Source organism: Guptibacillus hwajinpoensis (genome assembly GCF_020524165.1).
Lineage (GTDB): Bacteria > Bacillota > Bacilli > Bacillales > Guptibacillaceae > Guptibacillus > Guptibacillus hwajinpoensis_D.
The window spans coordinates 56,842-170,095 of the sequence record NZ_JAIVKU010000006.1 but is presented as its reverse complement, the minus strand read 5'-3'; the positions used below and the strand labels follow the sequence as shown (position 1 = coordinate 170,095).

General features: G+C 39.8%; 127 protein-coding genes and 1 other annotated feature (2 of these 128 running past the window's edge). Of the genes, 44 read left to right on the top strand and 83 right to left on the bottom strand.

From position 1 onward, the window contains the following. Both LC090_RS22040 and LC090_RS18900 read right to left on the bottom strand, forming a co-directional pair. Positions 1-26: the beginning of a hypothetical protein gene (locus LC090_RS22040; protein WP_255648201.1), read on the bottom strand. Its footprint begins 97 nt before the window's first position; the window shows 26 of its 123 coding nt (coding positions 1-26); it begins with the start codon at positions 24-26; its stop codon lies off the left edge, out of view. 105 nt (positions 27-131) lie between these two features. Further along, entirely contained in the window at positions 132-437 is a 306-nt protein-coding gene (locus LC090_RS18900; protein WP_226659684.1) for an ArsR/SmtB family transcription factor, read from the bottom strand. A gap of 301 nt (positions 438-738) precedes the next feature. Here LC090_RS18900 and ctaG point away from each other — a divergent pair, with 301 nt between their 5' ends. Beyond that, entirely contained in the window at positions 739-1,644 is a 906-nt protein-coding gene (gene ctaG, locus LC090_RS18895) for a cytochrome c oxidase assembly factor CtaG (protein WP_226659568.1), read from the top strand. A gap of 637 nt (positions 1,645-2,281) precedes the next feature. Here the strand turns inward: ctaG and LC090_RS18890 are convergent. After that, positions 2,282-2,770: a hypothetical protein gene (locus LC090_RS18890; protein WP_226659567.1), complete on the bottom strand. Its 489-nt coding sequence runs from the start codon at positions 2,768-2,770 to the stop codon at positions 2,282-2,284. A 144-nt stretch (positions 2,771-2,914) separates the two neighbouring features. Here LC090_RS18890 and LC090_RS18885 point away from each other — a divergent pair, with 144 nt between their 5' ends. After that, a complete protein-coding gene (locus tag LC090_RS18885; RefSeq protein ID WP_226659566.1) occupies positions 2,915-3,646 on the top strand; it encodes a TraR/DksA C4-type zinc finger protein in 732 nt (243 codons plus the stop codon). Positions 3,647-3,675: 29 nt separating this feature from the next. Here LC090_RS18885 and argS read toward each other — a convergent pair whose 3' ends face one another. Both argS and LC090_RS18875 read right to left on the bottom strand, forming a co-directional pair. After that, the gene (argS, locus tag LC090_RS18880) at positions 3,676-5,358 is read right to left on the bottom strand and encodes an arginine--tRNA ligase (RefSeq protein WP_226659565.1); all 1,683 of its coding nucleotides are present in this window, start codon (positions 5,356-5,358) and stop codon (positions 3,676-3,678) included. A gap of 58 nt (positions 5,359-5,416) precedes the next feature. After that, positions 5,417-5,632, bottom strand: a binding site (T-box leader). Between the two features lie 44 nt (positions 5,633-5,676). Beyond that, on the bottom strand, positions 5,677-5,880 hold the full coding sequence (locus LC090_RS18875) for a hypothetical protein (RefSeq protein ID WP_226659564.1): 204 nt from the start codon (positions 5,878-5,880) through the stop codon (positions 5,677-5,679). Positions 5,881-6,113: 233 nt separating this feature from the next. Here LC090_RS18875 and LC090_RS18870 point away from each other — a divergent pair, with 233 nt between their 5' ends. From LC090_RS18870 to LC090_RS18860, 3 genes are read left to right on the top strand one after another with little or no spacing between them, the layout of a single operon-like run. Continuing rightward, the gene (locus LC090_RS18870) at positions 6,114-7,637 is read left to right on the top strand and encodes a spore germination protein (RefSeq protein WP_226659563.1); all 1,524 of its coding nucleotides are present in this window, start codon (positions 6,114-6,116) and stop codon (positions 7,635-7,637) included. Then, positions 7,624-8,712, top strand: coding sequence for a GerAB/ArcD/ProY family transporter (locus LC090_RS18865; RefSeq protein ID WP_226659562.1), 1,089 nt, complete (start codon positions 7,624-7,626; stop codon positions 8,710-8,712). The genes LC090_RS18870 and LC090_RS18865 overlap by 14 nt, the downstream gene beginning before the upstream one ends. Beyond that, positions 8,709-9,842 (top strand): Ger(x)C family spore germination protein, encoded by a 1,134-nt coding sequence (locus LC090_RS18860; protein ID WP_226659561.1) that lies wholly within the window; start codon positions 8,709-8,711, stop codon positions 9,840-9,842. The genes LC090_RS18865 and LC090_RS18860 overlap by 4 nt, the downstream gene beginning before the upstream one ends. A 21-nt stretch (positions 9,843-9,863) precedes the next feature. On the opposite strand, the gene LC090_RS18855 is transcribed toward LC090_RS18860, so the two are convergent. Then, entirely contained in the window at positions 9,864-10,178 is a 315-nt protein-coding gene (locus LC090_RS18855) for a hypothetical protein (protein ID WP_226659560.1), read from the bottom strand. 136 nt (positions 10,179-10,314) lie between these two features. Between LC090_RS18855 and LC090_RS18850 the strand changes: the two genes are divergently transcribed. Beyond that, complete coding sequence (locus LC090_RS18850; RefSeq protein ID WP_226659559.1) at positions 10,315-10,482, top strand: YfhE family protein; 168 nt, start codon at positions 10,315-10,317, stop codon at positions 10,480-10,482. A 124-nt stretch (positions 10,483-10,606) separates the two neighbouring features. Here the strand turns inward: LC090_RS18850 and LC090_RS18845 are convergent, their stop codons facing one another. Next, a complete protein-coding gene (locus LC090_RS18845) occupies positions 10,607-11,269 on the bottom strand; it encodes an N-acetylmuramoyl-L-alanine amidase (RefSeq protein WP_226659558.1) in 663 nt (220 codons plus the stop codon). A gap of 163 nt (positions 11,270-11,432) precedes the next feature. Here LC090_RS18845 and LC090_RS18840 point away from each other — a divergent pair, with 163 nt between their 5' ends. Beyond that, the gene (locus LC090_RS18840) at positions 11,433-11,996 is read left to right on the top strand and encodes a sigma-70 family RNA polymerase sigma factor (protein ID WP_226659557.1); all 564 of its coding nucleotides are present in this window, start codon (positions 11,433-11,435) and stop codon (positions 11,994-11,996) included. 8 nt (positions 11,997-12,004) lie between these two features. Then, on the top strand, positions 12,005-12,631 hold the full coding sequence (locus LC090_RS18835) for a hypothetical protein (RefSeq protein ID WP_226659556.1): 627 nt from the start codon (positions 12,005-12,007) through the stop codon (positions 12,629-12,631). A 94-nt stretch (positions 12,632-12,725) separates the two neighbouring features. Here the strand turns inward: LC090_RS18835 and LC090_RS18830 are convergent, their stop codons facing one another. Both LC090_RS18830 and LC090_RS18825 read right to left on the bottom strand, forming a co-directional pair. After that, positions 12,726-13,769 carry an ABC transporter permease gene (locus LC090_RS18830; RefSeq protein WP_226659555.1) on the bottom strand — a complete coding sequence of 348 codons (1,044 nt, stop codon included), beginning with the start codon at positions 13,767-13,769 and terminating at the stop codon, positions 12,726-12,728. Positions 13,770-13,789: 20 nt separating this feature from the next. Further along, positions 13,790-14,647 carry an ABC transporter permease subunit gene (locus LC090_RS18825; protein WP_226659554.1) on the bottom strand — a complete coding sequence of 286 codons (858 nt, stop codon included), beginning with the start codon at positions 14,645-14,647 and terminating at the stop codon, positions 13,790-13,792. A gap of 149 nt (positions 14,648-14,796) precedes the next feature. Here LC090_RS18825 and LC090_RS18820 point away from each other — a divergent pair, with 149 nt between their 5' ends. The 3 genes from LC090_RS18820 (at position 14,797) to LC090_RS18810 (ending at position 17,231) form a co-directional block, all read left to right on the top strand. Then, on the top strand, positions 14,797-15,744 hold the full coding sequence (locus tag LC090_RS18820; RefSeq protein ID WP_226659553.1) for a hypothetical protein: 948 nt from the start codon (positions 14,797-14,799) through the stop codon (positions 15,742-15,744). Further along, positions 15,725-16,606 carry a protein-glutamine gamma-glutamyltransferase gene (locus LC090_RS18815; RefSeq protein ID WP_226659552.1) on the top strand — a complete coding sequence of 294 codons (882 nt, stop codon included), beginning with the start codon at positions 15,725-15,727 and terminating at the stop codon, positions 16,604-16,606. The genes LC090_RS18820 and LC090_RS18815 overlap by 20 nt, the downstream gene beginning before the upstream one ends. An 85-nt stretch (positions 16,607-16,691) precedes the next feature. After that, a complete protein-coding gene (locus LC090_RS18810; protein WP_226659551.1) occupies positions 16,692-17,231 on the top strand; it encodes a GNAT family N-acetyltransferase in 540 nt (179 codons plus the stop codon). 33 nt (positions 17,232-17,264) lie between these two features. On the opposite strand, the gene LC090_RS18805 is transcribed toward LC090_RS18810, so the two are convergent. Further along, positions 17,265-18,545 (bottom strand): MFS transporter, encoded by a 1,281-nt coding sequence (locus LC090_RS18805; protein WP_226659550.1) that lies wholly within the window; start codon positions 18,543-18,545, stop codon positions 17,265-17,267. Between the two features lie 174 nt (positions 18,546-18,719). Between LC090_RS18805 and LC090_RS18800 the strand changes: the two genes are divergently transcribed. Together LC090_RS18800 and LC090_RS18795 are read left to right on the top strand one after the other, a co-directional pair. Then, entirely contained in the window at positions 18,720-19,253 is a 534-nt protein-coding gene (locus tag LC090_RS18800) for an RNA polymerase sigma factor SigX (RefSeq protein WP_226659549.1), read from the top strand. Further along, positions 19,253-20,413 (top strand): hypothetical protein, encoded by a 1,161-nt coding sequence (locus LC090_RS18795; protein WP_226659548.1) that lies wholly within the window; start codon positions 19,253-19,255, stop codon positions 20,411-20,413. Before LC090_RS18800 ends, LC090_RS18795 begins: the two co-directional genes overlap by 1 nt. Positions 20,414-20,484: 71 nt before the next feature. Here the strand turns inward: LC090_RS18795 and LC090_RS18790 are convergent, their stop codons facing one another. From LC090_RS18790 to LC090_RS18780, 3 genes are all read right to left on the bottom strand, one after another. Beyond that, positions 20,485-20,952 carry an endolytic transglycosylase MltG gene (locus LC090_RS18790; RefSeq protein WP_226659547.1) on the bottom strand — a complete coding sequence of 156 codons (468 nt, stop codon included), beginning with the start codon at positions 20,950-20,952 and terminating at the stop codon, positions 20,485-20,487. After that, positions 20,945-21,148 carry a hypothetical protein gene (locus LC090_RS18785; protein ID WP_226659546.1) on the bottom strand — a complete coding sequence of 68 codons (204 nt, stop codon included), beginning with the start codon at positions 21,146-21,148 and terminating at the stop codon, positions 20,945-20,947. Before LC090_RS18785 ends, LC090_RS18790 begins: the two co-directional genes overlap by 8 nt. A gap of 296 nt (positions 21,149-21,444) precedes the next feature. Further along, positions 21,445-22,071 carry an NUDIX hydrolase gene (locus tag LC090_RS18780; RefSeq protein ID WP_226659545.1) on the bottom strand — a complete coding sequence of 209 codons (627 nt, stop codon included), beginning with the start codon at positions 22,069-22,071 and terminating at the stop codon, positions 21,445-21,447. A 138-nt stretch (positions 22,072-22,209) separates the two neighbouring features. Here LC090_RS18780 and LC090_RS18775 point away from each other — a divergent pair, with 138 nt between their 5' ends. Further along, positions 22,210-22,680 carry a BsuPI-related putative proteinase inhibitor gene (locus tag LC090_RS18775; RefSeq protein ID WP_226659544.1) on the top strand — a complete coding sequence of 157 codons (471 nt, stop codon included), beginning with the start codon at positions 22,210-22,212 and terminating at the stop codon, positions 22,678-22,680. Between the two features lie 72 nt (positions 22,681-22,752). Here LC090_RS18775 and LC090_RS18770 read toward each other — a convergent pair whose 3' ends face one another. Then, on the bottom strand, positions 22,753-23,421 hold the full coding sequence (locus tag LC090_RS18770; protein ID WP_226659543.1) for a DUF1836 domain-containing protein: 669 nt from the start codon (positions 23,419-23,421) through the stop codon (positions 22,753-22,755). 163 nt (positions 23,422-23,584) lie between these two features. On the opposite strand from LC090_RS18770, the gene LC090_RS18765 reads away from it, so the two are divergent. Further along, the gene (locus tag LC090_RS18765; protein WP_226659542.1) at positions 23,585-24,109 is read left to right on the top strand and encodes a hypothetical protein; all 525 of its coding nucleotides are present in this window, start codon (positions 23,585-23,587) and stop codon (positions 24,107-24,109) included. A 33-nt stretch (positions 24,110-24,142) separates the two neighbouring features. Here LC090_RS18765 and LC090_RS18760 read toward each other — a convergent pair whose 3' ends face one another. From LC090_RS18760 to LC090_RS18740, 5 genes are all read right to left on the bottom strand, one after another. Continuing rightward, on the bottom strand, positions 24,143-25,144 hold the full coding sequence (locus tag LC090_RS18760) for a zinc-binding dehydrogenase (protein ID WP_226659541.1): 1,002 nt from the start codon (positions 25,142-25,144) through the stop codon (positions 24,143-24,145). A 22-nt stretch (positions 25,145-25,166) separates the two neighbouring features. Beyond that, positions 25,167-25,463: a Dabb family protein gene (locus LC090_RS18755; protein ID WP_226659540.1), complete on the bottom strand. Its 297-nt coding sequence runs from the start codon at positions 25,461-25,463 to the stop codon at positions 25,167-25,169. Between the two features lie 100 nt (positions 25,464-25,563). After that, the gene (locus LC090_RS18750; protein WP_226659539.1) at positions 25,564-27,534 is read right to left on the bottom strand and encodes a hypothetical protein; all 1,971 of its coding nucleotides are present in this window, start codon (positions 27,532-27,534) and stop codon (positions 25,564-25,566) included. Between the two features lie 32 nt (positions 27,535-27,566). After that, complete coding sequence (locus tag LC090_RS18745) at positions 27,567-28,835, bottom strand: ATP-grasp domain-containing protein (protein ID WP_226659538.1); 1,269 nt, start codon at positions 28,833-28,835, stop codon at positions 27,567-27,569. A 260-nt stretch (positions 28,836-29,095) separates the two neighbouring features. Further along, positions 29,096-31,225, bottom strand: coding sequence for an ATP-dependent Clp protease ATP-binding subunit (locus LC090_RS18740; RefSeq protein WP_226659537.1), 2,130 nt, complete (start codon positions 31,223-31,225; stop codon positions 29,096-29,098). Between the two features lie 355 nt (positions 31,226-31,580). On the opposite strand from LC090_RS18740, the gene LC090_RS18735 reads away from it, so the two are divergent. Then, the gene (locus LC090_RS18735; protein WP_226659536.1) at positions 31,581-32,045 is read left to right on the top strand and encodes a hypothetical protein; all 465 of its coding nucleotides are present in this window, start codon (positions 31,581-31,583) and stop codon (positions 32,043-32,045) included. On the opposite strand, the gene mnmH is transcribed toward LC090_RS18735, so the two are convergent. After that, positions 32,008-33,069 (bottom strand): tRNA 2-selenouridine(34) synthase MnmH, encoded by a 1,062-nt coding sequence (mnmH, locus tag LC090_RS18730; RefSeq protein WP_226659535.1) that lies wholly within the window; start codon positions 33,067-33,069, stop codon positions 32,008-32,010. The genes LC090_RS18735 and mnmH overlap by 38 nt on opposite strands. Before the next feature lie 116 nt (positions 33,070-33,185). On the opposite strand from mnmH, the gene LC090_RS18725 reads away from it, so the two are divergent. The 3 genes from LC090_RS18725 (at position 33,186) to LC090_RS18715 (ending at position 34,624) form a co-directional block, all read left to right on the top strand. Continuing rightward, positions 33,186-33,533 carry a hypothetical protein gene (locus LC090_RS18725; RefSeq protein ID WP_226659534.1) on the top strand — a complete coding sequence of 116 codons (348 nt, stop codon included), beginning with the start codon at positions 33,186-33,188 and terminating at the stop codon, positions 33,531-33,533. 105 nt (positions 33,534-33,638) lie between these two features. After that, positions 33,639-33,998 (top strand): DUF4870 domain-containing protein, encoded by a 360-nt coding sequence (locus LC090_RS18720; RefSeq protein WP_226659533.1) that lies wholly within the window; start codon positions 33,639-33,641, stop codon positions 33,996-33,998. Between the two features lie 428 nt (positions 33,999-34,426). Next, a complete protein-coding gene (locus tag LC090_RS18715) occupies positions 34,427-34,624 on the top strand; it encodes a DUF2188 domain-containing protein (protein ID WP_098446507.1) in 198 nt (65 codons plus the stop codon). Between the two features lie 135 nt (positions 34,625-34,759). On the opposite strand, the gene LC090_RS18710 is transcribed toward LC090_RS18715, so the two are convergent. From LC090_RS18710 to LC090_RS18695, 4 genes are all read right to left on the bottom strand, one after another. Next, positions 34,760-35,149 carry a KGG domain-containing protein gene (locus LC090_RS18710; RefSeq protein ID WP_226659532.1) on the bottom strand — a complete coding sequence of 130 codons (390 nt, stop codon included), beginning with the start codon at positions 35,147-35,149 and terminating at the stop codon, positions 34,760-34,762. Positions 35,150-35,319: 170 nt separating this feature from the next. After that, positions 35,320-35,760 (bottom strand): hypothetical protein, encoded by a 441-nt coding sequence (locus LC090_RS18705; protein ID WP_226659531.1) that lies wholly within the window; start codon positions 35,758-35,760, stop codon positions 35,320-35,322. Positions 35,761-35,872: 112 nt separating this feature from the next. Beyond that, a complete protein-coding gene (locus LC090_RS18700) occupies positions 35,873-36,622 on the bottom strand; it encodes a GNAT family N-acetyltransferase (protein ID WP_226659530.1) in 750 nt (249 codons plus the stop codon). Positions 36,623-36,624: 2 nt separating this feature from the next. Then, positions 36,625-37,323, bottom strand: coding sequence for an AIM24 family protein (locus LC090_RS18695; RefSeq protein ID WP_226659529.1), 699 nt, complete (start codon positions 37,321-37,323; stop codon positions 36,625-36,627). Between the two features lie 150 nt (positions 37,324-37,473). Between LC090_RS18695 and LC090_RS18690 the strand changes: the two genes are divergently transcribed. Together LC090_RS18690 and cls are read left to right on the top strand one after the other, a co-directional pair. Continuing rightward, the gene (locus LC090_RS18690; protein WP_226659528.1) at positions 37,474-37,881 is read left to right on the top strand and encodes a DUF948 domain-containing protein; all 408 of its coding nucleotides are present in this window, start codon (positions 37,474-37,476) and stop codon (positions 37,879-37,881) included. 51 nt (positions 37,882-37,932) lie between these two features. Then, a complete protein-coding gene (cls, locus tag LC090_RS18685; protein WP_226659527.1) occupies positions 37,933-39,432 on the top strand; it encodes a cardiolipin synthase in 1,500 nt (499 codons plus the stop codon). A 74-nt stretch (positions 39,433-39,506) separates the two neighbouring features. Here the strand turns inward: cls and LC090_RS18680 are convergent, their stop codons facing one another. After that, entirely contained in the window at positions 39,507-40,046 is a 540-nt protein-coding gene (locus tag LC090_RS18680; RefSeq protein WP_226659526.1) for a GNAT family N-acetyltransferase, read from the bottom strand. A 243-nt stretch (positions 40,047-40,289) separates the two neighbouring features. Between LC090_RS18680 and LC090_RS18675 the strand changes: the two genes are divergently transcribed. Both LC090_RS18675 and LC090_RS18670 read left to right on the top strand, forming a co-directional pair. Beyond that, on the top strand, positions 40,290-40,853 hold the full coding sequence (locus LC090_RS18675) for a histidine phosphatase family protein (RefSeq protein WP_226659525.1): 564 nt from the start codon (positions 40,290-40,292) through the stop codon (positions 40,851-40,853). Then, a complete protein-coding gene (locus LC090_RS18670; protein ID WP_226659524.1) occupies positions 40,850-41,068 on the top strand; it encodes a hypothetical protein in 219 nt (72 codons plus the stop codon). The genes LC090_RS18675 and LC090_RS18670 overlap by 4 nt, the downstream gene beginning before the upstream one ends. Positions 41,069-41,136: 68 nt before the next feature. On the opposite strand, the gene LC090_RS18665 is transcribed toward LC090_RS18670, so the two are convergent. After that, positions 41,137-41,310 (bottom strand): hypothetical protein, encoded by a 174-nt coding sequence (locus LC090_RS18665; protein ID WP_226659523.1) that lies wholly within the window; start codon positions 41,308-41,310, stop codon positions 41,137-41,139. A 157-nt stretch (positions 41,311-41,467) separates the two neighbouring features. On the opposite strand from LC090_RS18665, the gene LC090_RS18660 reads away from it, so the two are divergent. Continuing rightward, positions 41,468-42,805 (top strand): DUF2254 domain-containing protein, encoded by a 1,338-nt coding sequence (locus tag LC090_RS18660; protein ID WP_226659522.1) that lies wholly within the window; start codon positions 41,468-41,470, stop codon positions 42,803-42,805. A 54-nt stretch (positions 42,806-42,859) separates the two neighbouring features. Here the strand turns inward: LC090_RS18660 and LC090_RS18655 are convergent, their stop codons facing one another. From LC090_RS18655 to LC090_RS18625, 8 genes are all read right to left on the bottom strand, one after another. Further along, positions 42,860-43,396, bottom strand: coding sequence for a redoxin domain-containing protein (locus LC090_RS18655; protein WP_226659521.1), 537 nt, complete (start codon positions 43,394-43,396; stop codon positions 42,860-42,862). Positions 43,397-43,399: 3 nt separating this feature from the next. Beyond that, positions 43,400-43,786 carry a YueI family protein gene (locus tag LC090_RS18650; RefSeq protein ID WP_226659520.1) on the bottom strand — a complete coding sequence of 129 codons (387 nt, stop codon included), beginning with the start codon at positions 43,784-43,786 and terminating at the stop codon, positions 43,400-43,402. Positions 43,787-43,989: 203 nt separating this feature from the next. Then, positions 43,990-45,258 (bottom strand): M48 family metallopeptidase, encoded by a 1,269-nt coding sequence (locus tag LC090_RS18645; RefSeq protein ID WP_226659519.1) that lies wholly within the window; start codon positions 45,256-45,258, stop codon positions 43,990-43,992. A 193-nt stretch (positions 45,259-45,451) separates the two neighbouring features. Then, the gene (locus tag LC090_RS18640) at positions 45,452-45,703 is read right to left on the bottom strand and encodes a hypothetical protein (RefSeq protein ID WP_226659518.1); all 252 of its coding nucleotides are present in this window, start codon (positions 45,701-45,703) and stop codon (positions 45,452-45,454) included. Positions 45,704-45,843: 140 nt separating this feature from the next. Beyond that, the gene (locus tag LC090_RS18635; RefSeq protein ID WP_226659517.1) at positions 45,844-46,722 is read right to left on the bottom strand and encodes a Cof-type HAD-IIB family hydrolase; all 879 of its coding nucleotides are present in this window, start codon (positions 46,720-46,722) and stop codon (positions 45,844-45,846) included. 118 nt (positions 46,723-46,840) lie between these two features. Beyond that, the gene (locus LC090_RS22035) at positions 46,841-46,963 is read right to left on the bottom strand and encodes a hypothetical protein (RefSeq protein WP_255648197.1); all 123 of its coding nucleotides are present in this window, start codon (positions 46,961-46,963) and stop codon (positions 46,841-46,843) included. Positions 46,964-47,056: 93 nt separating this feature from the next. Continuing rightward, positions 47,057-47,362 (bottom strand): AzlD domain-containing protein, encoded by a 306-nt coding sequence (locus tag LC090_RS18630; protein WP_226659516.1) that lies wholly within the window; start codon positions 47,360-47,362, stop codon positions 47,057-47,059. Beyond that, on the bottom strand, positions 47,355-48,062 hold the full coding sequence (locus tag LC090_RS18625) for an AzlC family ABC transporter permease (RefSeq protein ID WP_425590674.1): 708 nt from the start codon (positions 48,060-48,062) through the stop codon (positions 47,355-47,357). Before LC090_RS18625 ends, LC090_RS18630 begins: the two co-directional genes overlap by 8 nt. 103 nt (positions 48,063-48,165) lie before the next feature. Between LC090_RS18625 and LC090_RS18620 the strand changes: the two genes are divergently transcribed. After that, positions 48,166-48,732, top strand: coding sequence for a helix-turn-helix domain-containing protein (locus tag LC090_RS18620; RefSeq protein ID WP_226659514.1), 567 nt, complete (start codon positions 48,166-48,168; stop codon positions 48,730-48,732). Positions 48,733-48,779: 47 nt separating this feature from the next. On the opposite strand, the gene LC090_RS18615 is transcribed toward LC090_RS18620, so the two are convergent. The 10 genes from LC090_RS18615 to LC090_RS18570 all read right to left on the bottom strand — a co-directional run bounded on the left by LC090_RS18615 (position 48,780) and on the right by LC090_RS18570 (position 59,162). Beyond that, positions 48,780-50,183: a dihydrolipoyl dehydrogenase family protein gene (locus tag LC090_RS18615; RefSeq protein WP_226659513.1), complete on the bottom strand. Its 1,404-nt coding sequence runs from the start codon at positions 50,181-50,183 to the stop codon at positions 48,780-48,782. After that, complete coding sequence (locus tag LC090_RS18610) at positions 50,183-51,310, bottom strand: dihydrolipoamide acetyltransferase family protein (RefSeq protein ID WP_369522772.1); 1,128 nt, start codon at positions 51,308-51,310, stop codon at positions 50,183-50,185. The genes LC090_RS18615 and LC090_RS18610 overlap by 1 nt, the downstream gene beginning before the upstream one ends. 20 nt (positions 51,311-51,330) lie before the next feature. Then, a complete protein-coding gene (locus LC090_RS18605; protein WP_226659511.1) occupies positions 51,331-52,326 on the bottom strand; it encodes an alpha-ketoacid dehydrogenase subunit beta in 996 nt (331 codons plus the stop codon). Beyond that, entirely contained in the window at positions 52,323-53,387 is a 1,065-nt protein-coding gene (pdhA, locus tag LC090_RS18600) for a pyruvate dehydrogenase (acetyl-transferring) E1 component subunit alpha (protein WP_425590673.1), read from the bottom strand. Before pdhA ends, LC090_RS18605 begins: the two co-directional genes overlap by 4 nt. 23 nt (positions 53,388-53,410) lie before the next feature. Then, the gene (locus tag LC090_RS18595; RefSeq protein WP_425590672.1) at positions 53,411-54,511 is read right to left on the bottom strand and encodes a Glu/Leu/Phe/Val dehydrogenase dimerization domain-containing protein; all 1,101 of its coding nucleotides are present in this window, start codon (positions 54,509-54,511) and stop codon (positions 53,411-53,413) included. A 25-nt stretch (positions 54,512-54,536) separates the two neighbouring features. Further along, positions 54,537-54,932, bottom strand: coding sequence for a thioesterase family protein (locus tag LC090_RS18590; RefSeq protein WP_226659509.1), 396 nt, complete (start codon positions 54,930-54,932; stop codon positions 54,537-54,539). A gap of 172 nt (positions 54,933-55,104) precedes the next feature. Beyond that, on the bottom strand, positions 55,105-55,899 hold the full coding sequence (locus LC090_RS18585) for an ABC transporter ATP-binding protein (protein ID WP_226659508.1): 795 nt from the start codon (positions 55,897-55,899) through the stop codon (positions 55,105-55,107). Next, positions 55,865-56,899, bottom strand: a complete 1,035-nt coding sequence (locus LC090_RS18580; RefSeq protein WP_226659507.1) for an ABC transporter permease — start codon at positions 56,897-56,899, stop codon at positions 55,865-55,867. Before LC090_RS18580 ends, LC090_RS18585 begins: the two co-directional genes overlap by 35 nt. Positions 56,900-57,012: 113 nt before the next feature. Further along, positions 57,013-58,023, bottom strand: coding sequence for an ABC transporter substrate-binding protein (locus tag LC090_RS18575; protein ID WP_425590671.1), 1,011 nt, complete (start codon positions 58,021-58,023; stop codon positions 57,013-57,015). A gap of 170 nt (positions 58,024-58,193) precedes the next feature. Beyond that, the gene (locus tag LC090_RS18570) at positions 58,194-59,162 is read right to left on the bottom strand and encodes an NAD(P)H-dependent flavin oxidoreductase (protein ID WP_226659506.1); all 969 of its coding nucleotides are present in this window, start codon (positions 59,160-59,162) and stop codon (positions 58,194-58,196) included. A gap of 167 nt (positions 59,163-59,329) precedes the next feature. On the opposite strand from LC090_RS18570, the gene LC090_RS18565 reads away from it, so the two are divergent. Then, positions 59,330-59,851 (top strand): gamma carbonic anhydrase family protein, encoded by a 522-nt coding sequence (locus LC090_RS18565; RefSeq protein WP_226659505.1) that lies wholly within the window; start codon positions 59,330-59,332, stop codon positions 59,849-59,851. Between the two features lie 38 nt (positions 59,852-59,889). Here LC090_RS18565 and paaX read toward each other — a convergent pair whose 3' ends face one another. The 10 genes from paaX to LC090_RS18515 form a co-directional block, all read right to left on the bottom strand. Continuing rightward, positions 59,890-60,789 (bottom strand): phenylacetic acid degradation operon negative regulatory protein PaaX, encoded by a 900-nt coding sequence (gene paaX, locus LC090_RS18560; RefSeq protein WP_226659504.1) that lies wholly within the window; start codon positions 60,787-60,789, stop codon positions 59,890-59,892. A gap of 94 nt (positions 60,790-60,883) precedes the next feature. Further along, positions 60,884-61,660 (bottom strand): enoyl-CoA hydratase-related protein, encoded by a 777-nt coding sequence (locus LC090_RS18555; protein ID WP_226659503.1) that lies wholly within the window; start codon positions 61,658-61,660, stop codon positions 60,884-60,886. 131 nt (positions 61,661-61,791) lie between these two features. Further along, positions 61,792-62,565: an enoyl-CoA hydratase-related protein gene (locus LC090_RS18550; protein ID WP_226659502.1), complete on the bottom strand. Its 774-nt coding sequence runs from the start codon at positions 62,563-62,565 to the stop codon at positions 61,792-61,794. Positions 62,566-62,583: 18 nt separating this feature from the next. Next, on the bottom strand, positions 62,584-62,904 hold the full coding sequence (locus LC090_RS18545) for an EthD family reductase (protein WP_226659501.1): 321 nt from the start codon (positions 62,902-62,904) through the stop codon (positions 62,584-62,586). A 25-nt stretch (positions 62,905-62,929) separates the two neighbouring features. Continuing rightward, positions 62,930-63,403: a 1,2-phenylacetyl-CoA epoxidase subunit PaaD gene (gene paaD / locus LC090_RS18540; protein ID WP_226659500.1), complete on the bottom strand. Its 474-nt coding sequence runs from the start codon at positions 63,401-63,403 to the stop codon at positions 62,930-62,932. A 12-nt stretch (positions 63,404-63,415) separates the two neighbouring features. Continuing rightward, positions 63,416-64,192, bottom strand: coding sequence for a 1,2-phenylacetyl-CoA epoxidase subunit PaaC (paaC, locus tag LC090_RS18535; RefSeq protein WP_226659499.1), 777 nt, complete (start codon positions 64,190-64,192; stop codon positions 63,416-63,418). Further along, positions 64,192-64,533 carry a 1,2-phenylacetyl-CoA epoxidase subunit PaaB gene (gene paaB, locus LC090_RS18530; RefSeq protein WP_226659498.1) on the bottom strand — a complete coding sequence of 114 codons (342 nt, stop codon included), beginning with the start codon at positions 64,531-64,533 and terminating at the stop codon, positions 64,192-64,194. Before paaB ends, paaC begins: the two co-directional genes overlap by 1 nt. Before the next feature lie 6 nt (positions 64,534-64,539). Then, positions 64,540-65,472: a 1,2-phenylacetyl-CoA epoxidase subunit PaaA gene (paaA, locus tag LC090_RS18525; protein WP_226659681.1), complete on the bottom strand. Its 933-nt coding sequence runs from the start codon at positions 65,470-65,472 to the stop codon at positions 64,540-64,542. Positions 65,473-65,614: 142 nt separating this feature from the next. Next, a complete protein-coding gene (locus LC090_RS18520; RefSeq protein WP_226659497.1) occupies positions 65,615-67,141 on the bottom strand; it encodes a fatty acid--CoA ligase family protein in 1,527 nt (508 codons plus the stop codon). Between the two features lie 223 nt (positions 67,142-67,364). Further along, entirely contained in the window at positions 67,365-68,354 is a 990-nt protein-coding gene (locus tag LC090_RS18515; RefSeq protein WP_226659496.1) for a lipoate--protein ligase, read from the bottom strand. A 171-nt stretch (positions 68,355-68,525) separates the two neighbouring features. Between LC090_RS18515 and LC090_RS18510 the strand changes: the two genes are divergently transcribed. Then, a complete protein-coding gene (locus LC090_RS18510) occupies positions 68,526-68,720 on the top strand; it encodes a hypothetical protein (protein ID WP_224598544.1) in 195 nt (64 codons plus the stop codon). A gap of 344 nt (positions 68,721-69,064) precedes the next feature. Here LC090_RS18510 and LC090_RS18505 read toward each other — a convergent pair whose 3' ends face one another. The 4 genes from LC090_RS18505 to LC090_RS18490 form a co-directional block, all read right to left on the bottom strand. Continuing rightward, entirely contained in the window at positions 69,065-69,811 is a 747-nt protein-coding gene (locus tag LC090_RS18505) for an MBL fold metallo-hydrolase (protein WP_226659495.1), read from the bottom strand. Next, positions 69,811-70,770 (bottom strand): sugar-binding transcriptional regulator, encoded by a 960-nt coding sequence (locus LC090_RS18500; RefSeq protein ID WP_226659494.1) that lies wholly within the window; start codon positions 70,768-70,770, stop codon positions 69,811-69,813. Before LC090_RS18500 ends, LC090_RS18505 begins: the two co-directional genes overlap by 1 nt. Before the next feature lie 99 nt (positions 70,771-70,869). Then, the gene (gene tkt, locus LC090_RS18495) at positions 70,870-72,870 is read right to left on the bottom strand and encodes a transketolase (protein ID WP_226659493.1); all 2,001 of its coding nucleotides are present in this window, start codon (positions 72,868-72,870) and stop codon (positions 70,870-70,872) included. A gap of 231 nt (positions 72,871-73,101) precedes the next feature. Then, a complete protein-coding gene (locus LC090_RS18490; protein ID WP_226659492.1) occupies positions 73,102-74,775 on the bottom strand; it encodes a glycoside hydrolase family 13 protein in 1,674 nt (557 codons plus the stop codon). A gap of 222 nt (positions 74,776-74,997) precedes the next feature. On the opposite strand from LC090_RS18490, the gene LC090_RS18485 reads away from it, so the two are divergent. Then, on the top strand, positions 74,998-75,726 hold the full coding sequence (locus LC090_RS18485) for an amino acid ABC transporter ATP-binding protein (RefSeq protein ID WP_255648196.1): 729 nt from the start codon (positions 74,998-75,000) through the stop codon (positions 75,724-75,726). A gap of 111 nt (positions 75,727-75,837) precedes the next feature. On the opposite strand, the gene LC090_RS18480 is transcribed toward LC090_RS18485, so the two are convergent. Continuing rightward, entirely contained in the window at positions 75,838-76,383 is a 546-nt protein-coding gene (locus LC090_RS18480) for a GbsR/MarR family transcriptional regulator (protein ID WP_369522770.1), read from the bottom strand. A gap of 325 nt (positions 76,384-76,708) precedes the next feature. On the opposite strand from LC090_RS18480, the gene LC090_RS18475 reads away from it, so the two are divergent. Genes LC090_RS18475 through LC090_RS18465 form a run of 3 tightly spaced genes read left to right on the top strand, consistent with a single transcriptional unit; the run spans position 76,709 to position 79,686 of the window. Further along, a complete protein-coding gene (locus LC090_RS18475; protein WP_226659490.1) occupies positions 76,709-77,917 on the top strand; it encodes a quaternary amine ABC transporter ATP-binding protein in 1,209 nt (402 codons plus the stop codon). Beyond that, entirely contained in the window at positions 77,918-78,751 is an 834-nt protein-coding gene (gene choW, locus LC090_RS18470) for a choline ABC transporter permease subunit (protein WP_226659489.1), read from the top strand. 11 nt (positions 78,752-78,762) lie between these two features. After that, on the top strand, positions 78,763-79,686 hold the full coding sequence (locus tag LC090_RS18465; RefSeq protein WP_226659488.1) for a glycine betaine ABC transporter substrate-binding protein: 924 nt from the start codon (positions 78,763-78,765) through the stop codon (positions 79,684-79,686). 45 nt (positions 79,687-79,731) lie between these two features. Here the strand turns inward: LC090_RS18465 and LC090_RS18460 are convergent, their stop codons facing one another. From LC090_RS18460 to LC090_RS18415, 10 genes are all read right to left on the bottom strand, one after another. Beyond that, the gene (locus LC090_RS18460) at positions 79,732-80,631 is read right to left on the bottom strand and encodes a glycine betaine ABC transporter substrate-binding protein (protein ID WP_226659487.1); all 900 of its coding nucleotides are present in this window, start codon (positions 80,629-80,631) and stop codon (positions 79,732-79,734) included. A 14-nt stretch (positions 80,632-80,645) separates the two neighbouring features. Continuing rightward, the gene (locus LC090_RS18455; RefSeq protein ID WP_226659486.1) at positions 80,646-81,308 is read right to left on the bottom strand and encodes an ABC transporter permease; all 663 of its coding nucleotides are present in this window, start codon (positions 81,306-81,308) and stop codon (positions 80,646-80,648) included. Further along, the gene (locus LC090_RS18450; RefSeq protein ID WP_226659485.1) at positions 81,301-82,440 is read right to left on the bottom strand and encodes an ABC transporter ATP-binding protein; all 1,140 of its coding nucleotides are present in this window, start codon (positions 82,438-82,440) and stop codon (positions 81,301-81,303) included. The genes LC090_RS18455 and LC090_RS18450 overlap by 8 nt, the downstream gene beginning before the upstream one ends. A gap of 187 nt (positions 82,441-82,627) precedes the next feature. Then, positions 82,628-84,955 (bottom strand): YhgE/Pip domain-containing protein, encoded by a 2,328-nt coding sequence (locus tag LC090_RS18445; protein WP_226659484.1) that lies wholly within the window; start codon positions 84,953-84,955, stop codon positions 82,628-82,630. Between the two features lie 200 nt (positions 84,956-85,155). Continuing rightward, a complete protein-coding gene (locus LC090_RS18440) occupies positions 85,156-85,737 on the bottom strand; it encodes a TetR/AcrR family transcriptional regulator (protein WP_226659483.1) in 582 nt (193 codons plus the stop codon). A 1-nt stretch (position 85,738) separates the two neighbouring features. Next, positions 85,739-87,031: an ATP-binding protein gene (locus LC090_RS18435; protein ID WP_226659482.1), complete on the bottom strand. Its 1,293-nt coding sequence runs from the start codon at positions 87,029-87,031 to the stop codon at positions 85,739-85,741. Between the two features lie 129 nt (positions 87,032-87,160). Continuing rightward, on the bottom strand, positions 87,161-88,567 hold the full coding sequence (hemY, locus tag LC090_RS18430) for a protoporphyrinogen oxidase (protein ID WP_226659481.1): 1,407 nt from the start codon (positions 88,565-88,567) through the stop codon (positions 87,161-87,163). After that, the gene (hemH, locus tag LC090_RS18425) at positions 88,560-89,513 is read right to left on the bottom strand and encodes a ferrochelatase (protein ID WP_226659480.1); all 954 of its coding nucleotides are present in this window, start codon (positions 89,511-89,513) and stop codon (positions 88,560-88,562) included. The genes hemY and hemH overlap by 8 nt, the downstream gene beginning before the upstream one ends. A 25-nt stretch (positions 89,514-89,538) precedes the next feature. Beyond that, the gene (hemE, locus tag LC090_RS18420) at positions 89,539-90,579 is read right to left on the bottom strand and encodes a uroporphyrinogen decarboxylase (RefSeq protein WP_226659479.1); all 1,041 of its coding nucleotides are present in this window, start codon (positions 90,577-90,579) and stop codon (positions 89,539-89,541) included. A 172-nt stretch (positions 90,580-90,751) separates the two neighbouring features. Beyond that, entirely contained in the window at positions 90,752-92,974 is a 2,223-nt protein-coding gene (locus LC090_RS18415; protein WP_226659478.1) for a transglycosylase domain-containing protein, read from the bottom strand. Positions 92,975-93,039: 65 nt separating this feature from the next. On the opposite strand from LC090_RS18415, the gene LC090_RS18410 reads away from it, so the two are divergent. From LC090_RS18410 to LC090_RS18400, 3 genes are all read left to right on the top strand, one after another. Continuing rightward, positions 93,040-93,642 carry an antibiotic biosynthesis monooxygenase family protein gene (locus tag LC090_RS18410; protein WP_226659477.1) on the top strand — a complete coding sequence of 201 codons (603 nt, stop codon included), beginning with the start codon at positions 93,040-93,042 and terminating at the stop codon, positions 93,640-93,642. A gap of 61 nt (positions 93,643-93,703) precedes the next feature. Next, on the top strand, positions 93,704-94,462 hold the full coding sequence (locus tag LC090_RS18405; protein ID WP_226659476.1) for a PRC-barrel domain-containing protein: 759 nt from the start codon (positions 93,704-93,706) through the stop codon (positions 94,460-94,462). A 184-nt stretch (positions 94,463-94,646) separates the two neighbouring features. Beyond that, entirely contained in the window at positions 94,647-95,510 is an 864-nt protein-coding gene (locus tag LC090_RS18400) for a formate/nitrite transporter family protein (protein ID WP_226659475.1), read from the top strand. A gap of 44 nt (positions 95,511-95,554) precedes the next feature. On the opposite strand, the gene LC090_RS18395 is transcribed toward LC090_RS18400, so the two are convergent. Further along, positions 95,555-97,765, bottom strand: a complete 2,211-nt coding sequence (locus LC090_RS18395) for a YhgE/Pip domain-containing protein (protein ID WP_226659474.1) — start codon at positions 97,763-97,765, stop codon at positions 95,555-95,557. A gap of 245 nt (positions 97,766-98,010) precedes the next feature. Here LC090_RS18395 and LC090_RS18390 point away from each other — a divergent pair, with 245 nt between their 5' ends. Next, positions 98,011-98,904 (top strand): diacylglycerol/lipid kinase family protein, encoded by an 894-nt coding sequence (locus LC090_RS18390; protein ID WP_226659473.1) that lies wholly within the window; start codon positions 98,011-98,013, stop codon positions 98,902-98,904. Here the strand turns inward: LC090_RS18390 and LC090_RS18385 are convergent. From LC090_RS18385 to LC090_RS18375, 3 genes are all read right to left on the bottom strand, one after another. After that, on the bottom strand, positions 98,869-99,615 hold the full coding sequence (locus tag LC090_RS18385) for a phosphatase PAP2 family protein (RefSeq protein WP_226659472.1): 747 nt from the start codon (positions 99,613-99,615) through the stop codon (positions 98,869-98,871). The genes LC090_RS18390 and LC090_RS18385 overlap by 36 nt on opposite strands. A 62-nt stretch (positions 99,616-99,677) precedes the next feature. Beyond that, positions 99,678-100,025 carry a DUF3243 domain-containing protein gene (locus LC090_RS18380; protein WP_226659471.1) on the bottom strand — a complete coding sequence of 116 codons (348 nt, stop codon included), beginning with the start codon at positions 100,023-100,025 and terminating at the stop codon, positions 99,678-99,680. Between the two features lie 17 nt (positions 100,026-100,042). After that, positions 100,043-100,558, bottom strand: a complete 516-nt coding sequence (locus LC090_RS18375) for a type 1 glutamine amidotransferase domain-containing protein (protein ID WP_255648195.1) — start codon at positions 100,556-100,558, stop codon at positions 100,043-100,045. A 182-nt stretch (positions 100,559-100,740) separates the two neighbouring features. On the opposite strand from LC090_RS18375, the gene LC090_RS18370 reads away from it, so the two are divergent. Then, positions 100,741-101,175, top strand: a complete 435-nt coding sequence (locus tag LC090_RS18370) for a ferritin-like domain-containing protein (RefSeq protein WP_226659470.1) — start codon at positions 100,741-100,743, stop codon at positions 101,173-101,175. 80 nt (positions 101,176-101,255) lie between these two features. On the opposite strand, the gene LC090_RS18365 is transcribed toward LC090_RS18370, so the two are convergent. The 3 genes from LC090_RS18365 to LC090_RS18355 are packed head-to-tail and all read right to left on the bottom strand — an operon-like array spanning position 101,256 to position 103,946. Further along, entirely contained in the window at positions 101,256-101,969 is a 714-nt protein-coding gene (locus LC090_RS18365; protein ID WP_226659469.1) for an EcsC family protein, read from the bottom strand. A 22-nt stretch (positions 101,970-101,991) separates the two neighbouring features. Beyond that, positions 101,992-103,209, bottom strand: a complete 1,218-nt coding sequence (locus tag LC090_RS18360; RefSeq protein WP_226659468.1) for an ABC transporter permease — start codon at positions 103,207-103,209, stop codon at positions 101,992-101,994. Then, on the bottom strand, positions 103,206-103,946 hold the full coding sequence (locus tag LC090_RS18355) for an ABC transporter ATP-binding protein (protein WP_226659467.1): 741 nt from the start codon (positions 103,944-103,946) through the stop codon (positions 103,206-103,208). Before LC090_RS18355 ends, LC090_RS18360 begins: the two co-directional genes overlap by 4 nt. 321 nt (positions 103,947-104,267) lie before the next feature. Between LC090_RS18355 and LC090_RS18350 the strand changes: the two genes are divergently transcribed. Next, positions 104,268-104,702: an HIT family protein gene (locus LC090_RS18350; RefSeq protein ID WP_226659466.1), complete on the top strand. Its 435-nt coding sequence runs from the start codon at positions 104,268-104,270 to the stop codon at positions 104,700-104,702. A 14-nt stretch (positions 104,703-104,716) separates the two neighbouring features. Here LC090_RS18350 and LC090_RS18345 read toward each other — a convergent pair whose 3' ends face one another. After that, positions 104,717-105,616 (bottom strand): hypothetical protein, encoded by a 900-nt coding sequence (locus LC090_RS18345; protein WP_226659465.1) that lies wholly within the window; start codon positions 105,614-105,616, stop codon positions 104,717-104,719. A gap of 197 nt (positions 105,617-105,813) precedes the next feature. Here LC090_RS18345 and serC point away from each other — a divergent pair, with 197 nt between their 5' ends. Together serC and LC090_RS18335 are read left to right on the top strand one after the other, a co-directional pair. Continuing rightward, the gene (serC, locus tag LC090_RS18340) at positions 105,814-106,902 is read left to right on the top strand and encodes a 3-phosphoserine/phosphohydroxythreonine transaminase (protein ID WP_226659464.1); all 1,089 of its coding nucleotides are present in this window, start codon (positions 105,814-105,816) and stop codon (positions 106,900-106,902) included. Positions 106,903-107,031: 129 nt separating this feature from the next. Next, complete coding sequence (locus LC090_RS18335) at positions 107,032-107,550, top strand: tryptophan transporter (protein WP_160921421.1); 519 nt, start codon at positions 107,032-107,034, stop codon at positions 107,548-107,550. Positions 107,551-107,586: 36 nt separating this feature from the next. Here the strand turns inward: LC090_RS18335 and LC090_RS18330 are convergent, their stop codons facing one another. Both LC090_RS18330 and LC090_RS18325 read right to left on the bottom strand, forming a co-directional pair. After that, positions 107,587-107,985, bottom strand: a complete 399-nt coding sequence (locus LC090_RS18330; protein ID WP_226659463.1) for a YkvA family protein — start codon at positions 107,983-107,985, stop codon at positions 107,587-107,589. A 123-nt stretch (positions 107,986-108,108) separates the two neighbouring features. Continuing rightward, entirely contained in the window at positions 108,109-108,306 is a 198-nt protein-coding gene (locus tag LC090_RS18325; RefSeq protein ID WP_160921423.1) for a hypothetical protein, read from the bottom strand. 167 nt (positions 108,307-108,473) lie between these two features. Here LC090_RS18325 and LC090_RS18320 point away from each other — a divergent pair, with 167 nt between their 5' ends. Both LC090_RS18320 and LC090_RS18315 read left to right on the top strand, forming a co-directional pair. Then, positions 108,474-108,842, top strand: a complete 369-nt coding sequence (locus tag LC090_RS18320; RefSeq protein WP_226659462.1) for a YtxH domain-containing protein — start codon at positions 108,474-108,476, stop codon at positions 108,840-108,842. A gap of 71 nt (positions 108,843-108,913) precedes the next feature. Continuing rightward, a complete protein-coding gene (locus tag LC090_RS18315; protein ID WP_226659461.1) occupies positions 108,914-109,486 on the top strand; it encodes an HTH-type transcriptional regulator Hpr in 573 nt (190 codons plus the stop codon). On the opposite strand, the gene LC090_RS18310 is transcribed toward LC090_RS18315, so the two are convergent. Continuing rightward, complete coding sequence (locus LC090_RS18310) at positions 109,483-109,824, bottom strand: DUF1878 family protein (RefSeq protein ID WP_226659460.1); 342 nt, start codon at positions 109,822-109,824, stop codon at positions 109,483-109,485. The two genes, LC090_RS18315 and LC090_RS18310, sit on opposite strands and share 4 nt — an antisense overlap. Positions 109,825-110,061: 237 nt before the next feature. Here LC090_RS18310 and LC090_RS18305 point away from each other — a divergent pair, with 237 nt between their 5' ends. Beyond that, positions 110,062-110,607: a DUF3267 domain-containing protein gene (locus LC090_RS18305; protein WP_226659459.1), complete on the top strand. Its 546-nt coding sequence runs from the start codon at positions 110,062-110,064 to the stop codon at positions 110,605-110,607. Between the two features lie 140 nt (positions 110,608-110,747). Here LC090_RS18305 and LC090_RS18300 read toward each other — a convergent pair whose 3' ends face one another. Further along, positions 110,748-111,344, bottom strand: a complete 597-nt coding sequence (locus tag LC090_RS18300) for a YpmS family protein (RefSeq protein ID WP_226659458.1) — start codon at positions 111,342-111,344, stop codon at positions 110,748-110,750. A gap of 117 nt (positions 111,345-111,461) precedes the next feature. Here LC090_RS18300 and LC090_RS18295 point away from each other — a divergent pair, with 117 nt between their 5' ends. Together LC090_RS18295 and LC090_RS18290 are read left to right on the top strand one after the other, a co-directional pair. Continuing rightward, positions 111,462-111,650 carry a hypothetical protein gene (locus LC090_RS18295; RefSeq protein WP_211201486.1) on the top strand — a complete coding sequence of 63 codons (189 nt, stop codon included), beginning with the start codon at positions 111,462-111,464 and terminating at the stop codon, positions 111,648-111,650. A 256-nt stretch (positions 111,651-111,906) separates the two neighbouring features. After that, positions 111,907-112,818 (top strand): peptidylprolyl isomerase, encoded by a 912-nt coding sequence (locus LC090_RS18290; protein ID WP_226659457.1) that lies wholly within the window; start codon positions 111,907-111,909, stop codon positions 112,816-112,818. A 46-nt stretch (positions 112,819-112,864) separates the two neighbouring features. On the opposite strand, the gene LC090_RS18285 is transcribed toward LC090_RS18290, so the two are convergent. Together LC090_RS18285 and LC090_RS18280 are read right to left on the bottom strand one after the other, a co-directional pair. Then, positions 112,865-113,140, bottom strand: a complete 276-nt coding sequence (locus LC090_RS18285; RefSeq protein WP_305077028.1) for a sporulation YhaL family protein — start codon at positions 113,138-113,140, stop codon at positions 112,865-112,867. Positions 113,141-113,219: 79 nt separating this feature from the next. Next, positions 113,220-113,254, bottom strand: partial view of an MDR family MFS transporter gene (locus tag LC090_RS18280; protein ID WP_226659456.1) — the 3' portion only. It continues 1,240 nt past the right edge of the window; 35 of the gene's 1,275 nt are visible here — the last part of the coding sequence; its start codon lies beyond the right edge, outside the window — the gene reads right to left on this strand; the stop codon is at positions 113,220-113,222.

Genomic DNA, 113,254 nt, shown 5'->3' with positions numbered 1-113,254 from the left:
TTATGCTGCTTTATTTTAGATAACAAGAAGCTATTCTCCTTTCACTTTATCATTCACGCCATTAGTATAACGGAGATTCACTTAATTTCACGTTACTTTAGTGAACGTTTCCGTACTATTCTAACATAAGTTTAATCGTGACAGGCATGGTGAATCGCTTGACGAAGCAACGCCATAACGTGTTGGTCATCAGGAGAATAAAAAATGCTCGTTCCTGCTCTTCTAAACTTAACTAAGCGCAAGTTTTTTAGAAAACGAAGCTGATGAGACACAGTTGACTGCGAAAGGTGGAGAGCATCCGCTATTTCACTAACAGAACATTCCCGATCAGCCAGTAAGTTCAAAATTCGAATTCTTGTAGGATCTCCAAGTGCTTTAAACGTTTGTGAAACGATAAAAAGCGTTTCTTCATCTAAGTCCAGCTTTTCATTTGTCATATCCTGACCTTGATTTTCCAAACTAATCTCCTCCGCTCACTATATGAACAAATATTCATATATCACTCTGCTGTCATTGTATGAAAGTCTTTAGCCTATTGTCAATACTCGCTTGTCACGATTCCTTCACAGAAACGCTAGAACCTCCCTTGAGTTCATATCCAATCCTTCTTACAATAGAAAGAGAAGAAAAAGTAAAGGCTTTCCTGTCAGAAGATAGGATGCATGTACATGATGTGGTATGATGAAAACGGTCAACATTTACTGAAAGGCATTATGATCATAGATGGAGGTGTTCCTAATGTGGGAACAATTATCGAGCACGTTTTCGTTTAGTGCTCTATGGAGCCCTGGAATTCTCGTAGCCGCAATTGTTATTGCTGGATTCTATTTACTTCTGACAGGGCCCTGGAAAGATAGCTTCAAGAATGCAACATCCGTCCCTCTTTATAAAAAGATCTTTTTCTTAATTGGGGTCGCCTTATTTTACATCGGTCTGGGTGGTCCATTATCACTCATGGGACATTTATTACTTAGTATTCACATGACAGAGATGGCTCTTGTTTATTTAGTTGCACCGCCACTCATTCTTGTAGGGACACCAGCATGGCTGCTTCGTCCATTACTAAATATCACCGTGATTCATAAAATCGTTAAGTTTTTGACTTTCCCAATTATTTCACTGCTTTTGTTTAATGGACTGTTTTCTTTTTATCATATTCCTGAAATATTCGACTACTTAATGGTTCACTATACTGCTCAGAACTTCTATAAAGCAGCGCTTATACTCACAGCTTTCGCAATGTGGTGGCCACTCGTTTGTCCAGTACCAGAATATGATACGTTATCAGGTGTTAAAAAGTTGGGCTACATCTTCGCTGACGGCGTCCTACTCACACCAGCCTGTGCGCTAATCATATTCGCATCTTCCCCTCTTTACGCAACCTATACCGATCCAACCGTATGGGCCAATGCTATGGGATACTGCGTACCAACTGGCACAACCGTTTCACCTGAATTATTTGACCAATTTAAACCGCTAGGCATTATGGAAGACCAACAGCTAGGCGGCATCATCATGAAAATCATCCAGGAACTATCATACGGCACTGCTCTCGGCTATATCTTCTTCCAATGGGCAAGAAAAGAACGCGAAAAAGATGCCGAAGAACTACAATCACCAGAATTCAGAATGAGTGAGGTTTAATATGAAAAGCGGAAGTGGGCGTTTAGGGTCGACAAGCGCTGGAGGCCTATCAAAAGAACACGCTCTTTGTGTTCATTTGATAGGGTGAAGCGATCGAGACCCTGCCCTCATCGAAAAGCGGAGACGAGCGTTTAGAAACGGAGATATTGGAGCTCTTGAACGAGAACACGTTCTTTGTGTTCTGGTGAAAGAGCGAAATATCGCAGTTTCTGCGAGTCGTAGCTAGACACGAAAAGCGGAAGCGCCCGTTTAGCCTCGACAAGCGCTGGAGGCCTATCAAAAGAACACGCTCTTTGTGTTCATTTGATAGGGTGAAGCGATCGAGACCCTGCCCACTGCAGCTGGATCTCAAGAAAAGCGAAGTGGGCCCGTTTAAATCCGCAGGATGTTGGAGCCCTTTCGAAGGAGACGCTTTTTGTCTCAATCGAAAGGGCGAAACAGCCGGAGGATTTGGCCCGCGCAGCCTAGACACGAAAAGCGGAGACGAGCGTTTAGAAACGGAGATATTGGAGCTCTTGAACGAGAACACGTTCTTTGTGTTCTGGTGAAAGAGCGAAATATCGCAGTTTCTGCGAGTCGTAGTTAGACACAAAAAGCGGAGCGGCCCGCTAAAAAAACAAAAGCCATGAAGCAAGCTTCATGGCTTTTTCTTTGTTTCCACATAGTTCTGTAACAAAACGCGAATCCAACTTCCAATCGCAACCCCAATGAATATACCGAAGATCGCAACAAAGGTTGGTGGAAGAAAAAAAGTTCCATCATCGATTTTCGAGAAAATGACACCCACTGTCGAGAAATATGCCCCCGCCACAAAAGGAAGGGCCAGAAATGCCCCTGCTTCCCGACCGGATTTTTCTTTCGCACACAAATAGCTTTCATAAATGGCAAACAAATAAACACATGGGTAAAACATCGCCCACTCGTAATTCGTCACAGCAATCGCTTGAGCTGATTTGCCTTGAAAACTATAGAGGATATTCATGTTTAAATTTGCATTCACATTAATGACAAATTCTAAAACAATAAAAAATGCCCCTCTTATGTACATTTTATTTAGGATCTGACCAAATCCTGGAAAGGCAATGCTCCATAGGAGCACTTCAAGAGGATACACATTTCTCTTCATTTTATCACCAGCTTCTCATCAACTACTCCTTTACTTTTTCCAAATTACTGGTATTTAATCCACCTTCATGGAATTATTTTCAGAAGTAACGTCTTCCCTTTTGGACCATACTACTGACATAAGTTAAGGAAAGGAGATTTTATAATGCTAACGACAGATCAACTCCGTTCATTTAAACAAATGATTCAGGAACGCATGGCAACACTTCGTGAGGAATTAGCGGATAATGATGAGTTTGGTCTTTCTCAATCGTTTACACAACATGCGACCGGGGAACTCTCAAATTATGATAATCATCCAGGCGATACAGCCACAGAACTTTATGAACGTGAAAAAGACCTTTCATTAAGTGAGCATGCGAAACAGGAACTAGCGGAACTTCATCAGGCTCTAGAACGTATTGGTAAAGGCAAATATGGTGTTTGCAACATTTGTGGGGAAAATATCCCGATCGAAAGACTTGTGACTCTTCCAACGGCAGCAACCTGCATCAAACACAGTCCCTCTCAGCAAACATCACAACATAGACCCGCCGAAGAAGAGGTACTTGGTCAATCATTCGGTGAGCATGTCAATGATAGCGACGCGAATTTTTTCGATGCCGAAGACTCCTGGCAACGAGCTGCAAGATATGGCACATCTGAAACGCCTTCTGATTTTATTGATCAACAGATGAACTATGATCGGATGTATATCGACTCGAATGAACTAAACGGATACGTTGAAGAAATCGAGACATTTTTATCAGCTGATATAGATGGCAAACCAACCGGCGTTATTCCAAACGAACGTCACGAACATTACGAAGATCAACTGGATGACTACGAAAGTCAAGCTTCTCAAGGAATGATTGAAGATACGGATTTGAACGGATGAAAAAAGCAGCCCGTATGTGGGCTGCTTACTTACATTTCTTTTGGTGCATGAAGACCCAGCAATCGTAAGCCTTCCTGTAAAACAATGGCTACAGCTGAAACAAGCTGAAGTCTCGCTTGTTTGGATGAATTCTCTTCTAACAACCGCACTTGTCCATAATACTTATTAAAAGCACGAGAAAGTTCCAATACGAATTTTGCGATTTGAGATGGATCGTATTCGGTAGCCGCTCGTTCAACTACATTTGGAAAATGACGAAGCTTGGTAACCACAGACCAGGCTTCTTCATCTAGCTCTTCGATGGTTTCGCCTTTCTGATAGTTCCCTTTGCGTAGAATGGAACACGCACGAGCATGTGTATATTGTACATAAGGGCCTGTTTCTCCTTCGACTCGAAGCATATCTTCAAGAGAAAAATCGATATCATTTCGACGATCATTTTTTAGATCATGAAACAAGACGGCTCCTACACCAATTTGTTGCGCAATGACACTTTTATTTTCTAAATTGGGATTTTTAGCTTCAATATTTTCTTTTGCTAGTTCAATCGCTTCACTTAGCACTTCTTCAAGCAAAACGACTTTCCCTTTTCTCGTCGACATCTTCTTTCCATCTTTTAGCATCATCCCAAAGTTAATATGATGCATATGGTCGGCCCAATCAAATCCTAATTTCTTTAAAACTTCAATTAACTGTTTGAAATGAAGACTCTGCTCATTTCCTACCACATAAAGCGACTGACTAAAGTCATACGTTTCATAACGATAGATCGCTGCAGCTAAATCTCGAGTAGCATAAAGGGAAGCGCCATCCTTCTTTTTAATTAAGCATGGAGGAGTGTCTTCGCCAAGGTCAACCACCATTGCGCCATTCGATTCTACTAAAAGATTCTTTTCTTCTAACATCTCAATGACTCGCTGCATTTTATCGTTATAAAAAGCTTCGCCGTTTGTGGAATCAAATGTGATGCCCATTAGGTCATAAATGCGATTAAATTCCTTAAGCGATTCTTCACGGAACCAATCCCACAAACGAACTGCTTCTGGATCACCTTGTTCTAATTCTTTAAAAGCCTTTCTCCCTTCATCCTCTAGGACAGGATCAAGTTCCGCTTTTTCGTGAAACAAAATATACAAGTTAAGGAGCTCCTTAATTGTCTGTTCACGAACTTTTTGCTCATTCCCCCACTTGCGATAGGCTGTTATTAATTTACCAAACTGCGTTCCCCAATCTCCAAGATGATTAATTCGGATGGGACAGTAACCCACTTTTTCAACTAGTAACGCCAGGGCATTTCCTATAACAGTTGAACGTAAATGCCCCATTGAAAAAGGCTTTGCGATATTTGGTGATGACAGATCGATTGTAACGGCTCCACCTTCCCCTATTTCTGAGCTCCCATACTTACCTTCCTGACTAAGTACTAGATGAATGACATCACTTGCAACCGTTGTCTTATTTAGAAACACATTAACATAAGGTCCAACCGCTTCAACTTTCTCAAAGCTAGGATCATTCATATCACTAGCAAGATTCTCCGCAATTTTATTCGGTGACATTTTTTCGAATTTTGCTAGTTGGAAACATGGAAAAGCGTAATCGCCAAGTGACTCATGTTTCGGGATTTCAATTCTTTGGATAAGGTCACCATACTCTACTACTCCATTACATGCTTGAACAAGTTTTTTTGCAAAAAGCTCTTTATACTTCATTCTCTTCCTCCTTATCTCATTAACCGTTTCTTTATAAACAAAAAATCTCCGTCTCTAAAATAGAGACGGAGATTTTTTCCGCGGTACCACTCTCATTGCTCAATACGGTAAATGAGCCAGCTTCTCTCGGGTAACGGTGAGTCCGACTGTTCCTACTGAAGTTCAAAACAGTGTCTTGAAAGTCCGGTTCATGTTAGGTTAGGTTCCGAGCTCTCACCACCCTCGAATCGCTTTATCCATTTCCAAACACTACTCTCTTTCGCTCTGACGATTAAATATGACTTTTATTATAGCTCATGTCACAATAATTTCAACTTGTTATTTGAAAACCATTGTTTCTTCTGACTGCATTTGAACGTTTTTTTCTCCATCCTGATAACCTTCCTCATAGGCTTCTCGATAAATTGACGTTAAATACATTGAAATTAGTTGTCTTACTTTGGGCTCTACGTTAACGACCTCTAGATGCTTCATACAACGATCAACCGCTAATTTTTCCTTTTGGACATTTTTACTCGTCAACGTAAGAACCACCTTCCTTACCTCTTTCTTTGATTATACATGAATTAAACAAGTTTTGTACATCCATTCGACAAAACTCGTTTTTATGTTTAATGAGGAGCTAAATCCAATCAAAATAAGACACCACCGCTTTTTTGACCCTTATTGGTACTATTCCTTTAAATCTTGATACATAACTTTACCAATTCATCGCAAGCTATAACCAACTATTCTTATTTGGAGGAGGATGCACCATGAGACGCGGCAAACGAAAATCAGTTCGAAATGAACCTTATCAAATTCCTACTGCTACTGAATCATGTGAGGCATTTTTTTCTCTTGAGCAAAACAAAGAATATATTATCTCGAAATTTCATCATACAGAGGATATTAAATTCAGAAGAATGACGATTCAAAATATTGCCTGCATCCTTGCCTACTTAGATCCACTAGTTGATGAAGATAAGCTTCAAAAAACAATTATGAAACCATTAATGGAAAAGAACAAATTAGACATAGAAGATACGGTAACATCTAAGGAATATCGACGTTCTAAGAACTTACAAGAAGCTGTCTCTGGATTAACTAAGGGCTTTGTGGTTCTCTTTATAGAAGGTTATCAACACTTTTATTTACTAGAGGCTTTTTCTGCAAATTCTAGGGCAGTGTCTGAACCAATAAATGAGCAGGTGGTTCGTGGTTCACACGAAGGATTTGTTGAAAATATTATGCAAAACCTTCAAATGCTTCGTCGGAGAATCGAGAACCCTAACCTTGTGATACGTTTCTTTCAAGTTGGAAAAACAACCGACACAAAATTAGCTATTATTTATCTGCAGCACCTTGTCAACCCAGACCTCATTCAAGAAGTTGAAAAAAGAATTACGTCAATCCAAACGGACTCGATTCAAACGCCTGGATATGTAGAAGAGTTTATCGAAGATTCGCCTTTTTCTCCTTTTCCACAAATGCTAAGTACAGAACGACCAGATCGGTTAACGGCTCATGTTATCGAAGGTCGAATCGGTTTACTGATGGAAGGGAGTCCTTCTACCTTAGTCATGCCCGTCACGTTCTTTGCCTTTTATCAATCACCAGAAGATTACAATAGTCGGTGGTACATCGGTTCCATTTTAAGGCTTATTCGAGTGGCGAGCTTTATCTTTGCTTTAGGGCTACCTTCCCTTTATATTGCCACGGTATCCTTTCACTCTGAGGTGCTACCTGCTGAATTGATATTAAATATTAAAAGTTCGCTCGAAAATGTGCCGTTTCCACCATTACTCGAAGCACTCATCATGCAAATTATCCTTGAATTGTTAAGAGAAGCTGCCATTCGCCTCCCTGGTCCCATTGCACAAACAATCGGTATTGTTGGAGGTTTAGTGATTGGAACAGCGATCGTTGAAGCGAATCTTGTCTCTAATATGATGATTATTGTAGTAGCACTAACGGCTATTTCTTCCTTTGCTGTTCCTTCCTATGAAATGAGTATGTCAATTCGGCTCCTTGGATTTCCACTTATGCTTCTCTCAGCCTCCTTTGGCTTCATAGGGCTTGTATTTGGACTATCCATTATCCTGATTCATTTATGTGGCTTAGAAACGTTCGGTACACCCTACTTTTCACCTCTTGCACCGTTTCGCTTTAATGAATTAAAAGATTCGATTATTCGTCTGCCAAGATGGTTGCTTGGAAATCGACCAACAGATGTCCATGCCCAGTATCGTAAGCAGGAATGGCGTTCAAGAGGATGGAAAAAGAATGAAAACGACTAGCACAATTAATAACGCACAGCTCTTTTTCATTATTTTTCAAACCCAAGTAGGAGTAGGAGTTCTTTCCCTTCCATCGTCCTTATATGCAGAAGCGGGAACTGATGGATGGATTACACTTATGATCACAGGTGGCGCCATTCAGCTCGTTGTTTTTATCCTATATTTTTTAAGCAAGCGATTCCCCTCTTTAACGTTATTTGAATATGCACCTAAAATTGTTGGTAAGTATGTAGCGTTCATCATTTCCTTTCTGTATGTTGCTTTCGCTATCGCAACTGCTGTTATTGTGTTGGAGCTATTTGAAACAACCATCAAAACCTGGATTTTGTTTCGCACTCCGATGCTCGTCATTTTGCTATTGTTAACGGTCAGCGGGACCTATCTTGCAGTTGGGAAAATCAAGGTGATGGGAAGGTTTTATCAATTTGTTTCGGTCCTCATTATTCCGCTTGTCTTGATGTCTGCTTATACGTTAAAGGATGCAGATATACGGTACATTCTTCCTCTTGGACAAAATGGTATGGGCACTATTTTTAAAGCGACGCAAAAAGGGATTGTCTCTATGCTCGGCTTTGAAATTGTATTATTTGTCTATCCATATGTGCAAAACAAGGGAAAAGCAGCACTTAAAAGTCTAACTTTGGCCAATATAGCTGTAACGAGTTTATATACCTTCTTGACATTTACAACGTATGTCTTTTTTAGTCCTGGTCAGCTTGAAATAATTCCAGAACCTCTCGTGTATATGTTAAAAGGTGTGTCTTTTATTATCGTGGACCGAGTTGATTTGCTTTTCCTTTCCATCTGGATCATTTCGGTTATGACTTCATACGTTTCTTACTTATACATTGCTGGTAGAGGCATTCAACACTTAACAAAGAGAAAAAAAACAACTGGTTCGATATTGGTAGCGGCTATCCTCGCTCTGATATTTTCAATGTTTTCTCATGATCGCTATACCGTTGAAATGCTTTCTAGTTACCATGCAAAGGCAAGCTATTTTTTTGCACTTGGCTTCCCCCTCGTTCTTTTGCTTGTTAGCCTTTTATTTAAGAAGAAAGAGGAATCACAATGACAAAAACACGATACCTTTCCATTATTTGTTCGATTAGTCTTCTATTCCTAACCTCTTGCTGGGATCAAGAACTTTTAAAAGAATCCAAACTTATTTATGGTGCAGGATTTGACTACGAAAATGAGAATGAAATTCGTACAACGTTTGTTGTTCGTAATCTTGGTGTTCCAGTTAGTCAAGGTGGCGTCTACTCTAATCGGGTTCTATCCGTTGCAGGTTCTTCTCCTAGAGACACACGTATAAAAATGGACCGCATCATTTCGAAGCAGGTAACCGCATCCAAAAACCAGCTCCTTCTTTTAGGTGATGAAGTCGCTAAGCATGACATTGATCATATGTTCGATATCTTATATAGGGATCCTAAGAGTCCTCTGGATGCTCGTATCGGCATTGTTGAAGGACGAGCAGAGGACATCTTCAATTTAGATCATATTGGCGATACGCTGATAACCGAATTTACAACGAATCTTATTAAAGGCGCTGAGAATAAAACAGAAGCTCCGCGTATGACAGTAGAAAAAGCGTTTCGCTATTCTCATGATATTGGACAGGACTATGCCTTTCCATACATTAGTTATAATGAAGAGGTCGGTGCACCTGAGATAAACGGAATTGCTCTATTTCATCAATCAAACTTTACCGGGGAAGTCCTCCCTCCTTTTGACGCTACACTTCTACTTCTTATGGCTGATGCCAAAAGGAAAAAAGCAAGTATAGTTGAAAATATTGGCGAGCAACACGACCAAGGATTCCTTACTCAAACCGTTACCATTAACATTCAAAATGCAAAATCAGATATTAAGTATTCCTTTCAGAATGGGAATGTAAGTAAAGCCGTTGTCCATCTTGAAGTGAGAGGGAATATCGAGGAATATCCTCAAGATCATCTCTTTAAAGAAAGTCAGGTAAAAGACATCGCGGATGAGTTATCGAAGAAATTAACGGAAAGAGGTAACAATTTACTGGCAAAGCTGCAAGAAGCGAACTGTGATTTTCTTGGAATAGGTCGGGATCTAAACGCTTATCATCATGAAGCATGGCACCCTAAACAGTGGGATAAAGAATACTCAAAACTAAATCTAGAAGCAAAGGTAAAAGTGAAGATCTCAGAAACAGGAATCATTAAATAGAAAGAGAATGAGTATTTTCACTCATTCTCTTTCTATTTGCTTCATCTCTTCAATTGTCGGTTCTTTTGAGCCATACCAGGAATAAGCCACTTCATATACGTCGCCTTCCTGCACAAGGTTCCAGGCCATTTCCTCCTCCATCAATAATTCAATGGCCTCACCTTCTCCTTCTGCCTGAACAAACACATAGAAATGATGATCCGTACTTTCTTTCTTAATGACTTCTCCTCTTTCAAGATGTTCTTCATGCACATATGTGTACCTTCCAATCACAAAAATGCTAACAAGCACCACGATACTAGCAATCGATAGATTTAATACTCTCTTTCTTCTCATAACGCCTCCAACAAGTAATGGTTTACTAATAAAGTACCACAAACATGATTTGTTTAACAAAGTTAGACATGAATGTTTAATGGAAATTCCACAAGGGTAACCCCAAAATAAGAGACATTACAAGGAGGAATTACAAATGGCTAAGAATTCTCAATATCAACCGATACATGAAAGTGGTTTTTCTCTAAGCGACGCTCAAGAGGTAAAATACGCGAAAGACTTTAAGAAAGCAGATATCGCAGGTGGCATTCGCAAACCCAAAGTGAAGCGAGCTAAGAGCGAAAATCCCGATTTGCTTAAGTAATGATTCGCTTACTAACATGAAGTAGCAACGAAACAGTGAATTTAAAGCTTTTATGAAATAGGTAGAAAAATCATGATAAATAAAGGGAGTGAGGCCAACAGCCTCACTCCCTTTATTTGTATCCTTACACACTTTTACCGTCTTGTTTCACAAAGGCTTCGTAGCCCTTTTTCTTCAATTCTTCACGTAATTCTTCAGCCCTCCTCTTCTCTTTATAAGCACCCACTTGAACCAAATACATCGGTCTCGTAAGATCGCCTTTTATATACCGCACAGCTGCAAGTGCTGCTTCTTCTGCTAACTGAAACCGAAAGGAGCGTACATTTAATTTCTTTCGATCGATAGCAGAGTCAAGAAAGCCATATTCAATAATGAGGGTTTCAACATTGCCAGTTAATCGGTGCATAAAATAATAATCTTTCCCGTTGGACCCCTCTTTTGAAAAAATCCGACGTATGGGCATACCAGTCTTCTTCAATGCATTAGCCACATTTTCAGCAAAACCGGAAGCTGTATATTTCGAATAAATCACCTCTGCTCCGCTTCCTCCGCCCGCATTAAAATGATTGCTTAAACAAACGGTTGCCCCAGATGATTTAACGAGCTCAGAACGCTTTTCAGGGGTCAAATCAACATCTGCGTTTCGCGTAACCTTACAAGGAATTCCAAGGTTTTTCAGAAACTCATATTGATGTAGCGATACCTCTAAATTCCAATCTTTTTCCTTTAATCCATTTGTCATTGCCCCCGGGTCTTTTCCACCGTGACCAGCATCAATGAGTATCATTCTCTACTTCCTCCTTGTCCTATAGTAAAAGTTAAACGCTCTCACCTTATATATCGTTTAAAAAGAGGAAAAAGGGGCATAGAGATCAAATTATTTAGTGGTAATTGCAACCTTTCATCTTCAGATTCGTCTCTATAGTAAACGCTTCTCAAAGGATGATTGTATGAACGAAAACTCCCAGGATGACTTTAGATTCGATTTTAGCAACTATACAACTGTTCAAAAAACGGAATTAATCGAAGAATTAATGGAAACATACGGTGAATCCTTAGTAAGGCTCGCTTATACATATGCGAAAGATTGGGGAAAAGCGGAGGACATTGTACAGGAAGTTTTTCTTGCTTGCTTTCTAAAGCTTCATACTTTTAGGGGAGAAGCTTCGTTAAAAAACTGGCTCTATCGCATCGCAATTAATCGATGTCATGATCATGTTCGAAGCTGGTCTTTTCGTAATATCATCCTGACGAATCGGATGATGCAATTTATCAAACATCACACCGCCTCTCCCGAACTTACAGTTGTAAAAAATGAAGAATCCATTAAGCTACGAACAGCCATTTTCCAACTTCCTTTAAAATACCGAGAAACCTTTATTCTGTACTACCATGAAGATTTATCGATAAGAGAGATTGGTTCACTCCTTGATACAAAAGAGGCAACGATCAAATCGAGACTACATCGTGCGCGTCGTCTTCTTGAATTAAGTCTGAACAAAGAAAGGGAGTGAATACAAAGATGGAGGACAACCATTTAAAAACAAGAGTAAAAGAAGCTTTATTTCATAAACAACACTTTACGAGTCGAAAAAAAGAACGAATGCTTGAGAACATCCTGCTTGCCCATTACAGTAAAAATAAGAAAAAGCGAAATTTAACGCTAGAGTGGATTGGTATAGTCGCCTGTATCGCTTTATTTATCATTACCACCTTGTCTGTTACCGGTGTTCCCTTGGACGCACCTAAAATACAAGAGGCTTCACTCCTTGAAAAGAATGCTCCCTATGTTAGTGCTGCGTATATGAAGCGCGCTTCTGAAATTGCTCACCGTGATTTGGAAATTATCGATGTTACTTATTTTTCAAAGGATTCCACTGTTTATCTCGATCTTATGGTTTCGGAGACACTATCCGAGCAGAAGATGAAGGAGGTGGCAACAGAATATTTAGCTGTACTCTCCCATCTGTATCAAACGGATAACAACAATACCAATGACCTTTGGAACTACTATAATGTAGAACTGACACTAAAAGGAGACAGCGATTATCCTACTATGGCTTATTTTGATGAAGTAGACGAATCCTTTTATCTAAAAGGCTCAAAAAGCAAGAAGGATAACAAGATTCAATGGTACTCGTCCTCCTAAGCAAATAAATCATCAAAAAAAGGAAAAGCGCATAGTATTGTGCTTTTCCTTTTTGAATATTAACTGTTTCCTCAGTATAGATAAGAAGCTAATACTACCTGCTGGCTGTTTTTCGTTCTTCTGCCTGTTCAGATCTTCCTAGGAAATAAAATGCGCTCGAATCGATTTCTCTTTTATTCTTTTCAGTTCGTTTATTAACTGTTGAACGTTTCATTGTCTGCTTTTCAGTTAATTGCTTAAATCCTTCTAGCATTAAGTTCACACTAAAAATAACAAGGACAAAAAACAATATAGGAACGAGAGGGATCCACGAATTGTATGGTAGAAACTGAAAGGTAGAGCCGATTAACCCTGACCATTCAGATGATACAGAACGGTATTCATCTCCTAAGATCGGATCTGGATTAAAGAAAGTTCCACCGAAAAACAATTTCAATAAGCCTAGATGCAGTAAGAGAATGAGCACATTAATTATTTGCTGTAGGAAAATGATCACCATCCGCGGTCCAAGATGAGGCAAGATGTGTTTAGTTAAAATATGCACTTTAGAGCCGCCTAACGTTTTGGCTCCCTCAATAAATCCTTTTCCCCAAATGGCATTTGTTTCATTCGATATTAACGTTGTTGTGGTCGGAATCGCAACCGCAGTTAAAATAACAATTTCAAAGACAATGCGTTCAAGGTATGAAAATTGGAAAGTCCCTTCCATACCGTTTTCCATTAAAACCCCGCTAAGAATAAAGTAACAAAGCAGGGAGATAGGTATGTACTGCATAGCATCTACGAATCCTGATGTGCTTCTTAACGTTCTCCGAAAATAAGTCCCACCGATAGCGCCTGCAACAAACGAGAGCGCCATTCTCATTGATGCTACTAGAAAAGCAATGCCGATTGTATACTTTGCCCCAATGATGATCTGATCTAGTAGATGATAACCATACTTATCTGTACCAAATGGAGGAACCTGCAATGGCGTAAATGGGGAACGGTCAACTAAGTTTCCGTCTTGATCATAAAGCATAGACGTTTGTGGCACAACATCTTGATAAACGAAGAAATAATACAAACTGCTCCCAAGTAGAAGAGCAATAATGGCTGTTCCTATCACAAGCATTGGATTTTTCAGCGCACTTTTCACGATTTTCTCCTCCTTTTCACCTATAGTAAGGCTTCTTCCTTAGCGGCCTGCTCCGCTACAAGCTGATAAATTGTTAAAAAAATAAATATTGGAATAAAAAGCAAGAGTGCGCTTACTGTAAAGATTTCCGGTGTAGGATGCTCATACATAAAACGGATCAATCCATTAAGGTTAAACACATATTCCATGATAAAAAGATTCGATAGTGCAAACCAAACAATTGATCGCGAATGGAAATAGATTGATAAAATTGTATTTCGAAAAACATGGACTAAAAATATTTTTGTTGAATCTACCCCTTTTGTTCTTGCAAGTTCAACATATGGTTTCTCCACTTCCTCCTCTAGAACATGTAGCATAATCCTATACAATAACAAGGCAGGTAAAATAGAGAGAATGAGAATCGGCATCGTATAAATGCGTTCAAATGCTGCAACATCCATCAATAGGAAATCTGTTTTTTTGTAAAACCAAATCACACCGATCTGAACAAGTGCGAGCACAAAGACATCTGGAAAGGATTCTGTCATAAAAGCGACTCTTTTGAACCATTTTTGAATGAACTTGGGAGAACGATAAGTGAGATATGTAAATAGAAATGCAACAAAAAAAGCAAGAAGTAAAGCGCTGAACAAAATCACAATAGAATAGGTAAGATAATCTAAAATACTAGGAAAAAGTTGATAACTCTCATTTCCTGAACGAAACGTTAACTGTTGAAAATGAATGATTTGTTCAATCGTACTTTGTAGTCTTTTCATGTAACCCCCAGGGTCCAACCTCATTCCAGTAAATAGTCCTGGTAAGGATCCAAGTAACAACACACCAAAGAACGCAGCGATAAATTGAAAGCCAATGCGCACAGCCTTATTCCTCATATATTTACTCCTTTCATGACGAGCATCTACCTTTAAGACGGGATGACTAGCCAAAGGTTTCATAAAAATCGGAAACTTGAATATATGTGATGAAGTGCCCTTCTTTCGAATAAGCTTGTAACAGTGCATTTTCGAAAGGAGGCAACACGTTGAAACGCTCTGTCTCACTTGAAATCATCCGTAAAACAGAAGGCATTAAACGTCTGGAGCAATATATGAGGGAGCTTATTGATCACGATAGAAAAGTAGCAACCTCTCTCTTAAATGAAGAAACGCTTACGTATCCGACCTTATATGTCCTCTCATCTTTCATAAGAGAGCATCACATGGCCAAACACTTATCAGATCGAAACAAAATTGCTTTATCAATTCAAAAGGATATTCTTGCAAAAGAGCGCGCACCAGCAGCTCCATTCCCATATTCCATCTGTGATCTTCCACAATACATCCATTCTGTCCTCAGATGGATGGTAGAAACAGGATCTGACGAGAAATTAAATACCCGTTTTCGCTTAGTGATTGATCGTGCCGCTGGGTTACTGACAACAATTTATCAACACCCCGATGATCTTTCCCTTGTTTCAAATTTACTTTTCAAGCGAAGACGTGCTGGCCACTCGACTCACTATGTTACTTGGGCTTATTTTTCCTCTCAAAACATTTCAAGTCTTCTTCCAATTGGTGAAAAACTATTATCGCCTCATGAAGAAGAAGTTGCATTTGCAAGGGAGCTTCTCCACTTTATTTCTGGTTTAGACCAAAGCGATGACCCCTACGTCTACTTTAGAAGTTGGTATGAAGAAAACCTTCCATATCTTCTTCATAATGAAAATAGCTATGAGTTAACTGCTGAGCTCACACCATACATTGTCGATCACGATACAAAGTATCGGGAAAGCTTCTCTTTTATAGAAAATGTTCCCTTAAGGGAACATGGATTTCAATCCCTATCTGAACATGAAAAAGAACAATTAGCTAATCTTTCGTACAGAATTCGAATGAGGTCACGTAGTGAATGGATCGAGTGGATGAATCGCCCCCTGAGTGCCCAGTTAATGTTCATGGAGGAGGTTCAGCATGATAACAATAGCAGGTAGCAGTGCGAGTAAAGAAATTATTGTTAATGCTGGAATACACAGCCCACTTGAATTAACCATTCTCGACGTCATGTTCATGAGTTCTTATACGTATGCCTTCAGGTCCATCGATGCTTTATTGTTTGAAATCCGATTTCGCGTATCCATAACGAGTAGTTCACGTGAGCTTTACTACAGCGGGGCTCAATTTGCTGATTTTTATCGTTCTCGGTGTAATCCAATGTTTTGGCATCTCTTACCAGACGGTGCGTTTCAACTTAAAAGCGGTGTACCTGCTTCAGAAGCGATTTTGGATATTTATCGGAACGGACCGATGTACGCCTTTGAGTGTGCTACGGCGATGATCATTATCCTCTATCATGCTGCTGTGAAAATGTTGCCAGCTCCCAAATTCAATCAATTATTTGCCAATATGCGTTTGTGGGGATGGAAATTCGATCAAGATTTACAAATTGTGCATAACATTCCACCTGACTATCTTCCTGGAGATATTCGTTATGTAAAGAATCCTGATGTAAATCCTCTTACACCTGAATGGCAGGGAGAAAACATCGTTGACTTGGGAGATGGTACTTTTTTCGGCCACGGCCTAGGTTTTCGAACAATTGAAGGAATGATAGAGGCGCTTGCCATGCGACGAAGACCAGGAGCAACGAGAATGCCATACTTAATGCTTCCAGCCACAAGACCCGGTTTTTCTTATTTATATCAGTACTCGTTTACTCGATCGATTTCAGAAAACTCAATTTTACTTTTTGACAATGGTCTAGAACGCTCAACACTCTCCCCTGAAGAATATGAGAAGAATCGTAATGAACTTCTCAAGAATTTCATTACGATTCGTGTCGGAAACACCTCCTAATTGAATTCGGGCTATTCTATGGGATATCCGCCCTCTACCCTTTCGATCTAGAACATATGGTAAGGGTAAAAGGATGGTGAAGTGATTGAAAGACTTTCCTACCATAGAAACAAAGCGGCTTATCCTTACTTCTCTAAAGGAAGAAGATCAAAACTCTCTTTTCTCAATTTTTTCGGATCCAAATGTTACGTATTATGATGGCGGGAAAGTAATGAAAACAAAAACCCAGGCGCTTCACTACATTCGAGCTTACAAAGACCCCTCCTCCATCTTATTGACACACACGATTCGATTTGGAATTCGCTTAAAGAGTTCAGGAGAATTAATCGGTACAGCAGGTTTTCAAAACTGGGATCGTACGTCTTCAAAAGCAGAGATTGGCGCTATCCTATCTAAAAATTACTGGAGCGGAGGATATGGGGTTGAAGCGGCAAAAGCCATTATTGATTATGGTTTTCAACAAATGAAACTTCATAAAATTTATGCCCAAACGATTGAAGATAACCGTTCAGCAGTAAAACGGCTTGAACAATTAGGTTTTCATAAAGAAGGGCATTTTCATGATCATATTTATATGCATAGGCATTATTATGATGTAGTGGTTTATTCGCTCCTAAACAAGTAAGCGCTCCTTCCGAACGACAGAAGAAGCGCTTTGTTAGGCTTGTTTTCGTGGAGGTGGTGACAGAAACGCAGCAACCGATCCTAGGACAGGAAAGATGAGAATAATCAATAGAATTTCTGTATAACCTCCAAAAAGATCAAATGCAATTCCGAACGGAAGCGGCCCAAAAGCTGAGCCAATAACCATTGTTGTCGTCGCAATTCCCTTTATACTCCCGAGATGTTCTCTTCCGAAATAGTTTGGCCAAATAATATTTAGGGTGATTCGCTCAATTCCACCGATGATTCCCCAAAGAACGGCAAATACAATCGCAAGCAAGTAGCTTTGAACTTGAGTTAAAAGAAGAAGAAACATGATTTGTCCGACAAAAGATAGTCCAAGTACAATATGTACGTGAACACGCTCAAGAATAAACCCGGATACCATTGTTACAGGAAAACCGACAATCGCCATAATACTTAGGATAATGGCAGCCGTACTGCCTGGCACTCCTTGCTCTCCTAGTATCGAAAATAAATGGAACGTTAAACCAGTATTCACTAGAGCTGGGATACTAACACAAAAAAGAATGAGCCAAAATGCCCTCGTTCTCATGGCTTCCTTCACAGTCCAATTTACCTCAAATTCCTCATCCTCTTCTTCTTCCTCTAGTTTCTCTTCACGGCGCTCTGCAAGCCTTTTTTTCGAAACGGCATGATCAGGAAGAAGGCCAATATCTTCAGGCTTATTCTTCACGATAAAATAAACCACAGGTAAAAAAACGACAATAAGAGCAATACCTAGAATTCTCCAAGCATTTTCCCAACCGAAAGAGGAAATTAACCAGGTGTTTAGCGGCGGGAAAGAAGCAGAACTAAGGAATCCACCAATCGCCATAAAACTTAGGGCCCTGCCGCGCTTTAATATAAACCATTGAGGGACTAGCGTGTTTGGTATAAGCGTCATCGAACCCTGCCCAAATAACCGAAGCATAAAGAAGCCAATGAATAGCATAACAGGTCCAACAACAAAGCTGTTCCAAAAGCAAGCAACTGCAAGGAACGCTCCTATCGTTAGCATCATCCTGCGCTGACCATATTTATCTACTAATCTTCCAACAATAAATAGTAAAAGCCCTGCTGCTAATGTCGCTGTGGAATAAATACCGGAAACAAGCGATCGACTCCATCCAAATTCTTGAATATAATAGTCTATGAAAACAGAAACGCCGTAAGTTTGTCCCGGTCCTGAAAAAAAGACCGCAATAGCTGCTACTATGACAATATACCATCCATAGAAAATGGACGAATCATGTGACTTTACCGATGACTGCATGACATTCTCCTTTCTAAAGCGGTAACTAAATCCCATTTTATCGAAGAAGAGAAAAATTCAAAAGTCATCCCACTTTTCTATCATTTGTGAACAAATGCCCCCTCGTTTTGTCATCTTCCTGTAACCTTTTCAATAGATAACTCGTTTTGTTTTATAGAAGAAGGAGGGGTGAGAATGGATAAGACATTTGAGCGCTTGTACGACCACTATCATACGAACTTATTTCAATTTTTATTCTATATGGTAAAAAACAGAGCCATTGCAGAAGAACTCGTTCAAGAAGTCTATATTAATGTGCTTCGTTCTTACAATAACTACGAGGAACGTAGCAATGAAAAGACGTGGCTCTTTGCCATTGCGAGAAATATCGCAATCGATTATTTACGAACGCACAACCGAAGAACATCGAGATGGCTTAGCAAGTTTGATTTTAACAAACAGCAGCCAAAAGATGATGCCCCTCTTCCTGAAGAAATTCTGCTTCAAAAGGAAGAAGTGCAGACCATTTATAAGTGTTTGAGAGAATGTACACTTGATCAGCAGCAGGTTCTTATTCTTCGCTATATTCAAGAACTCTCCATAAACGAAACCGCCGAAATTCTAAACTGGAGTGTTAGTAAAGTGAAAACAACTCAGCACAGGGCGATTAAAGCCCTAAGAGAACTTGTCGATGATCCATCCAATCATCAACTAAAGGGGGTCTTATGATGAACGATCGTACAAAATCCCTTCTTTCTAAGCTACCCGTTGTAAAAGATGAAAGAAGCAAAGAAACGATTTATGAAAATATCGAGAAAAAAAGGAATGAACAGATGTTGAAATCAACGAAAAAGAAAACGCCCTGGATCATCCCGGGGATCGCTGCTGTTATTGTTCTATTGCTAGCTGTTCTCATTACGCCTGGCCTCTTCAACCAAAATAACGAAGCTACGAATATAGCGATCACCCAATCTGATTCAGAAGAAACAAGTGCTACTCCTTCGATTAGTGGAAATGATTCAAAAGCAGAACATGCAACTTTAGCACCTGCTGAAGAGCCGACTGTGTTTCATAACTACATCCCAGCATTTCAACAATCTGAAGGAACAAGTGTAGTCATTTCGTACCCTGATCCAGAGAGCATGCTACTTGTACCGCTTTCCTTTTCATTAGATAAAAGCAAAAGTACACAAGAAAATATCGATTTCATCTTAACGAACTTTCCTGCTTCCGATTATGCACTTGAACACTCACCAATAAGCGAAGCTACATTTGATTTTATCACTACGAGTGAAAATCCAACGCTTGTCGTCAACTTTTCAGAACCTGGTGATGGGCTTTCATCTACAGAATCTATCATGATAAACGATAGCGTTCAGCAATTGGCAAAAAGCCTTGGGGCGGACCAAATTAGCTGGCAAACGAATGGAAAAGAAGGGTACACACTGGGGAATTTTGGTGAAGCTGATCCTTTAGTAAATAAGAAGCCGACCCCTTTTTATCTTTATGAGTCAAGTACTGGGACGCATTTTCTCGTAAATGGACCGGCCCTTCAAGGTGAAGAAGGGGCTGAGATGGATATGGCTCTCTCTCTTATGAAAAACGGTGATCCGAACACTCCTTCTCTCACCCCATCCATTCCAGCTACAGTTTCCATATACTCTTTCGATGGAAACGGATCAGAAGCAACCATTACCTTTACAGAAGAAAGCACTTTTGCATCGGAGGAAGAAGCCATGCAAACAATTGAAGCATTAATGCTTGTAGCTTCCCAATACAACTATGAAACCATTCGTTTTGAAAATACGGGTTTTGACAAAATTGGAAGGTATTCATTAGACAAGCCTCTAACAATTCCATCTTCTCCTAACGGTGTCGCGCTAAATTAAACCTTAAGCCAGATAACCTCATAAAATGAAACTAATGAAAACACCCGGCACAGGTTTGCCGGGTGTTTTCTCTATCTCGTAATTTCTTCTACTATATCAGCAGAAGACATATCTGTATTTAGGATGTAATCTCCTGGTTGTACAGCCATTTCTTTATCCATATCTCGGAGTGATTTAATAAAGTCATCCGATTTCTTGACTAATTTCTTATTCTGAAGACTTTGCGCCACTTCTTGGCTCGTCATGCCCTCTTTAATGGTGAAATTAATCTCTTCAGGCTGATCCTCTGAATCCTCTTTCTCAGCTTCCTGTGTTTCCTTCTCTTGTTCAACGACAGGCTTTTCTGCTTCTTTAAGAGATTCATATTCTTCCTTCGCAACCATCACCATGCCATTTTCCTCTAAATGCTGTTTGACCATTGCATCTGTCACTTCATTTTCTTCTGCTTTAGCTTGTGAAAACATAAAATAGTAAGCTGTTAAAAGAACCGCTGCAAACAGCAGACCGGCTGCAATTCCTTTTGCTTCTTGCTTACTCATTTGGACCACCACTCACTGACTTTGCTTTGCTTTCTAACATTTCGGTACGTTTTTTTACCGTCTTTAGTTCTTTCATTAAGTTAATATAAACATCATCAACTTGTCCTTTCACTTCTTTCGCATAGTCCTTTACGAAATATGAGTAAATAAAGAACCCAAGTGACGCGGCAAGTAAAACAAAAATAATGGTTAACATTGTTTTCCCCCTATGAAATGTTTGGCACACTCTCTCTATACTGCGCTTTTATCCAATTAATTCATTCGCATCTTGATGTTGATTTTTGTCGTTTACTTATTAATTTTGATCGAAAATTGCAACAAACCGTGCTAATACTAAATCACACCTTCCGAATGAATAACCTTATGAAAGATCATGATCGTTTTCGTTATCAATAAAAAAACTAGAAAAAACCGACATAAATCGACCTTTTCTAGTTTACCTATATTTCAATTAATTCACAATAGCTCTTAATTAAAAAATGAGTTCTATGGCTATTTCACATCCAATAATTGAATAAAATGAAACAAAATCCTTGCCGTCATCCCCCAAATCACGTAATCACGATAGTGATAAAAAAACTCAGGCATACTTGAGGAAGACCAGTTGTAATCTTCACCATTTGGAATAAGGTGAAAAGGAAAGCTGTCATCCGGCTGGACATGAACACGAATATCGTGTCGCTCTGGTGGATGGTTGATAAAATGAGAAAGAGGTACTGTAAAAACCTCCTCTACCTCATCTGGATTAGGAGATAGTTCAGAAGCGACGTTAATCACGCCTGCAAAAGGATAGACAATGGATTGAAAAGAGGTCACAAGGAAATCTAATTCTCCCATGACAGATACTTCTCTTTCTAGAATCCCAAGCTCCTCGCACGTTTCTCTAATCGCTGCATTTTTAGGACTTTGATCATGGCGGTCTACTTTTCCACCTGGGAAACAAACTTCTCCAGGCTGCCTTCTAAGCGTATGAGCTCTTACTTCAAATAAAACATGGAGTTCTCCCTGACGTTCAATTAAAGGTAGGAAAACAGCAAATTTATAGAACCGTTCATTTCCAAGAACATCTGCACTTCTATCATTTATCTTGGCATGTATATCTACTAATGACGGCTTCATTCTATCGATCTCCTTTCAATAAACCTGTCCCTCTATTATATGGGTTATCTAACTGTATATCCTGTTTTTTGCTGCTTGTTCAAAAGAATTGTAACTTTCGAGATCTCCATCTCGTCTAATCAAGAAAGGAGTGATGGAATGTTAAAATACGTGATGATTGGAACAATGGTCCTCCTTACTTTAGCTGGATGTGGAGAGGAGAACTCACTCATGACCACAAATAACAAAAGTAGTGAAGAGGTGTCGGGAGGGTCTTCCGGTATTGTGGCCGGCTCCCTTGAACCAACGCTTACGCTACAAGATATTCAACATGATACAGCCACCTTCTTATATCGTCTTCAAAATCAAACGGAGCAAGTTCAAACGATTCACTTTCCAAGTAGTCAAAAGTATGACTATGTCCTCTCTGATGATAAAGGGGAAGCCCTGAAAACCTATTCAGCTAATAAAAGCTTTGTAAAAGAAAAAGAGAATGTTGAACTAAAACAAGCTGAAGTACTTGAATATACGATTATGATTGAAGATCTTGCACCTGGAAACTATACACTAGAAATGTGGCTAGCTACTGATGAGCAATACAAACAAACGATCGAATTTTCAATTAAATAAACGAAACGAGCTGCGGCCTGATTGGAGGAAGCAGCTCGTTTTTTTTGTGTTCCCCTTTTTCCAAAACGCTTCTCACTTCCATACCTCTTCAAGATATTGTTTCGATAATGATTGATAATAAGAAGCTTGAACGGAAAGCGCGGCGGAGATAAGCAATTTTTCAATATCTTTTCTTTGCTTTTCAGTTAGGTCTGTAAAAATGGAGGATAACTCCATAGCCTTCTTTCTAAGATCTTCCTTAGAAGGTTTTACTTTCGTATGGATCGCTCCAAATAGTTGCGAATAAGCCGTGTAAAAAGAGAGGGGATCAATTAGGTCATCATTTCGATCAGCCGGGTTATTAAACGCAAACTTTAGAAGTAGACGAATACTTTCAAAATCATGTGTATTCTTCAAATCTTCTACAATAAATAAAATCGCCGCTTGCTCGATGGCGTATTTTTTCCCCAGTTGAGGGGCGCCTATCCAATCTTTGATGTCTCTTTTCACCCAATTTTGAACAGCAGTCGAACGAAAACTTGCGTACTCAAGCTGATTGCCAAGCGTCACTATTTCATTTATCGATAATCCAAAATTCCCTTCACTAGCTTTTGATAATTTACTAAAAATCGTTGGTAACTGTTCTTTTTTACATCCAGATCTTTTAACTGCCTTCATTAAGATCGGATCTGGCACTTCCTGCCTACGAATGGTTTGTAGAATCGTTCCCATTTCTGTTCTAGTTAAATAAAAGCCTTTCATCTTTCACCTCTGTATTTAAGGTCATTTGAACTTATCGTATAGTTTCTTTATGGAAATTTCAAGAAAGAACATATCTTTGCCTTCATTCCGCCCAATTATTAATGGTTAGTAACTGTTTTCAATATGGGTGAATATCCTGTGTTGTGTAAAGGAGGAACTGCTTATGAACATGTACGGTAATCAAATGAATTATGGCGTTCAAGGTGCGATGCAGGGGAATATACCTAATAATGCTGTTCAAGGTGCGATGCAAGGAAACATGCCTAATAATGCCGTTCAAGGCGCAATGCAAGGAAACATGCCTAATAATGCTGTTCAAGGTGCGATGCAAGGAAACATGCCTAATAATGCCGTTCAAGGCGCGATGATGCCCAGTGAAGAAAAACAGCTTCATGGAGATATGAAACAACTATGTCAACGTTATCATAGCTACCATGCTAAAGTAAGAATGCAAGATGGCGTAGAATATGAAGGGATTATTATGGGTTCAGATGATGAGCATATGTGCTTAATGATTCCACAGGAAGTTGAAGAAAGTGATGAACAGGAAATGCAAAGACAATTCGGCCGATATCGTAGATTCGGTAGTTTTTTCTTCCCGTTAGCTGGTATCGCCGCACTTAGTCTAATCCCTTTTTATCGACCATATCCTTACTATGGTTATGGTTATCCTCCGTATTACTATTAACATTGAAAAGGAAGCCGATTGGCTTCCTTTTTTTCATGAGCTAGAAATCTTTACTGCTATTTTTCCAAATTGATGACTCTCGTTCAAATGTTCAAATGCTTCTTGAATGTCTTGAAGGTCAAATACCCTATCCATAACAGGTTTTATAGAATTCTCCTGTACAAAGGCAACCATTTCATTAAATTCTTCAGCGCTTCCCATTGTGGAGCCAAGCAAGTTATATTGTCCGTAAAAGAATGTACGCAAATCAAATTCAATTTTATCTCCCGTTGAAGAACCAAAAATAACGAGCGCTCCACCTTTTTCTAACACGTCAAGAGAGCGATTAAATGTTGCAGCTCCAACACTTTCAATCACTAAGTCCACTTTTTCATTAGTGGTTTCTTCTCCCCAATCTGCATCATCAGCAAGTGCACGATCGGCACCAAGCGTCAGAGCCAATTGGCGTTTTTGCTCACTTCGTGAACTTACAATCACCCGCGCTCCTGCCGCCTTGGCAAATTTCAGCAAGAATGTCGCAACGCCTCCTCCGATTCCAGGAATAAAGACGGTTTGTCCACTTTGCAGTTGTCCTCTCGTAAACAAAGCGCGGTAGGCTGTCAATCCCGCTAAGCCTATGACAGCTGCTTCTTCAAATGTAAGGCTTTCTGGCTTTTTCACAGCATTTGAAGCTGGAATAACAATTGTTTCTGCAAAAGTACCATGCCCAGGAAAACCGACAATTTGAAATCCTGCTGGAGGGATGGCGGCATTTTTTTCCCAACCAAGACTAGGGTTGATGATCACCTCATCACCTTCCTGAATCTTTTTCACACCTTCGCCAACTGCGATGACGATTCCAGCCCCATCTGATCCCAGTACAACATCTGGTTCCTCTGGATGATGACGATCAGGGATAAATAAATCGCGATGATTCAAGCCAGCAGCTTTTAGTTTAATTTTCACTTCACCATGTTGAGGCTGTTCTTCAACAAGTTGCTCTTTCAGTGATAATCCTCTTTGACCTGCTTGTCCTCCGTGTACAAACCCCTTCATATGTAAAGCCTCCTTTCTTCTCTTACATGCATTCAAAGTCGAGTGCCAGTACATCACTCATCCCTATCTCTTTAAGATAGCCTACAACTTCCTGATGAGCTGGATGAGGACCATATGCCTCAAGAGCTTCTTTTGATTCGAAACGAACTGTTAGCCCACTTTCAAACCCCTGACTTCGATCAGAAAAGTTATTTCCCGCTTGAATATCAACAATTCCTGGAATTTTGTCTTTTACTTCAAGTAATCTTCTCATACCTTCTTCTTTCTGCTCTAGCGTTGTTTCATCACTAAACTTAAATAACACAACATGCTCGATCATGAGACCGCCTCCTTTTAATATAAATTAAGTAAATCAAAAAAAGCGTCAGGAAACAAATCATTTACCTGACGCTTAACTATATAGGTTTGTTTATTAGTATTTACTTACTAATCCAGGTGTAATCTTGTCCCCAGCTTTCCTTAGCGAGAGACTTTACGATAGAGATGTTCTCTGCTTCAACGGCATAAGCATCTCCTTGTTCATATGGGTTATAGTGGAAAGCATATAAACGTGAAGTGAACTCTTCAAAAGGAAGCGAGCTTTCACCTGAAAGTTCCCCTTTCCCCATAACCGTACATTCAATTCCTTGCCCCCAATTTTGAGAACCATCGTTATTCGGATTGTAAAAGTAGACGCGATATTCTCCATCTGGACTTTTAGCAATTCTTTGAATGGAAACCGCATGAAAACCAAGCATCTTTCCATGAACATTTGTAATAAAAATCCCCACCGGATTCGGGTAGATTAATTCGTAGTCATCGTTGTACTCCGGATGGTGTGTCGCATAAAATAACCTGACGAAACCTGGATAGTCCGTGACACTACCTGTAATCGGTTCAATGACCGTGCTAAACCCTTTCTGAACCCAATTGCCATAAAATGCGGGGTTTACCCAGCGATGGCCATCTTCTCCTCTTAGTGCCACTCTACTCATCATCTCACTATAAATGCGATCAAGATGAGGAACGAGAACAAGCGATACAGGATCAAGTTCTGGATGGAGATCGGGTGCGAGTCCACCTTGAAGGTCTTTCGAATGAATTTGAACACCTTCAAAGACCATATCGATATCCCCATCTCTTGCAGCTCTTGGAATGATCTCTAGCAAGTATCCAGGCGCATGTTGAGCCCAAAGGCTAATTCCTCTTGCGGCCTGACAAGTTGGGTTTAGACCTTGTCCAACACCAAGCGGCTGACCGAGAACACTAATCACACCCGCTAACAAGATGCTGTTAGCCGTTAAACCTTCTCCTTCACCAACCGTATTAAATAATGCACTTCGCACTTCTGGTCGAATATCCAGCTCAATCATCCGCCTCAACCCAGGAATCACCGGTGAAGCAGAAAGGACGCCTCTTTCTAACAATAGGGCTAGTCCATAAACTGATTGACAAGTCGATGGAAAGAGCGAAACTTTAATAAGCTGATGAACGAGCTCCGCATGCTCTTCAAGATTAGCTTTTCCCTTCCCAGTTAATTGAAGCAGTACGGAAAGGAGATGAGGCGATTTTCTGCTTAGGAAACGTGCAAGTACACTATGATGCGGTGAACAAAGTCCTGTTTTTCGCATGGAGAGACCAAGCTGCTCACTCTCTTTTCGGAGCTCTTCTGTTGATAGCGCCATCAGTTGTTTGCGGTACTCATTCGGTTGCTGATAGGAACGACTTAACTCGGACGGTCCTTCAATTGAAGAAACGTACGATTCTAGCATCCTGCGCTGATCGTCACTTGTTTCAGAGCGAAGCATTTCTTTTGCCATTTTAATCATCGATACTGTTCTTTTTACAGTGATCGGCCGTTGTGCGGTTAAGCGTTCAATTTCATAAATAAGCGTTTCCGATAAAGCACTTGAAGAAAGGTACTGTGAAATAAACTGAAATAATCGCTGTGTTTCTACCGTATTTTCTTTTTTTTCAATTCGGGAAGCTTCTGATGCATTCGGGAAAAGTAAATCAAGGTTTAGGGCCATGACTTCGTTTAAGAATTCCATGGCCATTTCTTGAGAAACCTTTGGATGATCTCCTTTTCCTTCTGCTATTGCGAGCATACGAAGATCGCTAAGCATCTCAATGACATAAGGAAGTCCTTTTGCCTGCAATGATCCAGCTACAAGCGGTGGCTGGAGCTTAGAAGGATCTTCCCAGGGCCCATCTTGGAAGACACCAGCCGCATCAAAGCGATGAGCATACTGGTATAAAAATTCAAGACCTTCATCGGTTTCCAAGAGGCGATTTGCCTCCTGAAAGACATCTGTCTGATAGCGCGATTTCGCGTAAGAAGGCGCTTCCTCTAAACGCGTCAGTGATCTGGAAAACCTTGCAATCTTTCCTTCTGTTACTTCAGATGGCATGCCAAATTCTCCTTTATTGTAAAGATATTATGCTACAAATAGAAATCATACTTTTCATAGTCTACAAGTAAACGAGTCATCTCTGCACTGTCATCTCCAAAAAAGAAAATGGTTCCATAATGATTTCCAAACCCAACACGTTCAGCCACTTTTCCTTGCGGAGGCGTAAACATATCATGCTTCTCAAAGAAGGAATGGTCTTCAAGCTCTTCAGGAATGGTTAACTTCTCAATGTAATTCACATGAGGATGAACCATCAGACAGCCAGCATATCCTAACGCCTCATCTTCAGCCGGGAAGAACTTTCTTAACTCTTCTTCCGTTGTATTTGGATCACTACAAAGAATTTGTGCTTCATAGGCGCTAAATCCGTAAGCGCGTTCAATCAGATCAAAAATGTGTCCACCGGGAACGCGAGCTGCTACTTCTCCAAAATGAAGCGTGCCATCTGGCATAATAAAATACTCTGGATGGATTACCCCATTTTCTATTTCAAAAGCTTCAATCAATTGTTCAATCGCTTTACGAATAATCGGTCGCTTCTCTTCAAGTGATGGGGAAGGCGGCACGAAATTGGAGTAACCGAGCTTCACGTACTCAGTAATATTAAGAAATTGTATTTTTCCATTGTTTACAAACACTTCACATGAAAATTCTTGACCATCAAGATGACTTTCCATGAGAAGTGGAAAATCACTATCTGTTAGTGCATCAATATCTGCTGGATCATCAATGGCTCGATGTCCAACTGATCCTGCCTTATCTAAGGGCTTACAATGAATGGGCTCATATTTATCTCCATCCACCTTTAGAAGAGCATCATTCACTCTTTTTAGAAAGCGTTTTACATCTTCTTTATCTCTTGCTTCTTCAAAGACGCCTACTTTAATTCCGGCCATCTGTGCTTTTCTTTTCATCATCCCTTTATCTCTTAGTAAAAGAGAACGGTTAAATAGCCTAGGTTCTTCTCTAAAGCGCGAATTAAGCGCTCCAGCCCATTCGACACACTCTTCATAAAGAGGCACTGCTACTTCTGCTCCGAGTGCTTTAAGCTGCTTGTAAAGTTTGTCTGACCCTTCATTCAATCTGTCAAACTCCCAACCTACAAAAGTAATGTCATGCTTTTCGGCATAATCCTTAAAATCAGGAGGACCCACCACTACAAAAGGCCGATTTAACTTGTCACAGGCCTCAATTGCGGGAAGACTCCATCCAATTAGTGCTGTTAAATATGGAATTGTCTTTCCTTCTGGCTGACTTTCTTGTAACGTCTGGTTCAACTCTAACTGATCCAGTTCCATTTTGTTCTCGCTCCTTTATAAAAATAGTAGAGAAGTCTTTCCTGACCTTCCTTATCTAACGTAGCAGATTTCACAACTTATTTTAACTAATATTCTGACTTTTCGACTTATAACTACAAAAGAAGTCAGAATAATTTAAAATTCGACAACGCCATAGATAGAAAGGAATCAGGATCCTTATTAATACGTTCCCTATTTTCGTTAAATCTAACGAAAAAAAGTCGCTCCTTTTTTCGGAGCGACTTTCTTGTCTTAAAAGTTTAGTTTTCTCGTGAGACAACAATTTCATCTTCTACAATTTCTACCGTTACCGATTGAATGCTTCCTTCATCAACAAGCAAATCAGCAATACCATCTTCAACATGTTCTTCAATGACTCTGCGAAGAGGGCGAGCACCAAATTGTGGATTATAGCCTAGTTCAGCCAACTTCTCTTTCGCTGCTTCACTAATCGTAAGGGAAATGTTCTGCTCTTCAAGACTTTCATCTAAATCATTAATCATTAAGTCTACAATGGTAACGAGACTAGACTGTTCGAGTGATTTAAACGGAATAATTCCATCAAAACGGTTGAGAAATTCAGGTCTGAAATAACCGCCTAAGCTTTCCATAACACCTGTATAGCTTTCTGCCGATTCAAAACCAACTGTAATTCTACGTTCAGATGTTCCAGCATTACTTGTCATAATAATGACCGTATCTTTAAAGCTAACCGTTCTACCCTGGCTATCTGTTAGACGGCCATCATCAAGAATTTGAAGAAACATATTTTGCACGTCCGGATGGGCTTTTTCCACCTCATCAATTAAGATGATGCTATATGGTTTGCGACGCACTCTTTCTGTTAATTGTCCGGCTTCTTCATGCCCAACATACCCTGGAGGGGAACCAATCAATTTTGAGACAGAGTGTTTCTCCATATATTCACTCATATCGAGTCTTATCATCGCTTCTCGATCACCAAACATTTCTTCAGCGAGCGAACGGGAAAGTTCCGTTTTTCCGACACCAGTTGGTCCTACAAATAGGAAGGAACCGATTGGTCGATTTTGACGCTTTAACCCTGCACGACTTCTGCGAATGGCTTTCGCTACTTTATTCACGGCATCTTCTTGCCCGATTACTTTGGCATTGAGTCGTTCTGCAAGGTTTTTCATTTTCGTTTGCTCATCTTCCCGAAGCTTACGAACAGGAATACCCGTTTTGCCCTCAACGATCTGCTGAATCTCTTCAAGATCGACTGAATGGTTCATATTTGAGTTACTTTTCAACGTTTCTTCAAGCTGTTTTTCAAGCTGTAATTCTTCTGTTCTTAATTTTGCAGCAAGCTCATAATCTTCCGCCTCTGCTGCCTTGTTTTTTTCGGTAGCAATTTGTTGAAGACGCTCTTGTATTTCATCGTGATTCGATACAGCAAATGTTAAATTCATCTTAGCACCTGCTTCATCCATCAAATCGATTGCTTTATCTGGTAAGAAACGATCTTGGATGAATCGGTTCGATAAAGAAACACAAGCTCGAATCGCTTCATCTGTATAGTTCACTTCATGATACTCTTCATATTTTGGCTGCAGACCTTTTAGAATTTCAATGGCTTCTTCTACTGTCGGTTCATTGACCATTACTGGTTGAAAGCGACGTTCTAATGCGGCATCTTTTTCAATTTGACGATACTCTTTAAGCGTTGTAGCGCCAATTAATTGAAGCTCACCTCGAGCAAGGGCTGGCTTTAGAATGTTTCCTGCATCCATAGATCCTTCAGCAGAACCAGCTCCTACAATTTGATGTAGCTCATCTACAAATAAAATCACATTTTTTCGACTTTGTAGTTCTGAAATTAATTGCTTCATTCTTTCTTCAAACTGACCGCGTATACCGGTATTTGAAACAAGAGAAGCAACATCTAATAGATAGATTTCTTTATTTTTTAATTTAGAAGGAACTTGACCTTCTGAAATTCTTAGCGCAAGACCTTCAGCAATGGCCGTTTTTCCGACCCCTGCCTCACCAATTAAAACAGGATTATTTTTATTACGACGGTTCAATGTTTCAATGACTCTGGCTACCTCATTTTCTCTACCGATGACCGGATCGATTAAACCAGCTTTTGCTGCGTCAGATAAATTTCGTCCGAGGTTATCAAGTAAGCCGCCTTTTCCATTTCCTGATTCAGTTTGGGGTCCCTCTTCCTGAGAAGTGAAACCATTTTGTCCTGAGGCCATAAAGGATTGAAAGAAATCATCCATTTGACCTTTTGGTGATGAAGCTGTTTGACCATTCATCACTTTTGCGTAACACGTGCTACAAAGGTTAACTCTTTTCTTATTCTGATTCACTTGGACATTCAATTGAATCGAAGCCTGGTTTTGTTGACAATGATCACAAAGCATATGATGGCCTCCTTAATTATTTATAATCAATTCATTATTTAAAGAAATTGTAAGGTGAAAGATGTCTGTTTTGACTTTGACTATCTTTGACCTTATAACCATATTATAATTTGACTATCTCTGACTTTCAAGTCTTTTGCTCAAACATTTTATATGAACGGATTTATAAAAAGGTTCAAATGAATTAAGAGAAGGTGGGATTTAAATAAGCTCCAAAAAATATTTGTAATATTTGAAATAGAGGAATTTTTTTGAGGGTTGGATAATAGATTGTAATAATTACTTTTCGACAAAAGGGTATACAAGTTTACTAGTACGGTAACAATGATGATAGATTACAAAGGGAGGATACGAAATGAATGATTCAGTCTATCAGTTGATTGTTGAAACCACCGTCAAACGAGTGCCTAGTTGCCACGAATCTCCTGAAGATTTCTTTATTGCCCTTGATGATCAGGAATATCCGTATTTAATCTTACCCACGCCGAAGGAAATGTTCGATAACGATGATGTTTTTACGATCCGTTTAATTCCAGATGCCCTTAACAAGTTTCGATTTGAATTGGACAACTCATTTACTAAATTATCCTTCAGACGATTTTCTACTTTTTTTGACGATAAGACTTACTACTTCGGGCCTGATGATAATATGCTTCTCCGCTTTCTTAAATCGCCAGTTTACCGGAGTTACGTCGCGTGGGTAAGTCATTTATATTTCAAACGTATTGATGACCTGATTGAACGATACAACAAGGAACAGCTTCCCGAAGAAAGAAAATCCATTAAAGCGAAACTTTCTCGCCTTCTAATCGAAGCTTAATTTCTAATCGATCAACTTCATTCTGGACAAGCTGAATACCTTCTTCAAGCGATTTGTAACTCAAATGAATGATGTTCCCTTCATTTTCATAAGCCTTGTGTTCATATCTTGGGTCGTAATAATAAAGTAGCAGTCGTTCAATAATACATTCATAGTTTTTTGCTTCAAGAGCCTGATTGATTACTTCTTTATCTTCATTAGAAAATCGTTTTTCAATTTTTGTAATCGCATCTGAAATTTCTTTGTGATGTTGTTCAGGGTGATACGTACTTAAGATCGTATGAATTCGATAAGAAAGCGGGGCGTGGACTTGTATACGCGTCCCTTTTTGTTTGCCCTCCAGAATAAAGTCAGGAATAATTATATTCCCAAGGCGCTTACTTTCAGATTCGATGATGTAATAGGGTGTCTCTCCAATCTCTATCAGTCGAAGATAGAGTTTCGCTTCAAATTCCTTTTGACTTCTTTCAGGTAAATCGACTCTCCCAAACACGGACCCTCTATGAGCAGCAAGTCCTTCGAGATCAATTACCGGATAACCTTTTTTTTCTAAAGCAGTTAGAATTTCTGTTTTCGATGTTCCAGTTAATCCTTCTAAAACAAGGTACGGCGTTGTTTGTATCGCAAAATCTTCAAGTCCAGCCGTTACTTTCTGGCGATATGCTCGAATCCCACCTTCTACTTGACGACTTGGTAAACCCATCATATCAAAAATCGTTACCAGGCTTTTACTTCGCATTCCACCTCTCCAGCAGTAAACGGCAAATTCCTGATGATTTGTTAACTCTTTGACTCTTTTATAAATAAACGGAATCTGAGGAGAAACGATTGAAATCCCCAATTCTTTCGCTGCTTCTGTCCCTTTTTGTTTATAAGTGGTCCCTACGACTTCCCGTTCCTCATTCGTAAAGATTGGTAAGTTAACTGCTCCAGGAATATGAAACTTCTCAAATTCAGCTGGTGTTCTTACATCAATTATGGGCATTTCTTTATTAAGCACATCATCAATTTTTATTGTTTTCACGACAATCATCCTTTGTCTCATTTCATAGTCCAAGTATATCATCATCACTCGCTCAAATTCAGTTATGCGGTTTACGATCCATTTAGTTGGGGAAAATTAATATCGAGGTGAGTCAAATGGATACGACGACAATGTTATCAGAAGTTCGCAGTACGCTAACTGATTGGGTTGGCGGTCATCTCATCATTGAGAAGAGAGAACAAGATGATCTTGATAAAACAATCATGAAACTTGAAGACTTTTCTTTTCAACATCGTGGTGAAACCGTTGACGACTACACTGCTTCAACCCTTCTTCAGCTTAAAGGAGAAGGAAAGGTCATTTCGGAAGAGTCTGCTTTACCGTTACCACACTCTATTTTCGAGATACCACTTGAAGAATTAAACGATGTAAAAAAGCAGTCGGCTGGATTAGTTGTTCGTACAGAACGAGCTTCCTACCACATTAGCTATAACGCCAATTAAGGAACCAAGACTGGTTCCTTTTTTTGTTACGAAAATACTTAAAGGCATATCCCAAACAGTGAACTAATATGCTAAAAATAGATAGAGGCTACGGGAGGGATTGTGATGGAAAAGAAAGAAACTGTACCTGATCAATTGACACGTCAGTGGGCTATGTATCTTCATCTCTCTGCATTGTCAGGCTATTTAGTCCCTTTTGGACATATCATCGCTCCCATCATCATCTGGTCAATTAAAAAGGAAGACAGTTCCTATATAGATAGGCAAGGGAAAGAGTCTCTAAACTTCCAAATTAGCATAACGTTGTATGCTGTTATCCTGGCTATTTTCAGCATTATAATCATCGGTTTAATACTGCTCCCCTTACTCTTTATCCTTCACCTTACCCTCATCGTCATCGCCTCTGTGAAGGCCAATCAAGGCGAAACTTATCGCTATCCTATAACCATTCGATTCGTATCTTGAATTTTCAACAATTTCAATCGTTCACACATAATTTAGCTATGTCCATGTTATAATGAAACTAAACTTATGATGTGGAGGGTCTGCTCTTGGCTACTAAAGAAAAAGAATGGAACCGTTTTACTGTGTGGGCGCTAGCCTTTATGGTTTGGATCGTGCCTATTGCATTTGTAATCGGTTTCTACATAATTTCACAACCACAATAAAGTGTCCCTTCTATTTAGAGGCGATTTTCCCTCTGAGGGAAGGGTCAACAAATCGGATCATTAAGGAAAGCTAAATCACTTTTAGGCCACTGAATGAAACTGCTTTCTTTTGGTGGGAAAATCAGCGTAAATGCGCTGGTTTTTTTTATTCTTATAGAAAGCAGGTTTTAGCCCCCTTTATCGTGGGAAGAGTCAATTATACACAGATTAAAGGAGGACATGATCATGAAGGAATATACAGTAGCACCAAATAAAGATGTTACAGGTTGGTACGTTAAAATCGAGGACGTTGCTCCAACAGATCTTTACGATATGCGTTCAACTGCCATTGAGAAAGCAGAAGAACTTGCAAAAGGTGATTCACCTAGTCGCCTATTAATTCTTAATGACCAGCATGAAGTTGAAGAAGAACGCACATTTTAATACATAAAACATCCCTTCGCTTAAGCGAAGGGATGTTTTATGTATGGTATAGTCATTTAACTTAAAGTTAGTCATCAACAAGTTAAGAAAAAGAACGAAGGGGTTCCCCCCTTCGTTCTTTTTCTTATTACCTCATTAATTGTTATTGTTGCTGTTATTACTGTTCTTGCCACCTTTTTTCCCTATTTCCTTATAAAATTCCTTATCTTGATTTTTCGAAGTTTGTTCTCCACCCTTTTCTCCTATTTCCTGATAAAACTCTTTATCATGTTCACGTGCTGTTTTCTTTCCGCCTTTTTCACCTATGTCTTCAAAAAACTCTTTGTTATGTTCGCGAGCCGTTTTCTTGCCGCCTTTTTCGCCTATTTCTTGATAGAATTCCTGATCATGTTCCTTAGCTGTCTTTTCTCCACCTTTTTGTCCAATATCTTGATAAAAATCTTTGTTATGTTCTCTTGCTGTTTTGTTTCCACCTTTACGACCGGCTTCTTCTCTACTCATTTTGTCATTACTATTGTTAGCCATTTTTGAAACCTCCTCTAGTAATTTTATATCCTGCGCTACATTTGTTGTATTCCACGCTAGTCAATTGCTAAACGACAAAATGGATGCTTTTAACAATTTTGATTCGTTCTTACTAAAAATAGGAATTCTTTTATACATCAAAAAACGCCCCCAAGACGGGGGCGTTTCCTTTAAGAATAGTAAACATGTATTGGTTTTTCATATTTCTTAGAAAGCTTCTCAAGTGATTTTTTTACGTTAATTAAATCATCTTTGTCAATTCCACATCCGATTTTAACTTTAAAACCCTTTTCTTCAAAAGGCTTCAATTCTTTGATCATATGCTCAAACGACTTTAGCCAGGCAGGATAATTCGTTTGTAGACCAGCTGGTTTGTACTGACCATAGAGATTGGCAATGATACGTTTATTATCTCGACTTAAAGCAAAGGAGCATTTTCCAAGTTTCTTTTTAGGAGAAAACGGAAAGTCCTCATCTGCTTTCACTGCTTCAGGATAAGTTTCTTTTACTGATTTTGCAATTCCAACGTCCATCGCATTAAAACAGTCACATTGATGTGCAATCACAGTACAGTCACTTTTAAGAAGGTTGCCTTTTTCTAAACGAATCATACACGCACTCTCCTTTGTTGAGTACCCTTTTGTATGATTATAATGAAAATTCTATTAATTTCAATAGGAATATTTTACTTCCTTCAGCATATTATGATAAGTTTCGCGTTTTTTACTTCTCTTTTATATAGGTGACTGCCTGGAAAAATGGTTTGCAATTATTATTGCGAAATATTTGCTGCATCGGTATATTCTCAACTCCGGTACTGCCGATATAATGTGTAGCCCCTTTCTCTTGTAATAGGGCTAAACCAAGCTGGTGTAACGGTGTTCCGAATCCTTTCCCACGCTGCTCTGGTAAAATCCCCATATAAAACAACCTTCCTTCTTCCTTCGTACCAGGTTCAATGATAGGAATCACGATCCCTAACTGCTTTCCTTCCCAATAAACGAGATAGCAGCTAGTCTTATACTGTTCCCCAATCTCCTTCTTCATCGCATCATACTGAACACCAATCGTATGTTTAGACGGAGAATTAAGCGAACCCCTCGAACATAACTCCCACATTGTAAGAAACGAATTGATTCTCGCTTCTTCGATCTGTTCATAAGTAATACTACAATTATGATTAGCACAGACTTTTTCCAATTGAAAATCCTTATAATATTCCAATGTTGTAGATCGCAAAAAATAAGAATTATTTTTTAACCTTTGAATTCCAGAGGTATGAAATCGATCCAGAGTAATGGAAACGTGATGAACTTCATTCGACGCTAGTGCTTGATCTAAACGATCTAACAACGAATCAACCCTATCAACCTCTTTCAATTTTTCAATACCCTCAAGTGAAAGATAGAATGGACGCCCATCAAGTAACTTCACACCTGCTTTAAGTTCACGATCTTCTAATGAAAACGACATTGTCATCCCTGATTGTTTTGCATGTACACTTCTTCAAATGGCTGTACGACTACAAACCCTTCTCCTTCAAATCTCATTTGCACAGACTCCCCGCTCCCTCTTCCAAAAAACGACTTTAATGAAACATCCGTTTGAAAATTCGGCTGCAGTTGACCAGACCATGCGACAGTTGCATTGGGATCGGTTATAACTGGCTTACCTGGTGAAACTCGAATCGTAAGAGGTTCATAGTGACTTGTGATTGCGACCATTCCTGGCCCCTGACAGCTAACATTAAATAACCCACCTGCCATCATTCCAGTAATACGTTTCATCATTTTAATATCCCAGTTGATCCCATCTTCAAATGCCAGAAGATCATTCCCATTGACACTAATTGATTCACCGCTTTGCAAATGAAGGATTGAAATCTTCTTTCCAGCATCTGCAAGATAAAGCTTACCGTTTCCCTCTGCTTTCATTAAAGAGGCTCCTTCACCTGTAAGAGCTTTTTTGAACATTTTCCCCAGGCCGTGTTCAAGAATCCCTTCTCTTTCAAATTTTATTTGCCCATTATAAGTAATCATTGCCCCAGCCTTTGCCCACACTCTTCCAGATAAATTCACTTCTAACATTCTTGGCGTTTCTAGTTCAAAAAAACCTTCTCCCTTATCCTTCTGTTCCGTTGATCTTACAAATTCTTCAATTGAATAACGATTCATGTTTCATCTCTCCTTCTCGTTATTGAATACGTTTCACACAATCCAAGCGTTTCAATTTTCTGCAAATTAATTTCGCAACAATTTGTTTGCGTATAGCCTGTTAAGGGTAAGAGAATATTAACTTATAGTCGTAAATAGGAGGGTTATCATATGGTTATCGTCTACATTAGCATTGCAATTGTTGTTCTTTCCATTATTTATTTAGGATACATAGCAGTAAAAAATATGAAAGAAACAAAAAAATCATTAACGGATTTATCAGAAACCGCAGCAAGGTTTCAAGAGAAAGTTGATCGAATTAATGACGAAACAAACAAACTTACAGCAACGACAGCATCTATTTCAGAAGGTATTCAAACGAAGAAAGAAACCGTACAAGGTGTTATTCAAACGGCAAAATCCTCACCAGAGCCTTTTAAAAGACTGGTGTCCTCCATTAAAAACACCCCTAATCCACAGCGTGAAACAAGAGATTCCCAACTAGTCGAAATCGGGGATCAGCTTATTGATTTATGGGGACGCTACCGCGTAAAGCGTAAATCTAAACATGCGGAGTAAGGGCGATGCCCTTACTTTTTTTGGCCAAATTCAAATGAGGTGGGCTACACTATGAAACAAGCAAGACAAATTCTTTTCTTCCTTCTAATGACAACATCTATTTCGATCATTCTGTTTACTTCGTTATCACCTATTTGGAAATGGGGAGCGGGAATTCTTTATGTCGCTATTTTACTTTCGATTTTATTCGTTCTTCTCCTTGAAGGAAGATCTCCCTACAAATCGCTATTATGGATTTATGTTTTAATTTTCTTTCCTATCGTCGGTTATGTTTTCTTTTTATTCTCTGGTCAACTAGAAGTAAAAGGGCATTTATTTAAAGAGAAGCGCACCAATGGACTTGAGTTTTTTCAGAAATATGTAAATTTCCCTGCTGCTGAAAAATGGCACGAATTAAGTGAGCGTAATCAAAATTTTTCAAATTTAATTGCTACAATGGTGGCAAGTCCTATTAGTCTAAGGTCGACAACAAAGCTTTTACTAAATGGTAGAGAAACATTTACGGCCATTAAAGACGAAATTGAAAAGGCCGAAACGTATATACACATGGAATACTACACCTTTCGATCAGATGAGCTAGGGCTTTCCATCATTGATTTACTCGTCAAAAAAGCGAAACAAGGTGTTGAAGTGCGTGTTCTTTATGATTCAATTGGAAGTCACAACCTTTCACGAGCTTCTAAGACTGCATTAAGAGAAGCCGGCGCACGTGTTCAGCAATTTTTGCCCATTAAATATGGTTTCGTGAATCAAACCATTAACTTCAGAAACCATCGTAAAATCATTGTTATTGATGGAAAAGTAGGATTTGTAGGTGGACTAAACATCGGTGATGAATACGCAGGAGATATGAACTCGATGCGTTTCTGGCGTGATACTCACCTTCTCGTTAAAGGAGAGGTTCTTTCTGCTCTTCACGGCGTTTTCCTAATGGACTGGTCCTATATGTGTGGAGAGGATTTGCTATCAGGCAAATATCTTGAAACTTATGACGTTGAAGGTGATGGAGGCGCACAGCTCGTTGCAAGTGGTCCTGATACGAAACGAGGAGCTATGTCGGATTTGTATTTCAGCTTGATTACTTCAGCAACCAAACGGGTCTGGATTGCCACCCCATACTTTGTACCTAATAAAGCGATTCGTACCGCATTGGCTATGGCTTCTATGAGAGGCATCGAAGTAAGGCTCATCGTTCCTGAAATAAGTGATGGTTTTCTTACGCAATATGGTACAAGATCTTACTTTTCAGAGCTTCTTGATTACGGAGTGGAAATATACATGTACCGAAAAGGATTCTTGCACCAAAAAATAATGATTGTTGATGATGATCTGGCAACAATCGGCACTGCGAATATGGATATGCGCTCACTTAATTTAAACTTTGAAGTGAATATGTTCTTATTTCAATCAAGTACAGTTCACGACCTGGTAGAAGCCTACCAAAATGACCTTAATGATTCCATCAAGGTAACAAAAGATTCCTATCAAAAACGCGGGCTCAAACATCGTATCAAAGAATCTTTCGCAAGACTTTTCTCACCAGTATTGTAATTTGAACCTAAGGAGGAGAATACGTTTTGCTCCTCCTTAGATAAATGAGTTAGATCTTTAAAGATGTTACGGCACTACCATTCGTTTTCGAGCAAAGAGTGCATGATTAAGTCCATATACTCTCCCCCAGCATACACATAGTCGCGCAGGATCCCCTCTTCACGGAATCCTAGCTTCTTTACTAGTTTTCTAGAAGAAGCATTATTCGGGTGGATCAATGCGCCAATTCGGTGAACTTCCAATTCTTGAAAGGCGAAGGGGATGATGGCTGATAGTGCTTCAGACATGTAACCATTGCCTTCTTTTTGTTGTTCAAGTTCATACCCCATCTCAATGCGATTCACTCGCTTTGCCCAGTTATGAAAACCACAAGTCCCGATTAGTTCCCCACTCTTCTTCAATTCGATTCCAAAACGAAAAACCTGCTTTTGTTCAAAACCTTTCTTAAAACTCATTAACATTCCTTCGACTTCTTCCATTCCCGTCATTCTTTCACTGCCATAGTACTTCATTGTATGGGGATTCGAAAAAATGGACAGGAGGATAGAAGCATCTGCTTCTCTTAATTGTCTTAGCCTTAATCGCTTCGTTACTAGCTCTGGAAAGCTTTCCATTTAACTCACTCCAATTTAACACTTTCCTTAAGATGCACACGCATTCATGAAAAAAAATGCTTAAAGAATAGCTAGCCATTCTTTAAGCAAACAGGGAGTAAAACATCTTTTAAAAAAGGGGTCTCTCTTATAACGACTAAGCTAACAAAAAAGTTTCAATATTCTCCAAATGATTTCCAACACATTCGTTTGAATGTTAAAATCGATCATAGCGTTATTTACCATGATGGGAGAGTGACAACGATGAAGAAAAATATATATCTCGTAAGACATTGCCAGGCAACTGGACAGGAACCTACTGCTTCATTAACAAGAGAAGGTCGTAATCAATCCATACAGCTAGCCCAAACCCTTGAATCTATTCCATTCGATCGGTTGTATAGTTCTCCTTATAGACGTGCTGTCCAATCTATTGAGCCGCTTGCACTTCAACTGGACAAATCGATTACATTGGATGAGCGTTTAGAAGAAAGAAGGTTATCTGGTGAACCAATCAAAAACTGGCTAGAAGAATTAGAGAAAACGTTCAACGATCATTCCTATACCATGCCTGGTGGCGAATCGAGTCAAGAAGCTGCTTCTCGAGGGATTGCGTCGATAAGCGATGCGCTTCGCGATACAAAAGAATATGGTCTTTTAATGACTCACGGAAATCTATTAACCTTAATGTTGCATCATTTCGATCCTACTTTTGACTTTAACACATGGAAAGCTCTTAGAAACCCTGAAATTTACTGCCTTACTTTTCAAAGGGATGAGATCGAATCCCTTGAAAATGTGACACTAAAAAAGGATTCCCTACAATGAATGGTCGCTATTCTCGTTTTCACTGTTGTGCTACTTGTAGACATTTTGAAGTTGTAAAAAAAGCTGGAACGACTTATCGCTGTGTGAGACTGGGATTTGAAACGAAGCCTACCTACCAGTTTAACTGTTGGGAACCAAAAGAGATTGTTAAAAGGAAAATGGAAAAAGAAAATATTTCACTAAGAAATGATTCTTCACCTCATGATGAGCTGTAACCTTTCCATATTTATTAAACCAGTATTCCTACCAATCCACTCTTAAATCGCTTGTGCCCAGAAGAGATTCAAGAAGAGGAGCCTGACATCTCTATTTCTTCCATCCAATGATTAATTTGTTCTTGTGGCACATCCCAACTAATCCATGAAACCATGATTTTCACATCTTCATTCACAACGATCCAATATTCATATCTTTTTTCGGAGAAATTTTCAATGATGCCCGTCCGCTCTATCTTCATCTGTTTGTCCTCCTTTGATTTGCTATATTTTCTCTATACCCTCCATTCAGCCTACTTCATTCCCTTTTTCACTATTTTTCTAGACAATAACATGTATGAAAGATAACCATATCTTCACATACTATCCTTAATCTTTCTATTTGGAGGCAAAGGGGATATGGAGCATAATAAGTTTAAGCGAATACAATCAAGCTTCTGGTTTATCCCAACATTCTATGGTGTTGGGGCCTTTCTTGCTGCCATCCTCACGCTCATTATCGATCGTACGGTCATTCAAGGAGAGGCCGTTGTTCTTCCTTATTTTTTCTTTGCCACATATGACACAAGCGTAACAATTCTAAGCACCCTCGTCTCCTCTATGTTAACAATGACGACCATTACATTCTCAACCATCATGGTTGTACTTACCACGTACTTATCTAATTTCTCACCAAGGACCCTCCAGAATTTTATTACAGACCGCATTACCAAAAGAGTTCTTGGGATTTTTGTTGGGGGCATTATCTATTTCATTATTCTTCTTCTTCTAATTGAACAAAGCAGCCACGACGATGTTGTCTATCTTTCACCCGTTTTTGCAGTCATTTATGCCATTGTCTGTGTTGCCTATTTTGTCTTCTTCATTCATCACGTTTCGAATTGGATTCTTGTCGGCAATTTAATTCAACACATTACACTAAACACATTAACAACAATTGATCGTACTTTTCTAGACTTTGAAGAAGCGAATCAAGGCAACATCGCTTCCTGGGACTCGTGGGAACTTGATGAGATAAAAATGAAAAATCCGATATCGATCCGATCCACAAAATCAGGATATTTACAAAATATCGATTTGCCTGATTTAATTTCAATTGCAACGAGACAGGATTTCATTATTCGTCTTGAGCGTGATATTGGTGAATATGTGGATGAAGGAACCATCATATTTTCCTATTGGTCTACAGCTGATCATGCTCCAAATGAACAAATACTTCTTAATACGCTCTCTCTTGGAACAGAACGAACAACGGACCAAGATATTGAATACGGCATCCAAAAGCTTGTTGAAATTGCCTTGAGAGCCATTTCACCAGGAATCAACGACCCTAACACAGCGATTAATTGTATTAATCGTTTAGGAAGAGTCTTGTCACGTCTTGGTCAAAAACACATTCCTCATCCGCTCTATCATGACGATCAAAAAAACCTGCGGGTAATTACAAATCCTATCACATACGACACGTACCTTTATAAAAGCTTCTATCAGATCAGACACTATGCTAAGGAAGACGTATCCGTTCTAGGATCCATTCTTCATTCGTTAGTATTAGCTGCTGATGGAAATAAACATGATACACACGAAACCATTTGGGAGTTTGGGCAATTTGTTATTAGAGGCTTCGACCCTAAAGTTCTCGATAAATTTGATCACCGCTATATTAATGAAAAGCTTGAAAGACTAGCCAAGGCAACAGGCTTTCAAGACGCTTATCAGCCTATCTCACATCAATAACCTTCACTTTCTACAACAAAAAATGACGGCCTCCGTTACGAGACCGTCATTTTTTTATTTCACCTTATCAAGCCATACTTCCATATCCTTTAACGTTAGTGGTCCAACGCGTTTCTCACGAATAACACCTTCGCTATCTATCATATAGGACGTTGGCATCGAAATAACCTGATAAAGGTTCTCCCCAACGTTGCCTTCTCGATCCATCAGAATGGGAAACGTCAGCTTATGCGATTCAACAAATTCAGGAATCGCTTCTTTATTTGGTTCAAACTTTGTAAAATTAACGGATAGGACTGTTACTTCCTCTCCGTGCACATCTGAAAACTTTTGGATATCGGGCATTTCTTCTTCACACGGCGGACACCACGTTGCCCAGAAGTTCAAGAAAACAGGCTTTCCTTCATAATCTGAGAGACTGACTTCTTTGCCATCCATGGTTTCAAGCGAGAAATCAGCTGCCTTATCCCCAACCTCCGTGCCAACACTTCGGTCAGCGATTACCGTATTATAGATCCCCCAACCAAGGGCAACGGCCAGAACAACCAATACAAACTTCTTAATCATTTTCATCCGATCTTTTTTCTTCATACACTACTCCAGTGAAAAGCGATCATCACGAACAAAGATTTCTTCTCGCTCCACCGCATTCTGTTTTGAAGCTAGAACGAGGCCGAGTGGGGTGTCCGTTTCTTTGTCATTCACAATCGTAAATGAAAGAGAATGATTGCTCGCTTCTTTAATATATTTTGAAAGGATGGAATAGGATAGATCTCCATTTAAATAAAGAATTCCATTTCGAATTTGTCTCATTTCTTGCTTCACTTCTTGATACACATTGTTCTGTGCGACCTGTCTCTTCGTCAGAGCAATGTAGACTCGCTCTCTAAATGTTGATAAGAATAAAGCTTTCTCGGCTGGCTTTAATTCTGGTGCTCCATATATCCCAGCATCAAGTACTCTCTTAATCTCCTCGTTCACGTTTGTCACCTCATCATGATCATTAATCAATAGGAACCCTCAATTTAAAGGATTCCTATCACATACTCTTCATTCTTACTCACTCTTCATCCTATACTATCTTTCTCTTTTCATAAAGTGAAGGTTCTGTTACGAAGGAGTATAAGTTCCTCAAAACAGGTTACCCTTCAAGCCATTCTTTATTCACAAAAAAAAACGATCCCTTACTTATCGGGATCGTCTTTTTCATATTCATTTAACATAATTAATCGCTCCATCATGGTAGGATGGCCGTATTTAAAATATTTCACAATAAAAGGGGGATTTACTTCATTCAGACTGTTCACTGTTAACGTTTGAAAAGAGCCAATCGCCGCATCAACATCATGAGTCATTTCGATAGCATACGCATCTGCATTCATTTCAGCATGACGAGAAACCGCAAGTTCAACAGGGCTGGCGATGAAAGACATAAGGGAGAAAAGCAGAAATAGGGCTGGTAATGAGGTAAGATCTGATTCCGAAGTAACGCCCCATGAATCGCCCCATTTTTGTACCATCACTCTGAGAAGTCTGTAAGCAAGATACAAACCAATAAAGCTCGTTGCAAGCGCTCCAACTAAATTTCCATATAAATGGTTCATGACATAATGACCCATTTCATGCGCCATAATAAACAGCACTTCATCATCATCTAGCTTACTTAACGTGGTATCCCAAAGCACAATTCTTAAATTTGAACCAATTCCAGATACGTAAGCATTCATTGCATTTGTTTTTTCTGACATATTGACTTCAAATACCCGGCTCGCTGGAATATCAGCACGATCGGCCATGGTAAGAATCTCTTCTTCTAACGCTTTATCTGTCAGAGACGTAAAATCATTGTAGAGAGGATCAATTACAACAGGCTGAATGTACATCATAAATGCAAGGTACGGAACCATTAACCCCCATGCCATTAACCACCACTTTTTCTTATAACGTTTCATTAACGCATAAAGAACACCAATAACAAGGGAGGTTAATAGGATATCAATCCAAAAGGATATCATTTCATCTTTCATCCATCCAGAGAATGATTGTGTGTTGATGCCGTATTTAACTGAAAGTGACCTCGCCCAATAATGGAGAGGAAATGTGAGCAACCATGTAAATGTCGTTAATAGGAGCAAATACATCGGAACAACAACGACACTTCTTCTTGAAATCCCTTCACTAAATTGTTTAAACAACTTTGATAAACCAAAGCCAAGAACGCCTAAATAAATCATCCATTCATAGGGAATCGCAATAAAAGATAAAAAACTTCTGTAACGCGAGTACTCTTCTGATAGTTCTAACTGCCTGGCTGTCATAAAGGTGGCTGGATCTGCTGCTGTTCCCCTGTATGCTTCAGGAACTCCAAAGTCCGCCCATTTAAACAAATAGAGCCCCAAGATTAGGGCGTAGATGGAGAATCCTAGAATGATCCAGATTATGCGTTTCTTCATCTTCATTCTCCTTCCGATACGACCTCTTTATCAATAGTACGAGCAAATCATTATTTTAGAACCTGTCTATCCTGATCTCCTCTATATGTTCTACAAAAGAACCGCAACTCTTTCAAGGGATGCCTAAATTAAAATATTCCATTTCTTTTCATTAAAAAAAGCCAGCAGATACTCTGCTGGCTCATTATCCTATTTATGAACTTTCCACATAGACATTTGTACGATCGTAGCTGTGATCAAAGCGATTAAGAATACCACATACAGGGCATTCAGAAAGTACATGAAGTTCGACAATTGGTGCCTGACTGCTTTTCGTCGTGATACCCGTTGCTTCAACCCGATCATTGTCATGAACATTTTCTTTCGCAATCGGAATATACCACGTATACTCTGTCTCACACATCCTGCATGTTGCTTTTTCTTCAATTTCTGTTGGTTTTATCATTTCCTTTTCCAGCTCCTTTAGCAGAGTATTTCAAAGACTGCGCGAACAAGGGTCCGGAAAACCTCTATTGAATCTGGGAATCCCTTCCTGTAGAAAAGGTTCCCGTTGTAAAAAAATTTAAACTTCTTATGAGCATTATCTTAATTAGATTTAGATAGGAGATCTTCGTCCATTAATTTATAGATGGCATGGGCAACACCGTCATCTTCATTGCTCTTCGTAACAAACGAAACTTGTTTTTTGATTTTCTCATCCGCATTTCCCATCGCAATGGCATAAGACGCTTTTTTAAACATGGAAATATCATTATAGTTATCTCCAATTGCAGCGGATTGTTTCATATCAAGACCTTTTTGTGTCACAAACGTTTCAAGTGCAAGTCCTTTTTGGGCCTCTTCGTGATTGATTTCTAAATTCTCTTTCCCTGATGAGGTAACAACTGTCTTCTGAACCTTCTCCGCTGAAGCGCCCGCTCGTTCCAATCGTTCTTCATCAAAAGAGAAACTAAGGAATTTATAGACATGGAGGCTTTTATCGGCTAATAATTCTTCAAAATCATCAACGGCCTTAAGTGACAAACTCTCAAACTGACGCTTGGCGCCAATATGTAATTCTTCGTCTGTTAAATTAGGATTTGAACTTTTCATCATATCGATAATTAAGTCGATCGTCCCGTCGTAATCGTGAGTAAAAACTCCTTTGTTTGTAAATAGCTGATAATAAATACCTTCACCATCAAGAATTTCTTTTATCGCTTGAACTTGCTGATCATCAAGGTAAATGGCGTGTAAGATATCTCCATCAACTGAGCGAATCTCCGCCCCATTATAACAAATAATTGGAAGTTCTAAACCAGTACCTTCCAGCGGCTTCATCGCTCCATCATAAGCTCTTCCAGTGTTGAGCACGACCGTGATCCCTTGACTCTGTGCCTCTCGAATAGCGTTTACATTCTCGAAACTAACGGTTTGTTCGTTTGTTAAAAGCGTCCCATCCATATCGATTGAAATACATCTCATAAGGGCAACATCCTTTTCTATTTGGTCCTGTCATTGTTGCAAGGTTTAGTATAGCAAAATTTTAGTGGATTAAAAAAACAAAGAAAAAAGAGCTTTCAGAAAAGCTCTTTTCAACACGTTATCTTTTATTGTGAATGAAAAAATCAATGAATGAGGAGATCAGTTCGACAGATTGGAACCAAACGAGAGACACGGCGGTCATTGAGAAAAAACCAACCATCAAAATACGAAACAAATGCATGTTTCATTCCTCCTCTTCAGAACACAATATTTAGTTTTACTTAGTTTATATCACAAAACTCAGAAAATATAAATCATTTAATTTTTGGTTTTGTTAAATAAAATAGGCATAAGTACTTAAAACAGCTACTGAAAACATAACGACAACAATTAAGTTTGCTCCTAGATAGGCAGCCAGAATTGCAGCAACTGCCCCAATAACACCAAACAGTAGATCATCATTGATTGTAAGGATTCCTGGAAAAATGAGTGCTCCCAGTATAGCGAATGGAACGTTTTTTAATACGTTTTGAATAGCGGATGGTATTTTATCAGAATTAAAAAAGACGAGCGGAACCATTCTTGGAATATACGTTACAATAGCAAGACCTATGATGAGCCAGATCATCGTATTACTCATTCCTTGCCCTACCTCCCCTCCACTCAACTAGTATGGAAGACAACAATGTTGCCAAAACGATCGCCCAACCAGTTGAAAACTGAGCGAACGTAAGAAGACTATTAAATAAAGCTGCTAACCCTGCTAAAAAAAGAACTTTACGACTTTTTTTAGCAGAAGGAATAAGCAAACCTATAAACATCGCGTAAAGTGCAACGCTCATTCCTTGCTGAACCACTCCAGGTAGCGTAGCACCAGCAATGTAACCTCCCCCTGTAAAAAGTACCCAGCTAGAATAGGAGATGAAGCATAAGCCAAACATATAACCAGTCGTAAGTTTGCCCGCTTTCGTTGCTGAAACCGTAAACGTTTCATCTGTAATCCCAAAAGCATAGACTGCTTTTTTCCAGGGCGTATCTTCTTCTACTTTTTCATTTATGGAGGCACTCATTAAGAGATGGCGAATATTAACGATAAAGATTGTAAAAATGATTTCAAAAGCCCCTGTACCAATAGCAATCAAACTTAACGTTATGTATTGAGCAGCCCCTGCAAAGACGAGGACACTCATTAGAACAGCTTCATAAAGTGTTAGGCCAGTCGTTCTTGCAAGTAAGCCAAAAGTTAGGGCAACAGGCATATACCCGACAGCAATGCTGATTCCTCCCTTTAAACCATCTACAAAACCGGAATAGTTGTTTGCTACGCTTGCCTCCACGATATCCCTCCTATTGCTCTCTTTTGTTCAATATATTAAACTTATTGTATGTTATATTATACAAACTTTCAATCAATATCTGAATCGACAAAAAGAGGAGTAGGCAATGAAAAATTCGTTAACAGAACAAATCGGGCAGAAGTTAAAGAAACTTCGCCATGAAAATAAGTTAAGTCTAGATCAATTATCAGAGCGGTGTTCGGTAAGTAAACCGATGCTTGCTCAAATAGAGCGTGGTGCTTCAAACCCAACTGTCAACACACTATGGAAAATTGCTAACGGCCTAGGCGTATCCTTCACTGCATTCATCGATGAAGAACAGCCAGTTATTAAAAAGGTGAACAGATTTGAAATACAACCCCTCGTAGAAGAAAGCGGAAAAATGAAAGTAGTCCCACTCTTTCCTATGGAACCCGGAAAATCATTTGAAACATTTTATATTGAACTTGCACCAGGGTGTCATTATCATTCGCTTGCCCATCCTGATGGAGTAGAAGAATATTTGTTTATCGAAGAAGGAAGTATGAATATTGAAGTGGATACCCAAGCATTTACGATTTCTTCTGGAGAAAGTTTAAGATTTACAGCAAATTACGACCATCATTATCGAAATACATCCAATCAACCTTGTAAAGCCATGATGATTATTCATTACCCCTCTTCTTTACGCTAATCCGTAGTTAGAGCAAATCAAAAAACGCTCCAATCGGAGCGTTTGACCTATTGCCTTACTTTTGTTTTCACGTTACTTTCTTCTGCCGTCCTTTCTACTGCATCTGTCCACGCTTCTCCATAGCCTGGGTGTGGGGTATAAGGATAAATAAAGTCTTCATCTCTCGCACCCATCTCAAGCGCAAGCGTTGCTTTTTCAATAAGCTCAACTGCACCTGTTCCTATAGCATGAAACCCTAGAAGCACATGACTCTTACGGTCTCGATGAACGACGATCAATCCTTCAGTATCCCCATTGACCATTGCATATCCGTTTGCACGCATAGAAGAGCTAGCAGTTATCACTTCGTATCCAGCTTCTTTCGCTTCTTTTTCTGTTAAGCCTACCGAGGACACGGGAGTTTGCGTTTGAATCACCTTCGGAAGGCAATCAAGAGAGTAAGCGGTGTTTTTACCACAACAATGATCTGCAGCTGTCTTTCCCTGCTTGATTCCTTTCACGGCTAGCGTTGGGTCTCCTGTTACATCTCCACAGGCATAGATGTTCGCCCTTGTTGTTTGACATTTCTCAGAAATAGGAATGGTGCCATTCTCCTGTATATCAACGCCCGCTTGATCCAATCCTAACGAATTCCCATTACCAACTCGTCCAATCGAATAGGCAATCATCTCTGTTTCAACTTCTACGGTTTCTCCTCTATCGTTACTGAAACCTAAGACCAGCCCTTGATCCTTAACCCGGCAATCAGATACTCCTGTGAACAGTGTTACTTTTTGTTTCTTAAATTGTCTTTTTAATTCTCGCTGAATATTCTCGTCCCATTCAGGTAGGATGTTTTGTTGATCTGTCACAATGGTTACCTCTACTCCCAGTGCACGAAACGTACTTGCCGCCTCTACCGTGAGATAATCGGCTCCAAAAAGGAGAAGGTGATTCGGAAGAGAAGATAACGTATAGAGTTGTTCTAAGGGCAAAATGTTCGGGTTTGAGAATGAGAGAAAGTCTGGAGAGATTGGTCTGCTACCAGTCGCAAGTATCACATGATTAAATGACCACACTTCAAATTTCTCACCTTGTTCAACACCGATTCTCTCATGCGATCGAAAAGATGCTTCTCCCTTCACACATTCAATGTTCGTTAACTTAAAGCGATGATGAAGCCCTTTCTCCATCTTACCAATCAAAGCACGCTTTTCTTCCTGCCATTTGTCCATGCAAAATGTGGGTGTCGTCCTCACTCCTGGCGTCTTTTCCTCCAATTTCCTTGCAGCGGTTGCAAGGAGTTTCGAGGGAATACACCCGCTATGGAGACACTCTCCACCTGAACGAAATCGATCTACTAGCGTAACGTCTCTCCCGTTCTTTGCTGCACGAAAAGCTGCTTCATATCCGGCTGGACCAGCTCCAATGACAACAACGTCTTTTTCATGTAGTATTTCACCAACAACCATTAGACGAGCTCCATTAAAAGGAATGAGGGGTTTTCAATCAATTCAATCAAGCGATTCGTAAAACGCATAGATGTCCCACCATCTGCAATACGGTGATCAAACGTCATAGAAATCGACATAATGGATCGAATCACAATCTCATCATTCTCTGTCACGACCGGCATCTTCTTCGTTTTATGGAAAGCGAGTAACGCCGCTTCTGGGTAATTAATAATCGGCGTAGCTCCTGTACTGCCAAGCGGTCCTGCGTTACTAACAGTAAACGTACCAGATGAAAGGTCTTTACTAGTGAGTTCATTGTTCATTGCTGCTTTATGAAGGCTTTTCATTTTTTTATGAATATCATTGATTGATCGTTTATCACAATGATGGATAACCGGAACAATGAGCCCTTCTTCCGTATCAGTAGCGATGCCAATATGAAGATCAGGCTTCAAGTAAATCAGCCCTTCTTCTTCTCTTAATTCCGAATTAAAAATAGGAAACTCCTTTAACGCAATACATACAGCTTTAATATAGAAAGCAGCAACGGAAATAGACTGGTCACGTTTTTCTTTTATCGTTTTTTTCATCTCTAAGATGTTCGTTACATCGACTTCATCAAAATGAGTCACATGAGGAATCGTTAAAGTGGATTTTTTCATTTTTGCTGAAATTTGTTTCCGCCTTTTTGAGAATGGGATGGTGGATGTTTGTTTCGCTGTCTCTGTTTCTTCCTTTTCAGGATTTTGCGTTGTCGCAAGATGCCTGAAAATATCTTCATCGGTAATTCGCCCCGCCGGTCCTGTCCCCGTTACTTTCTCAATATCGACATTATTCTCCCGAGCGACTTTTCTCGTAAACGGTGCTGCTAATATTCTTTTCTTTTTATTTGGAAGCAACGTTTGCTCAGCCTGCTGTGGCGTTGGTGAAATCGTTAAAAGGACCCCTCCTACTTCAATGACTTCACCTGTTTTAACATGAATGGTTTCTACTTTTCCTGCGAAAGGAGATGGAAGCTCTGCCGTGACTTTATCCGTCTGTACTTCCACTAAGGGCTGATCAACCTGTACGTGATCGCCAGGTTTAACAAAAAGCTGTACGATTTCGCCTTCTGACATCCCTTCTCCAATGTCATGCAATTTCACATCCAACTTTCATCCCTCCTTCAGAAGCGAACCGCTTCTTCAATTGCTCGTAAAACTTTGTTAGCGTCCGGCAAATAATCATCTTCTAGCGTAAATAACGGCACCGGTGCATCATACCCCGTTACTTTCTTGATTGGTGACTTCATATAAAGAAACGAAGTGTCATTAATGACCGAAATCACTTCACTGCCAACTCCACCTGATGAAGGAGCCTCATGAACAATAACCGCACGTCCGGTTTTTTGTACAGATTCAGCGATCAATTCTTTATCTAGAGGATAAAGAGAACGTAGGTCAATGACATCACACTCCATCCCCTTAGCAGCAGCTTTCTCGGCGGCTTCTTCTGCCACATTCACCATTGCTCCCCATGCAAAAAGAGAGATGTCATGACCACTACGTCGCCTGTACCCTTTCCCAAGTGGGATCGTATAGCTACCATTAGGAACGTCACCTTTACCAGTACGATACATCTTCATTGGTTCAAGAAACAGCACTGGATCCGGATCTCTTATACTACTAATTAATAACCCCTTTGCATCGTGCGGCGTTGATGGAACGACAACCTTCAAACCCGGTATATGAGCAAATAGGGCTTCAGTGCTATCACTATGAATTTCAGGTGCTCTTACACCAGCCCCATATGGAACACGAATGGTCATCGGTACGGTATATCGACTCTGCGTCCTTGTTCGAATTCGTGTCGCATGAGTGATTAATTGATTAAAACCCGGATAAATAAAACCAAGAAACTGAATCTCTACAATGGGTTTAAATCCGTTCATCGCAAGTCCAATCGATGTACCAATTAACCCAGATTCGGCAAGAGGCGTATCAATCACTCGCTCGTCACCAAACATCTCAAACAAGCCGTCAGTTGCTCTAAATACACCGCCGTTTCTCCCTACATCTTCTCCAAGAACAAGGACAGACTCATCTTCTTCAAGAACCACCTTGAGTGCTTCAGTAATCGCCTGCACCATCGTTAGCTTTTTCATATTGACCGCTATGCTCATCTTTCACTCTCCTTATGAAAAAAGCGCTCTTTTTGTTCTTGAACCGGCCACACGTCAGTGCCAAACACATGGTCAAACATAAGCCCCTCATCAGACTTTTTTGTTTTTTCCATCTCAGTGACGGCCTGTTGCAAACGTTCTTCTGCCTTTTTCTTAAGCTCTTCCTCCCAATGACCATCCCAGCTATTTTCAGCTCTTAGATACTTTTCCACTCGACTAATGGGATCCTCGCTCTGCCTTCTCTGTTCACTTTCCCTTTGATCTCGGTATTTGGATGGTTCATCTGTGGTCGTATGAGCCCCGTAACGCCATGTAACAGCCTCAATTAACGTTGGCCCTTCTCCGTTTCTCGCACGTTCTACCGCTTTAAGCGTTTCACTATATACAGCAAAAACATCATTTCCATCGACTCTTACGCCAGGTATATCATAGGCAAGGGATTTTTGAGCAATAGTTTTTGAATGCATCTGTCGTTCAATCGGAACGCTTATCGCGTATCCATTATTTTGATTAAAGAATACGACTGGAAGTTGGAACACACTCGCAAAATTTAATCCCTCGTGAAAATCCCCTTCAGATGTTGCGCCATCTCCAAAGTAGACAAGCGATACGCGATCACTCCCTTTTTTCTTCTCAGCCCATGCTGTACCAGTTGCATGAAGAATTTGAGAAGCAATTGGAACGGATGGAGGAAAAATGTGTTTTCCTTCTGGAGGAACGCATCCTTCAATACATCCTTTCCAATAAAGAAAAATATTGACGAGTGAATGCCCAAAAGCTGCCGTGGCGGCATGATCACGATAAGTAGGAAACATCCAGTCCCCATCTTCTAACGCTAAAGCACTTCCAATTTGCGCGCCTTCTTGACCTTCAAACGGAGCATACGTACCAATTCGACCCTGACGCTGCAGATTGACAGCTTTGCGGTCAAACATACGAGAAAACAGCATTTGTTCATAAAACCGCTTTGCATTCGCTATCGTAATAAATGGATTTTCTTCCAGCTGCTTACCTTCTCCATTAACTAGCTGTATAAGTGGGAATTGTTCCATTAAGTCCATTGAACTCCTCCTTTCATAACGTTTTAAGAACGAACGGACCATTTACCAGGCTTTTTATGAGCGAAGAAGCTATTGCGGCGTTTTCGACTTTCAATACGTTGTTCACAAAATAGGTTAGCCGCTTTAATCGTTGAAAATGAATGAGCTTCAGCCTGCTCAAATATTGACAGTAACGTATCGTAAATCGCCTTCGTTTTTTGTAACACTCGCTTCGGATTAGGCGAATACAATTCATCCGAGACCTGAATTAAGCCACCACTATTCACAATATAATCTGGCGCATAGAGGATCCCCCGTTGATTAAGCAAATCGCCATGCTCATTCGTTAGGAGCTGGTTGTTCGCAGACCCGACAACCGCTTGTACTCTAAGCTTATCGATGGTCTGATCGTTAATAATCCCTCCAAGTGCACAGGGGACAAAAACATCCGCCTCCGCTTCGTAAATGGCATCACCAGAAACAACCTTTACCCCTTGCTTCAACTCAATTGCTCGTTGTATTAAGCGATCAATGGCAGTTTGATTAATATCTGAAACAATTAAATCTGCTCCTTTTTCTAGTAGCATTTCTGCGACTTTGTAACCAACCTTCCCAAGACCTTGAATCGCATACGTTTTCCCACCTAACTCTTCTGAACCGAAAACCGTTTTATTCGTAGCCTGTATACCGTAAAGAACACCGTTTGCTGTTGGAATGGACGAGTCTCCACTTCCACCGTATTCTTCCGGTACACCTACGATACAGCTACTTTCTCTTAATGAATGAACAAAATTATCAGGAGTCGTTCCCATATCGGTTCCTGTATAAAATCGCCCATTCAAGGACTCTACAAACTGACCAAAGGCACGAAAAAGCTCAGGAGTTCGATCTTTCAAAGGATCTCCGATAATAACGGCCTTACCTCCACCAAAATCCACATCTGCCGCAGCACATTTATACGTCATGCCTTTCGAAAGTCTTAACACATCTTCAATGGCTTCATCTACCGTTTCATACGGTCGCATTCTACAACCGCCAAGCGCAGGTCCAAGCGTTGTGTTATGTATTGCGATAATGGCTTTAAGACCTGTATCAGCATCATTACAAAAAAGTACCTGTTCATGCTCTTCTATCCGATCAAACACGATTTTCACCCCTCTATGAAATCGCTTACATTTTAGCGTTTTCTAATTTCTTTGCGATCACGTTTTTAGGAAGAATAAACTGAATGACTTTTCCTGTCCCAATAAGCTCTTTTCCCCTTTTAACATCAACGCTGCTAATCACTGATTTATGCGTAAGTGATAGAATAACGGCATGTATTTCAATGGATTGACCATTGCAAGCTGGCCCCATATGCTTCACTTCAACTCCTCCACCGATTCCCTCTTCATCGTCTTCTAGATAAGGAAGGATAAGCTGTCTAGCGGCCCATTCCATATGATAAACCATTGATACAGTCGAATAAGCCTGGTGAATGACCTTGCCTTCAAACTGAGCGTACATGTCTGGGGTAACCTCCACATGAACCACAGCACTCTGTCCAACCGAAATCCCCTGTTTCACCCGCTACACCTCACGCTTCAGTATATGACGTTTATTTAACGATATAATAACATTGCGTATAATAACCGTCAATAAATTGTCAAAAAATTAGGAGCAAAACAAACCAAATACGATACCCTCTACCATTTTTCGTTTAAGAAAAACCAACCGGAAGACCGATTGGTTTCATTTACTACCCTAATAAAGCTCGATCATTATTCATCTTCGCACCTTTGATACGCTGGAATTCATGTAACAACGCCTCAATGGTTAAATTCTGTTTATCTTCTCCCTCAACTTCTAATATAACTTTACCGCTATCCATCATGATTAGTCGATTTCCAAGATCAAGCGCCTGTTGCATATTATGAGTAACCATTAGCGTCGTTAAATGCGTTCGCTCTACAATTTCGCCTGTTAATCTTGTAATTAAAGCAGCTCTAGCAGGGTCGAGAGCTGCAGTATGTTCATCTAATAACAGCATTTTCGGTTCTGTGAAAGTGGCCATTAACAGGGACAGAGCTTGTCTCTCTCCTCCTGATAACATCCCAACCTTCGCAGAGAGGCGATCCTCAAGACCCAAGTGTAGCGTTTCGAGTGCTTCCTGAAAAGTTGTTTTTAACTTTTTCGTTACGCCTTTCATTAACGTTCTTCTTCGATTTCGATTGTAAGCAAGCGCTAGGTTTTCCTGTATGGTCATTGAAGGAGCCGTTCCTGCCATAGGATCCTGAAAAACACGGCCGATTAGCTTAGACCTTTTGTATTCTGGTAAGCTTGTAATTTGTTTTCCATCGATAAATACATCGCCAACGTCAGGTGTTAATACCCCAGAGATCATATTCATTAAAGTTGATTTCCCTGCCCCGTTACTACCAATAACGGTTACAAAATCACCTGGTTCAAGCGTTAAATTAATGTCTTCTAGTGCTACTTTTTCATCAAGCGTTCCTTCGTTAAATACTTTGTGAATTTGATTTAGTCGAAGCATACTCTTCGCCTCCATCCTTCATTTCTCTTAACTTCAACTCTTGCTGAAGACGTTTTCGCTTCTTACGATTCCGTTCTTTCTGACCATCTATTAATTGTGGAAGAACGAGGGCAGCAATGACAATTACAGCTGTAATCAATTTCATGTCACCAGTCTCCAAGAAGTCGACTCGAAGAGCTAAACTAACAACGATTCGATAGACGATTGCCCCTCCTACGACAGCGAACGTGGTCACCGCTATCGTTCTCGTTCCAAAAATAGCTTCTCCAATGATGACTGAAGCAAGCCCGATAATGATCATACCAATTCCCATACCAACGTCTGCAAAAGAACTATACTGCGCAATTAAAGCACCAGCTAGTGCTACTAGGGCATTCGAGAGTCCAAGTCCAAGAATAGTAAATTGATCGGTGTTTGCCGAAAAGCTACGGATCATTCGTTTGTTGTCACCTGTCGCACGAAGCGCAAGACCAATTTGAGTTCGTAAAAAGAGGTCTGTTAGAATTTTAATAAGGGCTGTAACAAGCAACATGCTGATTAAAATAGACCAGGTTGAGGTGAGGTTGCTGAGACCAATTGATGAGGCGACATTGTTGAACAAAGCATCAATTCCTGTTGTCTCAAATAGCGTTTCTAACTTCGTAAAAACAGATTCTTCATTTAACAGTGGAACATTAGATCTCCCCATTATTCTTAAGTTAATGGAGTAAAGTGCGATCATCATGAGAATCCCCGCAAGAAGAGGGTTGATTTTCCCTTTTGTATGTAATAAACCGGTCACACACCCAGCTAAGAAACCTACTCCAATCGCTAAAAGTGTCGCAAAAAAGGGATTCGTTCCATTTACGATTAAGATGGCAGCAATCGCTGCACCTGTAACAAAGCTTCCATCAACCGTTAAATCAGGAAAATCAAGAATACGAAACGATAAATATACGCCAAGTGCCATAATGGCATAAATAATCCCTGATTCTACTGCTCCAAACATTGCTGAACCCATACCAATCCCCTCCAATTCTTTTCTATTTCATCATGTATTCGTTCACTTCACCAAATGTAATTCGGAAAAAAAGGTTCGAAAAAGAAAACCCCGTCTTTTTCGAACCCAATCCGTTACTCCGTATATTCCCCCATCTCTTCCCATTCTGACTTGACTTCGATGCCCATTTCTTCCGCAGCTTTTTGATTCATTTTAAGTTTTAAGTTCTGAGGGTATTGAACTGGAAGATCTGACGTCGTTTCTTCACCCTTAAGGATTTTTGCAGCCATCTGTCCTGCTTCATAACCAATATCTTGATAATCAAAACCGTAAGCCGCAAAGGCACCTCGGTTAACGGAATCAAATTCCCCAGCAAACATCGGGATGTCCTTATCATTTGCTACGCTAATGACCGATTCAAGCGCTGATACAACCGTGTTATCTGTCACGATGTAAATCACATCTACCTTACCAACAAGCGCTTCAGCAGCTTGTTTTACTTCCGCTGATGTAGAGACACTTTTTTCAACAGCTTTCATATCCGTACCTTCCATTGCTTCTTTAACGATATCGACCTGGGCTACAGAGTTTTGTTCCCCAGCATTATAGATTAGCCCAACATTTTTAGCATCAAATTCATTTGCGATAAATTCGATTGTTTTTGGAATCGCTTCAGGGTGTGTATCTGTTGTACCAGTGATATTCTCCCCTGGCTTATCAAAATCTTCGACAAGCTTTGCTCCAACTGGATCCGTTACCGAAGTGAAAACAATCGGAATATCGGAAGTAGCATTTAAAGCAGATTGTGCACTTGGAGTTGAATTGGCAAAAATTAAATCGACTTCATCACCTACTAAATTTTGTGCAATTGTATTACTATTGTTCATATCATTTTGAGCATTTTGCACATCGTAAGTAATGTTATCGCCTTCTTTAAACCCGTTTTCTTCAAGTGCCATTTTAAAACCTTCAAATGCAGCATCGAGTGAAGGGTGCTCCACAATTTGCGTAACGCCAATCGTATAAGTATCTTTACTTGCACCCCCGTCATCCTCTACGTTTGATGAGGAATTATTCGATCCACACCCTGCAAGTGCCATCACGCTTACAACTGAAATTCCAATCCACTTTTTCCAGGATTTCAAATGCCTGTCCTCCCCCAAATAAGTTTTTCAACTTATCGTCGTCTTTTTTTAACCCGATCGCTGTCCGGGATATTGTATCGTTATGGTACACTGGCAAAACAAGCTTGTCAACGAATATTCAAACAATTACTACTATTTTATATTTTCTAAAATAATATCTTTATAGCGTTCTACTGTCTTAAGTAGAGGTCATTAAATCCCTTCATTTGATTCTCATAAATTTGTTCAGCGCCCTCAATCATTTCGATAAATAGCTCTTGAACAGTCGGAATAGATTTGACTAGCCCACTGATTTGTCCGCCATTAATAAACCCCTCTTCTAACCGTCCTTCTACTGCACCTATTCGATGTTTTTCCTCATCTGTCATGGCTTCAAAATCATCTGGATGAATCCCTGCTCCTTCCGCCTGAATTAACTGATCAGCATACGCGGTTTTTAGAACCCTCCGCACCTTTCCTACACTACGTCCAACGATAACCGTTTCTGTATCATTTGCTTCTAATAGTTTATTAACATAACGCTCATGATAAGGAGATTCTTTCGTTGCGATTAATCGTGTTCCCATCTGTACTCCCTCCGCACCCAGAGCTAAAGCTGCGGCAAACCCTTTTGAATCACCTACCCCTCCAGCAGCAACAACAGGAATTTGCACATTAGCAACAAGTTGAGGAATGAGCGTCATCGTTGTCAGTTCAAATGGCGAATTTATCCCAGCCGCTTCAAAGCCTTCCCCTACGATAAGATCTGCGCCGGCTAATTCTGCTTTTTTCGCATGTTTCACGCTAGCAGTAACACAAATCACCTTAATATGATGTTGTTTAAAATAAGAAATATAGGGCGCAGGATTGCCGGCTGAAAGGGAGACAACAGGAACGGAATGCTTCACAGCAAGTTCACACATCCCTTTTAAGTTAGCTGTGACCGTAATCGGTATATTAAGCGCAAAAGCTTTCTTCGTTCGCTTTTTCATATCAAGAAGCAATAACTCTACTTCGTCTACTCTAAGAGTACCCGTCCCGATTGTTCCAAGTCCGCCTGCTTCAGACACAGCCGATGCGAGAACTGGACTAGAGATATTCCCCATTCCTCCTTGTATAAATGGGTATTGAATGGAAAGCAACTCACAAATACGTCTCATTTCATATCCCCCTTCTTTATTCATGACGATATTAATACGGTTCAACTAAAATGTGTTATACTTATGTATAACATTCAAAGTGAAATGAAAAATTCCTGCTTCTTATGAAAGACTATTTGTTCTTGTCCGTTACTAGCCTGTTATTTCAGAAAGGAGACTGCTTTTATATGCTATTTTCGTATAATGGTTTAACACCTAATCTTGCGCAGAATGTGTACGTAGCTTCAGGCGCCAAAATTATTGGGGACGTTACAATTGGAGAAGAATCGACCGTTTGGTTTAATGCCGTTCTAAGAGGGGATGAAGCTCCCATTTCAATCGGAAAAGGATGCAATATCCAGGATAATTGCACGTGCCATTTATTTGAAGGATTCCCACTTGTGTTAGAAGATGAAGTATCGGTGGGACATAACGCGATCCTTCACGGTTGTACAATCCGTAAAGGAGCATTAATTGGCATGGGAGCGATCGTGCTTGACGGTGCGGAAATAGGTGAGGGTTCACTTATAGGAGCAAATACGCTTATCCCTTCAGGTAAAAAGATCCCACCTAACTCCATGGTGCTTGGGTCACCAGGTAAGGTGATAAGGGAACTAACAGAGAAAGATAAAGAACTGATTACCTTAACGATTGAAACGTACAAAACAAAAGGAAAAGAATTTAAAGAACAGTCAATTGAAATACGATGATATAGAAAAAGAAGGAACGGATGCCCCGTTCCTTCTTTCTAATTCAATCGCCGTTCAGATAGTAAAGGATGATTTAACGCATCATAGCCTTGATCCTTATTTGTTAGTTCATTCCCTTCACGAAACACTTCTTCAAAGAAACGAGAAGCTGGTTTGGCAAGGGTTTTATAGTAATCGCTAAATAACATGGCTGCATGATCTCCTGGCCATTCATCAGGTAATAGTTGCGATGGAAGTCCTGGATCAATAAAAAGAAACTTTCGGTACTCATGAACAAGCTTAGCGCGTTCTACAAAACACTCACCATCACTCATATTCCCTTTTTCAATTTTACTGCGATCGACGATATAACGTTCACTATATCTTTTAATAAACTCACGGTACCGAGTGCTTATCTCAATCAAATCCCAGCATTCGTTTACGAGGGCATGATTTTCATGTGGACCTTTATAATCAGCAATGAAAAAATGAACATAATCATTGATTTCATACTTATCAATTAACCATTTCACCTGTTCTTCTAGATGATTAGGAGAAAGCCACAAGCTGGCGGATGAACTACCGAATCCACTCCAAACGAGCTCTTTTCGAAGTTCATCTCGAATATGGCGCTTTTCTTCAGGGATGGTATAAAGAAACATACGCCATCTCCCATCCCATTCTGTCGGACGAAGCTTGAATATCCTTTGGGCTGCCTCATCCATTCGCCTACTTCCACGCTCTGTTAAATAGTAAAAGCTTTTATTCCCTTCTTTTCTTGATTCCACCCAGCCCTGCTTACTCATCCTTGATATTGCTGCTCGTACAGATTGATCATTGTGTCCAAACTCTTTTAGGAGACGAATTAAACTACCAATCCAAATTTCATTTCCATAGTGTCTAATATACTCACCGTACAATGTAAAAATCATTGATCTTGTGTTCAAACTCTCGCTCATCATCATACCTCCGCTTGCCTTAAAAGCATTCCGTTATTATAACGCGGTTTAAATATGATGTTATACTACCAGAGCCTATCCACTAGCGCAACATTTACTCACCTTTGAATATTGGCTTTCTTTTCTCTGCAAAGGCATCTAATGCCTCTAGACGGTCATTCGTTGGGATTGTTACTTCATAAGCTTTCGATTCGATTGCCATTCCCGTGTGACGGTCCACATTCATCCCTTCTCTAACAGCGAATTTTGCCTGTTGCACCGCAATCGGAGCATTTTGACAGATCTCTTGTGCTAATTTTTCACAATTACTCAGTAAGTCTTCACGCGCCACTACCCCATTTAAGATGCCATATTCGTAAGCTTCCTCTGACGTCAATTTTCTTGCAGTTAGCACCAGTTCCATTGCTTTCGCTGTTCCTATTAATCGAGGTAGTCGTTGAGTACCACCCGCTCCAGGTATAATACCAAGACTTGTTTCGGTTAATCCCATTTTTGTCTCTTTGACGGCATAGCGAAAATCGCATGCTAGAGCAAGCTCAAAGCCCCCTCCAAAAGCAAATCCATTCAGAGCTGCGATGGTTGGCTGAGGAAGCGATTCAACGGAGGAGAACACTTCTCGGATTTTTTTCACATTGCGCCCCACTTCACTTTCGGTGAGCGTCCTTCTCTCTTTCAAATCAGCGCCTGCACTGAAAGCCCTTTCACCAGCACCCAAAAAAATCACTGCACGAACATTTCGATCCGAATAAATATCGTCAATAATCCCCTGTAGAACAGAAAGGGTTTCATAATTAAAACAATTTAAAACATCTGGACGATTTAACGTTACGTATCCAACATGGTTTTTCACTTCATATGTAACAACTGACATTTGATGACCTCCTCAATGATAGTAACCATAGGAAAGAGCCGTGGAGTTGATATGGTAATCAACCACCTCGGCTACTTTCGCTCTATACCACTATTCAAGATTTACCCCTTATTTCCTGCTTTTATCTCTACTCATTTTCCTTGAAACACGGGTTTGCGTTTCTCAGTAAAGGCTCGTAGACCTTCTTGATGGTCTTTTGTTTGACCAGCTTCTGCTTGAGCAACAGCTTCCATTTCAAGCACTTCATCAAGAGTACGGTCCCAACTACGAAGGAGACTCTGCTTTATGAGACTCACTGCTTTTGGCGGAAGACTAGCAAGACGATTGGCAAACTGATTCACGCCCTTCTCCCACTGCTCTTTAGAGTAGATTTGGGTGACGAGACCGAGCTCCTTCGCATCAGTAGCACTTACTTTGTCGCCAAGTATGGCCAGTTCCAATGCTTTTGCATGACCAATCAGACGAGGTAGAAAATAGGTGCTTCCAGAGTCAGGCACAAGACCAACATGAACAAATGCCTCTATAAAGCTTGCATTCTCATGAGCTACTCGAAAATCACATGCAAGAGCGAGACTCATGCCTGCGCCAGCCGCTACCCCATTCACTGCAGCAATGACTGGTTTTGTAGATGAGGTAATTTCTTTTACCATCGGATTATATGTAGACCGAAGCATTTCACCGTGATCTACTCCTTCATCCACTCCATCTAAATCCTGACCTGAGCAAAAAGCTCTTCCATTACCTGTGATGACAACACAGCGAGCATCACTATCGTTATTCGCATGCTTAATCGCTTCTGTTATTTCCTTATTCATCTCGAATGTAAACGCATTCAACTTATTTGGTCGATTTAACCGAATCCAGCTTATGCTGTCCTTCACTTCATATTCAATCGTTTCAAACATTCGTTCCACCGCCTCTTTTTACTTTGTATCTGCTGTTTCCCCAACCTCTTCACCAATCATTAATGTCACGAGATCTCCAGCAAAACTCATGAGATCTTTACCAGAAGCCTTACCTTCTTGAGACTTCATTCCCGCCTTCATCGATTCATGGTCTTCATAATACATTTCACACATCAAGTAATACTCGCTTTTCCCCATCGGTGATCCAACAATCTTTGTTACATCCATTTTCTTCAGTCCAGGAATTTTGGCTGTAATGGGCGCATGCGTATTAAAATAATGCTCATCAAATTTCTGTGCATTCTCCGGTTGCTTATACAATGCGATTACTTTAACCATCCTTCATCAACCTTTCTTTTTTTAATTAAATTGAGACTGGCTTCATCGCTTCAAATGGGTTTTTACAGCTCTTACAATACAAAATACTTCGACACGCAGCTGGTCCAAAAATGTTATCTATTGTTGTGTAGACTGATCCACAATATGGACAAGGTACATGCCATTCACCATCAACATGGCCTTCAGGTGGGGCTATACCGAACTTTTTTAACTCCTGTTTCGCTCTCTCCGAAACAAGGTCAGTTGTCCATATGGGATACCGAATAAATGTAACAGTTAAAGATTTCACTTCAGGAATACTTTCTACAGCTTGCTCGATATTCCTTTTAATGATTTCTAATGCAGGACACCCAGAGAATGTTGGCATGACTTCAATCGAGACATGACCTTCCTGAAGATGAACCTTGTGGATCATCCCCAAATCCACCACGCTTACAACAGGAATCTCAGGATCTTTTACTGAACCAAGCACCTCTATCACTTTTTCTTTAAGTACCATTCTCTCCCCTCCTCACCACTCCGCTGTAGGGACAGATTTATACACTTCTGATAAAGTATCCAGAGCGTTCGCTAAATGGATCGTATGAACCCCATTTCGACCATTTCCTTGTTTCATTGTCAAAGGTTCCTTTGCTACTTCTTTATTTAAGTAAGTTATCCACCTTTGCTTGAGAACCTCTTCACTTTCAATAAGGGAAAGCCTTACCATACGATCACCAAAACGACCGTATGAAAAAACACCACCTAACTCTTCTATTACCGTTTTCACGGCTTCTTCCATTCTTCTTCTTGCTTCAGGTGTACTATTGATAAGCTGGTTAAACCAAACTTCCCAATGCATCATATGGTAGCTCATCTCAATGGAAATTTTTTGAACGATTTGCTGAAGAGGCTCATAAGATGCTTTCTTAATGGAATCTAATCGAATCTTTTTGGACAGCGTATAGAAATAATTTCGAACAACGGTAAACGCCCAATCATATGATGGGTCTTCTAAATAAGTCCCTGTTCCATTCGGCAGCTCCACAAGTATGGCATTTCGAAATTGCTCAGGAGAGCGATCATGGGTTAATTTATCCACTTTCCCTTCCCCAAGGTCTTCGAGTAACCCATAATAAAGTGCAGCATGCCCCATCAAATCCTGACTGATGGAAGCAAACGCCACATCCTCTTCAATATGAGGAGCAAGACCGAGCCATTCTGATCCACGGTAGGCGAGTAGAAAATCATCATCAGCTAACTGATAAATTAGTTCAATTAAGCACTCCCGGTATTCCAACGACTCCATTAGCCTTCTCCTCCTCCCATAATATCTTTTTCAGTAAGCTGTTCTTGTTCATACTGCCTCCACTTTTTCTTTAAGTACCCATATCCCTTTGTCTCGCGATAATTTTTCTCTAAATGGTTCAATGCTTCTTTCTCTTCCTGACTCATTCGCTTTATATGCTCACGCTTTACCACCCAGATATCTGCAACCTGCTCCCGTCGAAAGAAATTCTCTTTCGCCATAATGAATGCGAGTTCCTGGTTTGGTGCAAGCAGACTAAATTGATGTTGAAGCGCAGATGTATCTGTTTTCTTACTAAACACCTCATAAACTTCATAAAAAAGACTACCCTTTTCACTCACCACGTCTCACCTCGTAACTTTTGATATCCGACATGTTCCAAGTGCTTCCCTTACCCAACTGTTCATTTCATATGATTGCACCCGAAGCGCTAATCGCTCCTTCGATTTCGGTCCATGTCCTGTTACAATTTTCTTGAATTCTTCCCAATCAGGTTGTTGATACTTCCATTCAGACGATTCTGCATCGAATCGCAGCGTCGGATCAGGGATCGTTAGACCAAGTGCCCACACGCGTGGAACATACTTTGTTAGAAATTCCTGCCTGAGCTGTTCATTCGTTTTTGTCCGAAGCTTATAGCGCATATTTTTATCCTGGTTGCTATGTCCAGTTTCCGCATTTGTTCTCGGTCCAAAGAACATTAATAACGAGGACCACCATCTGTTAATGGAGTCTTGTAACAGCGCTCGTTGCTCTTTCGTTCCTTCAGCTAAACTCATAATAATACTTTCTCCGTGCTGAGCATGAAATACCTCTTCTGCGCAAATCCGTTTCAAAGCCCGGCCATAAGGTCCATAAGAAGTACCAAGCATCATCGTCTGAGAAATAATGGCCGCACCATCTACTAACCATGCAATGACACCAGCGTCCCCCCACGTTGGGGCTTTCATATGAAAGACATTATGGAATTTCAATTTGCCTGAAAACAGATCCTTCATAATATCATCACGATTTTTCCCTAGGGGTTCCATTAAATCTTCCGCTACTCGAAGTAATAATTGTCCATGACCCATTTCATCCTGAACTTTTGCCATGATCGCAAGCTTACGGTAGACAGTTGGGGCTTTTGGCACCCACTCTTTCTCAGGTAAAGCTCCCATTATCTCACTAATTCCATGCATAGAAATTAACCGAATTAATGCTTCTCGATAGTCATCCGGCATCCAATCATCCGCTTCTATTTTTTCACCATCATTGATTCGATTCATAAAATGATCCATTCTTTCATTTGTAGAAATCTCCACTATTCGCACCTCCTATATAACGTTTATTTAACGTCATTATATTTTATTGTCATATAAATATCAATTGTTTTCTGATTATTCATAACAAAAGCCGATCCAAAATGGATCGGCTTTTGTATTAAGCGTTCACTTGTTTACGAAGAGCTTTTCTTAATATTTTTCCAGTTGTATTCTTTGGCAACTCTTGAATGAACTCTACAATCGTCGGACATTTGTATTTTGCTAGATGCTCTTTACAATAGTTCATCACATCATCTTCTGTCATCTCCTGTGTTGTGACAATAAATGCTTGAACCGCTTCTCCAAAGTTTGGATCAGGTACCCCTACAACTGCAGCTTCAACGATATCAGGATGCTGATACAGAACTTCTTCTACTTCTCTTGGGTAGACATTATAACCGCCAACAATAACCATATCTTTTTTACGATCGACAATATAGAAGTAGCCCTCTTCATCCATTCTTGCTAAATCACCAGTAAATAGCCATCCTTCTTTCAGGGTCACTGCGGTATCTTCAGGCATTTTATAATACCCTTTCATGACATTCGGTCCTTTAACCGCAAGCTCTCCTACCTCTCCTACCGGCACTTCCTGCCCAAGTTCATCAACGACTTTATTCACAACATTCGTGATGTTCATGCCAATCGAACCGGCTTTTCGAGGACGATCTAGCGGATTGAAGCACGTAACAGGAGATGCTTCTGACAATCCATACCCTTCTGAAATACGAACTTGAAATTTCTCTTCGAATCGATGAAGAAGGGCCACAGGTAAAGAAGAACCTCCTGAAATACAAAGGCGCATATGCTGAAAATATTCAGCCCGACCTTCAGGATATTGATATAGGAAATTATACATCGTTGGTACTCCTGCAAAAATAGTAGCTTTGTATTTCTCAGCGACACGGAAAACTTCTTGAGGACTGAACTTTGGAAGAATTAAAAGCGTTCCTCCTGATGTAAGTGGGGCATTCATTGAAACAGTCATGCAGAACACATGGAACATTGGAAGTGCAGTGATGACAACGTCACCGGAAGAGATTTGGAGGTAAGAGCCTGTATCTGAAGCATTACTAAATAAGTTCTTATGTGTGAGCATCGCACCTTTTGGTTTTCCTGTTGTGCCAGAAGTATAGAGAATCACGGCCAAATCATCATCGTCGATCTTAACATCTGGTAAAAATTCGTTCTGATCGTCAACCATACTTGTAAACGGTTTCATTTTTATGTTTGAAATAATCCGCTCTTCCTTGCCCTCACCTGCATATACAACAAGAACAATGTTTTGTAGCTGATCGGCCATTTTTTCGACTAGAGGAAGGCCTTGTTCCAACGTGACGATCGCCTTAACATCTCCATTATGAAGAAGAAAACCAATTTCATCTGGCGTATAAATTGGATTGATTGGAATAACGACTGCGCCAGCTCGTAATACACCGTAGTAAGCAATTAAAAACTCAGGTGAGTTCCCGAGTATTAGAGCCACGTGATCGTTCTTTTTAACTCCCTCTCCCAATAACTTTGCAGCAAACGCAGAAACCTTCTGATCAAGTTCTTTGTACAAGACAGCTTCATCCTGGTAAATATAAGCCTGTTTGTCAGGATAGGTCGCCGCTGTCTCTGTTAATTGCTGAGATAGATTCATTCGCTCTCCTCCTATATGAATGAGTAGTCATTCATTTTTAATTTTCTAAATATATTATATTGGAAGAAAATTTCACTAGCAAGGGGAACAGCAGAAAGTTCATAATTTAATTCTAAATAAAACACATTTACTTACGTCAATCATTTCACCAAGAGTTGATTAGCTGAGCTAGAGATAGAATAGGTTTAATAGAAGAAGGGGCTGGATATCCAGCCCCTTTCTTTTAATAGAGAAGATCAATAAATTCTTTTTTTGTTATTTTACCGAAATAATGAGATACGTCCACATGTTGTAGTGTTTCTTCAAGTGACCCGGGTTCATAGCGAACACCCGTAAGTTGGTTTTCAAGCTCTTTTACATCTCCAACTCCAAAGAAATCTCCAAATATGGTCACCTGTTCAATGTATCCTTTCTTTACTTCCAGACGAACATCAATTGATCCAATTGGAAAACGTTTCGAGTGTTGCACATTAAATTTTGGGGAACGACCATAATTCCAATCCCAGTTCTTATATCGTTCCTCAGCAATTTGATGAATGGCCTCCCAATCTTTTTCGGTTAGATCATAAGAAGGAATGTGCTCTTCTCCTTCAAAAATATACTGTAGTAACGTTTGTTTAAACTGCTCTCGGGTCATCTCCTGATCCATATGTTCACTAATATTCGTAACACGACTACGAATCGATTTAATCCCTTTCGATTCAATCTTCTCTTTATTGACTTTTAAAGCTTTTACGACATTTTCTAAGTTTACATTAAACATGAGCGTTCCATGGCTGTACATTCTTCCTTTTGTTGAAAACTGCGCATTCCCTGATATTTTCTTGCCATTCACTAACAAATCGTTTCGTCCGCTGAGTTCCGCATTGACACCAAGCTTACTAAGAGCCTTCACTACAGGATCAGTGAATTTCTTATAGTTATGGAAGCTATTGCCGTCATCCTTCGTAATAATACTAAAGCTTAAATTACCAGGATCATTATAAACCGCTCCACCACCTGATAGCCGGCGAATCACATCTACTTGATTCTCACGTATATAGTTCGTGTCAATTTGCTCAATCGTATTTTGATTTTTCCCCACGATAACGGTCGGGTTCATGGAGTAAAATAATAAATACGTTTCCTCGGGATCAAGCTCTTTCAAAATATATTCTTCAATGGCGAGATTAATCCCAGCATCCATAATGTTTTCATTATCTATATAAAGCATTCCAGTACCTCCTGTATGTTCTCTCTCTCTATTCTAATGAATTGTTGTTAAGGAATCAAAACCTGATACTTATGTCCCCCTGCCAAAGTATGAAAAACCACACCTCCCCTACCCTTTCCTAGCCTTCTCCGTACGAATATTGTAAGCAAACGCATTTTGAGGAGGAGCAATATGAAAATCGTCTATTACGAAAAAGGTGAAATCCCCGTCATTGTAGGGGCATCAAACCTAAACTCAAGCCTAACCATCGAACAAATCAAATCCGAAGGCGAAAAAAAATCCAAAGAACTAGCCCGCCTACTCGGCCGAGAAATCGGCTTCTTAATGGACATGAACGGAAAACTAGACGCAACGTTGGGGGAATAAGAAAAGCGGAAGTGGGCGGTTAGACACGGCAGGCACTGGAGCCTTTTCATTTGAACACGCTCTTTGTGTTCGGATGAAAAGGTGAAGTGACCGAGTGTCTGCCCACTATAGCTGGATCAAAAAAGCGGAGACGAGCGTTTAGAAACGGAGATATTGGAGATATTGGAACTCTTGAACTAGAACACGCCCTTTGTGTTCTGGTGAAAGAGTGAAATATCGCAGTTTCTGCGAGTAGCAGCTGGATTTAAAGAAAAGCGGAAGTGGGTGGTTAGACATACCATCCACTGAAACCCTTATCTACAAAAATAAAAGCCAGAAGAAGGACTCCTTCTTCTGGCTTTTTACTATAACTCTTCTTCTGAGTCCCATACGAGCCCCGTAGAAGCAAGTACAACTTTCCCATCAAAATGTTGTTTTGCATCCTTTTCCAGCTCCGATAGCTCTCCAAAATGAGGAAGGTGTGTCAGCATAAGAGTAGATACATCGGCTACACTCGCAATGCGTGCTGCATCGGTACTATTCATATGCCCCATTTTTGAACCATCCATATCTGCATAAAGATTGCATTCTGAAATGAGTAAATCAGCTCCTTTAGAAAAGCTTTCAAACTCTTTGATATAGCTCGAATCTGCAGTAAACACGGCGACATGCTTCCCATCTGTAATCCGCATCGCATAACAAGTCACCGGATGCTTTGTTTTTTGAAAGGTAACGGAAAAAGGACCGAGTTCTAATTGATCTTGTTCTTCGTATGCTATTGCTTCGGTATAAGGTTTATGATCCAAACTCGCAAAACCTGCCTCATCATGCGAATGACCATAGATCGGCAGTACGGGCAATTCAGCTTTTATTTTGGACTGAATTAAGCGGCCGTGATAAAGAACCCCTACATCCGAAATATGATCTGGATGATAGTGACTAATGATGACACTATCAAGTTCTTCGACGGAAAGGTGATATTGAAGTTGGGACAGTACACCACTTCCACAATCAATTAATAAGTTATAGCCTTCACTTTGAAAGAGATACCCCGCACTCGCTTCTCCAGCTTTAGGATAACCACCCCAAGGACCTAAAACGGTCATTTTCATTATTGTTCCCTCCCTTGTTTTTTCTTCTCTAATAAAGCACGAGCCGTAAAATGATCCGTTATTAGAACATTGGCATAGCCACCTTGCAGTGCACCGTAGATGGCTTCAACTTTCTTGGGCCCACCAGCTGCCAAGATCGACTTTTCTTTTATAGAGAGTTCTTCTAGATCGATTCCAATTGTTCGCTCATTTAATTCTTTATGAATCACATGACCCTTCTCGTCAAAAAATCGCGAACAAATTTCGCCAACAGATTTCTTATGAATCACTTCTAGTTCTTCTTCTGAAACATAATCAGCCTGAACAATCACTGAGTCATTTGTTGGAATACCAACACTAAAAAGAGCAATATTCGCATTCCGTCCCATATCCAGAACGCGACGAATGTGCCTGTCTTCTTCCATCGTTTGCTTTACAAGAAGATGGTCTACAATCGCAGGAACAGGTAAAAAATGGCTCGTAGCATGGAAAGCTCGGCCAATCATTTGAATCACTTCATAAGCATAAGTATTTGTTTCTGAATAACTAATGCCACCATTTAATTGTACGACTGACACGTTTTTCAGTAACTTGTGACGAAGATTCTTACCAATCTCATTTAGAGTAGTGCCCCATGAAACACCAATTAAATCATTACCTTGAATAGCTGTATTCAAATAATCTGCTGCGACTTTACCAATATGTTTTTTTACAAGATCATCTTCAAATTGGGGAACGATCGCGACTCTCGCTTCTATCAATCCAAATGCATTTGCAAGCTCTGCAGCAAGCAAATGTACGTCCTGTGAGGGATCATGAATTTTAATTTCAACAACACCTTCTGCTTTCGCCTGCTTTAATAAACGTGAAACAGTCGGTCTTGAAACCGCTAGTTTCTTCGCGATTTCCTGTTGACTAAAGTCTAATTGATAGTATAAACGAGCAGCTTCGACTACCTTTGTCAGTTTATCTTTATCCATAGCAACACCTGTATATTCAAATATTTAATAGGCTTTCGGTTAAGAAAAAGGCTTCCAGAAAGACTATTTTCGCCTTCTGAAAGCCTTCCGCTCTTCCTTTTATTTTGAGAGCATTGCTTTAACTTTATTGACAACATTTTCTGCTGTAAAGCCAAATTCCTTAATGACAGTATCCCCAGGCGCTGATGCTCCAAAGCGATCGATCGCAAGGATATCACCTTTTTGGCCAACGTACTTATCCCAGCCAAATGATACACCCATTTCAATACCAAGACGAGCCGTTACGTTGTCTGGTAAAACGCTTTGCTTATAATCAGCTGATTGCTTTTCGAAACGATCCCAGCTTGGCATGCTGACAACAGAAGCTGAAATACCTTCTTTAGAAAGAAGTTCTTGCGCTTCTACAGCTAAGCCAACTTCAGATCCGGATGCAAGAAGAATTGCTTCGGCATCATCACCACCAGCAACAACGTAAGCACCGCGTTTAACGCCTTCGTATGCTTGTTCGTGTGAATCTGTCACAACTGGAAGATTCTGACGAGAAAGCACAAGAGCTGTTGGGTGATCTGTTGCTTCAACAGATAGTTTCCATGCAGCTGCAGTTTCATTTCCATCAGCAGGACGAATCACTGAAAGACCTGGCATCGCACGTAGTGAAGCAAGTTGCTCAACAGGTTCGTGAGTTGGACCATCTTCTCCTACTGCTACGCTATCATGAGTGAAAACGTAAGTTACAGGTACACCCATTAATGCTGATAGACGAAGTGCTGGACGAAGGTAATCAGAGAATACGAAGAACGTTGCTCCAAAGATGCGAAGGCCTTTGTGAAGGGCAATCCCGTTCATCGCTGCTGCCATTCCAAATTCACGTACGCCGAACCAGATATTACGTCCGCTGTAATCTGCTGGCGAGAAGTCTTGCTCGTCTTTTAACATTGTTTTGTTAGAAGACGCAAGGTCAGCTGATCCACCGAAGATTTGCGTATTGTTTTTAGCAAGTGCATTAAGAACTTCGCCAGATGCAGCACGAGAGGCTGTGCTTGTTCCTCTTTCATAAGTAGGAACTTCGCGATCCCATCCTTCAGGAAGTTCATTATTTAGAGCTGCAGTTAGTTGCTTTGCAAGCTCAGGATATGCCGCTTCATACTTTTTGAAAAGTTCATTCCATTCCTGTTCTCTCTTGCTTCCAGCTTCTTTGAAATCTGCAAACTGGCCTTTCACTTCTTCAGGAATATAGAAATCTTCTTCGAAAGTCCACTGGTAGTTTTCTTTCACTAGCTGAATTTCATCTTTACCAAGCGGAGCACCATGGGAAGTATTTTTGCCACCTTTGTTCGGTGAACCATACCCAATTGTTGTTTTCACTTCAATTAGTGTTGGTTGATCTGTATTGCTTTTCGCTTGCTTAAGGGCGTCCGCAATCGCATCCATGTCATTTCCATCTTCAACGCGAATCACTTGCCAGCCGTATGCTTCATAACGTTGTTGAACGTTTTCTGAGAAGGACTGATCAAGATCACCGTCAAGTGAGATGTCGTTTGAATCATACATGACAATAAGGCGACCAAGCTTCAAATGGGCAGCTAGTGAAGCTGACTCTGAAGAAACACCTTCCATTAAATCACCATCACCACAAATGCTGTACGTATAATGATCAATCACATTAAAGTTATCACGGTTATACGTTGCTGCTAAGTGACGTTCAGCCATAGCCATACCAGTTGCCATCGCAAGTCCCTGGCCAAGTGGTCCAGTTGTTGCGTCTACTCCTGGTGTCTCACCGTATTCTGGGTGTCCTGGTGTATTGCTTCCCCACTGACGGAATGATTTTAAATCTTCCATTGTAACGTCATAACCAAACAAGTGAAGCATGCTATATAGTAAAGCTGAACCATGACCAGCTGAAAGAACAAAACGGTCACGGTTAAACCAATCCGGGTTAGATGGATTGTGATTCATAAACTGACTCCATAGCGTGTAAGCCATTGGTGCAGCACCCATAGGCATTCCTGGGTGACCTGAGTTTGCTTTTTCAACTGCATCGATTGCTAGCGTACGAATCGTATTTACAGCAAGTGAATCCATTTGAGTCGTTGTCATATGTATACACTCCTTTTTTTATATTGAAATTTAGTAAAACCACTCATGAACAAATGTACATCTGTTATTATACATGACTGTAACAAAAAGAAAAAGGATACCGATCACTTTTTAAGTAAATTCTTTTTCTCAAAATTATCTTCCCTCGAAATAAAGAATTCAATCCTTTAAAAAACGATAAAGTAAAACTTCCATATGAAAGAAAACGCAGGCTTCGCCCGCGTTTTAAAGTTACAGCATATACACTTTCACTTCGTAAGGGCGCATGTTCGACTCATTTTGCAATTGATCCGCCACATCCGGATAGTTATGAACGAGTAGTTCCCCACCCTTTAACGTTTCTGGAAGATTCAGATCACACGTTTCTTTAGAGAAGTTTGTAGCCACTACTATCGTTCTCCCACGATAACTTCTTGTATAAACATATAAGTTCTCATCTTCCTCTAAAAGTAATTGATAATCTCCATGTATCATCACCGGAAGCTCTTTCCGTAGTTGAATTAAGTTTTTATAAAAGTAAAAAATAGAATCTTCATCACTTAACGCCTTTCTCGCATTTATTTCGTGATAGTTCCCATTCACTTTTAACCAAGGAGAACCCGTAGTAAACCCCGCGTTCTTCTCATCGGTCCACTGCATAGGCGTCCGTGCGTTGTCACGCCCTTTTTTATGAATCGCCTCAAGTACTTCTTTTGAATTCGCTCCTTTTTCAATGACTTCTTCGTTATACATATTAAGCGTTTCGATATCCTCGTAATCCTCAATTGAATCGAAATAGACATTCGTCATCCCAAGCTCTTGTCCTTGATAAATATATGGCGTTCCTTGGAGAAAATGAAGCCATGCAGCAAGCATTTTAGCGGACTCGACTCGATATTCTTGATCATCGCCAAACACAGAAACGGAACGAGGCTGATCATGATTTTCCATGTACAAACTATTCCATCCTGTACCGTGAAGTTCGTTTTGCCACTTTGTAATAATCTGTTTTAAATCGGTTAATTTCCATGGCTGCTGATCCCACTTACCCCCAGGTCCACTCGTTACATCCATATGTTCAAATTGGAATAGCATATTCACAATTCCACTTTCTTCGTTCGTGTAACGTTTCCCATCCTGAGGCGTAGCCATCGGCATCTCGCCAACCGTCATCGCATCGTATTTTGATAATACTTTTTCATTCATTTCGTTCATATAGTCCATGAACTTAGGTCCATTTACGAAATAGTCTCCTCCCCACTGGTAAGGAGAATCTGCCGTTACTTCGGCATCTGGTAAATCAGGCGTTTTGGAAATTAAATTAATCACATCCATTCTGAATCCATCTACTCCTTTATCGAGCCAGAATTTCATCAGATCATACACTTCTTCTCTCAGCTTTTCGTTTTCCCAGTTTAGATCAGGCTGCTTTTTAGAAAATAAATGAAGAAAATATTCTTTACTTACTTCATCATACTCCCATGCAGAACCACCAAAAAAAGATCCCCAATTATTTGGAGGGTGTCCTTCTTTTCCTTCTCGCCAGATATAGTAATCTCGATATGGATTGTCTTTTGATTTTCTCGCTTCCGTAAACCACATATGTTCATCCGATGAATGGTTAACGACTAGGTCCATCACGAGTCGGATTCCTCGTTTATGCATTCCTTCTAACATCTCTTCCCAATCTTGCATTGTTCCAAATTCATCCATGATATTTCGATAGTCACTAATGTCATACCCATTGTCATCATTTGGTGACTTGTAAACCGGCGATAACCACACCACATCAATGCCTAATTCCTTTAAATAATCGAGTTTTTCCGTAATTCCTCTAATATCCCCAACCCCATCCCCGTTACTATCATTAAAACTTCGAGGATAAATTTGATATACGACACTTTCCTTCCACCATTGATGAGTCATGCTGTTCCCTCCTGAATTTTCTTTCCTCTCAAATTTGCGCAAACGTTTTCATTACTTATTATAGAAGATGATAGAGAATAGGACAACCGCTAAAACCTTCCTCGTTTTTCTTATCTCAGGATAAGTTCTTTTCTAAATGAAGCAAGGATTGATATAATGAATTTTATCGATATCCCTTCTAAATGAAGGAAGAAAGTAGAACGAGAGGAGACAGTTACAACAATGAGCATCATCCAGGTGAAAGATCTTAAGAAATCGTTCGGAGATTTAGAAGTACTGAAAAGCATTAATACCGATGTGAAAGAAAAAGAGGTTGTATGCGTAGTTGGTCCTTCTGGTTCAGGAAAAAGTACCTTTCTTCGCTGTTTAAATAAATTAGAAGAAATAACGGGTGGTAGCGTAATCGTTAACGGCCATAATATTGCGGATCCTAAAACTAATATCAACAAGGTTCGTCAAGATGTTGGGATGGTGTTTCAGCATTTTAACTTATTCCCCCATAAAACAGTTCTTGAGAATGTAACGCTTGCCCCAATTAAAGTAAAAGGTGAAAACAAACAAAACTCAGCAAAGAAAGCGAAAGAACTTCTTGCTAAGGTCGGTCTTGAAGACAAGGCCAATAATTACCCAGGCGAACTTTCAGGTGGACAAAAGCAGCGTGTAGCCATCGCCAGGGCTCTTGCAATGGAGCCAAAGGTCATGCTCTTTGATGAACCAACTTCCGCACTTGATCCTGAAATGATCGGCGAAGTGTTAGAAGTCATGAAAGATCTTGCAAAAGAAGGTATGACAATGGTCGTTGTCACTCATGAGATGGGTTTTGCCCGTGAAGTAGGCGACCGCGTCATCTTTATGGATGGCGGCTATATCGTAGAAGAAAATGTGCCTAACGAATTGTTTTCCAATCCTCAAAACAAGCGAACTCAGGCTTTCTTAAGTAAAATCCTATAACAAAAACGTGCAGGAAGTTCCTGCACGTTTTTGTTTGGGCGAAAAGAATGGGCATAACGTTTACATCTTGCTTTCATTTGTGATCAATGCCTTCAAAGACTGCGCTTACATTCATCTCAGCTCATCTTCCTTATCAATTACATCAAATATTCTCCGAGATTCAAATAAGTCTACTACCTTATTCAACCATTCATAATATCCAAGAGCATAAGACATTTTATCTAAATCGGCTTCAGCCATCATTTTTTCTTCTGTCGAAAAATCCTCATCCAACACTTCCATTAGTTCCGCAATCGACTCTTTGCAAGCATCCCGATTCATTTCAATTCCTTTTCGCCAATGAATGCAAAAGAAATCCGTAAAGGTTTGATACCAATCTGACTTCACTTCGTAAAGATCTTTACGCTCCCCCTTTCTCCACACCTTGTCTACCATATTTAAGTCGATTAATGTTCTCACTCCGGTCGACATACTTGTCTTACTCATTTGAAGCTTATCCTTCATTTCATCAAGCGTCATCGGCTCTTTCTCGAAAAACATTGCTCCATACAAACGCCCCACAGAAGGAGTTACGCTATAGATATCCATATTTTTAGAGATTGATTCAATGACTCGTTCTCTTGCATTCTCTACTCGTTTATCTTGCAAACTATGCACCTACTTTTCCAATCGTTTGTCATATCATAGTTTAGTGTTAACCTTGCAGATTGTAAAGTTTACTAGTGTACGTTGTAGCATATACTAGCATCTTAGACGATACTTAAGCATATACCCGTTTAGTTTGTACAGTTTTTTCTGTATGTACTGAATTACCTGATTTTGACCTCTCACGCCATTTGTAGGATTAAGTACCTACAGCCTATACTTAATAGGTCGGTAAAAAAAGACTAGTAAATGACTGATTATCGTAAATTTCGACATATTTCAGTGATTTTTGTAATTTTAGCCGCTTACTATTTGAAATAAAGGCAGAGGTGAAACTATGGAGAAAGCCAAAATTACAGTAAAAGATGTAACCAAAATATTTGGCAAATCGCCCAAACAAGCAACAAAACTTCTCGATCAGGGCAAATCAAAAAGTGAAATCCTAAAAGAAACCGGAAATACTGTTGGTGTTAACCGCGCTAGTTTCGACGTATATCCCGGTGAAATCTTTGTCATCATGGGGCTATCAGGTAGTGGTAAATCTACACTTGTACGGCTTCTCAATCGGTTAATTGAACCTACTTCAGGACAGGTTCTCATTGATGATGAAGATATCGTCAGGATGAAACCTGAACAGCTTCGCGACGTTAGACGAAAGAAGCTTAGTATGGTATTCCAACGTTTCGCACTTTTCCCTCATAAGACAGTACTCGAAAATACAGAGTACGGACTTGAGGTACAAAACATTAGTAAAGAGAAACGTTCCGTCAAAGCGCAAGAGTCACTTGAACTTGTTGGATTGAAAGGGTATGAAAAGAGCTATCCTTCAGAACTAAGTGGAGGTATGCAGCAGCGTGTTGGTCTTGCTCGCGCTCTTGCAAATGATCCCGATGTTCTTTTAATGGATGAAGCTTTTAGTGCACTTGATCCACTCATTCGTAAAGATATGCAAGATGAGCTTCTTGAACTTCAAGAGTCGATGGAGAAAACGATTGTTTTTATTACACATGACCTTGATGAAGCACTTCGTATCGGTGATCGAATTGCATTAATGAAGGACGGTTCTATTGTTCAAATTGGAACACCTGAAGAAATTATGACCAATCCGGCCAACGACTACGTTGAACGATTTGTAGAAGACGTCGATCTTTCAAAAGTATTAACAGCTTCTCACGTTATGAAGCGAGCTGAAACACTAAGAGCTGATCGAGGTCCACGTGTAGCGCTTCAACTTATGCGAGAACAAAAGCTTTCTAGCTTGTATATTGTGGATAAAAAACAAAAATTAATTGGGGCAATTACAGCGGATGATGCCGCAAAAGCCATCGAAGCCAAAAAAGAAATTGCTGATATTCTCATTACGGATCTTCCAACTGTCGAACCTGGTACCTTATTAACAGATATGTTTGTGAAAATGGCAAGCTCTTCTCTTCCACTTCCGGTCATTGATGAAAATGATAAGTTTAAAGGCATCATTGTACGTGGCGCGGTTATCGGAGCACTAGCCGGCAATGAGACGGAATCAGCGAAAGGTGAGGTGAGCTAAATGCAACTATTCCCTAAGATCCCATTAGCTGACTGGGTAGACAGCTTTGTTGATATGCTTACTGATAATCTTGAACCCGTTTTTGATGGCATTACATCAGGTATTGATTGGTTTGTTGAGGGTATTGTTTCGATTTTAGCCTTCCCTCCAGCACTTGTGCTAATCGCAATCTTTACCATCCTAGCCTGGTGGTCAAGCCGCTGGCCCGTTGCCATATTCACGTTACTTGGTCTGTTGTTAATTGATAATTTAGGTTATTGGGACCCAACAATTGAGACGCTCGCTCTCGTTTTAACTTCGGTTATTATATCCATTATTCTTGGGGTTCCACTTGGAATATGGGCATCACAAAGTGACCGTGTAAGAGGCATTATTACACCAATTTTGGATTTTATGCAAACAATGCCTGCCTTCGTCTATCTGATTCCTGCTATCTTGTTCTTTGGAATTGGGATGGTTCCTGGTATTATTGCTTCCGTTATTTTTGCGATGCCACCTACCATTCGGTTAACAAACCTTGGTATTCGCCAGGTACCTGAAGACTTAATTGAAGCATCAAACGCATTTGGTTCAACAACGAAACAGAAATTAATTAAAGTACAGCTACCGCTTGCAACACCTACCATTATGGCGGGAATTAACCAAAGCATCATGCTTTCCCTTTCAATGGTTGTTATCGCATCTCTAGTAGGTGCACCTGGCCTTGGGGCAGATGTTTATCGAGCTGTAACGCAAATTAAAGTTGGTATTGGTTTTGAAGCTGGTCTCGCAATCGTTATTCTAGCGATTATGCTCGACCGGATTTCTCAAAATATAGGTAAAACAAAAAACTAAGGGGGAATTACATGTTTAACTTTAAAAAAGGTTTAACAGGACTAGCATTATTTTTGTCACTTACATTGATTCTTGCTGCTTGCGGCGGAAACAATAGCGGAGATAGTAGCGAAGGCTCTAGCGAAAGTGGAACAAACGTTGGGGAAGAAATGGATTATGAAATTGTCGGTATTGAACCTGGTGCTGGAATTATGAAAGCTACAACTTCTGCACTTGACGAGTACGATAGCCTTAAAGGTTGGGAATTAATCGAATCTTCTTCTGCAGCGATGGCTGCGGAACTTGGGAAAGCCATTGAAGATGAAGAACCAATTATCGTAACTGGCTGGACGCCACACTGGATGTTCGCGAAATATGATCTTAAATACCTTGAAGATCCAAAAGGACTTTATGGGGAAGAAGAAAACATTGAAACATTTGCACGTAAAGGATTGAAAGAAGATCAACCTTCTGCTCACACAATTCTTGATCAATTCCACTGGACTCCAGAAGATATGAGTTCTGTAATGGTTGAAATTCAAGAAGGTGCTAAGCCTGAAGAAGCAGCTCAAAACTGGGTAAACGAACATACAGATATGGTTGAAGAATGGACAAACGGCGCTGATGAAGTAGACGGTGAAGAGATCTCGCTTGCCTATGTTGCATGGGATTCTGAAATCGCAAGTACAAACGTCGTTGCGAAAGTGCTTGAAAGCATGGGTTATAAAGTAGAGTTAACTCAGCTTGATGCTGCTTCTATGTTTATTGCCGTATCTGAAGGCGATGCAGATGCAATGGTTGCTGGTTGGCTACCAATCACTCATGCCGATTTACTAGATGAATATGGTGACAACATGGACCGTCTTGGACCAAACCTCGAAGGTGCGAAAACAGGCCTTGTTGTTCCATCTTATGTTGAAGCTGATTCTATTGAAGATTTAAAACCAGCTGAATAATAGCAAAAAAGCCGCGCTGACAAAAGTCAGCGCGGCTTTTTCATGTTAATCGATTAAACCTTTTTCTGTTAGAAATTCAACCGCTACATCTTCAGGTTCTTCTCCATCCATATCCACTTTTGCATTCATCTCAGACATTTCTTCTTCTGAAATGCTACCTGCAAACTCATTGACTACCTTCTCAAGATCAGGGTGTGAATCAAGAACTTCCTGTCTCACAATTGGTGCAGCGTAATAAGGTGGGAAAAACTGCTTATCATCTTTTGTTGTCACAAGATCAAATCGAGCAATTCGTCCATCTGTTGTAAAGGCAGGGATAACATCGACTTCTCCTTCATTAAGTGCATCATACATAATGTTAGGATCAAGACTTACTTCATCTTTAAAATGAAAGCCATAAGCTTCAACTAACGCATCGTAACCATCTTCTCGTTCGTAGAAAGTGTGCGGTCCTCCAAACACCATATCATCTGAAGCAGGGACGATATCTGAAAATGTTTCAGCGTTAACCTCTTTGTTTGTTTCTTGGGTCATCGCAAGCGTGTATCCATTTTCAAAACCTAAAGGCTCAAGCCAAACAAGGTTATACTCCTCTTTATAGCCTTCTTTTACACGCTCAAAAATTTCATCAGCTGACTCATCCGACTCAGCGCTTTCCTTTAATACAGCTTCAAGACCTGTACCTGTATATTCCACATACATATCAATGTCGCCATCGATCAGCGCCTGTTGTAGAATATTCACTTCACCAACGCCTGCATCAACTTCTACTTCATAGTCACTGTTCGCCTTTATGTACTCTGCAAGTAGATGAGGTAAAATGTATTGCTCTGTCCAGGGCTTACCGGAAATAACGATTGGATCACTTTCTTCACTTCCGCTATCTCCACCACATGCAGCAAGAACCATTACAATGCCTAGTAATAGCACGGTCAATCTCTTCAATCAAATCTCTCCCTTTATTTTTTTGCTTTAACTCCTTTAGGAGTTGCTGCATTTTCTAATAACTTCAGAATTAAATCAAATCCTAGAGCAAGAATGGTTGCAGGCAGTGCGCCAGCTAGCACAAGCTCATCTTTATTCGACGTTAGTCCTCTATAAATGATATCTCCTAGTCCTCCGGCACCGACAAACGTCGCAAGTGTCGCTACACCAATTGTCAACACTGTAGCCGTACGAACTCCAGCCATAATAACCGGGAGCGAGAGAGGGACTTCAATCTTCATTAAAATCTGCATATTTGTCATCCCCATCCCTCTCCCAGCTTCAATAGAAGATTGGTCAACGGAGGTGATGCCTGTGTATGTATTCCTTAAAATTGGAAGAAGGGCATACACCGTTAAGGCAATGATGGCTGTGATATTTCCGATTCCAAGAAACGGAATCAGAAACCCAAACAATGCAAGACTTGGAACGGTTTGAAAAATAGCCGCTACAGCAATAAACGGCTCAGCCAACTTCTTGCGTCTGGAAATAAAGATACCAAGTGGAACAGAGATTAAGATAGCGATTATGATCGAAATAAATGAAAGGAATAGGTGTTCCTGAAGCGCAACAAAAATATCATCCCAACGATTTTGCATCGTTTCAATAAATAATACAAAAAAGTTTTTATCATTCATTCAGAGGTTCCTCCTCCTTATAACCGAGTTGCTCAAGACCTGCCAGTCCGCGCATCATACTACTTCTCGTAACTAATCCCGTCAGCTTATCCCCTTCAACTACGGGAATACTGATTGGTTGCTTTTCAGCGAAGCGTTTTGCGATTTCAGGATAAAGCGTATTTCTCTGAATGGGCTCAATCATTTCAATGACATCAGCAATTCGTTTTGTATCACTTTCATAATGCTTCTGCACCTGATCAAGAGTCACGACACCTTTATATTCCTGCTCAGGTCCAGTTACGACAAGACTGTCCACACGTTCTGATTTCATCAGTCGAAATGCCTCAGCTAGACCTCTGCTCTCTTTAACAGTCGCTACTTTTTGTATCATTAAATCAACTGCAGTAGGAGCTTGTCCTTTAGCCATCCGTTCATCCCCGATAAAATTGCGAACAAACTCATTCTTTGGATGACGTAATAAACGATCAGGTGTATCGAGCTGAAGAATTTCACCGTCTTTCATGATCGCAATTCGATCGGCAATCTTCATCGCTTCATCCATATCATGGGTGACAAATACGATCGTTTTTTGGATTTCTTTTTGTAACTTCACAAGCTCGTCTTGAAGCTGTTCACGACTAATTGGATCGAGCGCACTAAAAGGCTCATCCATTAAAATAATGGGGGGTTCTGCAGCTAAAGCACGTATGACACCGACCCGCTGCTGCTGACCTCCACTTAACTCAAGTGGATAGCGAGACCGAAATACGGACGGCTCAAGACCGACAAGGTTCAGCATTTCATCCACTCGTTTATCTATTTTGCTTTTATCCCATTTTTTTAATTTAGGGATGAGTGCAATATTTTCTGCAATTGTCATATGTGGCAAAAGACCAATCTGCTGTATGACGTATCCGATGCTTCTTCTTAATTCAACGGGATCTTGATCAGAGATTGGTTTTCCATCAATGGAAATCTGACCTCCGCTCGGTTCGATTAATCGGTTAATCATTTTCATCGTGGTCGTTTTACCACATCCACTGGGGCCAATTAACGTTAACAATTCGCCTTGTTCAATATGTAAATTAAGATCTTTCAACGCCTCAGTACCATCAGCAAATTTTTTGCTAACATGCTCGAAAGTAATCATTCTATCGCTTCTCCTGCCTCCCTATAAATCCATAACTTTATAGTATTTACCCGTTCCTTTCCTAGACGTAAACTATTTATCGCACAATAACACAACTTTCTTACTAATACTGTATCGTTTTTCCAACCAATTATCAAAAGAAAAGAGGCTAGCTTAATCAATCGATTAAACTAGCCTCTTAGATTTCTTATTCGTTCATCGCTGGTTCCAACCCATGTTTCTTACGTTTCTTCAATTCTACAAAGAAGAAAGTGATTGTTCCAATAGCAAAGATTGCAATAAACCCTAATAATACGTAGACATTTTGCCACATGAAAGCAAAATCGCCGCTGGAAATAACAGCTTTCAACCCTGAAACAGTGTATGTCATTGGCAACCAAGTATTAAACACTTGTAACCCTTCAGGAATTAACTCAAGTGGAAAAGTACCGGCACTTGTTGTTAATTGTAGGATCAAGATAATGATCGCTACAAATCGTCCTGGATCTCCTAATGTCGTAACAAAGAACTGGATCAATGTCATATAAGCGAGACTTGATACAACAGAGAAGAGTAAGAATAACGGCACACTCTGTACTTCAATCTGCAATGCATATAAGAGAACGGCATCAGAGACAAGCGCTTGAATCACGCCAACGACTAATAAAATACCGTATTTACTCATAAACCAACCGATTGCCGTTCGTGGCGTTCCTGCTGGATCACGAAGTGGGAACACAATAGACATGAGGAGTGCCCCTACAAACAAACCAAGGGAAAGGAAGTAAGGTGCAAATCCGGTTCCGTAGTTTGGTACTCCCGAGACAGCTTCTGTATCGACATTTACTGGATCAGCAAACATACTATATGTCTCATCATCAGCATTGGTATTCGATGTTTCCTCAGCGGCTTCACCCAGTTTATCATGAAGCTCCGATGTACCATCTGTTAATTGTTGAGCCCCGCTGTCAAGATCTTTAGAGCCATCAGCTAACTTCCCTGCACCTGATGATAATTCAGACGAGCCACCTTCCAACTCTGATAACCCACTCGCAAGCTCTTGTGAACCACTAGATAGTTCATTCATGCCAGAGTTAAGTGTGCCCACATTGTCAATCATGGTGTTCCAACCAGATGCTACAGTGTTGTTACCATCTGCAACCTGCTCAGCTCCATCATGAAGCTGAGCAATTCCAGCCTCTGCTTGATTGATGCCTTCTCCAAGTTCTCCGAGTCCAGCTTCAAGTTTTCCTTGTCCTTCATAAAGAGCACTCGCGCCTTGAGCAAGCTGTCTTTGTCCTTCTAGTAATGCATTCATTTTAGAAGATGCACCTGAAAGTTTATCTGAAACGTTAGCAAATGTCGTTGCAACTTCACCAACTGACTTTGCAGCTGTACCAGATTTTTCAGCAATCGGTTGAAGTTGACCAATTAACGCCTGCTTTTGCTCATCCGTATACTGGTCACTTGTTTGGATGGATTCGATGACACCTTGCAATTCTTTTGGAACAGCAGATGCATTCGTCACTCCACTCGTCAGTGACTGTTTTAATCCTTCTGTATCAACCTGTGGTAATGAACTATTTTCTAATGCTGAAACAGATTGATTTAATCCAGTCATTAACTGTTTCGTTCCAGCTCGACTTTCTTGAACACCTGCAAGCAGTTGTTCTTGTCCGCCTTTAAATTCACCCATTTTACCACTAAGTTCTCCAAGTCCATTGCTTACTTGAGATGCTCCATCAGCTAGCTCACTAACTTTTGGTTGTCTTTCTTTTAAACCGTTTAATAAATCAGTTGTACCTTGATTTGCCTCGCTAATGCCATTTGCTAGATCAACAGATCCGTTTTCTGCACTACTAAGGCCATTTGTTAATTCAATCGATCCTTCATTAAGAGTTGCTAAGTTATCTTTTAACTGCTTTGTGCCATCTTTTAGCTCAGATGATCCATCAGCCAGTTCACCAGCACCATCTGATGCTTCCGATAACCCATCAGCTATTTCACTAAACTTATCAAAGACAAGTTCACTATAATTCTCAGTGATATTCTCAGCTATTCCCGATTTGATTTCACTAACGGCTGTTCCACCTATTTGCCCAGCCAAAAAGTTAAAGCTTTCATTTGGTACATATTCTAAATTTAATTTATCAGGATGTTCATCTAGAACTGTCGTTGATTTCTCAGAAAAATCTTCCGGTATTTGAATCTTCATATAATAGGTTTGATCTTCAAGACCTTTATCGGCCTCTTCTTCATCGACAAAATCCCACTTAAATTCAGGCTCATCCTTTAACTTCTTGACAAGTTCATTCCCGATTTCAAGATGCTCTCCTTCAAAATCCGCACCACTATCACTATTGACGACCGCTACTGGAATTTGATCCAAGTTTTCATACGGATCCCAAAAGGCCCATAAAAACATGCCACTGTATAACACTGGTATAAACAACACAGCAATCACGGGTATTAAGATTTTTTTATTCTTAAGCAATGACGCCCATTCAGACCGAAATTGCTTTGATGACTTTTTCATGTTTTTCCTCCTGTCTTATTGACCGTTTTCCTCATTTGGTCATTTTGCTCCAAAAAAAAAAGAAACTTCTTATTTCTTATATATATATTAGATGGAATAAGGTGGTGACCAGTTTTTAAATTTAGTCACTTTTTTGCTACAAGAAGTAATATATCATCCTTTATTTAGAATAGCAATAGCAGCAGCTAATTTTATTTTCACTACTGCTGTTGCTTCTTAATTCCACTCATCATATAAAATTCAAGGTGATTAGCTATTTCTTTTTTACTAAAGGATGGATGTGTTTTTTCCCAATCAAAAATAAGGGCGATGTACATTTTAAACATAAGAAAAGCTGCAAGAGCTGGATCGCACTTTTTTACTTCCCCGTCTACAATACCCCTTTCAATCTCTTGCTCAAGAAAGGAAAGAATCGCTTTTTCTACAAGGTTTAATGCATCCATTGCTGCTGGAGTTCCAATCTCTCGGACCTCTTGCGAAAGCTTTATAGCCAACTGGTGCTCCCTCCGATGTTCTAATACACTGTAAAGCGCACGATGCAGGTTTTCAAAAAACGTATCCTCTCTATGAATGGAATCTTGAGCAAGTTCTTTCAGCTCAACTACCATCCCCCGTACAATTTCATTAAACAGCTCTTCTTTATTTTTAAAAAAGTTATAGATTGTACCCTTTCCAACGTTCGCAATTTTAGCGACCTGATCCATCGTGGTCGCTTTGTAACCAAACATAGAAAATGACTTTTCAGCAGCTTCAATGATGCTTTTTCTTCGATCGAAAGTCATCTTACTCCCCCTCTTGTTTTGTAATTGGTAATGTAACGGTGACTGTCGTGCCTATCCCCTGGGTACTTGTATAGTGAACGTGTCCCCCCACGTTCCGAATCAAACGATTCGTAATCATTGTACCGAGGCCAGTACCTTTCGATTTTGTTGTGTAAAATGGTAGACCAATCTTCTCGAGTTGCTCTTCACTCATTCCTGCACCATTGTCACGAATCACGATATCTACCGTACCCTTTTTTGTTCCATTTTGCAAAGTTACTAGAATTAGACCTTCTCCTTCTATGGATTCAATCGCATTCTTAATTAAATTGATAAAGCATTGTTTTAGTTCTTGTGAATTTCCCCATATTAGAAATTCACCCTTTTCTTCATAGTGGATTTTCACATCATAATAAGAGGCCAGTACTTCAGTTAGGGCGGTTGTATCTTTCACAACCTTGTTTAAATCAACATGCTCATAGTCATTTTTAGTAGGTTTAATGAGCATTAAGTAATCTGTAATAATTTTATTTGTTCGTTCAATTTCTTCAAGCATGAGTGGAGCATAATTTTTCACTTTCACATCTTCAGTCTCACTTGAAATAAACTGCAGAAGACCTTTAACCGTGGTTAAAGGGTTCCGAATTTCATGTGCAATGGCAGCCGCCATTTTTCCTGCTACAGATAACTTTTCTAAATATACCGTTTCCTGAAGTTGTATATTTATCATAACTAAGCGCTCTGTTAAGTAAAAGATGATAAAATAGGCAATCATAAACGCTGCAAAATAGATGGGATAGAAATAAGGTTGTAACGGATCTAAAAAGACGATGATAATGGCAATATAGGAAAGGAGAAAGATCCCTCCCGTAAAAAGGATTCCCTTCCACTTTCGAATCGACTTACGAAAATAGGGGCCAAAACCGATTGCGATGATAAATCCAACAATAGCGATCAATACACCTATCCAAGCATTTTCGCCGCCCATCCATAATCGACCAGTCGTAATAGTTAATGTACATAGAAAGCCAGGAAGCTTACCACCATAAAGCGTGACTAAGATAAGAGGAACAACTCTTAAATCAAATACGGTATCTCCGAATTTCTCTAAGGGGAAAAGCATGCAAAGCAGAGCCATCAACGAACTGACCACTCCGTATATGAGTTTTTCTTTTAAATTAATTGAACTTGCTCTCGTAAATGGCATGACCATATTCCAGATGAATAACACGGAGAAGAGCATTGCAATATTAACAAGTAAAGGTCTTGCCATCTCTAACATCATTATTTCTCCTTTGATACTAATTGTTGCCATTTACATTCTACCACTAGACCTACATCTACACTAACAAAATTAGATAATCATGCCAGAAGTGTAAGGAAACAATTCAACATTAGAAGATGACATAATAAAGGACACCCCAATACGGCGTGCCCTTCATCTTTATTTCAGAAAATTTCGTACTAACCTCACAGCTTCCTCACCCTGATCAATGCAATCCGGAAGGCCAACTCCATTATAAGATGCACCTGCTAGGAAAACACCCGGCATCTTCTGTTTAATACCTGATATCACATGATTGATACGCTCACGGTGCCCAACCTCATATTGAGGCATAGACTGTCTCCACCTGGTGATACGATAAAATTCAGGATGTCCTTCGATTTCCATAATTTGATTCAGATCGTTTAAAACCGTCTGTACAATTTCTTCATCACTTTTGTCCACGATCTCTTCTTTTCCGGCCCTTCCCACATAGCAACGAAGAAGAACCTTTCCTTTCGGTGCGGCGTGTTCCCATTTACGATGCGTCCAAGTACAGGCTGTAATGGTGTAATCAGCATTGCGAGATACAACGAATCCTGTACCGTCCATTGCCTTCTTTATCGCTTCCTCTGGAAAAGCCATGGCAACTGTTGCAACTGTGGTAGATGGCATTTCTTCAAGAGGAGCTACTTCTTCATGATCTCTCAACATATGAAAAACCTGTTGATGTGGTGTGGTGATGATCACTGAATCAGCCATTAATTCTTCTCCGCTTGTTGTCATAAGCGTATAGGAGTCCTGGTTTCTCTTTATTTGATCCACCTTAACACTTTTTCGAATGTGAACATCTGTTAACTGTTCTTCGATGCTCCTTACAAAGGACTGTAACCCCGATTTAACCGTTAAAAATGCCGGCTTCTTCTTACCAGTACTTCTTCTAGAAGGTGGCGTAGTCTTTTTCATCCCCAATATCAAGCTACGGTATTTCTTTTCTACTTCTGAGAATTGCGGGAAGGTTGACATTAGACTTAATTTATCGATATCACCTGCATAGATGCCTGACAATAGCGGTTCAATTAAATTCTCCACAACTTCATTTCCAAGTCGTCTCCTAAAGAATAGTCCTAGCGATTGATCTGCGTCTCCATTATCCGCTCGTGGAAGAATCAAATCTCCTGCTGCTCTCGATTTTCCTTTTAGACTAAATAATTTAGTTGAAATAAATGGTGAAAGCTCCGTTGGAATTCCCATCACGGCTCCACCCGGTATCGGATAAAGCTGATCGTTATTTAATACAAATGCTTGACCAGTGGAATTCGGAACAAGCTGATCTTCCATCCCTACTTCTTTCACCAAACGTGCGGCACTTTCTTTTCTCGCAAGAAAGGAGTCAGGACCTCGTTCAATCACAAAGCCATTTGTTGTATCTGTCTGAATCTTACCACCAAGACGATCGGTTCCTTCTAGTAACGTTATCTCATAGGGGAGGTGAGCATTCCGCATCTCTTTTTGAAGGTAATAAGCGGCTGTTAAACCAGTAATTCCGCCTCCAATTATGACGATTCTTTTTGTTTCCTTATTCATGACTTATCATCTTCTTTTTAGTTAATTCATTCGTTACAACGGTTGCTAAAATCTCAATAAACTCATCTGTCGCATTCGGCATTTGTGGGCGATGATAAGCTGCACCCAATTCATCCGTCATCTGGCGACACTCATAGTCGTTATCATATAAAACTTCAAGGTGGTCTGCGACAAAGCCAACAGGACAATAAATAAAGCCTGTATATCCTTCCTGTTCAAATAGATCCCGTGTTAAATCTTGAATATCTGGTCCAATCCAAGGATCAGGCGTATTTCCTTCGCTCTGCCATCCCACTGCGTAGTGCTTAATACCAGCTTTCTTCGCTATGTGGCGGGCTGTTTCCTCAAGCTGCGCTGGGTAAGGATCGCCTTCTTTTAGAATTCTCTCAGGTAAGCTATGTGCAGAAAAAATAACGATCGTTTTCTTTTTCTCTTGCTCGCTTATTTGACCTAAATACGATTGAAGCTGATTTACCCAATATTGAATGAACTTCGATTCATTGTACCACTGGTCAATAGCGTAAATTTCAGGATAGCCTAGTTTATTTGCTTCTGTTTTCGCACGTTCATTATACGTTTTGACACTAAAGGTTGAATAATGTGGGGCAAGCACAATGCTAACTGCTTCCTCAATTCCATCCTTTTGCATATCACGAACTGCGTCTTCTACAAATGGTTCAATATGTTTTAATCCTAAATAGCTTTTAAAGGTCACTTGATCGCCAAACTGCTTATTCATACGATCTTCTAATTTCTGTGCCTGCTCTTTCGTAATATCTGATAGGGGAGAGATACCTCCTATGGCTTCATAGCGTTCGATTAAATCCTGCAGCATTTCTTCTGTAGGTCGTTTCCCCCGACGAATATGTGTATAGTATGGTTCAATTTCTGCTTCACTTCGCGGTGTCCCGTAAGCCATAACTAGTAGGCCAATGGTTCGCTTCATCCCATACCTCCCCCATTCTTGTTAACTATTTCTTTCGTGTGTACTCGTGTACAAATTGAGTGAGACGTTGCAACGTTTCCACTTGAACTTGTGGAAAGACACCATGTCCAAGATTGAAAATAAACCCAGGTTTCTCCATACCCTGATCAAGAATTTCTTTTGTTCTTTGCTCGATGACTTCCCAAGGAGCAAGAAGAAGAGCTGGCTCGAGATTTCCCATTAGTGGCTTTGAAATGCCCTCCACTTCTCTCGCCTTCTTAATTGAAATTCTCCAATCAATTCCGATGACATCAACAGGGAGCTTGTTCCACTCCTGAATAAGATGACTAGCTCCTACTCCAAACATTAAAAGTGGCACTTTCAATTCTTTAAGGCGAGAGAAAATTCTGTTCATCACTGGCGCAATGTAAGTACGATAATCCGCTTCATTAAGCGCACCAACCCATGAATCAAAGAGTTGAACGGCCTGAGCACCCGCTTGTACTTGAGCAGTGAGATAAGCGATCGTCATATCGCCAAGTTTATTCATCAATTGATACCATCCATCAGGATCTGAATACATAAATGCCTTGGTTTTATAGTAATTCTTAGATGGACCACCTTCAATCATATAGCTTGCTACAGTAAATGGTGCTCCACTAAAACCGATCAACGGCACAGTGAGCTGCTCGCGAAGCATTTTAATGGTTTCCATCACATACGGAATATCCTTCAAGGGATCAAGTTCCCCAAGTCGATCAATGTCAGATCTTGTTTGAATAGGGTTATCAATGACCGGACCGACCCCTGATTTAATTTCTACGTCTACTCCAATTGAAGGAAGTGGCGTCATAATATCAGCAAATAAAATCGCTGAATCAACCCCAAGTTGCTCAACAGCAAACCTCGTTACTTCCGCTGCTACTTCAGGATTTAAATTCATCTCATGAAATGAATATTTCTCTCTTATTTTTCTATACTCAGCCTGATATCGCCCGGCTTGTCTCATGTACCACACAGGCGTGTGGTCGGTCTCTTCCCCCCGGCATGCCCGAAGAAATTGATCATTAAATGATGCTTTATTCATGCTTGTCCACCTTTCTAATTCCACAACGTTCATTTATACATCCTTACATACTATAGCGATCGTTAGCTTTAGTGTACAGATATTGAAGGAAAAAGTCATAAAATCGTCCTACTTTGAAGCCGTTTACATCGTATACTTTAACACAATTCCTATGACCATAAAGTGAAATTCGTCACTCATTTTTCTGTTTTTCTTGATCATTTGGCTTCTTCTCTTTCTTCTCTTTCTTCTCTGTCTTCTCTTCTTTATCATTCTTAAACCTCTCAAACAAACTAACTGATGCTTGATTAGACGCTTCACCTTCTTGCTCTGTTAGCGGGTTATACGGTACAACCTCATATGAAACGGATCCAAAGAAAGAGATTGAATTTCTTGTATACTCTCCGCTCCCTTCTACTTCTGCAATTTGCTCTCGCTCTCCATCTTTTATTTCATAGATATGATAGACGACACGCTTATCAGATGAAGCCGTCCATTTTAGTTTGATAGCCGGTAGACCATAAAGAAAATCAAATTGCGCTTTGACATCATTAATTTTAGGAAGAGAGACAGGTTTTTCCATGTCATTTACTCCTGATGGTTTTTTGAATTCCTTCAAACTACTTTCAGTCAAAGAAGCATTGACAACTTTTTTAAAAAGCTGAACAGGGTATTCGCTTCCCCCTGTAAGAAATTGTGATTCTGTCGTTCGATCGTACCCCATCCATACCGCACCAACGAATTCAGGAGTGTAGCCAACAAACCAGGCATCACGAGAGCCCCCTGCTACCCCTTCATAGGATGTGGTGCCTGTTTTTCCAGAAATTTCCACATTTGCTTCTCCACTCGTCGCCGTCCCATTTTTTACAACGCCTTCAAGAATTCTAGTCATATACCAGGCTGTTTGTTTGGAATAGACCTTTTCTTCAGACTGGTTTGCTTCCCCCACTAGCTTGCCATCATTATTATAGATTTTACTAATAAAATAAGGCTCAATATGCTTTCCATCTCCAATAAAAGGTCGATAGGCTTCCATCATTTCAAAAGGTGACACGCCCTTATCAATTCCTCCAAGAGCAATTTTCAAATCACGATCTTCTATCGCAAGTCCACTTTTCTCTAAATAAGATTTAGAATACGGAATACCAATTTCATTTAGAAGCCAAACGGCAGGGGCATTCGCCGAAACTCTTACTGCATCATAGAGAGAGATCTGACCTTCGTATTGATTATTATAATTAGATGGTGAGTAACCATCGTAATCAATTTTTTCATCCTTAAGTAACGTGTAAGGATTATACTCTTTCTTTTCGAGTGCCGGCCCATACACCGCTAAAGGCTTGAGAGCTGAACCAGGCTGTCTTTTTGATGTAACGTGATTAAGTCCCTTTTGAACGTAATCACGACCTCCTTGAACAGCCACTACCCCTCCGCTTGACGCATCCATCATCGAAAATCCTCCCTGCGGTGGGGTATTTGGATCGCTACCTGGAAAGAGAGCTTCATTTTGAAACTGTTCATATGCAGCTTTTTGCAGAGAAGGATCCAAGGGTACAACTATTTTATAGCCGCCTCGGAGCACCTCTTCATTTGAGAGATTAAAGCGCGTCTTCGCTTCTTGAAGCGTCATGTCAATATACGTAAGAAAAGCTGGTTCTTTTGTTACTTCAGCTATATCCAGGGCAAGCGTTTTCCCTTGAAGTCGGACCGCTTCTTTTGGTGTTAAATAATCATGTTTCTCCATCAAAGATAAAACAAGGTCTCTCCGTTTCTTACTTTCGTCCGGATGATTAATCGGCGAGTAGTTTGATGGCGCTTTTGGAAGCCCTGCAAGCATAGCCCCCTCCTCGACCGTTAACTCTGAGGCTGGTTTATTGAAGAACATTGTAGAAGCAGATTGGATGCCATAAGCTCCATGACCGAAATAAATTTGATTTAAATACATCTCTAATATTTTTTCTTTACTATAATTTCGTTCAAGATTTATCGCAATTACCGCTTCTTTTGTTTTCCTTAGCCACGATTTATCATTTGTTAAAAAGACATTTTTCGCAAGCTGCTGAGTGATGGTACTTCCACCTTCCACTTTCTTTCCAGCTAGAATATCACGGTAAAGCGCTCGACCGATTGCTTTAACGTCAAGACCATGATGGTCATAGAAGCGACTGTCTTCTGTTGCTACAAAAGCTTCTTGAACATGATCAGGGATATCATCTATCGAAACAGGCTCACGATTCTCAAAATAGAGTTTCGTAATAAGTTCGCCATCTTCATCAACAAGTTGTGTAGCAGAGTTCATTACAAGTTTTTTTTCGTCAATCACATAGTTTCCTGCTAGTAATATCCCCAAGTATCCTAATAACCCGATTAGGAAAACGGCGATCGTTGCGATTAGCCCTATGCCGAGTTTTTTCATTCTATGAGGCACTCCTTTTATTCACTTCATTACTGCTAGCTTACATGAAATAGTGCGATTATTGTATGGATACAATGACGATTCTGTTTAGTTTTTGCCAAATAAGGGTAAAGTATCAGGCAATTCTTCTTGATCACTTAATTGAAAGGATGGATATGATGAATTGTTACGTTACATACGGTACTTACGATTATTTATCGAAAATAAAAGAAGAACACGATGAAGAGGGCGTTATGCTGTTTACGAATTCTGATGGAGCAGCCTTGTACCATGAAACAAATTCTAACACTTTTTTCAAAAACGCAAAAAAATATGAAGTAATGGACAAAAAAGGAGACGTAATCAATCCAGGTTATGTCGTATTAAATCACATACCCGTCGAAGAAAGTGAACGAGCTGTATTCGAAGATCGTTTTAAAAACCGAGCTGGTAAGGTTGAAAATGAACCTGGATGTGAAGGTATTCGAATTTTACGCCCCGCTTCCAATGATCCTTATATCGTTGCTACGTTCTGGAATAATGAAAAATCCTTTAAGAACTGGCAAACTTCCGAGGCATACGAAACTGCGCATAAAAACCGACATACAAGTAAAGGTCTTCCTAAAACGATTTTCTCAGGTAAACCTTATCTGAAAACCTACCAGGTGGAAAAATCAAGTTCCGTTTAATCTGGAATAGATCAGGGTACCGCTTTACTTATATGAATTTTTTGATAGGGGAGTGAGCCTTATGCTAGTAAGCGAAAACGAAGTCTATAAATATACGATTGATACGAAAGATGGAGAAAAAGGTATCTTAAAGGAACTTTACTTTGATGATGAACATTGGGCCGTTCGCTACCTAGTCGTTGATACACATAAATGGTTACCAGGTCGAAAAGTGCTAATTTCACCCATTTCAATTGAACATACGGACCATGATCATGAATTAATCTCCGTATCGCTCACATCTGAAGAAGTAAATGATAGTCCGGACATTGATACGGATCAACCTATCTCCAGAAAGCATGAAATGGAAGTTAACCGTCATTTTAGCTGGCCATATTATTGGGTAGGCACTGGTGCTTGGGGAAACGGCATGTATCCAAGACCATTTATGGCCGATGATTTACCTGATTCAGACTCATCACTGCACAACTCGAATGAAGAAGAGGAAAATCACCTGCGTAGTACGAAAGAAATATCCGGATATCACATCCAAGCTACGGATGGTGAGATTGGTCATGTGAAAGATTTTATCTTTGACGAAGATACATGGCAGCTCCGCTATCTTATCGTTGATACAAAAAACTGGTTTTCAGGTAAAGAAGTTCTTCTCTCTACAGAATGGATTGAGGATATAAATTGGCAGGATCGAACAGTCATTGTAAATGTGAAAAAGGAAGAAATTCGTCAAGCTCCTGAATATCGAATAAACGAGCCGATATCACGCCGCTTTGAAGAAGATCTCCATACTCATTACGGAAAAACTGGATACTGGAAATTTTAATGAAAGCGAGGTGGGATGCCATCTCGCTTATTTAGACATAATCCGATGTCATTTCCCAGGAAATTCGTAAAAACGACACATGACACAATATTTCACTCTTTTCTCCACTGTCACATATCAGATGGTTTATTTTTCCTACGAATAAGGGTATTTAATAAAAAAGAAAAAAGATAGGAGCATTCGTGTGGCAGATCCAAGTAAGAAACATAAAGAAGTCAAATATCCAGAAAGACAGTTTTATTTTCCAGCACAGATTGTTGAAACATTTATCGCTAAGGGAAAATCTCACAGCGATCGACCACTGAACAGACAGTTTATACTCTCTATTCTAGCTGGAGCCTTCGTAACGTTTGGCGCTATTTTTTCTGTACTCATCGCAATGGGAGTGAAAACGGAAGGCGTTAGTAATCTTCTATCCGGCATTGGTTTTGTAACAGGTTACGCCATCGTCTTTATTTCAGGAGCTATTCTCTTTACAGAAGTAAATGTTCTACTCCCCACATACATTCTTCAAAGAAAGTTTTGGATTCCTAAAAACATTTTAAAATTCTGGGTCGTCTGTTATTTCGGTAACTTAATCGGAGCCTTACTAGTAGGTGCACTTGTCGTAGTATCGGGATCGTTAACGCCCGAATTCTATTCTGAATTAGCCACTTATACCGAACATAAAATGAAATTCCTATCTGAAGGTACAGTAGGTTGGTTTCAAATCTTGCTCTCCGGAATTATTGCAAACTGGTTAATTGGTATGGCTGCTTTTCTTGCTACTGCTGCTCGTGATTTAACCGGTAAAGTACTTGCAACCACGCTTCCTGTTATTATTTTCGTAGCTGGAAACTTTCAGCATAGTGTAGCGAATATGGGTTATTTTAGTACCCCCTTTATCCATGGATCTGAATACTCCTGGATTGAATTTCTTTTCTTTAACCTGGTCCCAGCAAGTATCGGGAACTTAATCGGTGGTGGTGTTCTTGTAGCCTTAACGTTTACCTATGCTTTTAAAGAAGAAATCAATGAAGAACGATTACCAAAAGAAGAAGCAGAATAAAGAAAAGGCAGCATATTGACATGCTGCCTTTTCTTACTCTCATTTTAATGAAATAAACCGGATTTTCTAGATTTTTTCATCAGCTCATTGGTTTTTTTATTTAAAAGATCTTTAAGAAATGCCCCTAACAAAAGAAAGACAATAGCAAACACTCCTAGAAACAATAAATCTTCTTTTACGCGTCCCCAAACAATTCCTCCCACCGCTTCTCGCATCAAATCGACCCCATAAGAAAAGGGCAAGAATGGATGGATCTTCTGAAAGAATTCTGGTAATAACGCTACTGGGTAAGTTCCTCCAGAACCTGCAATTTGGAGAACAAGAAAGACGATCGCCATTGCCTTCCCTACATCACCAAATACAGATACGAGCGTATAAACCATTAACATGAAAACAAAGCTAGTGGCTAGTCCAAATAGAACAAACCAGACAGGGTGCACAATATTAACGTGAAGAATAAAGTGGTCGCCTAATGTCACAACGATTGTTTGCAGAAAGCCTATGCTAATAAAGGTAAGCAATTTCCCAAAATACACCTGGCGATTTGAAACTTCTTCGAGTCCCGATACTTCCGTCGTTAATAATGACACTAATAGTAGAGCTCCTACCCATAAAGACAGAACTGTATAGAAAGGTGTCATACCAGTTCCGTAGTTTTGGATTGGGAACAGAGAATTTTTATTTAATACAATCGGTTCTTCAAAAAAACTTTGTTCTGCTATAGGATCGTTCTTCAAGAGTTCAATAATTTCATTCATATCGGCCTCTCCCTGAATCTCTCGAATCCGATCTGCAAGTTGATTTACTTTATCATTTACATATGGATATTCATTGAGCATATAAGCTAAAAGATCTTGACCTTCTCCTATGTTCTCTTCTGTACTTGAGAGAATGCGTTCAACTTCAGGAATCGTTGTTTGCGCCTCTTTCAAGGTGGAACGTGCATTTGACAATGTGTTTTTTGCACTCGCTACTTCTGAGAGTACTTTCGGTTCAATGTTTTCGTTGTACTCTTTTAGAAATGAGTCGATTTTATTAGCTGTGTCTCCAGATTTTTCTTGAAGCGATGATAATAGATGATCTACTTCTTTTTGTTTGTCAGCTAAATCGGCGCCGATCTCTTCAGTGTCTCCTTTTACGCCTTGGAGCTGTTCTTTAATTTGATCAAGATCAGTAATTGCTTGATCGATAGTTACTTTTTGATTCTGGTTGGGCTCAGCAGGATCTGCTGCTGTCGTTCCCTCTCCCCCCTCATTCGTACTCCCGCTCGTTTTTTTCACTTGTTCCAAAACGTCTTGAACATGATTAATCCGTTGAACAGAGTCTTCAATTTGTTGATTCATTTGTCCTCTTATCTTCTCAACTGAAGAGAGATCAATATCTGGTCTTTTTAAATCCGTTAAAAACTCATTCACATCTTCTGCCGTCTGTTGAGCCTTCGTTAGATCTTCTTCCACCTGAGGTGCAAGCTCATTCAATCTGCCTTCCGCTTCATTAAGAAACTGAGTGGTGTCATCAATCGTGTTAATGCCTTCCCGTGTTATTTGTTCTGCTTCAGGAAGAAGCCCTTGAATTTGATTAATGACCTTCTCTGCATCTTTTGAATCAGACATAGCGTCTGAAATTAATCGATTTATTTCCGGAAGATTCTCTTCAAGTTTGAATACATACTCCTCAAACTGCTGTATATCTGAAAGATCTTTTTCAAACTCTACGCCTAACTTATTAAACAAATCAAAAATCGTACCATTCACTACGGATACAAAATTGCTTGTAATTTGATTAACAATGACGCTAGCCCCTTTTTCCGTGATTTTAGGAGCAATGGCGTTTACCTTTTCATTCACGTAATACTCAACTTCTGCCTTTTCTGGCTTATCATTGACAACTGTCCCAAGTTTTCCGGAAAAATCGTTAGGAATAACGATCACTGCAAAATAATCGCCATATTTAAGCTTTTCCATCGCCTTTTCTCGATTTGAAAAATGCCATTCCATGCGATCATTTTTTTTTAGCTCATTCGTCATTTCTTCACCAGCATTAATCTCCTCATCTAGAATGGTAGCTCCTTCATCTTCATTGACGATTCCCACAGGCAACTGATCTGTTTTACTATAAGGATCCCAAGAAGCTCCAATATTAAACCATGCATAAAGAGAAGGAAGAATAATGAGGCCACCTAATAAAACAGCCGCTACCCAGTTTGTACCGATGCTTTTCCAATCTTTCAGAAAAATTCTTAAGATGTTCTTCATATTTAAGCTCCTACTTAATAAAAGTATGTACCTATAATCGTATAATCCCCAATAAGAAATTTGTCATGAGAATGATTCACTGACTAATAACTTACCTTTACGTTAAAGTACCTACGAAAAATAGTTATTCCCTCTAATCAACAAGTTCTTTTGGGTCAATTAAATATTTTAATCTCTCTATATGAGTGTAGGTGCCAAGTCATAAGGGAATAAGAAAGAGAGATTATGTGAAAGGAGAAATCGCAATGACACGTGTAGCTATTATCTTAAATCCCAAAGCGGGAAATGTTAAAATGGTTAATCAAATTGACTTAATAAAAGAACGCCTTCAAGAAAAATATGAGCAAGTTTCGCTTCACAGGACAGAATATGAGGGGCACGGTGCTGAATTAGTAGAGGAGTTAGCGGATAATGTAGACATTCTTATCGGCGCTGGCGGAGATGGTACAATCTATGAATTAGCGAATGCCATTTGCAAAAGAGAGAACCGGCCTATTTTTGGTGTTATTCCAGGAGGGACGTGTAATGACTTCTCTCGAGCGATCGGAATCAACCAAAACCCGATTCAAGCTGTTGAGCAGCTCTTAGAAGACAACCGTTCCCTTATCGATGTTGGACGTTCAAATGATGAGTATTTTTTGAATTTCTGGGGCATTGGGTTAATTACGCAAACATCAGAGAACATTAACCCTGATACAAAAGAGGTTTTTGGAAGGCTTTCCTATTATATTAGTACAGCCCAAACCATAAATAACCCAGAACCTTTTCATCTTAAAGTAGAAGCGGATGAAACGAACTTTGAAGGGGAAGCAGTCATGATGATTGTGGGAAATGGTCCTTTTACCGGAGGGATTCAAGCATTCTTTCCTGATAACAACCTTCAAGATGGAGAATTCGATGTTTTAATCATTAAAGAAACGTCGCTCCCAACCTTCTGGTCAATTTTTCAATCGAAAGTGTTCAAACAATCTCGATTTAACGAAGATATCCTTCACTTTCAAACAAAGAACTTAAGCATAACAGCCAGTCCAGAACAAACCATCGATTGCGACGGAGAACGCTATTATACGACCCCGTCCACACTCGAAGTTCTACCAAAGTACTTAACTGTTCTTACTGGAAAAAACTTTCCGAACTGAGCCAAAACTGATAGAAGAACGCTTCATCCAAAGAACCCACTCTAATGAGAAAATACAAACAAATAGCCAGAGGGTACCAGCTGCATAGCCTGCTAATACATCACTTGGATAATGAACGCCTAAATAGATTCGGCTAAATCCAATCATTAGAATAAAGAGGAGTACCAGTAGTCCACTTATCCATTTCGTGGCCTTCCCCCTCTGGCTCCTTACGATCAGATATCCGATAAATCCATAGAGTAAAAATGAACCCATCGCATGACCGCTTGGAAAACTATATCCGACTGCATCATAAGCAGCATCCACTGAAGGTCTTGACCTGGCAAAGAAGTGTTTTAACACTTTTGTTAATAGGCCACCAGCAGCCTGAGCAATAATGAAGAAAAGAATACTCCATCCATCGCGTTTCTTAAACCACAGGATGGCTACTGTGGCGATTGAAACCACCGTAATCCACCAGACTGATCCTAACTCTGTAATGACTTCAATCACGTTTAACAATCCATCCGAACGAATAGGATCAATTGCTGATATGATCGATTGATCAAATTGAAGCGTTTCTTTTTCAAGTATTTCTTCCGCTAATTCTGAAAATAACATTATCGCTAAGATAGCAACTAATAGACCAAGTGCATTTAATAGTAGAGGTAACCAAACCTTCTTTTGTTTTAACGCCCCCGGAAGCGTACTAAAAAACTCATTTTTGTTCATATTCTCACACCTTTCCTATTTTGACTTTTAAAAAAGCCGCTGAACCAGCAGCGGCTTTTTTCTTAGTTTTCTTTATTTAATACCATACGGACGAGAAGATGAGCTAATTCGTGTCTCTGTTCTTTATTACCAACAAGCCAAAGCTCTTGAAGAAGTTTCTCTTCTCTATTTTTAGGTTCTTCTTTCTTCGCTAAGTAACCAGCAACCTTCTCTGCCGCCTGAGCTAATCTCTCTTCACTTAGCCCCAGTTTTTCTCCCAGCTCCACTCTTGTAGCTAGATAAGATTTAAACTGTTCGAAATTAGACAGAATATCGTCCATCCGTTCGTCACTCATTCGATCTAACGTATCATCTACTTTATTAACGTTAAGCTCACTTTCTTTATTAACTAAATGATTTTTTTCAGTCATTGGTTTCACTCCTTTAATCAGCTATCCATCACAGATAACGATTTTTCAATAAATGCCGGAATATCATCTGGATTTCTACTGCTCACGAGATTGCCTCCACAGACGACAACCTCTTCATCAAATACGTTTGCTCCAGCATATTTTAAATCCGTTTGAATGGATTTAAATCCAGTAATATTCCTTCCGTTTAATACTTCTGCTGAAATAAGTAGCTGTGGTCCATGACAAATAACGAGCGTTTTCTTATTCATGAACATCATTTTTTTCGTGAACGTAACAAATCGGTCGTCTGCGCGTAGTTCATCTGGAGAAACCCCTCCAGGAATAAACAGAACATCGAACTCTTCAGGCTTTACATCGTTAATTCCCTTATCAGCTGTAACTTTAGCCTCACTTTGTTTTCCAGTTAATTCTTGACCTGCTTTTGAACTTATGATTGTTAAGGAATGTCCAGCATTTTTAAACTGCTCTGCAGGCTTTGTATATTCTACATCCTCAAACATGTCTGTCATTAATACGGCAATCTTACTCAAAGTAAACCCTCCTAGATAAATGAATTAATGTGATTGATATAATGACTATTACCCCTCCTAACGTCGGTCAAACATCAATTGTATTCTCCCTAAATATTCTTGACTTTATGTTTTATCGTGCCAATGTAAGGGTAAAATTAAGATGGAACCAAAACAGAAACGATTTAGAAAGGATGTTTAAAATGGCAGACAAAAAACAAGAACTAATCGATGGACTTAATGTGGACCTTGCTAATGAATACGCTGCTAGTATTATGTACACATATAATGCAGCTGTTGTATCTGGCTTATATCGTCAAACATTGAAACCATTCTTTGAAAGTGAAATCGCAGATGAACAGGGCCATGCTTTGTACCTTGCAGAAAAGATTAAAGTATTAGGCGGTACTCCTACTACTGCCCCGGCAGAAGTGAAGCAACTAACGGATGTAAAAGAAATGCTGCTTGAAGCTCGTACAGCGGAGAAAGATACCATTGATCGTTATGAAGAGCGCAAAAAACAAGCAGAAGAACTTGGCTTTACTGAACTCGTTGTGAAGCTTGATGATATGATTGCGGATGAAACACACCATATGGAAGAAATGGACCGCATTCTTAGCGACGCACGATTCGAATAAACTTAATCCCTTGCCGACTCTCGGCAAGACAAATATAGAGAAAAGGACCAGCTGGGATCATACCCAGCTGGTCCTTTTCTCTATATTTGTTCATTTTCTTCCTTAATGATCCGTATTCGATAAGCATTCATTGCATTTTGACCGAGCCAATCAAGAAAATGATAATTCACGTAAGCCCCTACGAACGCGCCTATGCCAGGTATCATTTGAAGTAATTTGGGGAGATCTATATAATCTCGATATTCAAGCTGAAAAGCTTTCCAATCAAGCGCCTCTCTTAGGTTCTCATCCCAATTAACAATCTTATCGTAACTTTCTCTTTTGGTAGAATCAGATGAGAAAGCAAGTTGAAAAACGGTAAGGATAAAAATTCTTTCCTCCATTTTTTTTGCATCAAATCCATAAATACTTGCGAGATCAAAAAGGAATTTCATTTTAATAGACAAAAGCAAAGGAAAATCCGCTAATCCTAACAAGATCCCTCCCGCTCCTGTACCTGCACCTTCTGTCGCAGCTATTCGTTTGTATTTGCGTATTAATTCTCTAGCCTGTTGATCTCTCATCTGGAGTGATTGATTTCTTTGGGGCGGATGGACCGCATACGTATTTCCAACGAGTACACCTTGTACCATAGTCTTTATACTTGTTGTCACAATCGAATGAACCCGTTCAGGAATAAGGTCATTAATCCGACTTTGTAATCTTTTGGCTGATCGGGAAACCATCGAAGATTTTCTTTTTATTGTTCGTTCCCACGCCTCAAGTTCTTCCTCTACTTCATTTTGATATTCCATGCCATCATACACCCTTTGCGTTTTAAGAAGCTGATCGTCTAACTACCACAGTTCGAGACGCTGCCAAAGCCACTGCAGCAATGCCTGCAAAAAGGACAGATAAAAATACAGTCATATCAAGAAATAGAAGAAAAGAAAGTACTGCAAACGTTCCTGCCTGTGCCCCCAATAAGCGAAGTAGCATAGTGCGAAACGCTTTCCCTTGTTCTTCATCCGATAAAGGATAAAGTTTTACCATAACATGTGCTTGAAAATGAGGGTAAAGCGTGCGTAGCTGAGTGGCTGTCAAATAAATAATAAGAGCAGCACCAATCGCTTTCCCCAGTAAGCCTGGCACAAAAGCAATCACGACAAGACCTAGAAGCCATAATCTAAAATATATTCCAAAATACTCATTACTACGAATAAAAGCTTTTTGATAAAGAGTAGCATAGACAGAATGAGACGGTAATAACTTCTCAGCTAGCGTACTTAACAATCGTCTTTGCTTAACTGATTGCTTCAATTTAGGTACATCTGTAAATAAGTTAGCAGTACGATAGAACTTCATACTTTGCTGCTCATCCATTGCAAGCAACTTCTCCCATTTAATCGAATATTTCCGCTGAAGAGGCAGAAACATTAGAAAGAAAACGGCCACGAAAAGTATCGCAGCTAAAGCGACTAAGAACCATTGCGCCTGTATTAGCAGTAAGTATATAAACAGGGCGGTGATGGCCAGCCTTATCATAATATAAACAAAAACTGAATGGTGTGCAGGTAAATGCAACTCCATCCATTTCATCATGACATTCGCGCCTTTTAACACAAGAAGTACACCTATCACAAACACATAGTACCCCGTACCAGCAGCCATTTCGTGCTGATAAAGCGGAGCAAGGATCGTCATGACAACGACTGTTGTGAATAGTTGAAGAGCAAAGCTATACATTAGCGATTGACGGAAATAACCCTCCAAACGATTTTCAGCAGGCAACAGAAAGACAAGATCTGCTTCAGATAAAAAGAATCGAAGAGGTGTCCGAACCAGAACAAGAGCGGCAATGGCCGTCATTATAGCTATCCCAGGAAATGATTCAGGTAGCACCTTTAGAATTTCACTGTAATAATACGCCCCGAAAATGAGAGCTAGAACAAGAGTAAATAAAAAGCTGCTATTACCAATTAGCCTAAAATAGCGCATGGCAATGTTCCAGAAAGCTCCTGCCCTTTCTTTCCATAACATTTGTAGCTGCATCATTTTCCACTCCTGGTCGCTTCAATATAAATATCATCAAGCGTGGCGTCTTTATCACCGATTTGATTTCGTAATTCTGTCATTGTGCCAGCCATGACAATTTGTCCGTCATGCAAAATAATAAACCGATCACAATATCTTTCAGCCGTAGAAAGAATATGTGTCGACATGAGCACCCCAGCTCCTTTTTCTTTCATTTCAAGCATCATATCAAGAAATGATTGAATACCGATAGGGTCCAGTCCTACGAAAGGCTCGTCAACAATATAAAGGGATGGCTGTACAAGAAACGCGCACATAATCATCACCTTTTGTCTCATGCCTTTAGAAAAATGCCCAGGGAACCACTTCTTCATATTCGTCATTCGAAACTCCTGTAGAAGCGCTTCCGCTCGCTCCTTCCACTCGTCACCAAGTTCATACGCTAATGCCGTCAATTGCAAATGTTCCCATAACGTTAACTCGTCATATAATAGAGGCGTTTCAGGTATGTAGGAGAATTGTTTACGATACCCATCTTTGTTATTAGCAAAAGTTGTGCCCCCCACTTTAATCTCGCCATTCATTGGATCAAGCAAGCCAAGAATATGTTTGATTGTCGTGCTTTTTCCAGCCCCATTAAGTCCAATTAATCCAACAATTTCATTTGAATTTACCCGTAGAGATACATCATGAAGGACAGGCTTATTTGCCTGATACCCACCAGTAAGATGACTAACTTCTAAAATTGAATTCTTCATAGCGTTCCTCTCATTTCATCATTTGCTTTTATTTTAACAAACTTTTCATTTAGTAGTGAGTGATTGAGTTAAACGGGAGTCATTCTGCTTTTCATTCACTATCCACATCTTACCTTTTTCATTGAAGAGATGCTAGAAGAGTCAAAATACAAACGCATTGAATAGATCCTCTCTTTTAGGCGCATCCTTATAAAGAGTGTGGCGTCTTCCCTTAATCAAGTTACACTCAGGGCTCTGCACCCCCGGCAGAGCCTTTTTCGATTTCGCCCCCAACAAGAAAATTATGGTACGATGGATAAAAAGATTGAAAGGATGAGATTCATGAGCCATTCACCTGACTGTATCTTCTGCAAAATTATTAATGGAGACATCCCGTCTGCCAAAGTTTATGAAAACGATGACGTACTAGCTTTTCTTGATCTTACCCAGGTAACAGAAGGACACACTCTCGTTATCCCTAAGAAGCATAAGCAAAATATTTACGAACTTGATACCGAAACGGCTTCGAAGCTCTTTGCAGCGGTTCCTGAAATTGCCAATGCCCTAAAGGCAAACTTCACTCCTGAAGGGATGAATATCCTTAATAATAACGAAGCTATTGCCGGGCAATCTGTATTCCACTACCACCTTCACCTTATACCACGTTACGGCAAAGGAGATGGATTCGGAGCGGTTTGGAAAACTCATGAAAATGAGTACGATTCGGAAACCTTACAGCGTCTAGCTGAAGGCATTCGCTCACAGCTCGCCCAATAATCGAAAAGAGACCACTATGGTCTCTTTTTTACTTGCGTACGATTCATTTCGTTTAGCGTATAAAAACCGTTCGGAACAACCCAATCAGGATGATCAAAGGTTTGATCCATTCCATTTAACATCGTAGATATTTTTGTTCGCAAATCAGGGTTCCATCTTAACTCATGGATGAATTCTTCTCGGTGCCCTCCATAACCTAGCAAAGCTTTTAATTCATTTAATAGATCAGCTTGCCACATCGAAGGCAATTCAGATGCTCCTGGAATATCTTTAAATCGTACATAAGAACCTTCTCTCACGTATGCGTGAGGATAATAATAAGCATACACACGCTCAAAATGTTCACCCGTTTTAAGTGTAAGCTTGCCTCCAAGATGTTCTCGCAACACATAACCGCCTTCGGTACGGTTTAATAATGCTAACTGGTCACGGTCTACAAATGTAACCCATACCTCTGTCTTCGCTCCAGCTACTGGTGCAATAACGGCTGGAAGCGCGCCATATGGTGCGAGAAATGATCCTGCCACTACATCTGTATCCACTATTTCTGCCCGGTAATAAAGAATGAAATCACTTAAATCCGGGTTAAGACTGAATTTATATCTAAGCTGAGCTAGACAAACGTTTGATCCATATGCGAGCAGCGGTATTCGCTCTTCAATTGGAGATAAACCTTCGGATAACAGTAATTCTTCTACCGTAAATTGTTCTGAACTAGAAAACGCAAGAGATCCAGAAACGTCTTCTCCTCTTGCATAATGGACAATTTGCTTCTCAACTGGCACGTGCTCACTTTCATCAATTCGATGTGCTTTTCCATTATGGTACAAAAAAGAGGAAGCTGGTCGTGGTCCAGGATAAATATCTGGATGATCGTATGGTCCAATATGAGTTGGTTTGTTTTCGCGATACATTGCATAACACCACTTTCTTAACATTCACTTCTATATAGAATAGCAAAATGAGAACAGAGAGCAAATGCTTCTGCTTCAATCGAACGAAATATTCGAAAAGATTAGAAAAAAACATAGCAACCTGGAATCCTTTAATGATAGGATGAGTACAAGTTTAATTGAAGCATCGCATTACATTACTAAAGGAGTGTCTATTCGTGGAGCGTCGTTATAATTTTAATGCTGGTCCCTCTGCATTACCGCAAGATGTGCTTAGCCATGCCCAATCAGAGCTTCTTAATTATCAGCAGCAGGGCATGTCGATTATGGAGTTTAGTCATCGAAGCAAAGAGTATCAGAAGATTCATGATGGAGCCAATGAACTTCTAAGAGAACTGCTTCAGATTCCAGATGATTATGAAGTTCTGTTTCTACAAGGTGGCGCTAGCCTACAATTTTCAATGATTCCTATGAATTTTCTTCATGAAGGCCACCAGGGGAACTATTTGCTCACGGGAAGCTGGTCTCAAAAGGCCTTAACAGAAGCCCAAAAAATCGGAGATACGTATATTGGTGGCAGCAGTAAAGAGGCTGATTTCAAACGTATACCTGATTTAAATGCGCTAAAATATGGTAAAAAAGATGCCTATGTCCACCTGACTTCAAATAATACGATCCACGGTACGCAGTGGAAGAGCTTCCCTCAGCGTAAAGCGTCTACTTTTATTGCAGATATGTCGAGTGATATCTTGAGTCGTTCTCTTCCGATTGACCAATTCGGACTTATTTACGCTGGTGCCCAGAAAAATCTTGGACCAGCTGGCGTTACGGTTGTCATTTTAAAAAAAGATCTACTGAGTGAAATTCCAAATAACCTCCCAACCATGTTAGATTATCGTACTCATGTTGATAAAAAATCTCTTTATAACACTCCTCCATCTTTCGCTATCTACATGCTATCTCTCGTCTTAGAATGGACGAAGAACAATGGTGGTTTAAAAGAAATAGAGAAAATGAACGCAGAGAAAACAAAATTACTTTACGCCACCATTGATAGTAGTAAAGGATTTTATAGTGGAACAGCCGAGGCAGAAAGTCGTTCCTCTATGAATGTAACCTTTACTCTTCCTAGTAAAGAGCTTGAAGAACTGTTTCTTAAAGAAGCGGAAGAAGAAGGTTTTGTAGGTCTGAAGGGCCATCGTTCTGTTGGTGGATGTCGAGCATCCATTTATAATGCCGTTCCGCTGGACTCTGTACGCGCTCTAAGTGATTTCATGCATACGTTCCATCACAAACACAATATTTAACACTTTTCAATAGGACCTTCGTTTGTTATGATATACAAAATTAGTTCTTTCGCAGCAGGCATATAGCGCACTGATGGAGAGAACACCATCGAAAGATGGAGAATGAGATGAGAAGAGGAGAGATTTTTTATGAAAACGAAAAACTTAGTACTAATGGCTTTACTGCTTGGTATTGGAACAATTCTTCACGCCATTATTCCTGGTTTAATTTCAGGAATGAAAAACGATATGCTTCTAACGATGATGTTTCTAGGAATCTTACTATTCCCCGAGCGTAAAAGTGTTCTTGTACTTGGTCTTGCAACCGGCGTTATTTCTGCTGCTACGACAACATTTCCTGGTGGACAGCTTGCAAACATGATTGATAAGCCCGTAACAGCATTTGCTTTCTTCGGTCTTTATCTACTTGTTCAACGCTTTGGCCAGTCGCTAATTACTGTTGGGATCCTAACAGCGATCGGAACAATGATTAGCGGTGCTATTTTCCTTGGAGCCGCTCTTGTTTTCACAGGACTTCCTGGTGGCGCTGCATTTACAGGATTGTTTTTAACTGTCGTTCTACCAACTGCTGCAGTAAACACCATCGCAATGGTACTAATCTTTCCAGTTGTTCAATCGATTCTTAAACGCACTAGTTTTGCTTTTTAAATGCAACAAAAACCCGGCCAAATTGGCCGGGTTTTTTTATATTCTGACCCCAGTTTCCCACTCACGAAACTTTTCTAATTCATTCCTTAATTGTCCTGCTACAAATCCGATCACAGCAACATCGTCTAGTAAGCCGATACCAGCTAGTAAATCTGGCACCGCATCAATTGGGCTTACGAAATAAAGAAGCGCTCCTACAACCATAACAACAGATTTTTTTGAGATATCCCGATAACGACCTTTTCGAAATTCCTGAACGAGTCGCGAGAATGTTTTCACATCAACCCACATATCATCCATTCCTTTACGACCTTTATAAAGAGCTCCCTTTTTTAAAGATTCAACTGAAATCTCCTGCATTTGATCTTTATCTTTCATTACGGATACTGCTTTCTTAGTCATTCGTTTAAAAACACTTTTTACCATTCGATTCATATTGTCACGCTCCTTTGTTACCCTTCTCTCTATAAGATACCTCAAATGAGCGTGTTTCTAACCACTTAAGTGAATTTTTTATGTTTGCGACTTGAAACGGCTGGGGAAAATAAGAAAGCGTCACTAGAAAACAAGCATAGCCATTGAAATACCAAGCACTAGAAAAACAAGGGCGCAAGTTCCAAACAAGTAAGCACTTTTTTGTTTTCGAATCATTTGTTCATTATGAAAAGAATATTTTCGAATAAGTAACAATCGGCTAACCATAGCAGTCAATAACAAACTACCAGCTGCTATGAGAAAAAAAATAAATCCAGCCATACCTGTCCCCTCCATTACCTTAGCGTATAGTTAAAGGTATATGTACAAAAAACTGTTTTCATAACCTGATAGAATAATGAACAAATGAAGCAGGAATTTTCATGGGGACGGCGAACTTATGTGTTTAAGTGCCCATATAAGGATTAGGATAGGAAAGGATGAGCATCATGGGGAAAACGAAAACGTTACTAACAGGATTCATTTTTGGGGGAGTGGTTTCAGCCGCTTCTGTCCTATTAACAACACCGAAATCAGGAAAAGAACTAATCGCTGAAACGAAGGTTAAAGGCGATGACATAAAGGAAGGGTTCGCAAAGTTAAAAAGCGATCTGAACGAACTTACTGCTCAAGTGAAGCAACTGTCTTCTGAAGGCAAAGAAGTGATTCAAGAAGTAGCTGCAGATTTGAAGCGTTCGATTACTTCATATCAAGAAGATATTCAACCTAATCTAACTCGGTTAAAAGAAGATGTAGAAGAAATGCAAAAGACGATTGAAACAGTTAAAGATGAAGTAAACAGCCCGGCTTCGAAATAGCCGGTTTTTTTACAGACGATCAACAATATTCTAATATAGCTTGAACAATCGAGATGAAAAGGAGGGCCTTTATGAAGGAAGAACAGGAAATATCGATTCAAGAAGCGATGATTTTCAGTCATCGTATTGGCCAATTGAGTAAAGCACTCTGGAAATCCGTTGAACGTGACTGGCAAGAATGGTTAAAGCCCTTTGACCTTAACATTAATGAGCATCATATCCTTTCCATTGCCTATCATCTTGATGGATCTTCTATCTCTGATATTGCCAAATTTGGTGTGATGCACGTTTCCACTGCTTTTAATTTCTCCAAAAAGCTTGAATCAAGAGCACTTCTCACATTTTCAAAAAAAGAGAATGATAAACGCAATACATATGTACAGCTTACTGAAAAAGGTGAGAAGTTGTTGCAGGAAACGTGGAAACATTATTCACCTAATCGTGATAGTGTCTTAAAAGCTTCCATGCCAATTCGAGACCTTTATGGAAAATTCCCAGAGTTCACAGAAATGATGTGTGTAATCAAAGGACTATATGGGGAAGATTTTATGGAAATCTTCCAAAAATCCTTTACCAAGCTTGAGAGTGAATTCTCAAGAGAATTCACTGCCCAGGGTGACGAAGAACAGTTAAATTCGTATTAACGGTAGGGTGAAACTTTTAGAAGCGTCTCCATAAGTTCTCTGTACGTCTCTTCCTGAGCAAGCAGGGCTTTAATTGTTGTTAATGGATCTAATTTAATCGTTAACATTCCTACGAAATGCGTGAGCAGCGTGGAACGGTTTAAGAGACCTTCCTCGATTTGTTCATGCATTTTTTGGTTTACTTCTACACATAATTGAAACACTTCTGTTACCTCAGCCTCGGTTAACCCTCTGTCAATCACAAGGCGATAAAATGGGGAATCTCCTTCCTCTTCCATTTTAGCAAGTAAGCGCATATGAAACTCAATTCGATCTAATCTTTTGTGGATAGCTTCCATGTTAACTTAACTCCTTACGTTGCGATCAATTGTACTTATAGTTTACCGGAACCGGATATAAATTGAAATGTATTTTCCAGACTAATCCAGCGCGAAAAAGCGCTGATTTTGTCTAAAAGATTTCGACTTATTTCTTTACAAAAAAACGTGTTGATTTCTTTGGAAAATCGCTGTACAGTATACGAGTATTCACTATAACATGAACCCACATGAAAGTTACGGAAGCAGGTGATTCTTATGAATTGTTGGAAATCGATTTACCTAAATCGTGAATTCGGAACACATCGATTAACTATTTTCTCGATGCTGTTAACACTACTCTACTTTATTGCATTTTATCTCGTCTTCAGTATGTTATACCCGACAACAAAACATGCGATTGTACCGATACTACCGTTTCTCGGTTCTCTGGCTGTCCTTTTTCCTATTCATAAGCTCATTCACTGGCTTCCTTTAACACTAGCCGGATTAAAAGCAACAATGAAATTAGAAAAAGGATTTGTCCTAGTACCGATGATGCGCTGTGAAACGTGCAGTCCGATCTCGCGAAATCTTTTTTTAATTGCAGCTCTTGCGCCAGCCGTTACGATTACAACTGCCGCCATTGTTGCATCAGTTTACATGCCAGCTTATGTTTCGTTTTTCTCTATTCTTGCTGCCATTAATCTTGGTTTTAGCTTTAGCGACTTTCTCTACGCCTCTCAAGTGCTTCGCGCACCAAAGAATGCCTATGTAGAAGATCGCAGTGAAGGTTTTCACATCCTAATTAAACGAGCATCTTAAGCTACTTCGAATAAAATTATGAAGAAATACTAAAAGAACAGAGCGCTAAAACTCAGCGCTCTGTTCTTTTACTTTTGCCTGGCAGTCAGCAGTATTGAATTCTCATTAGACTTCCTTCATAATAATGTTAGGACAACATGCTAATTAATAGGATAGTAGGCATCGAAAATAATTTCATCATTAGGAAGATCGAATGATTTGGCTTTAAGCTTCATATCATTTTTTAATTCTAGATCGCTTACAGCCATATAAATTGTCCCTTCATCTGAATCAATTGTTATTTCAGGCGGCAACGATGCCTGCTTTTTTATAAAGGAAAGAACTTTATCACTTGGAAGTTCAAGCAAACCAATCTGAAAAGATTTTTCTTTTAATAAAAGATCACCGTTTGGCTGTACCTGAGGTTCGAATTTAAGAAAAAAGTCAACTTTTCGATCAAAAATCGTTACGTACCCTTGAAAAGTTGCAAGCTCATCAAGATTAACACTATATCCGATGTTCTTTTGTTTCTCACTATACTTTTCAAGTTCTTGATTAATGATCTCATTCAATTCATCTTTCTTCATCTGAATCGAAAATGTCGTTTCAAAAGGTTCTTTTGTATTTTTATCATTTGAGAGTTTGGCAATCTCACTTTCAGGAAAATAGTATTGATAGAATCCTACTACTCCTGCAAAAATGAGGATGACAGCAGCTAAGAGAATGAGAAAGGCCGCCTTCCATCGGTTTTTAAACATTGTAACAGCTCCTTATGGGACGAATATTTTCCATGATACTACGGATTGAAAGATAAGTTAAAGAAAATCGTTATATATTTCTTCGAATTAACGAAATGGACTCTGGGAGGTTCTTACATGACCATTATTGGAATATTCTTCATCTTATTTGCGACTTTTATTCTAGTAACGTTTAACTCTATGACAAATGCTCTATGCTTGAAGAAAAACATTCCTGAAGAAAAACAGCCAAACGTCTTTAGAACAATTAACGTTCTAATCACCATCCTGCTTATTTCTTCTTATGTAGAAGTTTTATTCACGTAGTCCAGCGAAAGCGCACATGCATGCTCGAAAAAGATGAGGCAATCAGCCTCATCTTTTTTGTTTCATCTACTATTACCATTAAAAAAGAAAAGGTGACCCTAATAGAATTATATCAACTTCACACAAAACCTGTCTGTTTTGTGTAATTTTTCTCATATTTCCAATTCAATTTAACTTCATATATCTTTCTATGCTATAGTATTAACTGTATCACAATATTGTTAAATTTAACTAACCCTTTAGGAGTGTATACTTGATGAAAAAAATGTTCATTATGCTTTCTGCTTTAATCGCTTTACTTGCGATCTCTGCTTGTAGCAACGATTCAGGAGATAATTCGGAAGCAGTTGTTGAAACAAGTGCTGGAAATGTAACACAGGAAGAATTTTATCAAGCACTAAAAGATCAAGCAGGTGAATCCGTACTAAGCGATCTTGTCCAAACGAAAATTCTTGAAGATAAATATGATGTTTCTGATAAAGAAGTTGAGAAAGAACTCGATAAGATCAAAGAAAATTTTGAAACAGATGAACAACTTGAACAAGCCCTTCAATCGAACGGTTACAAAGACATTGAACAGTTTAAAGTTGATGTTAGAAAGCAGCTACTTGCTCAAAAAGCAGCTACGGATGGTGTAGAAGTAACAGATGAAAAGCTTAAGAAGTTCTATGAAGATAACAAGGATCTTTTCACAGAACTTGAAGCAAGTCACATTCTAGTTGACGATGAAGAAACAGCAAAAGAAGTTCAAAAGAAATTAGAAGACGGCGGCGATTTTGCTGAACTTGCAAAAGAGTATTCAAAAGATGGATCAGCTGAAAATGGTGGCGATTTAGGTGTATTCAAAAAAGGTGACATGGTTGCCGAATTTGAAGAAGCTGCCTTTGCTTTGAAAGAAGGCGAAGTAAGTGATATCGTTCAATCACAATTTGGCTATCACATTATTAAGCTTAAGAAGAAAACGGTTATGTCCTTTGAAGATGCAAAAGATCAAGTAGAAGAACAGTACATGCTACAAAATGCAAAAGATGTTCCTACCGTCATTGATGAACTGATTAAAGAGTCTGATATTAAAGTGAAAGACGATCAGTTTGAAGACCTCTTCAAAAAAGAAGAGTCAAAAGATAGCGAAACAGAAAAATCTGATAAGTCAAAATCAGAAGAATAACAATAAAAAGACGAGAGGGCTTAGCCTTCTCGTCTTTTTATTGTTTCTATTCTGGTATTCGTTGTTTTCTTCGCTCACGCTCTTCTTCCATTCTCTCGACATAAACCCTACCTTCTTCTTCAATATGAATCTGATCAATCTTTCTCTCTTCAGCTGTTAGTTGCATTGTCTTATAACCACTGTAGACAATACCTGCTAGTACAAAATAGATCCACCAGGGAAATTGAGAGAATAAGCCTGATAACGTGGCAGATACTTCTGTAAGCTGAAACAAACTAAGAACGAATAGAAAACCAAGAAGAATAAGTACACCTTTCCTCATCCAAAACACTTCCTTTCTATCGTACAAGCTCATTCAATTACTACACTTTATGTGAGAAAGAAATGAATTATGCCAACCGTTAGGAACGATTGACTGCCAGTTTCTCATTCATAT

Excerpts from the sequence above, each read along its gene's own strand:
- LC090_RS18410 (WP_226659477.1), top strand. The coding sequence starts at position 93,040 with ATGGATACAATGACGATTCTGTTTAGTTTTTGCCAAATAAGGGTAAAG.
- LC090_RS18845 (WP_226659558.1), bottom strand. The coding sequence starts at position 11,269 with ATGATACTCATTGATGCTGGTCACGGTGGAAAAGACCCGGGGGCAATG.
- LC090_RS18700 (WP_226659530.1), bottom strand. The coding sequence starts at position 36,622 with ATGTCGTTTTCATTAGAAGATCGTGAACTTAAAGCAGGTGTGAAGTTA.
- LC090_RS18565 (WP_226659505.1), top strand. The coding sequence starts at position 59,330 with ATGCTATTTTCGTATAATGGTTTAACACCTAATCTTGCGCAGAATGTG.
- hemH (WP_226659480.1), bottom strand. The coding sequence starts at position 89,513 with ATGAAGCGAACCATTGGCCTACTAGTTATGGCTTACGGGACACCGCGA.
- LC090_RS18485 (WP_255648196.1), top strand. The coding sequence starts at position 74,998 with ATGAGCATCATCCAGGTGAAAGATCTTAAGAAATCGTTCGGAGATTTA.
- LC090_RS18370 (WP_226659470.1), top strand. The coding sequence starts at position 100,741 with ATGGCAGACAAAAAACAAGAACTAATCGATGGACTTAATGTGGACCTT.
- LC090_RS18675 (WP_226659525.1), top strand. The coding sequence starts at position 40,290 with ATGAAGAAAAATATATATCTCGTAAGACATTGCCAGGCAACTGGACAG.
- LC090_RS18550 (WP_226659502.1), bottom strand. The coding sequence starts at position 62,565 with ATGTTTGAAACGATTGAATATGAAGTGAAGGACAGCATAAGCTGGATT.
- LC090_RS18555 (WP_226659503.1), bottom strand. The coding sequence starts at position 61,660 with ATGTCAGTTGTTACATATGAAGTGAAAAACCATGTTGGATACGTAACG.
- LC090_RS18680 (WP_226659526.1), bottom strand. The coding sequence starts at position 40,046 with ATGGAAAGCTTTCCAGAGCTAGTAACGAAGCGATTAAGGCTAAGACAA.
- LC090_RS18395 (WP_226659474.1), bottom strand. The coding sequence starts at position 97,765 with ATGAAGAACATCTTAAGAATTTTTCTGAAAGATTGGAAAAGCATCGGT.
- LC090_RS18755 (WP_226659540.1), bottom strand. The coding sequence starts at position 25,463 with ATGATCGAGCATGTTGTGTTATTTAAGTTTAGTGATGAAACAACGCTA.
- LC090_RS18295 (WP_211201486.1), top strand. The coding sequence starts at position 111,462 with ATGACCATTATTGGAATATTCTTCATCTTATTTGCGACTTTTATTCTA.
- LC090_RS18835 (WP_226659556.1), top strand. The coding sequence starts at position 12,005 with ATGGAGGACAACCATTTAAAAACAAGAGTAAAAGAAGCTTTATTTCAT.
- LC090_RS18615 (WP_226659513.1), bottom strand. The coding sequence starts at position 50,183 with ATGGTTGTTGGTGAAATACTACATGAAAAAGACGTTGTTGTCATTGGA.
- LC090_RS18690 (WP_226659528.1), top strand. The coding sequence starts at position 37,474 with ATGGTTATCGTCTACATTAGCATTGCAATTGTTGTTCTTTCCATTATT.
- LC090_RS18645 (WP_226659519.1), bottom strand. The coding sequence starts at position 45,258 with ATGAAGAAACGCATAATCTGGATCATTCTAGGATTCTCCATCTACGCC.
- LC090_RS18505 (WP_226659495.1), bottom strand. The coding sequence starts at position 69,811 with ATGAAAATGACCGTTTTAGGTCCTTGGGGTGGTTATCCTAAAGCTGGA.
- LC090_RS18705 (WP_226659531.1), bottom strand. The coding sequence starts at position 35,760 with ATGATTCGTTTAGAAAAAGGCAACCTTCTTAAAAGTGACTGTACTGTG.
- LC090_RS18620 (WP_226659514.1), top strand. The coding sequence starts at position 48,166 with ATGAAAAATTCGTTAACAGAACAAATCGGGCAGAAGTTAAAGAAACTT.
- tkt (WP_226659493.1), bottom strand. The coding sequence starts at position 72,870 with ATGACAACGACTCAAATGGATTCACTTGCTGTAAATACGATTCGTACG.
- LC090_RS18475 (WP_226659490.1), top strand. The coding sequence starts at position 76,709 with ATGGAGAAAGCCAAAATTACAGTAAAAGATGTAACCAAAATATTTGGC.
- LC090_RS18385 (WP_226659472.1), bottom strand. The coding sequence starts at position 99,615 with ATGAACAAAAATGAGTTTTTTAGTACGCTTCCGGGGGCGTTAAAACAA.
- LC090_RS18390 (WP_226659473.1), top strand. The coding sequence starts at position 98,011 with ATGACACGTGTAGCTATTATCTTAAATCCCAAAGCGGGAAATGTTAAA.
- LC090_RS18380 (WP_226659471.1), bottom strand. The coding sequence starts at position 100,025 with ATGACTGAAAAAAATCATTTAGTTAATAAAGAAAGTGAGCTTAACGTT.
- LC090_RS18885 (WP_226659566.1), top strand. The coding sequence starts at position 2,915 with ATGCTAACGACAGATCAACTCCGTTCATTTAAACAAATGATTCAGGAA.
- LC090_RS18455 (WP_226659486.1), bottom strand. The coding sequence starts at position 81,308 with ATGAATGATAAAAACTTTTTTGTATTATTTATTGAAACGATGCAAAAT.
- LC090_RS18710 (WP_226659532.1), bottom strand. The coding sequence starts at position 35,149 with ATGGCTAACAATAGTAATGACAAAATGAGTAGAGAAGAAGCCGGTCGT.
- LC090_RS18585 (WP_226659508.1), bottom strand. The coding sequence starts at position 55,899 with ATGCTTCGACTAAATCAAATTCACAAAGTATTTAACGAAGGAACGCTT.
- LC090_RS18310 (WP_226659460.1), bottom strand. The coding sequence starts at position 109,824 with ATGGAAGCTATCCACAAAAGATTAGATCGAATTGAGTTTCATATGCGC.
- ctaG (WP_226659568.1), top strand. The coding sequence starts at position 739 with ATGTGGGAACAATTATCGAGCACGTTTTCGTTTAGTGCTCTATGGAGC.
- LC090_RS18355 (WP_226659467.1), bottom strand. The coding sequence starts at position 103,946 with ATGAAGAATTCAATTTTAGAAGTTAGTCATCTTACTGGTGGGTATCAG.
- LC090_RS18670 (WP_226659524.1), top strand. The coding sequence starts at position 40,850 with ATGAATGGTCGCTATTCTCGTTTTCACTGTTGTGCTACTTGTAGACAT.
- paaD (WP_226659500.1), bottom strand. The coding sequence starts at position 63,403 with ATGGTACTTAAAGAAAAAGTGATAGAGGTGCTTGGTTCAGTAAAAGAT.
- LC090_RS18850 (WP_226659559.1), top strand. The coding sequence starts at position 10,315 with ATGGCTAAGAATTCTCAATATCAACCGATACATGAAAGTGGTTTTTCT.
- argS (WP_226659565.1), bottom strand. The coding sequence starts at position 5,358 with ATGAAGTATAAAGAGCTTTTTGCAAAAAAACTTGTTCAAGCATGTAAT.
- LC090_RS18465 (WP_226659488.1), top strand. The coding sequence starts at position 78,763 with ATGTTTAACTTTAAAAAAGGTTTAACAGGACTAGCATTATTTTTGTCA.
- pdhA (WP_425590673.1), bottom strand. The coding sequence starts at position 53,387 with ATGGACTTAATGGAACAATTCCCACTTATACAGCTAGTTAATGGAGAA.
- LC090_RS18740 (WP_226659537.1), bottom strand. The coding sequence starts at position 31,225 with ATGCTTTGTGATCATTGTCAACAAAACCAGGCTTCGATTCAATTGAAT.
- LC090_RS18580 (WP_226659507.1), bottom strand. The coding sequence starts at position 56,899 with ATGGGTTCAGCAATGTTTGGAGCAGTAGAATCAGGGATTATTTATGCC.
- LC090_RS18285 (WP_305077028.1), bottom strand. The coding sequence starts at position 113,140 with ATGAGGAAAGGTGTACTTATTCTTCTTGGTTTTCTATTCGTTCTTAGT.
- LC090_RS18665 (WP_226659523.1), bottom strand. The coding sequence starts at position 41,310 with ATGAAGATAGAGCGGACGGGCATCATTGAAAATTTCTCCGAAAAAAGA.
- LC090_RS18815 (WP_226659552.1), top strand. The coding sequence starts at position 15,725 with ATGATAACAATAGCAGGTAGCAGTGCGAGTAAAGAAATTATTGTTAAT.
- LC090_RS18765 (WP_226659542.1), top strand. The coding sequence starts at position 23,585 with ATGAACATGTACGGTAATCAAATGAATTATGGCGTTCAAGGTGCGATG.
- paaC (WP_226659499.1), bottom strand. The coding sequence starts at position 64,192 with ATGGAGTCGTTGGAATACCGGGAGTGCTTAATTGAACTAATTTATCAG.
- LC090_RS18805 (WP_226659550.1), bottom strand. The coding sequence starts at position 18,545 with ATGCAGTCATCGGTAAAGTCACATGATTCGTCCATTTTCTATGGATGG.
- LC090_RS18775 (WP_226659544.1), top strand. The coding sequence starts at position 22,210 with ATGTTAAAATACGTGATGATTGGAACAATGGTCCTCCTTACTTTAGCT.
- LC090_RS18840 (WP_226659557.1), top strand. The coding sequence starts at position 11,433 with ATGAACGAAAACTCCCAGGATGACTTTAGATTCGATTTTAGCAACTAT.
- LC090_RS18360 (WP_226659468.1), bottom strand. The coding sequence starts at position 103,209 with ATGATGCAGCTACAAATGTTATGGAAAGAAAGGGCAGGAGCTTTCTGG.
- LC090_RS18515 (WP_226659496.1), bottom strand. The coding sequence starts at position 68,354 with ATGCTTTATATAGATAATGAAAACATTATGGATGCTGGGATTAATCTC.
- choW (WP_226659489.1), top strand. The coding sequence starts at position 77,918 with ATGCAACTATTCCCTAAGATCCCATTAGCTGACTGGGTAGACAGCTTT.
- LC090_RS18715 (WP_098446507.1), top strand. The coding sequence starts at position 34,427 with ATGAAGGAATATACAGTAGCACCAAATAAAGATGTTACAGGTTGGTAC.
- LC090_RS18630 (WP_226659516.1), bottom strand. The coding sequence starts at position 47,362 with ATGAGTAATACGATGATCTGGCTCATCATAGGTCTTGCTATTGTAACG.
- LC090_RS18335 (WP_160921421.1), top strand. The coding sequence starts at position 107,032 with ATGAAAACGAAAAACTTAGTACTAATGGCTTTACTGCTTGGTATTGGA.
- LC090_RS18315 (WP_226659461.1), top strand. The coding sequence starts at position 108,914 with ATGAAGGAAGAACAGGAAATATCGATTCAAGAAGCGATGATTTTCAGT.
- LC090_RS18780 (WP_226659545.1), bottom strand. The coding sequence starts at position 22,071 with ATGAAGCCGTCATTAGTAGATATACATGCCAAGATAAATGATAGAAGT.
- LC090_RS18800 (WP_226659549.1), top strand. The coding sequence starts at position 18,720 with ATGGATAAGACATTTGAGCGCTTGTACGACCACTATCATACGAACTTA.
- LC090_RS18440 (WP_226659483.1), bottom strand. The coding sequence starts at position 85,737 with ATGACTTTCGATCGAAGAAAAAGCATCATTGAAGCTGCTGAAAAGTCA.
- LC090_RS18605 (WP_226659511.1), bottom strand. The coding sequence starts at position 52,326 with ATGAGCATAGCGGTCAATATGAAAAAGCTAACGATGGTGCAGGCGATT.
- LC090_RS18320 (WP_226659462.1), top strand. The coding sequence starts at position 108,474 with ATGGGGAAAACGAAAACGTTACTAACAGGATTCATTTTTGGGGGAGTG.
- hemY (WP_226659481.1), bottom strand. The coding sequence starts at position 88,567 with ATGAATAAGGAAACAAAAAGAATCGTCATAATTGGAGGCGGAATTACT.
- LC090_RS22035 (WP_255648197.1), bottom strand. The coding sequence starts at position 46,963 with ATGCATTTGTTTCGTATTTTGATGGTTGGTTTTTTCTCAATGACCGCC.
- LC090_RS18825 (WP_226659554.1), bottom strand. The coding sequence starts at position 14,647 with ATGAGGAATAAGGCTGTGCGCATTGGCTTTCAATTTATCGCTGCGTTC.
- paaX (WP_226659504.1), bottom strand. The coding sequence starts at position 60,789 with ATGAGCGAGAGTTTGAACACAAGATCAATGATTTTTACATTGTACGGT.
- paaA (WP_226659681.1), bottom strand. The coding sequence starts at position 65,472 with ATGGATCATTTTATGAATCGAATCAATGATGGTGAAAAAATAGAAGCG.
- LC090_RS18445 (WP_226659484.1), bottom strand. The coding sequence starts at position 84,955 with ATGAAAAAGTCATCAAAGCAATTTCGGTCTGAATGGGCGTCATTGCTT.
- LC090_RS18855 (WP_226659560.1), bottom strand. The coding sequence starts at position 10,178 with ATGAGAAGAAAGAGAGTATTAAATCTATCGATTGCTAGTATCGTGGTG.
- LC090_RS18640 (WP_226659518.1), bottom strand. The coding sequence starts at position 45,703 with ATGATAAAACCAACAGAAATTGAAGAAAAAGCAACATGCAGGATGTGT.
- LC090_RS18760 (WP_226659541.1), bottom strand. The coding sequence starts at position 25,144 with ATGAAGGGGTTTGTACACGGAGGACAAGCAGGTCAAAGAGGATTATCA.
- LC090_RS18890 (WP_226659567.1), bottom strand. The coding sequence starts at position 2,770 with ATGAAGAGAAATGTGTATCCTCTTGAAGTGCTCCTATGGAGCATTGCC.
- LC090_RS18865 (WP_226659562.1), top strand. The coding sequence starts at position 7,624 with ATGAAAACGACTAGCACAATTAATAACGCACAGCTCTTTTTCATTATT.
- LC090_RS18870 (WP_226659563.1), top strand. The coding sequence starts at position 6,114 with ATGAGACGCGGCAAACGAAAATCAGTTCGAAATGAACCTTATCAAATT.
- LC090_RS18750 (WP_226659539.1), bottom strand. The coding sequence starts at position 27,534 with ATGCCATCTGAAGTAACAGAAGGAAAGATTGCAAGGTTTTCCAGATCA.
- LC090_RS18725 (WP_226659534.1), top strand. The coding sequence starts at position 33,186 with ATGGATACGACGACAATGTTATCAGAAGTTCGCAGTACGCTAACTGAT.
- LC090_RS18545 (WP_226659501.1), bottom strand. The coding sequence starts at position 62,904 with ATGGTTAAAGTAATCGCATTGTATAAGCAACCGGAGAATGCACAGAAA.
- LC090_RS18720 (WP_226659533.1), top strand. The coding sequence starts at position 33,639 with ATGGAAAAGAAAGAAACTGTACCTGATCAATTGACACGTCAGTGGGCT.
- LC090_RS18415 (WP_226659478.1), bottom strand. The coding sequence starts at position 92,974 with ATGAAAAAACTCGGCATAGGGCTAATCGCAACGATCGCCGTTTTCCTA.
- LC090_RS18330 (WP_226659463.1), bottom strand. The coding sequence starts at position 107,985 with ATGAATCGAATGGTAAAAAGTGTTTTTAAACGAATGACTAAGAAAGCA.
- hemE (WP_226659479.1), bottom strand. The coding sequence starts at position 90,579 with ATGAATAAAGCATCATTTAATGATCAATTTCTTCGGGCATGCCGGGGG.
- LC090_RS18300 (WP_226659458.1), bottom strand. The coding sequence starts at position 111,344 with ATGTTTAAAAACCGATGGAAGGCGGCCTTTCTCATTCTCTTAGCTGCT.
- LC090_RS18660 (WP_226659522.1), top strand. The coding sequence starts at position 41,468 with ATGGAGCATAATAAGTTTAAGCGAATACAATCAAGCTTCTGGTTTATC.
- LC090_RS18405 (WP_226659476.1), top strand. The coding sequence starts at position 93,704 with ATGCTAGTAAGCGAAAACGAAGTCTATAAATATACGATTGATACGAAA.
- LC090_RS18570 (WP_226659506.1), bottom strand. The coding sequence starts at position 59,162 with ATGAGACGTATTTGTGAGTTGCTTTCCATTCAATACCCATTTATACAA.
- LC090_RS18500 (WP_226659494.1), bottom strand. The coding sequence starts at position 70,770 with ATGGATAAAGATAAACTGACAAAGGTAGTCGAAGCTGCTCGTTTATAC.
- LC090_RS18900 (WP_226659684.1), bottom strand. The coding sequence starts at position 437 with ATGACAAATGAAAAGCTGGACTTAGATGAAGAAACGCTTTTTATCGTT.
- LC090_RS18635 (WP_226659517.1), bottom strand. The coding sequence starts at position 46,722 with ATGAGATGTATTTCAATCGATATGGATGGGACGCTTTTAACAAACGAA.
- LC090_RS18350 (WP_226659466.1), top strand. The coding sequence starts at position 104,268 with ATGAGCCATTCACCTGACTGTATCTTCTGCAAAATTATTAATGGAGAC.
- LC090_RS18325 (WP_160921423.1), bottom strand. The coding sequence starts at position 108,306 with ATGGCTGGATTTATTTTTTTTCTCATAGCAGCTGGTAGTTTGTTATTG.
- LC090_RS18345 (WP_226659465.1), bottom strand. The coding sequence starts at position 105,616 with ATGTATCGCGAAAACAAACCAACTCATATTGGACCATACGATCATCCA.
- LC090_RS18290 (WP_226659457.1), top strand. The coding sequence starts at position 111,907 with ATGAAAAAAATGTTCATTATGCTTTCTGCTTTAATCGCTTTACTTGCG.
- LC090_RS18655 (WP_226659521.1), bottom strand. The coding sequence starts at position 43,396 with ATGAAGAAAAAAGATCGGATGAAAATGATTAAGAAGTTTGTATTGGTT.
- LC090_RS18305 (WP_226659459.1), top strand. The coding sequence starts at position 110,062 with ATGAATTGTTGGAAATCGATTTACCTAAATCGTGAATTCGGAACACAT.
- LC090_RS18490 (WP_226659492.1), bottom strand. The coding sequence starts at position 74,775 with ATGACTCATCAATGGTGGAAGGAAAGTGTCGTATATCAAATTTATCCT.
- cls (WP_226659527.1), top strand. The coding sequence starts at position 37,933 with ATGAAACAAGCAAGACAAATTCTTTTCTTCCTTCTAATGACAACATCT.
- LC090_RS18795 (WP_226659548.1), top strand. The coding sequence starts at position 19,253 with ATGAACGATCGTACAAAATCCCTTCTTTCTAAGCTACCCGTTGTAAAA.
- LC090_RS18790 (WP_226659547.1), bottom strand. The coding sequence starts at position 20,952 with ATGAGTAAGCAAGAAGCAAAAGGAATTGCAGCCGGTCTGCTGTTTGCA.
- LC090_RS18785 (WP_226659546.1), bottom strand. The coding sequence starts at position 21,148 with ATGTTAACCATTATTTTTGTTTTACTTGCCGCGTCACTTGGGTTCTTT.
- LC090_RS18435 (WP_226659482.1), bottom strand. The coding sequence starts at position 87,031 with ATGGCAACAATTAGTATCAAAGGAGAAATAATGATGTTAGAGATGGCA.
- LC090_RS18695 (WP_226659529.1), bottom strand. The coding sequence starts at position 37,323 with ATGAATCGTTATTCAATTGAAGAATTTGTAAGATCAACGGAACAGAAG.
- LC090_RS18510 (WP_224598544.1), top strand. The coding sequence starts at position 68,526 with ATGAAAATCGTCTATTACGAAAAAGGTGAAATCCCCGTCATTGTAGGG.
- LC090_RS18450 (WP_226659485.1), bottom strand. The coding sequence starts at position 82,440 with ATGATTACTTTCGAGCATGTTAGCAAAAAATTTGCTGATGGTACTGAG.
- LC090_RS18735 (WP_226659536.1), top strand. The coding sequence starts at position 31,581 with ATGAATGATTCAGTCTATCAGTTGATTGTTGAAACCACCGTCAAACGA.
- LC090_RS18520 (WP_226659497.1), bottom strand. The coding sequence starts at position 67,141 with ATGAATCTATCTCAGCAATTAACAGAGACAGCGGCGACCTATCCTGAC.
- LC090_RS18770 (WP_226659543.1), bottom strand. The coding sequence starts at position 23,421 with ATGAAAGGCTTTTATTTAACTAGAACAGAAATGGGAACGATTCTACAA.
- LC090_RS18365 (WP_226659469.1), bottom strand. The coding sequence starts at position 101,969 with ATGGAATATCAAAATGAAGTAGAGGAAGAACTTGAGGCGTGGGAACGA.
- LC090_RS18745 (WP_226659538.1), bottom strand. The coding sequence starts at position 28,835 with ATGGAACTGGATCAGTTAGAGTTGAACCAGACGTTACAAGAAAGTCAG.
- LC090_RS18860 (WP_226659561.1), top strand. The coding sequence starts at position 8,709 with ATGACAAAAACACGATACCTTTCCATTATTTGTTCGATTAGTCTTCTA.